General features: G+C 70.7%; 99 protein-coding genes, 1 tRNA gene and 4 pseudogenes (1 of these 104 cut by a window edge). 58 read left to right on the top strand and 46 right to left on the bottom strand.

The genetic code is table 11. The features are described from left to right. Positions 1-294, bottom strand: the 5' portion of a protein-coding gene (locus ACWEFL_RS23480) for a hypothetical protein (RefSeq protein WP_451715885.1). Its footprint begins 522 nt before the window's first position; the window shows 294 of its 816 coding nt (coding positions 1-294); the start codon lies at positions 292-294; the stop codon falls past the left edge of the window. 545 nt (positions 295-839) lie between these two features. Here ACWEFL_RS23480 and ACWEFL_RS23475 point away from each other — a divergent pair. The 4 genes and pseudogenes from ACWEFL_RS23475 to ACWEFL_RS23460 all read left to right on the top strand — a co-directional run. Next, complete coding sequence (locus ACWEFL_RS23475; protein ID WP_451715882.1) at positions 840-1,547, top strand: transglycosylase family protein; 708 nt, start codon at positions 840-842, stop codon at positions 1,545-1,547. A 236-nt stretch (positions 1,548-1,783) separates the two neighbouring features. Beyond that, entirely contained in the window at positions 1,784-2,299 is a 516-nt protein-coding gene (locus ACWEFL_RS23470; RefSeq protein WP_451715880.1) for a transglycosylase family protein, read from the top strand. Positions 2,300-2,399: 100 nt separating this feature from the next. Next, positions 2,400-3,689, top strand: a complete 1,290-nt coding sequence (locus tag ACWEFL_RS23465) for a glycosyltransferase family 4 protein (RefSeq protein WP_451715878.1) — start codon at positions 2,400-2,402, stop codon at positions 3,687-3,689. Between the two features lie 102 nt (positions 3,690-3,791). Further along, positions 3,792-4,814 (top strand): annotated as a pseudogene (locus ACWEFL_RS23460) (helix-turn-helix transcriptional regulator); the annotation flags it as partial. Here ACWEFL_RS23460 and ACWEFL_RS23455 read toward each other — a convergent pair. Further along, a pseudogene (locus ACWEFL_RS23455) lies at positions 4,771-4,943 on the bottom strand (cytochrome ubiquinol oxidase subunit I); the annotation flags it as partial. The pseudogenes ACWEFL_RS23460 and ACWEFL_RS23455 overlap by 44 nt on opposite strands. A 451-nt stretch (positions 4,944-5,394) precedes the next feature. Between ACWEFL_RS23455 and ACWEFL_RS23450 the strand changes: the two are divergent. Continuing rightward, the gene (locus tag ACWEFL_RS23450; RefSeq protein ID WP_451715876.1) at positions 5,395-5,610 is read left to right on the top strand and encodes an I78 family peptidase inhibitor; all 216 of its coding nucleotides are present in this window, start codon (positions 5,395-5,397) and stop codon (positions 5,608-5,610) included. A 223-nt stretch (positions 5,611-5,833) separates the two neighbouring features. Here ACWEFL_RS23450 and ACWEFL_RS23445 read toward each other — a convergent pair whose 3' ends face one another. Beyond that, positions 5,834-6,772: a phosphatase PAP2 family protein gene (locus ACWEFL_RS23445; RefSeq protein ID WP_451715874.1), complete on the bottom strand. Its 939-nt coding sequence runs from the start codon at positions 6,770-6,772 to the stop codon at positions 5,834-5,836. 430 nt (positions 6,773-7,202) lie between these two features. On the opposite strand from ACWEFL_RS23445, the gene ACWEFL_RS23440 reads away from it, so the two are divergent. Continuing rightward, positions 7,203-8,879: an MFS transporter gene (locus ACWEFL_RS23440; protein ID WP_451715872.1), complete on the top strand. Its 1,677-nt coding sequence runs from the start codon at positions 7,203-7,205 to the stop codon at positions 8,877-8,879. Positions 8,880-8,961: 82 nt separating this feature from the next. Further along, a pseudogene (locus tag ACWEFL_RS23435) lies at positions 8,962-9,203 on the top strand (acyl-CoA dehydrogenase family protein); the annotation flags it as partial. Positions 9,204-9,272: 69 nt separating this feature from the next. Here ACWEFL_RS23435 and ACWEFL_RS23430 read toward each other — a convergent pair. Next, positions 9,273-9,707: a cell division protein SepF gene (locus tag ACWEFL_RS23430; protein WP_451715869.1), complete on the bottom strand. Its 435-nt coding sequence runs from the start codon at positions 9,705-9,707 to the stop codon at positions 9,273-9,275. A 294-nt stretch (positions 9,708-10,001) separates the two neighbouring features. Here ACWEFL_RS23430 and ACWEFL_RS23425 point away from each other — a divergent pair, with 294 nt between their 5' ends. The 3 genes from ACWEFL_RS23425 to ACWEFL_RS23415 all read left to right on the top strand — a co-directional run bounded on the left by ACWEFL_RS23425 (position 10,002) and on the right by ACWEFL_RS23415 (position 13,270). Then, positions 10,002-11,270, top strand: a complete 1,269-nt coding sequence (locus tag ACWEFL_RS23425) for a DUF5685 family protein (protein WP_451715867.1) — start codon at positions 10,002-10,004, stop codon at positions 11,268-11,270. 468 nt (positions 11,271-11,738) lie between these two features. Further along, positions 11,739-12,641, top strand: coding sequence for a S1 family peptidase (locus tag ACWEFL_RS23420; RefSeq protein ID WP_451715864.1), 903 nt, complete (start codon positions 11,739-11,741; stop codon positions 12,639-12,641). A gap of 149 nt (positions 12,642-12,790) precedes the next feature. Then, on the top strand, positions 12,791-13,270 hold the full coding sequence (locus ACWEFL_RS23415) for a hypothetical protein (RefSeq protein ID WP_451715862.1): 480 nt from the start codon (positions 12,791-12,793) through the stop codon (positions 13,268-13,270). 54 nt (positions 13,271-13,324) lie between these two features. Here the strand turns inward: ACWEFL_RS23415 and ACWEFL_RS23410 are convergent, their stop codons facing one another. After that, on the bottom strand, positions 13,325-14,227 hold the full coding sequence (locus ACWEFL_RS23410; RefSeq protein ID WP_451715973.1) for a DUF4231 domain-containing protein: 903 nt from the start codon (positions 14,225-14,227) through the stop codon (positions 13,325-13,327). A 260-nt stretch (positions 14,228-14,487) separates the two neighbouring features. Between ACWEFL_RS23410 and fxsA the strand changes: the two genes are divergently transcribed. The 5 genes from fxsA to fxsT all read left to right on the top strand — a co-directional run bounded on the left by fxsA (position 14,488) and on the right by fxsT (position 23,110). Next, positions 14,488-14,646, top strand: a complete 159-nt coding sequence (gene fxsA, locus ACWEFL_RS23405) for an FxSxx-COOH cyclophane-containing RiPP peptide (protein WP_451715859.1) — start codon at positions 14,488-14,490, stop codon at positions 14,644-14,646. A 20-nt stretch (positions 14,647-14,666) separates the two neighbouring features. After that, complete coding sequence (gene fxsBH / locus ACWEFL_RS23400) at positions 14,667-16,922, top strand: radical SAM/SPASM protein FxsBH, inactivated beta-hydroxylase extension form (protein WP_451715857.1); 2,256 nt, start codon at positions 14,667-14,669, stop codon at positions 16,920-16,922. Next, positions 16,915-17,733: an aminoglycoside N(3)-acetyltransferase gene (locus ACWEFL_RS23395; RefSeq protein ID WP_451715855.1), complete on the top strand. Its 819-nt coding sequence runs from the start codon at positions 16,915-16,917 to the stop codon at positions 17,731-17,733. Before fxsBH ends, ACWEFL_RS23395 begins: the two co-directional genes overlap by 8 nt. 111 nt (positions 17,734-17,844) lie before the next feature. Next, a complete protein-coding gene (locus tag ACWEFL_RS23390) occupies positions 17,845-19,182 on the top strand; it encodes a TIR-like protein FxsC (RefSeq protein WP_451715852.1) in 1,338 nt (445 codons plus the stop codon). Continuing rightward, positions 19,166-23,110 carry an FxSxx-COOH system tetratricopeptide repeat protein gene (gene fxsT / locus ACWEFL_RS23385; RefSeq protein ID WP_451715850.1) on the top strand — a complete coding sequence of 1,315 codons (3,945 nt, stop codon included), beginning with the start codon at positions 19,166-19,168 and terminating at the stop codon, positions 23,108-23,110. Before ACWEFL_RS23390 ends, fxsT begins: the two co-directional genes overlap by 17 nt. Positions 23,111-23,351: 241 nt before the next feature. Here fxsT and ACWEFL_RS23380 read toward each other — a convergent pair whose 3' ends face one another. Beyond that, on the bottom strand, positions 23,352-24,218 hold the full coding sequence (locus ACWEFL_RS23380) for an alpha/beta fold hydrolase (protein WP_451715847.1): 867 nt from the start codon (positions 24,216-24,218) through the stop codon (positions 23,352-23,354). A 432-nt stretch (positions 24,219-24,650) separates the two neighbouring features. Here ACWEFL_RS23380 and ACWEFL_RS23375 point away from each other — a divergent pair, with 432 nt between their 5' ends. Further along, entirely contained in the window at positions 24,651-25,748 is a 1,098-nt protein-coding gene (locus ACWEFL_RS23375; protein WP_451715845.1) for a S1 family peptidase, read from the top strand. Between the two features lie 211 nt (positions 25,749-25,959). Here the strand turns inward: ACWEFL_RS23375 and ACWEFL_RS23370 are convergent, their stop codons facing one another. Both ACWEFL_RS23370 and ACWEFL_RS23365 read right to left on the bottom strand, forming a co-directional pair. Beyond that, the gene (locus tag ACWEFL_RS23370; RefSeq protein ID WP_451715843.1) at positions 25,960-27,054 is read right to left on the bottom strand and encodes a winged helix DNA-binding domain-containing protein; all 1,095 of its coding nucleotides are present in this window, start codon (positions 27,052-27,054) and stop codon (positions 25,960-25,962) included. Positions 27,055-27,284: 230 nt separating this feature from the next. Further along, positions 27,285-27,707, bottom strand: coding sequence for a VOC family protein (locus ACWEFL_RS23365; protein ID WP_451715840.1), 423 nt, complete (start codon positions 27,705-27,707; stop codon positions 27,285-27,287). A 159-nt stretch (positions 27,708-27,866) separates the two neighbouring features. Here ACWEFL_RS23365 and ACWEFL_RS23360 point away from each other — a divergent pair, with 159 nt between their 5' ends. Then, positions 27,867-28,868 carry a helix-turn-helix transcriptional regulator gene (locus ACWEFL_RS23360; protein WP_451715837.1) on the top strand — a complete coding sequence of 334 codons (1,002 nt, stop codon included), beginning with the start codon at positions 27,867-27,869 and terminating at the stop codon, positions 28,866-28,868. A gap of 295 nt (positions 28,869-29,163) precedes the next feature. Next, entirely contained in the window at positions 29,164-30,033 is an 870-nt protein-coding gene (locus ACWEFL_RS23355) for an esterase/lipase family protein (protein WP_451715835.1), read from the top strand. Positions 30,034-30,079: 46 nt separating this feature from the next. On the opposite strand, the gene ACWEFL_RS23350 is transcribed toward ACWEFL_RS23355, so the two are convergent. Continuing rightward, a complete protein-coding gene (locus ACWEFL_RS23350) occupies positions 30,080-31,084 on the bottom strand; it encodes a lytic polysaccharide monooxygenase auxiliary activity family 9 protein (RefSeq protein ID WP_451715832.1) in 1,005 nt (334 codons plus the stop codon). 281 nt (positions 31,085-31,365) lie between these two features. On the opposite strand from ACWEFL_RS23350, the gene ACWEFL_RS23345 reads away from it, so the two are divergent. Continuing rightward, positions 31,366-31,794, top strand: coding sequence for a pyridoxamine 5'-phosphate oxidase family protein (locus ACWEFL_RS23345; RefSeq protein ID WP_451715829.1), 429 nt, complete (start codon positions 31,366-31,368; stop codon positions 31,792-31,794). A gap of 386 nt (positions 31,795-32,180) precedes the next feature. Here ACWEFL_RS23345 and ACWEFL_RS23340 read toward each other — a convergent pair whose 3' ends face one another. Further along, entirely contained in the window at positions 32,181-32,867 is a 687-nt protein-coding gene (locus ACWEFL_RS23340) for a response regulator (RefSeq protein WP_451715970.1), read from the bottom strand. 128 nt (positions 32,868-32,995) lie between these two features. Between ACWEFL_RS23340 and ACWEFL_RS23335 the strand changes: the two genes are divergently transcribed. Genes ACWEFL_RS23335 through ACWEFL_RS23320 form a run of 4 tightly spaced genes read left to right on the top strand, consistent with a single transcriptional unit; the run spans position 32,996 to position 36,473 of the window. Continuing rightward, the gene (locus ACWEFL_RS23335) at positions 32,996-33,979 is read left to right on the top strand and encodes a Bug family tripartite tricarboxylate transporter substrate binding protein (RefSeq protein WP_451715827.1); all 984 of its coding nucleotides are present in this window, start codon (positions 32,996-32,998) and stop codon (positions 33,977-33,979) included. Continuing rightward, complete coding sequence (locus ACWEFL_RS23330; RefSeq protein ID WP_451715824.1) at positions 33,976-34,533, top strand: tripartite tricarboxylate transporter TctB family protein; 558 nt, start codon at positions 33,976-33,978, stop codon at positions 34,531-34,533. The genes ACWEFL_RS23335 and ACWEFL_RS23330 overlap by 4 nt, the downstream gene beginning before the upstream one ends. 3 nt (positions 34,534-34,536) lie before the next feature. After that, complete coding sequence (locus tag ACWEFL_RS23325; protein ID WP_451715821.1) at positions 34,537-36,030, top strand: tripartite tricarboxylate transporter permease; 1,494 nt, start codon at positions 34,537-34,539, stop codon at positions 36,028-36,030. A 2-nt stretch (positions 36,031-36,032) separates the two neighbouring features. Then, a complete protein-coding gene (locus ACWEFL_RS23320; protein WP_451715818.1) occupies positions 36,033-36,473 on the top strand; it encodes a GNAT family N-acetyltransferase in 441 nt (146 codons plus the stop codon). Positions 36,474-36,767: 294 nt separating this feature from the next. On the opposite strand, the gene ACWEFL_RS23315 is transcribed toward ACWEFL_RS23320, so the two are convergent. Beyond that, on the bottom strand, positions 36,768-37,262 hold the full coding sequence (locus ACWEFL_RS23315) for a DUF402 domain-containing protein (RefSeq protein ID WP_451715817.1): 495 nt from the start codon (positions 37,260-37,262) through the stop codon (positions 36,768-36,770). A 39-nt stretch (positions 37,263-37,301) separates the two neighbouring features. On the opposite strand from ACWEFL_RS23315, the gene ACWEFL_RS23310 reads away from it, so the two are divergent. After that, on the top strand, positions 37,302-37,676 hold the full coding sequence (locus ACWEFL_RS23310; protein ID WP_451715814.1) for a GntR family transcriptional regulator: 375 nt from the start codon (positions 37,302-37,304) through the stop codon (positions 37,674-37,676). Positions 37,677-37,826: 150 nt separating this feature from the next. Here ACWEFL_RS23310 and ACWEFL_RS23305 read toward each other — a convergent pair whose 3' ends face one another. The 5 genes from ACWEFL_RS23305 to ACWEFL_RS23285 all read right to left on the bottom strand — a co-directional run bounded on the left by ACWEFL_RS23305 (position 37,827) and on the right by ACWEFL_RS23285 (position 42,643). Then, a complete protein-coding gene (locus tag ACWEFL_RS23305) occupies positions 37,827-38,924 on the bottom strand; it encodes a DUF5925 domain-containing protein (RefSeq protein ID WP_451715812.1) in 1,098 nt (365 codons plus the stop codon). Positions 38,925-39,057: 133 nt separating this feature from the next. Then, positions 39,058-39,876 (bottom strand): polysaccharide deacetylase family protein, encoded by an 819-nt coding sequence (locus ACWEFL_RS23300; RefSeq protein WP_451715809.1) that lies wholly within the window; start codon positions 39,874-39,876, stop codon positions 39,058-39,060. After that, entirely contained in the window at positions 39,873-40,916 is a 1,044-nt protein-coding gene (locus ACWEFL_RS23295; RefSeq protein WP_451715808.1) for a glycosyltransferase family 2 protein, read from the bottom strand. Before ACWEFL_RS23295 ends, ACWEFL_RS23300 begins: the two co-directional genes overlap by 4 nt. Beyond that, positions 40,913-41,788 (bottom strand): glycosyltransferase family 2 protein, encoded by an 876-nt coding sequence (locus ACWEFL_RS23290; protein WP_451715805.1) that lies wholly within the window; start codon positions 41,786-41,788, stop codon positions 40,913-40,915. The genes ACWEFL_RS23295 and ACWEFL_RS23290 overlap by 4 nt, the downstream gene beginning before the upstream one ends. A gap of 354 nt (positions 41,789-42,142) precedes the next feature. Next, positions 42,143-42,643, bottom strand: coding sequence for a hypothetical protein (locus tag ACWEFL_RS23285; protein WP_451715802.1), 501 nt, complete (start codon positions 42,641-42,643; stop codon positions 42,143-42,145). Positions 42,644-42,818: 175 nt separating this feature from the next. On the opposite strand from ACWEFL_RS23285, the gene ACWEFL_RS23280 reads away from it, so the two are divergent. Beyond that, positions 42,819-43,628 carry an SGNH/GDSL hydrolase family protein gene (locus ACWEFL_RS23280; protein WP_451715800.1) on the top strand — a complete coding sequence of 270 codons (810 nt, stop codon included), beginning with the start codon at positions 42,819-42,821 and terminating at the stop codon, positions 43,626-43,628. On the opposite strand, the gene ACWEFL_RS23275 is transcribed toward ACWEFL_RS23280, so the two are convergent. The 4 genes from ACWEFL_RS23275 to ACWEFL_RS23260 form a co-directional block, all read right to left on the bottom strand. Further along, entirely contained in the window at positions 43,612-45,426 is a 1,815-nt protein-coding gene (locus tag ACWEFL_RS23275; RefSeq protein ID WP_451715797.1) for a protein kinase domain-containing protein, read from the bottom strand. The two genes, ACWEFL_RS23280 and ACWEFL_RS23275, sit on opposite strands and share 17 nt — an antisense overlap. A gap of 56 nt (positions 45,427-45,482) precedes the next feature. Beyond that, on the bottom strand, positions 45,483-47,093 hold the full coding sequence (locus tag ACWEFL_RS23270) for a HoxN/HupN/NixA family nickel/cobalt transporter (protein ID WP_451715794.1): 1,611 nt from the start codon (positions 47,091-47,093) through the stop codon (positions 45,483-45,485). Between the two features lie 14 nt (positions 47,094-47,107). Then, positions 47,108-48,448 carry a tetratricopeptide repeat protein gene (locus ACWEFL_RS23265; protein ID WP_451715791.1) on the bottom strand — a complete coding sequence of 447 codons (1,341 nt, stop codon included), beginning with the start codon at positions 48,446-48,448 and terminating at the stop codon, positions 47,108-47,110. A 332-nt stretch (positions 48,449-48,780) separates the two neighbouring features. After that, positions 48,781-50,340, bottom strand: coding sequence for a DUF4331 domain-containing protein (locus ACWEFL_RS23260; RefSeq protein WP_451715789.1), 1,560 nt, complete (start codon positions 50,338-50,340; stop codon positions 48,781-48,783). A gap of 244 nt (positions 50,341-50,584) precedes the next feature. Between ACWEFL_RS23260 and ACWEFL_RS23255 the strand changes: the two genes are divergently transcribed. Then, positions 50,585-50,857 carry a hypothetical protein gene (locus tag ACWEFL_RS23255; RefSeq protein WP_451715787.1) on the top strand — a complete coding sequence of 91 codons (273 nt, stop codon included), beginning with the start codon at positions 50,585-50,587 and terminating at the stop codon, positions 50,855-50,857. Positions 50,858-51,072: 215 nt separating this feature from the next. Here the strand turns inward: ACWEFL_RS23255 and ACWEFL_RS23250 are convergent, their stop codons facing one another. The 4 genes from ACWEFL_RS23250 to hmgA all read right to left on the bottom strand — a co-directional run bounded on the left by ACWEFL_RS23250 (position 51,073) and on the right by hmgA (position 55,820). Next, the gene (locus tag ACWEFL_RS23250; protein ID WP_451715784.1) at positions 51,073-52,269 is read right to left on the bottom strand and encodes a CaiB/BaiF CoA transferase family protein; all 1,197 of its coding nucleotides are present in this window, start codon (positions 52,267-52,269) and stop codon (positions 51,073-51,075) included. Positions 52,270-52,431: 162 nt separating this feature from the next. Further along, on the bottom strand, positions 52,432-53,610 hold the full coding sequence (locus ACWEFL_RS23245) for a type ISP restriction/modification enzyme (protein WP_451715782.1): 1,179 nt from the start codon (positions 53,608-53,610) through the stop codon (positions 52,432-52,434). A gap of 42 nt (positions 53,611-53,652) precedes the next feature. After that, positions 53,653-54,405, bottom strand: coding sequence for a GntR family transcriptional regulator (locus ACWEFL_RS23240; RefSeq protein WP_451715779.1), 753 nt, complete (start codon positions 54,403-54,405; stop codon positions 53,653-53,655). A gap of 11 nt (positions 54,406-54,416) precedes the next feature. Beyond that, a complete protein-coding gene (gene hmgA / locus ACWEFL_RS23235) occupies positions 54,417-55,820 on the bottom strand; it encodes a homogentisate 1,2-dioxygenase (RefSeq protein WP_451715776.1) in 1,404 nt (467 codons plus the stop codon). Between the two features lie 475 nt (positions 55,821-56,295). On the opposite strand from hmgA, the gene ACWEFL_RS23230 reads away from it, so the two are divergent. Next, on the top strand, positions 56,296-57,663 hold the full coding sequence (locus ACWEFL_RS23230; RefSeq protein WP_451715773.1) for an ABC transporter ATP-binding protein: 1,368 nt from the start codon (positions 56,296-56,298) through the stop codon (positions 57,661-57,663). Between the two features lie 337 nt (positions 57,664-58,000). Beyond that, positions 58,001-58,624, top strand: coding sequence for a TetR/AcrR family transcriptional regulator (locus ACWEFL_RS23225; protein ID WP_451715772.1), 624 nt, complete (start codon positions 58,001-58,003; stop codon positions 58,622-58,624). Between the two features lie 81 nt (positions 58,625-58,705). Here the strand turns inward: ACWEFL_RS23225 and ACWEFL_RS23220 are convergent, their stop codons facing one another. Next, positions 58,706-59,167 carry a MaoC family dehydratase gene (locus tag ACWEFL_RS23220; protein WP_451715769.1) on the bottom strand — a complete coding sequence of 154 codons (462 nt, stop codon included), beginning with the start codon at positions 59,165-59,167 and terminating at the stop codon, positions 58,706-58,708. Between the two features lie 114 nt (positions 59,168-59,281). Here ACWEFL_RS23220 and soxR point away from each other — a divergent pair, with 114 nt between their 5' ends. After that, entirely contained in the window at positions 59,282-59,911 is a 630-nt protein-coding gene (soxR, locus tag ACWEFL_RS23215) for a redox-sensitive transcriptional activator SoxR (protein WP_451715767.1), read from the top strand. Between the two features lie 901 nt (positions 59,912-60,812). Here soxR and ACWEFL_RS23210 read toward each other — a convergent pair. After that, the gene (locus ACWEFL_RS23210; RefSeq protein WP_451715967.1) at positions 60,813-61,424 is read right to left on the bottom strand and encodes a hypothetical protein; all 612 of its coding nucleotides are present in this window, start codon (positions 61,422-61,424) and stop codon (positions 60,813-60,815) included. A gap of 270 nt (positions 61,425-61,694) precedes the next feature. Here ACWEFL_RS23210 and ACWEFL_RS23205 point away from each other — a divergent pair. Then, positions 61,695-61,952, top strand: a pseudogene (locus tag ACWEFL_RS23205) (hypothetical protein); the annotation flags it as partial. 64 nt (positions 61,953-62,016) lie between these two features. Here ACWEFL_RS23205 and ACWEFL_RS23200 read toward each other — a convergent pair. Further along, positions 62,017-63,348: a serine-threonine protein kinase gene (locus ACWEFL_RS23200; protein ID WP_451715964.1), complete on the bottom strand. Its 1,332-nt coding sequence runs from the start codon at positions 63,346-63,348 to the stop codon at positions 62,017-62,019. 667 nt (positions 63,349-64,015) lie between these two features. Between ACWEFL_RS23200 and ACWEFL_RS23195 the strand changes: the two genes are divergently transcribed. Together ACWEFL_RS23195 and ACWEFL_RS23190 are read left to right on the top strand one after the other, a co-directional pair. Continuing rightward, positions 64,016-64,780, top strand: coding sequence for an SDR family oxidoreductase (locus tag ACWEFL_RS23195; protein ID WP_451715764.1), 765 nt, complete (start codon positions 64,016-64,018; stop codon positions 64,778-64,780). A 596-nt stretch (positions 64,781-65,376) separates the two neighbouring features. Further along, complete coding sequence (locus ACWEFL_RS23190) at positions 65,377-65,970, top strand: TetR/AcrR family transcriptional regulator (RefSeq protein ID WP_451715761.1); 594 nt, start codon at positions 65,377-65,379, stop codon at positions 65,968-65,970. Positions 65,971-66,457: 487 nt separating this feature from the next. Here ACWEFL_RS23190 and ACWEFL_RS23185 read toward each other — a convergent pair whose 3' ends face one another. From ACWEFL_RS23185 to ACWEFL_RS23160, 6 genes are all read right to left on the bottom strand, one after another. Further along, the gene (locus ACWEFL_RS23185) at positions 66,458-67,672 is read right to left on the bottom strand and encodes an acyl-CoA dehydrogenase family protein (RefSeq protein WP_451715759.1); all 1,215 of its coding nucleotides are present in this window, start codon (positions 67,670-67,672) and stop codon (positions 66,458-66,460) included. Positions 67,673-67,680: 8 nt separating this feature from the next. Continuing rightward, on the bottom strand, positions 67,681-68,703 hold the full coding sequence (locus ACWEFL_RS23180; RefSeq protein ID WP_451715757.1) for a phosphotransferase family protein: 1,023 nt from the start codon (positions 68,701-68,703) through the stop codon (positions 67,681-67,683). Between the two features lie 457 nt (positions 68,704-69,160). Further along, positions 69,161-69,457: a hypothetical protein gene (locus ACWEFL_RS23175; RefSeq protein ID WP_451715755.1), complete on the bottom strand. Its 297-nt coding sequence runs from the start codon at positions 69,455-69,457 to the stop codon at positions 69,161-69,163. 152 nt (positions 69,458-69,609) lie between these two features. Beyond that, positions 69,610-69,984: a DUF202 domain-containing protein gene (locus ACWEFL_RS23170; protein ID WP_451715753.1), complete on the bottom strand. Its 375-nt coding sequence runs from the start codon at positions 69,982-69,984 to the stop codon at positions 69,610-69,612. Then, on the bottom strand, positions 69,981-70,379 hold the full coding sequence (locus ACWEFL_RS23165; RefSeq protein ID WP_451715751.1) for a YidH family protein: 399 nt from the start codon (positions 70,377-70,379) through the stop codon (positions 69,981-69,983). The genes ACWEFL_RS23170 and ACWEFL_RS23165 overlap by 4 nt, the downstream gene beginning before the upstream one ends. Before the next feature lie 25 nt (positions 70,380-70,404). After that, entirely contained in the window at positions 70,405-70,938 is a 534-nt protein-coding gene (locus tag ACWEFL_RS23160) for an NUDIX hydrolase (protein WP_451715748.1), read from the bottom strand. Positions 70,939-71,079: 141 nt separating this feature from the next. On the opposite strand from ACWEFL_RS23160, the gene ACWEFL_RS23155 reads away from it, so the two are divergent. Beyond that, entirely contained in the window at positions 71,080-72,732 is a 1,653-nt protein-coding gene (locus ACWEFL_RS23155) for an FAD-binding dehydrogenase (RefSeq protein WP_451715745.1), read from the top strand. A 592-nt stretch (positions 72,733-73,324) separates the two neighbouring features. Here the strand turns inward: ACWEFL_RS23155 and phsA are convergent. Further along, the gene (phsA, locus tag ACWEFL_RS23150; protein WP_451715743.1) at positions 73,325-75,226 is read right to left on the bottom strand and encodes an O-aminophenol oxidase PhsA; all 1,902 of its coding nucleotides are present in this window, start codon (positions 75,224-75,226) and stop codon (positions 73,325-73,327) included. Between the two features lie 214 nt (positions 75,227-75,440). Between phsA and ACWEFL_RS23145 the strand changes: the two genes are divergently transcribed. Further along, the gene (locus tag ACWEFL_RS23145; protein WP_451715741.1) at positions 75,441-76,526 is read left to right on the top strand and encodes an S-(hydroxymethyl)mycothiol dehydrogenase; all 1,086 of its coding nucleotides are present in this window, start codon (positions 75,441-75,443) and stop codon (positions 76,524-76,526) included. After that, complete coding sequence (locus ACWEFL_RS23140) at positions 76,523-77,155, top strand: MBL fold metallo-hydrolase (protein ID WP_451715738.1); 633 nt, start codon at positions 76,523-76,525, stop codon at positions 77,153-77,155. Before ACWEFL_RS23145 ends, ACWEFL_RS23140 begins: the two co-directional genes overlap by 4 nt. A 63-nt stretch (positions 77,156-77,218) precedes the next feature. Here the strand turns inward: ACWEFL_RS23140 and ACWEFL_RS23135 are convergent, their stop codons facing one another. Next, the gene (locus ACWEFL_RS23135; RefSeq protein ID WP_451715735.1) at positions 77,219-78,160 is read right to left on the bottom strand and encodes a pseudouridine synthase; all 942 of its coding nucleotides are present in this window, start codon (positions 78,158-78,160) and stop codon (positions 77,219-77,221) included. A 567-nt stretch (positions 78,161-78,727) separates the two neighbouring features. Between ACWEFL_RS23135 and ACWEFL_RS23130 the strand changes: the two genes are divergently transcribed. From ACWEFL_RS23130 to ACWEFL_RS23105, 6 genes are all read left to right on the top strand, one after another. Further along, positions 78,728-78,937, top strand: a complete 210-nt coding sequence (locus ACWEFL_RS23130; protein WP_451715733.1) for a hypothetical protein — start codon at positions 78,728-78,730, stop codon at positions 78,935-78,937. Next, complete coding sequence (locus tag ACWEFL_RS23125) at positions 78,921-79,436, top strand: DUF6879 family protein (protein ID WP_451715730.1); 516 nt, start codon at positions 78,921-78,923, stop codon at positions 79,434-79,436. The genes ACWEFL_RS23130 and ACWEFL_RS23125 overlap by 17 nt, the downstream gene beginning before the upstream one ends. Then, positions 79,433-80,266 (top strand): helix-turn-helix domain-containing protein, encoded by an 834-nt coding sequence (locus ACWEFL_RS23120; protein ID WP_451715727.1) that lies wholly within the window; start codon positions 79,433-79,435, stop codon positions 80,264-80,266. The genes ACWEFL_RS23125 and ACWEFL_RS23120 overlap by 4 nt, the downstream gene beginning before the upstream one ends. Positions 80,267-80,830: 564 nt before the next feature. Next, complete coding sequence (locus ACWEFL_RS23115) at positions 80,831-82,018, top strand: cupin domain-containing protein (protein WP_451715725.1); 1,188 nt, start codon at positions 80,831-80,833, stop codon at positions 82,016-82,018. Between the two features lie 29 nt (positions 82,019-82,047). Further along, on the top strand, positions 82,048-82,920 hold the full coding sequence (locus tag ACWEFL_RS23110; protein WP_451715722.1) for an aldo/keto reductase: 873 nt from the start codon (positions 82,048-82,050) through the stop codon (positions 82,918-82,920). Beyond that, positions 82,901-83,755 carry a hypothetical protein gene (locus ACWEFL_RS23105; RefSeq protein WP_451715719.1) on the top strand — a complete coding sequence of 285 codons (855 nt, stop codon included), beginning with the start codon at positions 82,901-82,903 and terminating at the stop codon, positions 83,753-83,755. The genes ACWEFL_RS23110 and ACWEFL_RS23105 overlap by 20 nt, the downstream gene beginning before the upstream one ends. A gap of 13 nt (positions 83,756-83,768) precedes the next feature. On the opposite strand, the gene ACWEFL_RS23100 is transcribed toward ACWEFL_RS23105, so the two are convergent. Both ACWEFL_RS23100 and ACWEFL_RS23095 read right to left on the bottom strand, forming a co-directional pair. Then, positions 83,769-84,137, bottom strand: coding sequence for a helix-turn-helix domain-containing protein (locus ACWEFL_RS23100; protein ID WP_451715717.1), 369 nt, complete (start codon positions 84,135-84,137; stop codon positions 83,769-83,771). A gap of 12 nt (positions 84,138-84,149) precedes the next feature. Further along, complete coding sequence (locus ACWEFL_RS23095; RefSeq protein ID WP_451715714.1) at positions 84,150-84,341, bottom strand: hypothetical protein; 192 nt, start codon at positions 84,339-84,341, stop codon at positions 84,150-84,152. A gap of 1 nt (position 84,342) precedes the next feature. Between ACWEFL_RS23095 and ACWEFL_RS23090 the strand changes: the two genes are divergently transcribed. Together ACWEFL_RS23090 and ACWEFL_RS23085 are read left to right on the top strand one after the other, a co-directional pair. Then, entirely contained in the window at positions 84,343-84,567 is a 225-nt protein-coding gene (locus ACWEFL_RS23090) for a hypothetical protein (protein WP_451715713.1), read from the top strand. 12 nt (positions 84,568-84,579) lie between these two features. Next, positions 84,580-84,828 (top strand): hypothetical protein, encoded by a 249-nt coding sequence (locus ACWEFL_RS23085; protein ID WP_451715711.1) that lies wholly within the window; start codon positions 84,580-84,582, stop codon positions 84,826-84,828. An 88-nt stretch (positions 84,829-84,916) separates the two neighbouring features. On the opposite strand, the gene ACWEFL_RS23080 is transcribed toward ACWEFL_RS23085, so the two are convergent. After that, a tRNA-Leu gene (locus ACWEFL_RS23080) sits at positions 84,917-85,004 on the bottom strand. Positions 85,005-85,204: 200 nt separating this feature from the next. Here ACWEFL_RS23080 and ACWEFL_RS23075 point away from each other — a divergent pair. The 3 genes from ACWEFL_RS23075 to ACWEFL_RS23065 all read left to right on the top strand — a co-directional run bounded on the left by ACWEFL_RS23075 (position 85,205) and on the right by ACWEFL_RS23065 (position 87,907). Beyond that, positions 85,205-86,530: a M20/M25/M40 family metallo-hydrolase gene (locus ACWEFL_RS23075; RefSeq protein WP_451715708.1), complete on the top strand. Its 1,326-nt coding sequence runs from the start codon at positions 85,205-85,207 to the stop codon at positions 86,528-86,530. Between the two features lie 178 nt (positions 86,531-86,708). After that, on the top strand, positions 86,709-86,942 hold the full coding sequence (gene chpH / locus ACWEFL_RS23070) for a chaplin ChpH (protein WP_451715706.1): 234 nt from the start codon (positions 86,709-86,711) through the stop codon (positions 86,940-86,942). Between the two features lie 152 nt (positions 86,943-87,094). Then, the gene (locus ACWEFL_RS23065) at positions 87,095-87,907 is read left to right on the top strand and encodes a chaplin (RefSeq protein ID WP_451715703.1); all 813 of its coding nucleotides are present in this window, start codon (positions 87,095-87,097) and stop codon (positions 87,905-87,907) included. Positions 87,908-88,074: 167 nt separating this feature from the next. Here ACWEFL_RS23065 and ACWEFL_RS23060 read toward each other — a convergent pair whose 3' ends face one another. Continuing rightward, positions 88,075-88,263, bottom strand: a complete 189-nt coding sequence (locus tag ACWEFL_RS23060) for a DUF5703 family protein (RefSeq protein WP_451715700.1) — start codon at positions 88,261-88,263, stop codon at positions 88,075-88,077. 47 nt (positions 88,264-88,310) lie between these two features. Between ACWEFL_RS23060 and ACWEFL_RS23055 the strand changes: the two genes are divergently transcribed. Further along, positions 88,311-88,967: a hypothetical protein gene (locus ACWEFL_RS23055; protein ID WP_451715698.1), complete on the top strand. Its 657-nt coding sequence runs from the start codon at positions 88,311-88,313 to the stop codon at positions 88,965-88,967. 177 nt (positions 88,968-89,144) lie between these two features. On the opposite strand, the gene ACWEFL_RS23050 is transcribed toward ACWEFL_RS23055, so the two are convergent. Both ACWEFL_RS23050 and ACWEFL_RS23045 read right to left on the bottom strand, forming a co-directional pair. Beyond that, positions 89,145-91,412 carry a helix-hairpin-helix domain-containing protein gene (locus tag ACWEFL_RS23050; protein ID WP_451715695.1) on the bottom strand — a complete coding sequence of 756 codons (2,268 nt, stop codon included), beginning with the start codon at positions 91,410-91,412 and terminating at the stop codon, positions 89,145-89,147. Then, entirely contained in the window at positions 91,409-92,392 is a 984-nt protein-coding gene (locus ACWEFL_RS23045; RefSeq protein WP_451715692.1) for an aldo/keto reductase, read from the bottom strand. The genes ACWEFL_RS23050 and ACWEFL_RS23045 overlap by 4 nt, the downstream gene beginning before the upstream one ends. A 272-nt stretch (positions 92,393-92,664) precedes the next feature. Between ACWEFL_RS23045 and ACWEFL_RS23040 the strand changes: the two genes are divergently transcribed. Together ACWEFL_RS23040 and ACWEFL_RS23035 are read left to right on the top strand one after the other, a co-directional pair. Continuing rightward, positions 92,665-93,714, top strand: a complete 1,050-nt coding sequence (locus ACWEFL_RS23040) for an LLM class F420-dependent oxidoreductase (RefSeq protein ID WP_451715690.1) — start codon at positions 92,665-92,667, stop codon at positions 93,712-93,714. Positions 93,715-94,026: 312 nt separating this feature from the next. After that, a complete protein-coding gene (locus tag ACWEFL_RS23035) occupies positions 94,027-94,812 on the top strand; it encodes a ferritin-like domain-containing protein (protein ID WP_451715688.1) in 786 nt (261 codons plus the stop codon). Positions 94,813-94,836: 24 nt separating this feature from the next. On the opposite strand, the gene corA is transcribed toward ACWEFL_RS23035, so the two are convergent. Then, positions 94,837-95,832: a magnesium/cobalt transporter CorA gene (corA, locus tag ACWEFL_RS23030; protein ID WP_451715686.1), complete on the bottom strand. Its 996-nt coding sequence runs from the start codon at positions 95,830-95,832 to the stop codon at positions 94,837-94,839. Positions 95,833-95,941: 109 nt separating this feature from the next. On the opposite strand from corA, the gene ACWEFL_RS23025 reads away from it, so the two are divergent. The 5 genes from ACWEFL_RS23025 to ACWEFL_RS23005 all read left to right on the top strand — a co-directional run bounded on the left by ACWEFL_RS23025 (position 95,942) and on the right by ACWEFL_RS23005 (position 100,192). Next, a complete protein-coding gene (locus ACWEFL_RS23025) occupies positions 95,942-96,637 on the top strand; it encodes a histidine phosphatase family protein (RefSeq protein ID WP_451715683.1) in 696 nt (231 codons plus the stop codon). 182 nt (positions 96,638-96,819) lie between these two features. Next, positions 96,820-97,410 (top strand): DUF3090 domain-containing protein, encoded by a 591-nt coding sequence (locus ACWEFL_RS23020; protein WP_451715681.1) that lies wholly within the window; start codon positions 96,820-96,822, stop codon positions 97,408-97,410. Continuing rightward, the gene (locus tag ACWEFL_RS23015; RefSeq protein ID WP_451715680.1) at positions 97,374-98,192 is read left to right on the top strand and encodes an SCO1664 family protein; all 819 of its coding nucleotides are present in this window, start codon (positions 97,374-97,376) and stop codon (positions 98,190-98,192) included. The genes ACWEFL_RS23020 and ACWEFL_RS23015 overlap by 37 nt, the downstream gene beginning before the upstream one ends. A 462-nt stretch (positions 98,193-98,654) precedes the next feature. Continuing rightward, the gene (mshC, locus tag ACWEFL_RS23010; RefSeq protein WP_451715677.1) at positions 98,655-99,884 is read left to right on the top strand and encodes a cysteine--1-D-myo-inosityl 2-amino-2-deoxy-alpha-D-glucopyranoside ligase; all 1,230 of its coding nucleotides are present in this window, start codon (positions 98,655-98,657) and stop codon (positions 99,882-99,884) included. 113 nt (positions 99,885-99,997) lie between these two features. Next, positions 99,998-100,192, top strand: a complete 195-nt coding sequence (locus ACWEFL_RS23005; RefSeq protein ID WP_451715676.1) for a hypothetical protein — start codon at positions 99,998-100,000, stop codon at positions 100,190-100,192. Positions 100,193-100,382: 190 nt separating this feature from the next. On the opposite strand, the gene ACWEFL_RS23000 is transcribed toward ACWEFL_RS23005, so the two are convergent. After that, a complete protein-coding gene (locus ACWEFL_RS23000) occupies positions 100,383-101,546 on the bottom strand; it encodes a PAC2 family protein (RefSeq protein ID WP_451715674.1) in 1,164 nt (387 codons plus the stop codon). Positions 101,547-102,603: 1,057 nt separating this feature from the next. On the opposite strand from ACWEFL_RS23000, the gene ACWEFL_RS22995 reads away from it, so the two are divergent. Beyond that, positions 102,604-103,116 carry a hypothetical protein gene (locus ACWEFL_RS22995; RefSeq protein WP_451715672.1) on the top strand — a complete coding sequence of 171 codons (513 nt, stop codon included), beginning with the start codon at positions 102,604-102,606 and terminating at the stop codon, positions 103,114-103,116. A gap of 606 nt (positions 103,117-103,722) precedes the next feature. On the opposite strand, the gene glpK is transcribed toward ACWEFL_RS22995, so the two are convergent. From glpK to ACWEFL_RS22980, 3 genes are all read right to left on the bottom strand, one after another. Continuing rightward, the gene (gene glpK / locus ACWEFL_RS22990; RefSeq protein ID WP_451715669.1) at positions 103,723-105,249 is read right to left on the bottom strand and encodes a glycerol kinase GlpK; all 1,527 of its coding nucleotides are present in this window, start codon (positions 105,247-105,249) and stop codon (positions 103,723-103,725) included. Positions 105,250-105,430: 181 nt separating this feature from the next. Further along, positions 105,431-106,213 (bottom strand): MIP/aquaporin family protein, encoded by a 783-nt coding sequence (locus ACWEFL_RS22985; RefSeq protein WP_451715666.1) that lies wholly within the window; start codon positions 106,211-106,213, stop codon positions 105,431-105,433. Between the two features lie 420 nt (positions 106,214-106,633). After that, positions 106,634-107,404 carry an IclR family transcriptional regulator gene (locus ACWEFL_RS22980; RefSeq protein ID WP_451715962.1) on the bottom strand — a complete coding sequence of 257 codons (771 nt, stop codon included), beginning with the start codon at positions 107,402-107,404 and terminating at the stop codon, positions 106,634-106,636. A 449-nt stretch (positions 107,405-107,853) separates the two neighbouring features. Here ACWEFL_RS22980 and metH point away from each other — a divergent pair, with 449 nt between their 5' ends. The 3 genes from metH to ACWEFL_RS22965 all read left to right on the top strand — a co-directional run bounded on the left by metH (position 107,854) and on the right by ACWEFL_RS22965 (position 114,409). Next, positions 107,854-111,387 carry a methionine synthase gene (gene metH / locus ACWEFL_RS22975; RefSeq protein WP_451715663.1) on the top strand — a complete coding sequence of 1,178 codons (3,534 nt, stop codon included), beginning with the start codon at positions 107,854-107,856 and terminating at the stop codon, positions 111,385-111,387. A 227-nt stretch (positions 111,388-111,614) separates the two neighbouring features. Beyond that, positions 111,615-112,316 carry an HAD family hydrolase gene (locus ACWEFL_RS22970; protein WP_451715661.1) on the top strand — a complete coding sequence of 234 codons (702 nt, stop codon included), beginning with the start codon at positions 111,615-111,617 and terminating at the stop codon, positions 112,314-112,316. A 509-nt stretch (positions 112,317-112,825) separates the two neighbouring features. Next, entirely contained in the window at positions 112,826-114,409 is a 1,584-nt protein-coding gene (locus tag ACWEFL_RS22965) for an ABC transporter substrate-binding protein (RefSeq protein ID WP_451715659.1), read from the top strand. The last annotated feature ends 132 nt before the right edge of the window (positions 114,410-114,541 follow it).

The following is a 114,541-nucleotide window of genomic DNA, read 5'->3' as shown; positions in this document are numbered from 1 at the left end:
GGCGGGGACACCGGGCTCCTCGCCGGTGATGGAGCGGACGGCCCCCTGCAACTGCTCCTCGGCGACCTGGACGACCTGCGACGGGATGCAGGAGGCGTGGGCGAAGGCGAGCACCGCGGTCTCATCGCCGACGAACAGCACGGTGCTGGTGCGCTCCTGCTCGGTGTCGCCCGGCGTGCGGCAGGAGGTGCAGTCATAGCTGCCCGGGGCGGACTCGCCGACGAGCAGCCGGTCGGCTTCTTCGTCGCCGATCTCGGCGCGTACGTCCTCGCTGACGTCGAGCATGCGGGGCACAGGTGGCTCCTCGGAACTTGATCTTGTGCGCCGGGCGGATCCCGGCTCATAAAGCGTTCAACGGAGATCTGTGTCAGGAGTCACGCATGAGTGGGAACGGAATCGAACCATCGGGCGCACACGGTGAGATGGCGAGCGGAATCGATTACTCCCCGTCAATGACTGTGGGGTGAAAGAAAGTTGCCGGGGTGAACCGGCTCACAGAAGAGCGAATCTCATCGCCGACAAATGACGACATAGGAGAGTCAAGTGGGTGGCCGGATTTCATCGCTACGACGGGTAACGGGCAACTGGCCTGGAACGAAAGGCGATCTGTTGATGCCGAGGCGACGACCTCTCTAGATTCCACCGCCGAGTGCAGAGAGCACCGCCCCGGGCCGGCCCGCCCGGACGCCGCACAGCCAGTGCGGCGCCGCTGCATCGACCGTGCCGACGGATCACCCCGGCACGCGCCTCGGATGGGCCGGGCGGAGCGGGTCGAGACGTCCGACGCGTCGAGATCCCGCTGCCGTCTGAGGACCCCGGGGTCCTTCGAGAGGGATTTGATGTTCACGAGTTCCGGCAGCACCCCGAGTCCCCTGCGGCGGCGTGACACCGCCGCACTGGTCGGCGCCGCGCTGGTGGCGCCACTGGCACTCCTCGCCGCGGCGGGCGAGGCCAAGGCAGCGGACAGCGGGGTGTGGGACCGCATCGCCAAGTGCGAGAGCGGCGGAAACTGGCGCATCAACACCGGCAACGGCTACTACGGCGGACTGCAGTTCTCCGCCGGCACGTGGCGTGCCTTCGGCGGCAAGGCGTACGCCTCCACCGCGGACCGGGCGACCAAGGCCCAGCAGATCGCGATCGCCACCAAGGTCCAGAAGTCCCAGGGCTGGGGCGCCTGGCCCACCTGCTCGAAGCGGGCGGGGGCGTACGGCAGCGCTCCGTCCGTCGCGAAGACCGCGCAGAAGTCCTCGGGACGGCAGGCGAGCACCCGGCCCAAGGCCGGTGTCAAGGCCGCGGCCAAGCAGAAGACCGGCACCCGGCCCGGCGTGGTCTGGAAGTCGAAGCCCGCCGCCGTCCGGCCGCGCCCGGCCGCCCACACCGGACGCGCGGTGGAGCGCGGCGGCGACTACACCGTCCGCAGGGGCGACACGCTCAGCGCGATCGCGGCGGCGCACGGCAAGGACTGGCGCAAGGTGTACGCCGCCAACACCGCCGTCATCGGCGGCGACCCGAACCTCATCGTGCCCGGCCAGCGCCTCGCGCTCTGACGGACACGTCGCGGAAACCCCCCACCGCGCAGCCCCACCCGGGTCCGACCGGGTGGGGCCGCGTGCCTTGCCAGCGCGGCACCCGCCCCACCGCCGCCGCGCTGCCTACCGTGAAGCGGATGCCGAACCTCCGTGCGCCCCGGCCTCTCCGGGCTCCCCGTGCGCCCCGGTCCCCCAGGGCACCCCGCAGCCTCCGCCCCCAGCGGGTCGGCCCCCTCACGGTTGCCGCGGCCGCCGTGCTCATCGCCCTCGTACCGCACCCGGCCGCACAGGCGCTGCCCCCGCCGCCCGCCCCCGGCAGTCCCGGCGTCGGCGCCGCACCCGGCACCTACGCCTGCGCCGCGACCGGATGGCCGTGGAACTGCGTCGCCGAATGCGAGAGCGGCGGCGACTGGAAGGCCAACACCGGCAACGGCTACTACGGCGGGCTCCAGTTCTGGCAGCCGACCTGGGAGTCGTTCGGCGGACTGAAGTACGCCCGCCGTGCCGACCTCGCCACCCGTGGGCAGCAGATCAAGGTCGGGGAGGAGGTGCTCCGTGTCCAGGGCTGGGAGGCGTGGCCCGTCTGCTCCAAGCGGTACGGCCTCAGCGGCCGGGTCCACACCGTGCGGTCCGGCGACACCCTCCACGCCATCGCCGTGCGCTACAAGGTCAAGGGCGGCTGGCAGGCGCTGTACGAGGCCAACCGGGACGTCATCGGCGACTCCCCGGACCGGCTCTCCGTGGGGATGATGCTCGCTCTCCCCGCCTGAGCGCCGCTCGCGGCCCCCTCTTCTTCCGTTCCCCGTGCGGGCCCTGTGAGGCAAGTAGAGTCCTGTCCGACCACATCTGAACAGGGGGACGCCGCGGCGTATGCGCATCTCTTTTCTGCTGCACAACGCGTACGGGATCGGCGGCACGATCCGTACGACCTTCAATCTGGCCCAGGTCCTCGCCGAACGGCACGAAGTGGAGATCGTCTCCGTCTTCTGCCACCGGGACCGGCCCGCCCTGGGGGCACCCGCCGGTGTCACCATGAAGAACCTCGTAGACCTGAGGAGGAGCAGCCCGGACTTCGCGGGCGACCACCCCGACCACAAGCGTGCCGCGCGGGTCTTCCCACGCGGAGACGGGCGTCACAAGCAGTACAGCCGGCTGACCGACGCCCGGATCGCCGCCCATCTGCGCTCGCTCGACGCCGATGTCGTCGTCGGCACCCGGCCCGGCCTCAACGTGCACATCGCCCGCCAGACCCGCAGGGGGCCGGTCCGCGTCGCGCAGGAGCACCTCACGCTGGACGGCCACGGCTACCGGCTCCGTCGCGAACTGGGCTTCCGCTACCGGCTCCTCGACGCGGTCACCACGGTGACCGAGGCGGACGCCCGCGCGTACCGCACGGGGCTCGCACTGCCCGGCGTACGGATCGAGGCCGTGCCCAACAGCGTGCCACGGCCCTCCGTCCCACCCGCCGACGGCAGCGGCAAGTTCGTCGTCGCGGCCGGCCGGCTCACTCCCGTCAAACGGTACGACCTGCTGGTCAAGGCATTCTCCAAGGTCGTCGCCGCCCGTCCCGACTGGCGGCTGCGGATCTACGGAAGCGGAGACGCCACCGGCGACGAGCGCGAGGCCCTGACCGCCCTCATCCAGGAGCGGGAACTGACGGACCACGTCTTCCTGATGGGCAACGCCAACCCGCTCGAACCCGAGTGGGTCAAGGGCTCGATCGCCGCCGTCACCTCCAGCAAGGAGTCCTTCGGCATGACCATCGTCGAGGCGATGCGGTGCGGTCTGCCCGTCGTCTCGACCGACTGCCCGCACGGCCCGCGCGAGATCATCTCGGACGGGGTGGACGGCCGGCTGACCCCCGTCGGCGATGTGGACGCCTTCGCGGACGCGCTCCTGGAACTGATCGGCGACGACGCACTGCGGCTGCGCACCGGAGCCGCGGCCCTCGCGGCCTCCGAGCGCTTCGACCCGGCACGGATCGCCGAACGGCACGAGGCGCTCTTCACCGAACTGGTGCGGCGGTCCCGGACCAAGGGGGTGGGCAGCGCCCTGCGGACGACCGTGTACCGCTGCCGGGGCGCCGTCTACGGCAGTGCCTACGCCCTGCGCCATCTGCTCGCGGCGCTGTCGCGCAGGGCTGTCCGGAAGACCGCCTGAACTCTCCGGACCCCCGTCCCGCGGCCCTCGCGGGCACCGGGACGGGGGACGGTCCGAGATCGCGGACGGAAACAGTCCGCGACCCCTGCCAGACTGCTTCCCATGGTGGATACCTCGGCACGGCTGCTGCGCCTGCTCTCACTGCTCCAGTCGCACCGCGACTGGTCCGGTGCCGAACTCGCGCGACGCCTCGGCGTCACCGCGCGCACGGTGCGCCGGGACGTCGACCGGTTGCGCGAGCTGGGCTACCCGGTCAACGCCAGCCCCGGCACGGGCGGCGGCTATCAACTCGGCGCGGGTGCGCGGCTTCCCCCGCTGCTGCTCGACGACGAGGAGGCGGTGGCCGTCGTGGTCGGGCTGCGCACCGCCGCCGGGAACGGCGTCGAGGGCATCGGCGAGACCTGCGTACGCGCCCTGGCCAAGCTGGAGCAGGTGCTGCCGGACCGGCTGCGTGGACGGGTGAGCGCGCTCGGCTCCTTCACCGTGCCGATGCTGCGCGCGCCCGGATCCCTGGTCGACCCCTCGGTCCTCATCGAACTGGCCAACGCCTGCCGGGACGGCGAACGTCTGCGGTTCGCGTACCGCGACCACTCCGGCGCCTCGTCCCGCCGTACGGTCGAACCGCACCGTCTGGTGTGCACGGAGCGCTGCTGGTATCTCGTCGCCTGGGATCTCGACCGCGCCGACTGGCGTACGTTCCGGGCGGACCGGATCGTTCCGAAACCGCCGCACGGCCCCCGTTTCACTCCGCGCACCCCGCCCGCCGCCGATCTGGCCGCCTATGTCTCCGAGGGCGTCTCCATCACCGCCTACGCGGCGAAGGCGGTCATCCGGCTGCTGGTGCCGGCCGAGCGGGCCGCGGAGGTCGTCGGCCCGTCCGACGGTGTTCTCGAGCCGGTCGACGAGAACAGCTGTCTGCTGCGCACGGGAGCGGGCAGCCTGGAGCTGTTGGTTTTTCACATCATGTTCATGGGCGTGGATTTCGAGGTGATCGAACCGGTCGAGCTGGTCGAGAGCGTCAGGACGGTCCGGGACCGTCTCTCCCGCGCGATCGGCTGACGATCTCCTCCTCCGTCATCCCCGCGAAGGCCGCGAACTCCGGATGGCGCAGATCGAAGGCCGGGGCTCGGAGCGGATCCGGGGGATCGTGGTGAAGTTGTGCCGGGGCGGCGGGCAGGACGTCGCCCACTCCAGCGACCGCCCGAACCCCCACGGGTCGTCCACCAGGACCTTCCGCCCGTGCACGGCGGTCTCCGGGGTCGCCGTCCCTGTTCCCATTACCGCCCTCTCGCTGTCCGCGGCGTCGGCGCGGTCCGTTCCGCGGGTGCGGCGAAAAGACGGCGCCGCGTTCTTGGGGAAGACGAAGCCAGCCCCTGCGGCGGGTGCCTGTACGGGAGTACGCGCGGTGGACTCGGCATCCGGACGGGGGAGGGGGTTCTGCAAGGAACCCGTGAATTGTTCCCGGTCCGTCAATTCATCCTCCGACCTTCGCCCCGGGAAATTTCTCGCCGGAATTCTCTATGATCGGCAGCGCTCCGGAATTACCGAGCGGGTGGTGTCGAACTGCTCGTTCGGGTGACGGAGTATGAGCCGAACGTGTGTCGCCGTCCTGTGACAGAAGCGTGACCGGTGGCGTACCCAGGGCCGGTGGCGGCCGATGCCGGTTCCGCTTCCGTCACCGTCCGCTGCCGCCTACCGTGGAGCCATGGCACCCCTACCGACTCCGTCCGCCGAGCCCGACGACCCGACCGACGCGTATGTCGGCCTCTCGGCCGACAGCGCCGAACGCCTGGCCCGCGAGCGCGGGTGGACCACCGTGAGATCCCTGCCGCCGGGCTCGATCATCACCCTGGAGTATCTGGTGGGCCGGATCAACTTCGAGGTGGAGAGCGGCACCGTCATCCGTTGCTGGCGGGGCTGAGCGGCCCGGCCGCGGGTGCCCGGCCGGGCCTTTCCGAGAGCCGGGCCCGATCCGTACCCCGGGGCCGGACATCACCCGGACACCACCCCGGCATCACCCGGACGGGGGCTCCCGCGTCACCCTCCCGAGATGGGAAAGGCCCCGGCCGCTTCCGGCCGGGGCCTCGCTCGCAACTCGTACCGATGACCGCCCGTCGGCGGAGTCCGCTCGTACGGGAAGGGGGCTATCCGCCCGCCACGCTTCGCGAGCGGACCGTGTGCGGCCGCTGCTGCGTGAGCTGCCCGCCGCCGGAGAGTCCGGACGGGCCGGGAATCGTGCCCATGGCCGCCACCGGCTCCCGCTCCGGCTTCTCCTCCACCGGGCCTCGCAGCGGCAGCACCAGCGACGGCCTTGGGCCGCCCGCCGCCACCGGCAGCGAGGGAGCGAGCCTGCGGCGCGCACGCCACCGCTCGCGCTGCTCGAAGATCCATGCCTCGGCCCGGCCGATCAGCGGCTCGCACCAGGGCAGCGCCAGCAGGATCAGCAGACCGGCCGCCCAGCCGAGCAGCACATCGCTCAGCCAGTGCGTACCGAGATAGACGGTGGTGAGACCGACGCCCAGCGAAACCGTCGCCGAGAGCGCGGACAGATAGCGCCGGGTCTTCGGGGTGGTCGCCAGATACGCCAGGATTCCCCAGGTCACGACCGCGTTCGCGGTATGGCCGGAGGGAAATATATCTCCGCCGGCGAAGAGCTCGGCCGATCCGATCTGCGTCGCGTAGTGGGGGCCGAGCCTGCCGAGACCGATCTTGACGGCGCCGACGGTCGTGTTGAGCAGCAGCAGTGAGACGCCGAGCACCAGCAAGGGCCGCAGCGTGTGCTGACGCCAGGAGCGCCAGCCCAGCCAGGCGGCGACCATCACCGCCGTCGGACCACGCTGCCCGAGCACCACGAAGTAGTCGAGAAAAGCGTGCAGCTCGGGCCACTGCTGGTAGGGCCGGAACAGCATGATCTTCCAGTCGATGATCACCAGCCAGGTCGACGCCAGCACGGCCACGACGATGGCGAGATAGAGCGCAGACGTCCCGCCGAAGAGGGCGAGACGGGTGCGGCTCATCCGCGGGATCTCTATCTTCGGCGGTTCCGGCTCCCGGTCCAGCCGGGCGAAGATGTCGGTACGCACGCAATCGACGTTACAGCGAGTGAGGGTGCGACTAGGCCGATCCAGCGGCTTTGTGATGACGATGTGATGTGGCGTACGGGCTTGACGCGAGATTTATTACTGACCAATTCGGAAATCCCCCGAGGTCACACAGGCGCGAATGCTCCGGCTCGTCAGTGGCGCCGTCTTTCCGCTGTCCAGAATGCAGTTCGTCACTTCCCTTTATGAAATTCCCCTCATCTTCGCAGCTGCCCGTAACCTTTCCCGGGGGCCGGGCGTGGCGCACGCCACACGCCCATGGACGGGCGCTGAGAGACGGACCACGCGCCGCCTGCCTGAACTGGCGTACGCTGTCGGCTCACTCGTCCGTCGATGCCGGACCGCCCTGAGGGACCGTCCCCGTCCCCCCGGCTGGCCCGCCGACCGCGAGGGAACCACTGGAGGTAGGTGCATGTCAGAGACGACCACGGCCGTGGCACGACTGCGTGCCGCAGGCGGCGGAGCGAACCGCTGGGTCGTCCTTCTCGTCCTCTGCGTCAGCCTGCTGATCGTCGCGCTCGACGCCACCGTGCTCCATGTCGCGGTCCCCGCGGTCACGGAGGACCTGCGCCCCAGCGGCGTCGAGCTGCTCTGGATCGTGGACGCCTACCCGCTCGTCTGCGCGGCGCTGCTGATCCTCTTCGGCACACTCGGCGACCGCGTCGGCCGCCGCAGGGTGCTCCTCCTCGGCTACGGCATCTTCGGCCTCGCTTCGGCGCTGGCCGCCTGCGCCACCACACCCGAGGTGCTGATCGGGGCCCGCGCCCTCCTCGGCGTCGGCGGTGCGATGATCATGCCCGCGACGCTCTCGATCCTCCGCGCGGTCTTCCCCGACCGGCGGGAGAGGGCCATGGCGATCGGACTCTGGACCGCGGTCGCGGCCGTGGGAGCCGCCACCGGACCGGTGCTCGGCGGCTTCCTCGTCGAGAACTTCTGGTGGGGCTCGGTCTTCCTGATCAACATCCCGTTGATGGCCCTGATCCTTCCGCTCGGACGCTGGCTGCTCCCCGAGTCCCGCGGTGACTGCGCGGGCCCCTGGGATGTGCTCGGCGCGCTGACGGCCGCCGCCGGAGTGCTCTGCGTCGTCCTCGGAGTGAAGCGGCTCGGCGTCGGCCACGGCCCGCTGGACGCCGGGACGGCGGTACCGCTGCTGCTCGGCGTGGTGCTGCTGACTCTGTTCGTACGGCGGCAACGGCGGCGCAGGCATCCGCTGATCGACATGCGGATGTTCGCCAGGGCGACCTTCTCCACCTCCGTCGGCTGCATCGTCCTCGCCATGCTCGCGCTGGTCGGCCTGCAATTGATAGCCGTCCAGTACCTCCAGCTGATCCTGGGACTCAGCCCCCTGGAGACCGGGCTGCGACTGCTGCCGCTGACCTTCGCCGCGATGGCCGCGGGCGCCACCGGCACGTACACCCTGCGCCGTATCGGACCCCGCCGGATGGTCGGCTGGGGCTTCGTGCTGACCGCCGTGGCCGTGCTGCTGCTCCTCCTCATGGGGGAGCACGACCGGCCGCTGCTGCTCACCGCCGGTTTCGTCCTCCTCGGCTTCGGGCTCCAGACCACGCTCTTCGCGGCGTACGAGTCGATGCTCAGCGAGGCCCCGCCGGAGCACGCGGGCGGGGCGGCGGCGATCGGCGAGACCTCGTACCAGCTGGGCGCGGGCATGGGGATCGCCCTCCTCGGCAGTGTCATGAACGCTGCCTACGCACCCGCCCTGCTGGGTCTCGCCGGGGTCCCGCGCTCCGCCGGAACCGCCGCTTCGCACTCCTTGGGCGAGGCGTACCAGGTGTCGGACCGCCTCGGCGGGGCCGCGGGGGAGATGCTGCGCGCCACCGCTCGCCACTCCTTCGTCCACGGCCTCCATGTGACGCTGCTGGTCAGCGCCGGGCTGCTGCTGCTCGGCGCGTTGGCGGCGCTGAGGCTCCCGAAGATCATGGAGTGCCCGGCGGCGGCGGAGCGATGCGGGCCCGTGGGACGGATTCGCGGGAGCGGGCGCGGCGGCGTCCGGCTTCCGGCGAGCCGCGGCGCGACGGACATCGCCACGGATATCGCGGGGACGGGCCGTGAGGTGGCGGGCAGACCGTAGCCGCCGGGTGCGCTGCCCGCTCCGGGGACGCAGGCGCTGCCTCGCGCCTCGAAGGCGGGCGGTGCCGGCCCGAGGTGACGTGCGGGGTGACGCGGGCGGCCTCCACCCGGAGCAGGTCAGCTTCGGGAAGCTCGACAACGCGCGGGAGGCCGTCGCGATCTGCCGCACCTCGCGCACCATCCTGGGCGCGAACGGGATTTCGCTCGAACATCCCGTGATGCGGCACGCGACCAACCTCGCATCGGTGCTCACCTACGAGGCACCGTCGACATGCACCAGCTCGTGCTGAGCAAGGCGCTCACCGGCCTCGACGCCTTCCGGTGAGCCGATTCCGGGGCCCTGATTCCCGTATCCCGGAGGACCGGTGACCGGGCGGGCCGGCGAGCGCCCTGCTCAGCTCTGGTTGTAGAAGCCGTCCTGTCCGCGGCTCGGTGCCTCTCCGCTGACGACCTCTGTGTTCGCGGGGCTCAGCAGGAAGACCCGGGTCGCGACGCGCTCGATGGAGCCGCGCAGCCCGAAGGTGAGCCCCGCCGCGAAGTCCACCACGCGCTTGGCGTCCGAGGGCTCCAGGGAGGTGAGGTTCACGATCACGGGCACACCGTCGCGGAACAGCTCACCGATGCCGCGGGCGTCCCGGAAGCAGGTGGGAGAGACCGTGGCGATTCTGCGGCCTTCTTCCCGGGCGGATTCGGAGGCCACATGCACCCGGGGGTCGGTGACCCATGCGTCACCGGTCTCGGCGCCCTCGGCGTACTCATCGTCGTAGTAACGCTCGTCGCTGTCCTCGACGAGCCCCAGCCAGGCACTCGCCTTGCGCACGGATCCCATCGACGCCTCCTTTCGCTGTGGTCCGCTCACTAGCGGTCTCTTGTTCTTCCCTGTCCCTATGGTCGTGCATCATGCGGATCGCATGCCACGTGGATTGCCGCCGTGCAGGGGATTCGTGACGGGACTGGTGCAGAAGATGTGGCGGTTCGTCAGGGTTCTTCCCAGATAAGACGCATGATCTGCTCAAAATATGAAATTCAGGCCAGATGGGTGAATCGAGGGTCGTACGAGTGAACCGGCGGCCTGGTTACGATGCCTGTGTCGGCCAGGCAACGACTTCACGGGGGAAACGACTTGTTCGGAATCGTCAGACCATGCGCCCATCGGCTCACCGACGGCCTGAAGGCCGAGTGGATGGCCCATCTCTGCGGACTGTGTCTCGCGCTCCGCGCCGATCACGGGCAGTTCGCCCGGATGGTCACCAACTACGACGGCCTGATCATCTCCGTCCTGACGGAGGCTCAGGCCGAACGCGCCGATGGAGCCCGGCGCACCGCGGGCCCCTGTCCGCTGCGCGGCATGCGCACCGCCTCCGTGGCCAAGGGGGAGGGGGCCCGGCTGGCGGCGGCCGTGTCGCTGGTGCTGGCGTCCGCGAAGATACGGGACCATGTCGCCGACCGGGACGGGATGCTGGCGCGCCGTCCGGTGGCGGCCGCCGCACGGAAGGTCGCGGCGGGCTGGGACCGGGCCGGGGCGCGCACCGGGGCGGAGCTTGGATTCGACACGGCGGTCCTGCTCGACGCGGTCGACCGGCAGTCGGGGGTCGAACTGCTGGCCGGGCCCGGCACCCCGCTGCTGACGGTGACCGAACCCACGGAGACGGCCACCGCGGCCGCCTTCGCCCACACCGCCGTACTCGCCGGACGGCCGGGCAACATCGCCCCGCTCGCCGAGGCCGGCCGGCTCTTCGGGCGGCTGGCGCATCTGCTGGACGCCGTGGAGGACAGGGAGTCCGACGCCGCGGCGGGCGCCTGGAATCCGCTCACCGCTACGGGCACCTCGCTCACCGAGGCCCGCAGACTCGCCGACGACGCCGTGCACGGGGTACGGCTCGCGCTGCGTGACGCGACCTTCGCCGACGGGCGGCTGGTGCATGTGCTGCTCGCCCATGAGCTGGGCACCGCGGTGGACCGCGCGTTCGGTACGACGGGCTGCCGGCTTCAGGGGAGCCACGGGCGTCAGGGGCAGGTGTCGACCCCGAACAACCCCTATCAGGGCGGGGGCTCTGGTCCGTACGGCGCGAACACGGGTCAGGGCGGCGGCAATCCGTACGCGGGCGGCACTCCGTACGGCGGTGGCGGCCCGTACGGCGGCGGACCGGGCGGCCACTCCGGCGGTGGCGGGTGGGGTGGTTCCGGTGGCTCGCGACCCGGCGAGGAGCCGCCGGGCAACAAGAAGCCGCGGAGCTTCCTGGCCGGCTGCGCGGTCGCCATCGGCTTGTGCTGCACATGCCGGGTCTGCTGTGCGGACGAGTTCGAAGGCCCCTGGTCCCGCAAGAAGCGCAAGGGCGGCGTGGACTGTCCCCGCTGCGACTGCGACGGCTGCTGCTGTCCCTGCGACTAGGTCGTTTCTGATGGATCAGGCTGGATGAGGGAGCGGGGTCCGGCGCCTTGCGGAGCAGGGCGAGTGAGTCGAGGCCCCGCCCTGGTCGGGCGCGTCGATTGGAGCCTCCTTGGCGCGTGAGCCGAAGGGGCGCGCGGGTGTCGAGAGGGAGAGCGCGCGGAGGTCCCGAGGAACGAGGGACCGAGCACGGTCGACCGTCTACGCACGCTCAGAGCGCCCCGTGGGGGTCCCCTCGGACGGAGTCCGGGGGAGAACCGAGCCCCAAAAGAAGGGGACCGAGCCCTCAAGAAGACTCAAACGCACCCTTGCGCGGGAGGGCGACCGCCCGAATACTCCGAGCCAAGTGCTTGTCATGGCCACGCCTAATCGACCGGTCCCCGGAATGTTCGGTTCCCGGCGGTGTCCATGGCTGCGCCTCACGGGCCCCCACCCCACAACGGGCCCCCGATTCCCTCGGAGGAACGCCAAGTGAGGATCAAGCGCACCACCCCCCGCAGCGCCCTGAGCAGACGCACACGTCTCCTCGCCGTCACCACCGGGCTCGCCGCCGCCACCGCGCTGGCCGTCGTTCCCACGGCCGGAGCCGAGGAGACGACCGCCTTCAGCGCGGCCCGGCTCGCCGCCGCGAGCGACGCCGTCCTCGGCGCGGATGTGCCGGGCACCGCCTGGAACGTCGACCCGGCGACCGGAACCCTGGTCGTCACGGCCGACAGCACCGTCTCCCGGGCCGAGATCGCGAAGATCAGGAAGGCCGCCGGCGCCGACGCGGGAGCGATACGCGTCGAGCGCACCCCCGGTGTCCTGTCCAAGCTCACCTCCGGCGGCGACGCGATCTACGCCAGCGGCTGGCGCTGCTCCGCGGGCTTCAATGTCCGCAGCGGCAACACCTATTACCTCGTGACCGCCGGTCACTGCACCGAGGGTGCGGGCACCTGGTACACCAACTCCTCCCGCACCACCTCGATCGGTCCCACCGCCGGCTCCAGCTTCCCCGGTGACGACTACGGCCTGGTGCGCTACTCCAACGCCTCGGTGCCCCGGCCGGGTACCGTCGGCGGAGTCGACATCACCGGCGCGGCCAACGCCACGGTCGGCATGTCCGTCACCCGCCGGGGCTCCACCACGGGCACCCACAGCGGAACCGTCACCGGTCTCAACGCCACGGTCAACTACGGTGGCGGGGACATCGTGTACGGCATGATCCGCACCAACGTCTGCGCGGAGCCCGGCGACAGCGGCGGCCCGCTCTACTCGGGCAGCCGGGCCATCGGCCTGACCTCGGGCGGCAGCGGCAACTGCTCATCCGGAGGCACGACCTTCTTCCAGCCGGTCACCGAGGCCCTCAGCGCCTACGGGGTCAGCGTCTACTGACCGCCTATGGGGTCAGCGTCTACTGACCCCCACCGCTCGACCGCCGTCGGCCCCCGTCCTCCATGTGGACGGGGGCTCCACGTCCCACCGTCGTCTGAGACGATGTCAGGGCGGGTGGGAGTCAGGAAAGAGACGGGGGTCGCGGAGCAGTGAAGCGCATCGGAGTGACCGGCCACCGGAACATCCCTGCCGAGGCGTACGGACATGTGCGCGCCGGGATCCACGCCGTCCTGCACCGCCACCGGGGGGCGTTGGAGGTGTTCTCCAGCCTCGCGGTCGGCGCCGACCAGCTGGTGGCCGATCTCGCGCTCTCCTGCGGCGCCGAACTGACCGTGGTCATCCCGAGCGGCGACTACGAGGACGGCTTCACCGCCCCCGGCGAACTCGCGAGCTTCCAGCAGCTCAGGGGCCGTGCGACCCGCGAGGTCCAACTGGCCTTCCCTCACTCCACGGACGAGGCGTACTACGCGGCCGGCGCCTATATCGCCGACAACTGCGACCGTCTCATCGCCGTCTGGGACGGCTGCCCCTCCCGTGGCCTCGGCGGCACGGCCGACATCGTCCACTACGCGCGCGACCTGGGAAAGCCCGTGACGATCATCTGGCGCGAGGGCGTACAGCGTCCCTGAACCGCTCCCTGACGACGGAACCGCTCCCCGGCGACGGCGGATTCCCCGCGGGGGTCAACTCCGGTGCCGCACCAGCCAGTCCGTGTGCTGGGGCGAGACGACGCGCTCGGTCTCGTACACCGCCGACGGCCACTGGGCCTCCGTCACGCTCGTTTCCATCGCCGTGTGCATCGCCGCCAGATCCTCCTCCACCAGGGAGTGCGCGGCGATGAGGGGCTGATGGCGGCGGATCTCGCTCCAGGCCAGACAGGCGGCGGCCGCCGCCGAGAGCGTGCCCGCCATACTGACGGACCCGGCGAGTGAGAACGTGTGCAAAAGCGAAATGAAGAATGCGAGCAGGGTCAGCATCCCGATGCTGCCCGACCACAGCAGCGTCGCTTTACGGGAAATCTCCGCGCTGCGGTGATACCAGTTGCGCTGTTCGATCAGCCGGTCTCTGATGTACGTCTCTTTGCGAATGGTGAACGGTTTGTCCCGGAGTCGCCGCATTCCCGCGGTGATCAGTTCCCCGCCGGCCATATCGGGAACGCTCGTTCGAGGATCTTGCCAGCCGACTTTGGCCAGCTCACGCAGCCCTTCCTCCAGTCGCTGCGTGAATAACTCGTCCAGCGCGGCGGAGCGGGAGTCGAACGGTGTTCCGTGCACTGAATAGCGCCAGCACATGGACTTGATGTACTCCGCGGCCGACCGGTTCAGTTGCCATTGTGACTTCGCCCGCCGCCGGGACGCGCGGTAGCCCGTCACCAGCACGCCGGCGTATGCCAACGCGCTCAGCGCACCCGGCAGTTGGAAGGAGTCGCCGAGTTTCCAGGAGGCCGGCAGGGCGGCCGCCGCGGCGCCCAGGACGAGAAGCAGCAGCTGGCGGCGGGTGGAGCCCACGGCCTCGCGTTGGCGGGAGATGGCGATGGTGTCCGTGTGATGGAAGAGCGCGGGTAGATCGCTATTGCGGAACACCATGCTGTGCAGCGGGCCGGAAAACCCGGACATGCGCCCCCCTGTCTGCGGTTATGCCGTCACCCATTGGACGGAATCGCTTGTTCCGTGCCTTCCTGGAACAATATGAAGCAACTCTCACTCGTCCATGTTCACGTGCTGAGTTGCCGCGGGTGGACTTGAGAGTAGAGTCGTGCCGCCAGACACCGCAACGGTGCCTGGTTATCCATGCTGTACAGCTCGATCGTGCTCGATCATGTACACAGATCAAAGGACGGCCCCCCATGACGACCACCGCATCCTTCGCCGCTGCGAAGAAGAACCGTGTTCCCCTGGCGCGACTCGACGTCCGTGGCGGCGACACCGCGAAGAAGCTGGCCCGGGTCGTCCCGGCCTCCGCCGACCGCACGGTGCGCGTCTCCACGTTCAACTCGTCGCTCTAGTCTGGCCCTAGACTGGCGGAATGACAGGACCCCTGGTCCCTTTCCGCGAGATCGTGCTGAAGGTTCACAGCAGATGCGATCTGGCCTGTGACCACTGCTACATCTACGAACACGCTGATCAGAGCTGGCGAACCCGCCCGAAGGCAATCTCTGACGAAGCGATTTCCTGGACAGCTCTGCGACTGGCCGAGCATGCCAAAAATCATGCCCTGCCCTCCGTGTCAGTGATCCTGCACGGAGGGGAGCCACTACTGGCGGGCCCCGCCCGATTGCGACGCCTCTGCGAGGAATTGACCAGAGCGCTACGCCCGGTGGCGGAACTGGATCTGCGGATCCACACCAACGGCTTACAGCTCAGCCCCCGGTATCTCGACCTCTTCAGCGAGTTCGACGTCAGAGTCGGGATCTCTCTCGACGGCGACCGCACCGCGAACGACAGGCACCGCCGGTTCGCCGACGGGCGCACCAGCCATCCGCTGGTCCTGCGGGCCGTCGACCTGCTGCGCGAGGAGAAGTACCGCCACCTCTACCTCGGTCTGCTGTGCACCGTGGACGTGGCCAACGACCCCGTCGCCGTGTACGACGCGCTCGCCGAGCTGGAGCCCCCGCGGATCGACTTCCTGCTCCCGCACGCCACCTGGGACGACCCTCCTGTCCGCCCGGACGGCTCTCCCACCGTGTACGCCGACTGGCTGCTCACGATCTTCGACCGCTGGGACGACCAGGGACGGCGGATTCCCGTACGGCTCTTCGAGTCGCTGCTGTCCACCCTCGGCGGCGGACCCAGCCTCACGGAATCCCTCGGCCTCGCCCCGACCGACCTCGTCGTCGTGGAGACCGACGGAGCCCTCGAACAGGTCGACTCGCTCAAGAGCGCCTACGAGGGCGCGGCGGCCACCGGATTCGACGTCTTCACCCACTCCTTCGACGAAGTGGCGGCCCACCCCGGCGTCAGAGCACGCCAGCTCGGCCTCGACGGCGTCAGCGAGACCTGCCGCCGGTGCCCGGTCGTCCGGTCCTGCGGCGGCGGGCTCTACACCCACCGCTACCGCACGGAGAACGACTTCGACAACACCTCCGTCTACTGCACCGACCTCGAAGCGCTGATCCGCGGCGTCGAGCGGCGCACCGCCGCCGAACTGGTGCCGCTCGCCGTCACCGAACCCGGCGCGCTCCTCGCCGACGGCCAGGACGTGACCCGGCTGATGAGCGCGGCGCTCGGCAGCGAACTCGCCGGACGCGGCGGCCGGGCCTGGGACGAGGCATGGGAACAGACCCTGGAGCTCGAAGCGGACGGCGATCTGCTCGACACCGTCTGGGGCCACCCCTACACCCGCCCCTGGCTCGACGACGCCCTCACCGCACTGCGTGAGGACCGGCCGGACGCCGTCGCCCTCGCGCTGCGGCTCCCGGCGTATCTCGCGGCCGCGTACATCCGGGACGGCTCGGGGCCCTCGATCCGGGTCCCGTACGAGAGGGGGCTGCTGCGCCTGCCCATGCTCGGCGAACTGCGGACCGGCGGCCCCGGCGAACACGGCCATGCGGTGGTCACCGCGACCGGCGACGGCTTCCTGGCCGCCGTCGAGGGCCGGGAGCCCCGGCATGTGCGCCTGGGGCAGGACGACGGGCCCGGCTGGCGGCCCGTACGAACCGTGGGCGGCCGGGACGGCACGCCCATCCTGCGGCTCGACGACCTCGATCCGTACCGCGACTGTTTCGGGGCCCCCGTGCGGGAGCGGCTGGACGGCCGGGAGGTCGCCGTCTGGGACGAGCGGCTGACCGGAGCCTGGGCGCTGCTGCGGGAGACCGCTCCGGGCCAGGCAGCCGAGGCAGCCGACTGTCTGACCACTCTGACCCCGCTGGTCACTGCGGCACCGGCGGATTTTGGCCGGTCCTCCACGCGTGAGCCGTCCCCCAGCGGGCACGGTTACGGAGCGCTGGGAATCGCCCTGCCCCCCACCTCCCGCGAACTCGCGGTAGAGCTCCTGCGCGGTTTCCGGCGTACCAAGCTGAACGCCCTGCTCCAGGTCAGCGATCTCTACGCGCAGGACGGCCAGTGGCGCCATCCGGCCCCCTGGCGGGACGAGGAGGTTGTCGTGTCCGAACTGCTGGCCGGCGTCTGCGAGCGGATCGGCCTCGCGGCCTTCGACGCTCGGGGCGCGGATCAGGCCAGACGGGCCCTCGCCACCCTGGAGCAGGCCGCCGAACTGACGGTCGGCGGCAGACGGCTGCTCGACAACCTGTGGAAGGAACTGGACGGGGCCGGGCGTGGCTGAGCCGACCGGGCGGGGCGTGACCGGGTCGACGGGGCGGGGCGGGCCCGGGGAGTGCGATCCGCTGGTCGAGTCGCTGCGGAAGCTGGGCGTCGAGCCCGACACGACCCTGCTGGTGCACGCCTCCCTGAGCGGCACCGGACTCGACGCGGACACGCTCCGGGACGCCCTGCTCTCGGCGATCGGCCCCGGCGGCACCCTGGTGACCCCCGCCTTCACCGAGGGGAACTCGGACACCTCGCACGCGTACCGGGCCGGCGTGCGCGACATGACACCCGAGCAGGCGGCGGCCTTCCGGGCGGACATGCCGGCCTTCGACCCGGCCACCACACCGAGCCAGAGCATGGGCCGGTTGGCCGAGTCCGTCCGTACCGCGGACGGAGCCGTCCGCAGCGGCCATCCCCAGACCTCGTTCGCCGCCGTCGGCAAGCGGGCCGGGGAACTGCTCGCCCGGCATCCCCTCACCTCGCACCTCGGCTGGGACTCCCCCCTCGGGGCCCTCCATGAAGCGGATGCCCGAGTTCTGATGATCAATGTCGGATTCGAGGTGTGCACCGCGTTCCATCTCGCCGAGTACCACCCGAAAGCGCCCAGAAGGTCCTACTCCTGTGTGGTTCGGCTGCCCGATGGGGGTAAGCAATGGACGGAGTACGAAGACGTCGTCCTGGACGACGGCGAGTTCGCCACCATCGGCGCCGCATTTCCCTGGGGGATGGAACGGAAGGGACAACTGGGGGGACGGTCCGCGCGTTTGTTCTCCCTCAGAGACGCGGTACACCACGCGGACCGCTGGATGTCCGAAAAGCGGCGGTGAATGACTGAACCACAGGGGGAAGGAGTGGGCCCGGCTCCGGAATGATTAATTCGCTCGTATCTCTTCCGGTGCCGGGTACGGAGGCGGGCGTTCACACAGGACGGGGGTCGTGTGTCGGATCAAGCGCAACGTGCGGCTGACCACCGGCCGTACTTTTTCCTGAGCTACGCGCACACACCGCGGTACGGGGCAGGGGGCCCCGACCCGGACATGTGGGTGGAGCGGCTTTTCCGGGATCTGTGCGGCCATGTGATGGCGATGACGGATTTACCGGCCGGGGCGCCGGCCGGTTTCATGGACCGGGAGATCCGCTCGGGGGAGGGCTGGTCCGAGCGGCTGGGCGAAGTCCTCGCGAACTGCCGGGTCTTCGTCCCCCTGTTCTCACCGAGGTACTTCGCCAGCGAGATGTGCGGGAAGGAGTGGTACGCGTTCGCGCAGCGGGCGATCTACCACCAGGCCAAGAGCAACCGGCCCGCGGAGGCGATCGTCCCCGCGCTCTGGGTGCCCATGCCCCCGGACCAGCTCCCCGGACCCGCCGAACGGCTGCAGTTCAACCACCAGACTTTCGGCGACCGTTATGTCACCGACGGACTCTACGGTCTGATCAAACTCCGCATCTTCGCGGAGGAGTACGAGGCGGCCGTCTACGAACTGGCCAAACGCATCGTCTCCGTCGCCGACACCACCAGGGTCACCCCCGGCAGTCCGGTCGACTACCGCCACGCGCCGAGCGCGTTCGGCAAACCCAGCGGCGGCCCCCGGCCGATGCATCTCACCGTGGCCGCCCCCACCCGGCACGACCTTCCCGACGGCCGCGCCCCCGACTACTACGGCAAACTGTCCCAGGACTGGAACCCGTACCATCCGGACTCGGCGCGGCCGTTGGCGTATGTGGCGCAGGAACTCGTCCGCTCGCTCAACTACCAGGCGACGGTCTCCTCCTTCGACCACGAGACACTGCCCGACCCCAGCCAGCCGCCCACCCGGCCCGAGATCCTCCTCATCGACCGCTGGGCCCTCCAGGACGACGGCAGATGCGACAGGCTCGCCCAGTTCGACCGCGACCCGCGGCCCTGGATGAGCGTCGTCGTCCCCTGGAACCGCGACGACCCCCAGAGCAGACTCTCCGAGGCCGAACTGGCCGAACGACTGGAGCGGACCATGCCCCGCCAGTTGCACCACGGTCGCCCCGCCTGCCGGGCCGCCGCCAGAGGCGTCTTCAGTATGGAGGCGTTCGGGCAGATCCTCCCGCAGGTCGTCGAAGCGGCGGCCCAGGAGTATCTGCGGCACGCCGAGGTCTATCCACCCGCACCACCACCCGGAGCCGGGGCCCGAGGCGAGCGGCCCAGACTCCGCGGCCCGATGGCCGAGTACGGCACCACGCAGTACGTCCCGGACATGCGCCCAGCAGCCCCCGATGCGGAGGACACGGATGACAGCCAGTCGTGACGGACGCATCGTCACCTTCTACTCGTACAAGGGAGGTACGGGCCGCACGATGGCCCTGGCCAACACGGCCTGGATCCTCGCCGCCAACGGCAAGCGGGTCCTCGCGGTCGACTGGGACCTCGAGGCGCCCGGCCTGCACCGCTTCTTCCACCCTTTTCTCGACCCCTCCACCCTCGGCGCCACCACCGGCGTCATCGATCTGATCACCGAGTACGCCTGGGCCGCGATCACCCCCGACGCCGCACGGCGCGACGACTGGCATGTGGACTACGCCCGCATCCAGCCCCACGCCGTCTCCCTCACCCCCGAGATCCTCGGCTGGGAGTTCCCCGACGGAGGCACTCTCGACTTCGTCTCCGCCGGCAAGCAGAACCGGGAGTACTCGGCCACGGTCTCCACCTTCGACTGGGACAACTTCTACGACCGGCTCGGCGGCGGACTCTTCTTCGACGCGCTCCGCGACGACATGAAGTCCAACTACGACTACGTCCTCATCGACAGCCGCACCGGACTGAGCGACATCGCCGACATCTGCACCGTCCATCTCCCCGACATCCTCGTCGACTGCTTCACCCTCAGCGACCAGTCCATCGACGGCGCGGCCTCCGTCGCCCGGCAGATCGACGAGCGCTACGGCGGCCGGGGCATCAAGATCTACCCGGTGCCGATGCGCATCGACGAGGGAGAGAAGGAGAAGGCCGACGCCGGACGGGCCCTCGCCCGCGTCAAGTTCGACCGCTTCCCCAGCGGCCTCGCCGGGGACGAACTCACCTCCTACTGGGGCGCGGTGGAGATTCCGTACCGGCCCTACTACGCCTACGAGGAGACCCTCGCCACCTTCGGCGACGAGGCGGGCCTCACCAACTCCCTGCTCTCCGCCTTCGAGCGGCTCACCGCGGTCGTCACCGAACAGAGCGTCACCTCGATGCCCACCATCGGCGAGGAGACCAGGCTCCGCATCAAGGACGCCTTCACCCGCCGCAGGCCCGCCCTGCCCGCCGATCTCTTCCTCAGCTATGTGGCGGAGAACCGGATGTGGGCCGACTGGGTCGAATCCCTGCTCACCCGCGCCGGGTTCCGCGTCGTGCCGCGCGATGTCTCCGTCGACCGGGATCCGTCGGACGACGACGGAATCGCGGCGGAGAACGCGGCCCGGACCGTGGTGCTGCTCTCCGGCGCCTATCTGAAGTCCTCGCGCGCGGTGGAGGTCTGGTCGCGGGCCGCCGCCGAGGACCCCAGCGGCGGCCGGCACCATCTGCTGCCGATCAGGGTCGGCGACGTCAGACTCACCACGCCCTACATCGACCGCAACCCGGTGGACCTCTTCCGTCTGGACGAGGTGCAGGCCACCAGCGCCGTGCTCCGCGCGGTGGACCGCCCCGTCCAGCTTCCCGACAGCAGCGGACCGGGCCCGCGCTTTCCCGGCACCGTGCCCAAGATCTGGAACGCGCCGCCGCGCAACCCCGGATTCACCGGCCGCGCGGTCGCGCTGGAGCGGATGCGCGATCAGCTCGGCGGCGGCAGGTCGGTCGCCGCCGTACTGCCGCAGCCGCAGACCCTGTACGGACTCGGCGGCGTCGGCAAGACCCAGGTCGCCATCGAGTACGTCCACCGGTTCATGGCCGACTACGACCTGGTGTGGTGGATCTCCGCCGAACAGAACGACGATGTGATCGCCGGTCTCGCCGAACTCGCCGTCCGTCTCGGCGCACAGGGCGGCGACGACATGGCCGCGGCCTCGCGGGAGGCCATCGACCTGCTCCGGCGCGGAGTCCCCTCCAACCGCTGGCTGCTGGTCTTCGACAACGCCGACGACCCCGAGCAGCTCAAGCGGTACTTCCCGCCCCAGGGCCCCGGACACATCCTCGTCACCTCCCGGAACCAGACCTGGTCGCAGTACGGCGACGCCCTGCCCATCGACGTGTTCACCCGCGAGGAGTCCATCGAACACCTCCAGCGGCGGGCCCGCGGACTGAGCATCGACGAGGCCGACCAGGTCGCCATCGCCGTCGGCGACCTGCCGCTCGCCGTCGAACAGGCCGCGGCGTGGATCGCGGAGACCGCCACCCCCATCGCCGAGTACCTGGAGCAGCTGAAGGAACAGACCACCAGCGTCCTCGCACTCAACCAGCCGGCGGGATACCCCGAACCGGTCGCCGCCACCTGGAACGTCTCCATCGAGCGGCTCAAGGAGCGCTCGCCCGCCGCGGTGCGCCTCCTCCAGCTCTGCGCCTTCTTCGCACCCGAGCCGATCTCGGCGAATCTCCTCTACAGCAAGGAGATGATCGACGCCCTCAAACCGTACGACCCCTCACTCCAGGAGAAACTGGTCCTCGGCCGGGTCATCCGGGAGATCGGCCGGTTCGCCCTGGCCAAGGTCGACCAGGTCTCCAACAGCATCCAGGTCCACCGGCTCGTCCAGGCGGTCATCAGGGCCCAGCTCTCGGACGAGGAGCAGCAGGCCGCCCGGCACGCCGTGCACCGGGTTCTGGCGGGTGCGCGCCCCGACGACGACGAGCCGATCGACAACCCCGGCACCTGGCCGGTGTTCGCCACCATCTGGCCGCATCTGAGCACCTCGGAGGCGCGCAAGTGCCGGGAGCCGGAGACCCGCAGGCTGCTCATCGACCGGGTGCGCTATCTCTGGAAGCGCGGCGACTGGGCGTCCGCGGGGACGCTCGGCAACGAAGTGCGCGTGACCTGGCGGGAGATGCTGGGCAACAACGACCTCCAGTATCTCTACCTCCGCTTCCACCTCTCCAACATCTACCGTTCGCAGGGCCGTTACGTGGAGGCCAAGGAACTCGACGAGGTGACCCTGGAGCGCCAGCGCGAAGTGCTGGGCGCCACCCATCCGCACACCTATATGACCACCAGTGGTCTCGCGATGGACCTCGGGACGCTCGGCCAGTACAGCAGGGCGATGGAGCTGGCGACCGAGGCCCATGAGGGGTTCAGCCAGATCTTCCACGAGTCGCATCCGCGTACGCTCGCCGCCGCCAACAACCTGGCGCTGAACCTGCGGATGGTCGGCCAGTACTCCAGGGCGCGCGAGATCGACCAGGAGGTCTTCGACCGGCGTACCGAGGTGCTCGGCCCGGATCATCCGTACACCCTGTCCTCCGCCACGTCCCTCGCGCGCGATCTGCGGGAGGTCGGCCGGTACGACGACTCGGTCACGCTGCTGGCCCGGACCTACGATCTGCTCAAGCAGCGGCTCGGACGGACCTTCCCCGGCACGCTCGCGGCGGGCAAGAGCCTCGCCGTGTCGCTGCGCAGGGCGGGCCAGCTGGAGGACGCGCGTCGGCTGACGACGGCCACCCGCAACCGCTACCGCTCGCAGTACGCGTCCGCCAACCCGGACTCGCTCGCCTGCGATCTGAATCTCGCGGCCGACCTGTTCGCGGCCGGGGAGCCGGTCGCGGCACGGGATCTCGCGCAGGAGGTCGTCGACCAGTATCTGCTGGTGCCGGGGGAGCGGCACCCGTACACCCTGGCCGCCATCAACAACCTGGGCATCTTCCACTGGGGATGCGGCGATCCCGAGGCGTCGGAGCAACTGCTGCTGATGGTGACCAGGAAGATGGGCGAGGTCCTCGGGGACAGCCATCCGCACGCCCTGTTCAGCACGGTCAACCTCGCCAACGCGCTCGCCGATCTGGGGAGCCTGGAGGAGGCCCTGGAGATCGAGCAGCGGAGCGTCACCCGGCTGCGCGAGGTGCTGGGGCGGCACCACCCCGAGGTGCTGGGCGTCGCCTCCAACCTGGCGGTCACGCTGGGGATGCTGGGCCGCAAGGACGAGGCGGCGCAGCTGCGGGCCGAGACCGTGGAGGAGCTGACCCGGCTGCTCGGGGAGGACCACGCGCTGACGCGGATCGCCCGTGACGAGCGCCGGGTGCACCGCGACCTGGAGCCGCTCGCGGTGTGATCGGTCCGCCGGTGCCCGGAGGGCTCGCTCTCCGGGCACCGCTCCGTCGGCCGGTTCCGTCGGCACGGATCCGTTCCGCGGTCTTCCCGGTGGTCTCTTCCGGTGGTCCTTGGGGGTGGCCGCGGCCGGTGGGTCCGACCGGTGGTTTCGTGCGGCGGTTCCATGCGCTGGTTCCGTGCGCCGGAGAGAGAGTGGGGCTCACAGGGGCGGCGGTTCCCTCACCGCCGAGGGGCCCGCGGGCTCACTCGTCCAGCAGCCAGGTCAGGACGCGGGGGAGTGCGTGGAGCGCGTCGAAGTGCGCGGCCGCCGGTTCGAGTACCGCGGTGGCGCCGGGGATGCGCTCCGCCAGCCAGCGGGCGTGCCCCACGGGGGAGAAGACGTCCTTCTCGCCGTGCCAGATCATCACCGGGCCCTTGATGTCCGCCGGGTCGAAGCCCCAGGGGCTGCAGAACGCGAGGGCGTCGTCGATCCAGCCGTACGCCGACGACTTCAGCGCCTCCTGGTAGTTGCGCAGCAGCATCGACCGGACGCCCGCGTCCGCGACCACCATCCGGTCCGAGTCGGTCAGCTCTCTGCGCAGTTCGTCGAGGAGCCGGATCGGATCCCGCCGGATCTCGGCCGAGCGCACGATGAACCGCTCGGTCAGCCCGGCGGGGTCGTCCACCGCGGAGGTGTACGCGAGCACATTGGACGCGGCCATGCCCTCGAACCAGTCGAGGCCGTCCGCGTCACGGGGCGCGAGGGTGACCAGCGCGGCGGTCCGGGTCACCCGGTCGGGCATCAGGGCGGCGCAGGCCAGCGCGTGCGGCGCGCCGCCCGACCGGCCCACCACGGCGAAGCGCTCCAGCCCCAGCTCGTCCGCGATCGTCCGGACGTCCTGGGCCACATCCGCGACGCTCCGCCCCGCCAGCCGGTCCGAACCGCCGTAACCGGGACGGTCGTACGCGATCAGTTGCGTACGCCGCTGGTACAGCACCATGCCCCGTGGAGCCGGACCCAGTCTGCTGCCCGGTGTGCCGTGGAGCAGGAAGACCGGCTTGCCGCGCGGATCCCCCAGCCTCTCCACCATCAGATGCCGCCCGTCCGCCGCGCGCACCCGACGTCGCACCCCCGCCCCCTTCGCCACATGTGCCCCCTAAAGGCACGCGCCATGAGCCATTGGCATTCCCCGGCCACTTGATGATTACCCATCGGCGGGCCCGACCGGCCCTCGCTTTGTCATCACTTGGAGGCACTTTCGAATGCCTTCGGCGCGCACACGGTGGAACTGCCCTTCGTCCGCCGGTCCGGGAGGGGCGAGAACAAGACAGGTCCAGTCCTCACACGACGGCCAACTCAGGTCGCGGACCGTGTTCGCAAGAGGGATGAGCCGATGTGAACGCGGTTGGTGAGAGCGGAGTGAACGACTGTGTCTCGTGGCGTCCCCGTCCTGAACTCGGCCTTGTGCACGCTCGATCGGCCTCGGAATAGTGGACGCTCGATCCTCCGTGTCCGCCTGGCCCCCACGCGCGCGGAACACGGCCCCCACAGGAGGTAGAGCGTGCGACACCGACGAATACCCAAACGGAAACTGGCCATCACAGGCGGTGCGGTGATAGCCGTGATGGCGGCCGGCCTCACTTTGCAGACTGCGAACGCGAGCGTCGAAGCCCAGTGGTTCGCCGCCGAACCACTGTCCGCCACAGCGGCCGGAAATCTCGTCTCGGCCCTCGACGACGACCTGGGCTCCGACGTCGTCGGCGCGTACTACGACGCCGAGGCCGAGGCGCTGGTGGTCAATGTCGTCGACCAGGCCGCGGTCGACTCCGTGCGCGCGGTCGGCGACAAGGCCAGAGTCAGGGCCCGTGTGGTGGAGAACACCCGTGCCGAGCTGACGAGCGCCCGGCAGACCCTCACCGCCAAGGCGACCATCCCCGGCACCTCCTGGGCCGTCGACCCGGTCACCAACAAGGTCGTCGTCACCGCCGACAGCACGGTGAGGGGCGAAGCCTGGAACAGGCTCGGCAAGGTGGTGGAAGAGCTGGGCCACAAGGCCGAACTGAGGCGCTCCGAGGGCGAGTTCACCCCGTACCTCAGAGGCGGCGACGCCATCCACAGCGGTGGCGGACGCTGCTCCCTCGGCTTCAACGTGGTCAGGAACGGCGTGCCGCACTTCCTCACCGCCGGCCACTGCGGTCGGTCGGGCAGCACCTGGGCGGGCACGCGGGGCGGCGCGGCGATCGGGCGGATGACGGACTCCCGCTTCCCCGGCGACGACTTCGCGCTCGTGCGCTACACATCCGGCGCGCGGCAGCCGAGTGAGGTCAACCTCTACAGCGGCGGCACCCGGCGTATCACCGGGGCCGCCGAGGCCACGGTCGGCATGCCGGTGACGCGCAGCGGCTCCACGACCCGTGTGCACAGCGGCCAGGTCACCGGATTGGACGCCACCGTGAACTACGGCAACGGAGACATCGTCCACGGTCTCGTCCAGACCTCCGTCTGCGCCGAGCCCGGTGACAGCGGCGGCTCGCTCTTCTCGGGCGACAAGGCCATCGGCCTCACCTCGGGCGGCAGCGGCGACTGCTCCTCGGGCGGGGTGACGTTCTTCCAGCCGGTGACGGAGGCGCTCCGGGCCTACGGAGCCAGGATCGGCTGACGCCGGCGCCGTACGCCCGGCTGCCGTGCCCTTTCTGTCCGCTCCGCCGTCGGTTTCCGTCCGGCGCTGCTCACGCCCGGCGCTGCTCACGCCCGGCCCGCTTCCCGGCGGGCCGGGTCCGGGTCGCGGACCCTTCGCCGCCCAAGGGCGGCGAAGGGCGTTCATGGTTCGCGGACGGTCGCGTCGAGTCGGGAACCAGGTCGCGTGATCGTCAGCTTTCGGTGTCGAGTCGGACGTGATCGATGCCTTCGTCCAGAAAGGTGATCAGGTCCTGCGCTTCGGCGTGGACGGCTTCCTGTTCCAGGGCGGTGAGGGGGCGTAGGGGACTGATGCGCAGGCGGTGGTCGCGCACGGTCCAGGTGGCGGTGACGCGTCCGTCGACCAGGACCACGCGATGGCCCGCGACGGACAGACCGAGGTGGGCGGCGTCGATGACGCGGCTGCGGTCGTGGTAGCCGAGGATGGCGTTGTCGAAGGCCGGGAGGAACCGGACGGGGGCCGGGGTGTCGGGGTCGGGGCGGGGTGCGTCGGGCAGATCGAGCAGTTCGCGGCCGCGTTCGTCGCGGAAGACGACGAGTTCATCCCGGGCGGCTTTGACCGTGGCGGGAAGACCGGCGAGGCCGCACCAGGCGCGCAGGTCCGCGCTGGCGGCGGGCCCGTAGGCGGCGAGGTAGCGGCGTAGCAGCTGCTGCCCGACGGGATCGCCGTCCCCGGCGGGCAGGGGGTCGACGTCCCGTCGCAGCCAGGCGGCCAACGGCAGATTGCGTACGCCGGCGGTCTGGCGCCAGAGGCCGCGGGGCGGGAGTTGGGCCATCGGGATGAGGGCGGCGACGAGCAGTTCGCCCAGGGCCCGGCGTGGTGGGCCGGGCCAGCGGTCTTCGACGGCTCGTACGAGTTCGCTCATGGTGCGGGGCTGCTCGTCGGCCATGACCGCGCGGCCCGCGGCGGCGACCTCGTCCAAGTCGATGCCGGCCAGTTCACGTCGGTAGGCGCCCAGCGCTCGCTGGCGCAGCATGGTGTCATGGCGGGCTCGCCAGGCGAGGGCGTCGTCGGAGGTGACGAGGTGGACGGTGCGGCGCATCAGGTGCGTCCGCACCACGGTGCGATCCGTCAGAGCGTCGTCCAGTCGCCCGGGTGTGAAGTCGGCGAGGCGGGACCACAGCCCGATGAACGGTTCCTGGGGCTCCTGCGCCTGTAGGCCGCACAGATGGGCCACCGCCTCGGGCAGGGATGTGCCGCCGCGCGTCAGCAGGTGTTGGCGGGCGAGGGTGGCGCGGTTGAGGGCGCGGCTGTCGAGCACGGTCATGGCTTCAGGCTCCGGTCTGCTCGTGGGTTGTATGCCCGTCTCGGCCGAACGCCATGGTGGCCAGGCAGTCGGCGCTGACTTCGATGCCGGTCCGTTCCGGTTTCCGCATCCGCACGGTGACCCGTTTCCCCTCTGTGTTGTCGATGCTGTACGTGTCCGGTGCCCGCGCCGTCCGGGCGTGCGTACGGCCGCGGCGGCCCGGACGGCGCGGAGATGTCGGCCGGGCCGGTTCAGCCGTTGTAGGGGGCGGTGACGTCCAGAACCCAGGTGACGCCGAAACGGTCGTCGAGCATGCCGTACAGCGGCGCCCACGGCGCGGGCTCCAGCGGGCGCACGATGGTCGAGCCGTCGGCGAGCTTGCCCCACAGGGCGCTGATCTCCTCGGCGTCGTCACCGCGCACGGAGACGAAGAACGGGTTCTCGCCCCGGTTCCAGGGCAGATTCGAGGGAACGTCGTAGGCCATGACGTGGAAGCCGTTGTCGCCGGTGACCTCGCCCCACATCACCCAGTCCGCCTCGCTCTCGTCTTGCACGGCGCCCGCGTCCTTGTAGGTGACCGCGACAGTGCGTCCACCGAAGACGGACTGGTAGAAGTCCAGCGCCTCACGTGCGGTGCCCCGGAAGTTCAGGTGAGTGGTGGTCGTGACGGACATGACGTGCTCCTTGCCTCGCGTGACGAATGGCGCCGCCCGCCCGGCACGGGCCCGGTGGCGGTTGCCGCGACCGGGAGCGGTGCCCCCGGACGGCTCGTATGCCACCCTGCCTGCCATAGAGGACAGGATGTGTCCTGTACCGCGGGAAGAATGGGGGTCATGCGGAAAACGTCCTCCAGGCTGCTCGCGCTGCTCTCGCTGCTGCAAACGCGGCGTGACTGGTCCGGCAAGGAGCTCGCCGAGCGTCTCGACATCGCCGCACGCACCGTGCGCCGCGACATCGACCGCCTGCGCGAACTCGGCTATCCCATCACGACCGTCAAAGGACCGGCCGGAGGCTACCGCCTGGAAGCCGGCACGCATATGCCGCCCATGTTGTTCGACGACGGCCAGGCCGTCGCGCTGGCCGTCGCGTTGCAGACCGCGGCCGCCGGCACCACTGTCGCCGAGGACGCCGCTCGCGCTCTGGCCACCCTGCGCCAGGTCATGCCACCCCGCCTACGGCGCCGCATCGACCTGCTGCGCGTCACCGCCGTTCCACCGTCCACGGCCCGCGACGCCCCTCGGGTCGACACCCGGGTCCTGGCGGAGCTGAGCCGCGTCATCGACGCCCGCGAGGAGGTGCGCTTCGACCACGCACCGGGCCCGAGCGCCTCGGCCGACGACGTCCGCCGCGTGCAACCCCACCATCTGGTCACCTGGCGTGATCGCTGGTACCTCGTGGCCTGGGACCTCGACCGCGAGGACTGGCGCACCTTCCGCGTCGACCGCATCCGGCCCCGCACCCCCACCGGCCCCCGCTTCGCCCCGCGGGTGCTCCCCGGCGGCGATGTCGCCACCTTCGTCACCAGCCGATTCCGCGGCAACGACGGCGCCACCACCGACTGGCCCTGCCGAGGCGAAGTCGTCCTCCACCTCCCCGCCGCCGAGGTCGCGCCCTTCGCCGCGGACGGGATCGTCGTGGAACTCGGCCCCCACCGCTGCCGGCTCACCCTCGGCTCCTGGTCATGGACCGGCCTCGCCACCGCTGTCGGCCGCTTCGACGCCGATATCGAAGTCCTCGGCCCACCCCAACTGGCCACGGCGTTCAGGGACCTGGCCGCCCGCTACGCCCGCGCCGTACGCACCACGGGGACCGAGACCGGTCGTCCGACGCGGTGACGACGCGGTGACGACGCCGTGAGGGCGCGGTGAGGGGCGCGGTGAGGACGGAACGCGCCGCGCCCCTCAAGCCGTGCGCGCCTCCCGGACCGGCCCGGCACTCGGCCGGGCGTGGCCCGAGAACGCGGAAGCGGTTCGCACGGACGGCCGTGTCCGTCCGGTCGGTCCATCGCTGACGCGAACTCGGTTTTTACCGACGCGTAACTTCCCAGCCTTGGTTACTCGTGCGTAGCTTGTCGTGTGCATCACATGTTCAGTCGTCGCTACTCCCCTTGAGCCGCAAGGAGACTGCTCGATGCCGCCCTGGAAGCGCGTTCTCCGACCACTGGCAGCCCTGCTGCTGGCCACCGCCGTCGGCCTGCACCCCGCAGCCACCGCCACCGCCGCTCCGACCGCCGCCGGCCCCCGCAGCGGCTGGAACGACTGGTCCTGCGAGCCGTCCGCCGCCCACCCCCGCCCGGTCGTCCTCGTACACGGAACCTTCGGGAACTCGATCGACAACTGGATCGGCCTCGCCCCCTACCTCGTCAGGCGCGGTTACTGCGTCTACTCCCTCGACTACGGGCAGCTCCCCGGCGTGCCCTTCTTCCACGGCCTCGGCCCCATCGACGAGTCCGCCGGGCAGCTCGGCGTCTTCGTCGACAGGGTGCTCGCCGCGACCGGTGCGGCCGAGACCGATATCGTCGGTCACTCCCAGGGCGGCATGATGCCGCGTCACTACCTCAAGTTCCTGGGCGGCGCCGACAAGGTGAACGCGCTCATCGGTCTCGGACCCGGCAACCACGGGACCACCCTGTCGGGCCTCACCCGACTGCTGCCGTACTTCCCCGGCGCCGAGGACCTCATCGAGTCCACCACCCCGTCGCTCGCCGACCAGCTGCCGGGCTCCGACTTCCTCGGAAAGCTCAACGAGGGCGGGGACACGGTGCCCGGAGTGGCGTACACCGTCATTACCACCAAGTACGACCAGGTGGTCACCCCGTACCGCTCACAGTTCCTGACCGGACCGAACGTCAGGAACGTCGTCGTCCAGGATCTGTGCCCCCTCGACCTGTCGGAGCATCTCGCGATCGGTCTCTTCGACCGGATCGCCCACCACGAGGTGGCCAACGCCCTCGATCCGGCGAGGGCCACCACGACGAACTGCGCGTCCGTCTTCGAGTGACGGACGCGCAGTTCCACCGCTGCCGCGGCGCGGGGTGGGGGGAAGGTCAGCGGCCCCGGCCGCCGACCGCCCTGCGCCGCGCGGTGCCGAACATCGCCGCCGCGCCGATGGCGAGAGCCACGGCACCGCCCATCGCGATGTACGCGGTATTGCTGTCGCCGCCGGTCTCGGCGAGGTTGTCGCTGCCGCCCTTGGCCTCGGGGGCGTTGCCCGGGGTCCCGGCGACCGCGTCCGCACCGGAGTCACCGGAGTCACCGGAGTCACCGGAGTCGGCGGACTTGGCGACGTACTCGGCGTTCCGCTTCACCTCGGCCGGGCTGTCCCCGCCGTGTCCGCTGTGGTCCACCGAGGACTTCGCCGCGCCCTTGGCGATCTGTCCCTCGGAGGGGGCGGCCGCTGCCGCCGCGCCGCCGGTGCCGCCGCCGAAGACCACGTCGGAACAGGTGTAGAACGCCTCGGGGGAGTCGGAGCGCTGGAGTATGGAGAACACCAGGTGCCGGCCCGTCCTGTTCGGCACGGTGCCGTTGAAGACGAACGAACCGTTCTCCAGTGTCGGGTTGGTCACCGACGCGAACGGCTGCGACTCCAGGTCCGACCACTTCAGCGGCTTCGTCGGGTCGTAGCCGTCCTTGGTGATGAACAGCTCCATCGTGCCCTTGTGCGGGGCGGTGGCCCGCCAGCGGAACGTACGCTCACCGGCCGTCAGATTGGTGCTCGGCCAGTCGGTACGGGGGACGTCGAGACCCCGGTACTTGTCACGGCCCGCGCTGCACAGCTTGCCGTCCGGGATCTTGCTCTTGTGAGCCCCGGCCACGTCCCCGATGTTGACCTCGTTCCAGTCGTACAGCGGCTGGGTGCCGCCCGCCGCCACGAGAGCCTTGCACGCGTCGGTGTCCGGGCTCTCCGGGCCCTCGGCGTAGCATCCTGCGATGCGGCTGACCGGGTCCGTCATGGAACCGTGGGCGGCGGCCGGAACGGCCGTGAGCCCGGCCAGCGCCAGCGGCGCGAGACCGAGGGCGGCGACCATGGTGACCTTACGGCGAGCGGTCATGGTGACGATCTCCTCAAAACGGGCTTTGTGGGGGTCCAGGGCTGGTCCGAACGGGCGGCGCGACCCGTGTTCACCTCTTGCGCCGCTGGTTCGGACCAAGCCCCGGCGAGCAGAAAGTTAGCCGTTCGACGCCCTGAAATCGCCTGTCGGAGCGGGAAGACCGTGTTCCTTATCCTTGCTTTAAGGAGGCGCTAAGCACGGGCTGAGGTAGAGGCCCCCCGAGCAGTGGGCCACCCGCCCGTGCGCACGCCGATCGAATCGACGCGAGCGAAGGAGTCACCGTGGCCCTGACCCGGGAAGATCGTGAGCAGTTCCTGGCCGAGCCCCATATCGGCGCCCTGTCGGTGGACGCGGGGGAGGAGGGGCGGGCGCCCCTCACCGTGCCCATCTGGTACCAGTACGCACCGGGAGGCGACCTCTGGATCATGACGGGCCCCGACTCCCGGAAGGCCCGGCTGATCGCGCGGGCGGGCCGGTTCTCCCTGATGGCCGACCGGCTGGTACCCACCGTCCGGTACGTCGCCGTCGAGGGCCCGGTCGTCGACACGGCCCCGGGGACCCGTGAGCTGCTGGTCGAGATGGCCTCCCGCTATCTCCCGGCCGAGAAGGTCGCCGGGTACATCGCCTTCGCCGAGAAGGAACACGGCGAGCAGGTGGTCATCACGATGCGCCCGCAGCGCTGGATCAGCTCGGACCTAGGCCGCTTCTGATGGATCTTGCTGGGCTCGCGTGCCCTGGCACCGCGCCTCGCCGCGTTGTCGTCGGTCGCCTATGGCCCCCTGGGCCTGACGGCCCGGGAGGTACCCCCACCGCATGGACTCCCTCCTCCGCCTTGCGATCCACGGCACCAGACCCCGCTCACTGATCCAGCCTGATCCATCAGAAACGGCCTAGGCGAGAGCTGAGCCCCACGGCCCCGCCGCCGCAGCTCTGCCGCTACACCCCGGCGGGCGCGCACCACCGGCGGGCGCGCACCAGGAGAACGCGCGCCCGCCACGTGCGCCAGACGGCTCCGCCCGCCCGGCGGCATGCGCCCGTACGCCCGCGCCGGGGCCGCCGCCCGCCTCAGACGTACGGCGGGGCCCGCCGCCCGCCCTCAGCCGCCGATGAGCCGGTACCGCCGCTCCGGCCGCCCGGTCCCCCCGTACCGCAGGGTCACCTCGACCCGCCCCGTCTCCACGAAGTACTCCAGATACCGCCGCGCGCTCACACGGGAGAGTGAACCCGCCACCGCGCACTCCGACGCCGACAGATCCCCGGAGTGCTCGCGCAGGACGCGCTCCACCAACTCCGCGGTATGTGCGGCGAGACCCTTCGGCAGCTCCCTGGAGCCGGGCGGGCGGGTGCCGAAGATCTGGTCCACGTCCTCCTGACGCGCCTCGCCCAGCCGCTCGAAGCGGGAACGCAGCGCGGCCACATGACGCAACTGCTCCTGAAGAGCCGTCTGGTTGAACGGCTTGATCAGATAGTGCAGCGCGCCCGCCCGCAGCGCCGCCCGCACCAGCCCCGCGTCACGGGCGGCCGTGATGAAGAGCGCGTCGACGCTCGCACGCGTCTCGTCGCGTTCCTCGGCCGCACGCAGCTCACGCAGCACACTGAGCCCGTCCATATCGGGGAGATAGATGTCGAGCAGGACGAGATCCGGCCGCGACCGCTCCGCCGCACGGAGGGCTTCTGCCCCGTTATGGGCCACTCCGACGACCCGGAACCCCTCCGTGGCCGACACATAGCGGCTGTGCAGCTTGGCGACCATGAAGTCGTCATCCACCACCAGCACATTCATCACGGGATCACGCTAGGGCGCGACCACAACGACCACAACGTCCGTTGATTCCGGAAGAGAGACACTTCGTTAACGCACAGGCAACATGTGGGCCACCTCACACCTTCCCCTACCGAAAGGCGGCCCACGTGCGATTGCGCACTCCCCTCGCCCTGCTCGGGGCGGCGTTGCTGGTGATCGTGGGGCCGCCCCTGCTCGACACCGGCGGCGACTCCGACACCGGCACCCAGATCCCCGGTCTGCGGTTCATGGTTCCCAACACCCCCGGCGGGGGCTACGACATCACCGCGCGCACGGCGGCCAGGAACGCCGAGGACGCCGGGCTGACCCACAACATCGAGGTGTTCAACCTGCCCGGAGCGGGCGGCACCGTCGGACTGGCCCGCCTGGTGAGCGAACACGGCAACGGCCGGCTCGCCATGTCCATGGGCCTCGGCGTCGTCGGAGCCGTACACACCAACAAGGCCCCCAAGACGCTCTCCGACACCACCCCGATCGCCCGGCTCACCGAAGAGCAGGACATCGTGGTCGTCTCCAAGGACTCCCCGTACAAGACCATCCAGGACCTGCTCACCGCCTGGAAGAAGAACCCCGGCAAGCTGCCGGTCGGCGGGGGTTCCTCGCCGGGCGGGCCCGACCACCTCGCGCCCATGCTGATGGCCCAGGCCGCCGGGATATCCCCCAAGACCGTCAACTACATCGCCTTCGACGGCGGCGGCGAACTGCTCTCCTCCATCCTCGGCAACAACGTCGCCTTCGGCGTCTCCGGCGTCGGCGAGTACCTCGACCAGATCAAATCCGGCGAGCTGCGGCTGCTCGCCGTCACCGGCCCCAAGCGGGTCCCCGGCCTGGACGCCCCCACCCTCCGCGAAGCCGGGCTCGACACCGAGTTCACCAACTGGCGCGGCATCGTCGCCCCGCCCGGGATCTCCGACGCCGAGCGCGAAAAGCTGATCACCCTGGTCGAGAAGCTGCACGCCTCCGACGAGTGGAAGGAGTCGCTGACGAAGAACGGCTGGAGCGACGCCTTCCTCACCGGTGAGAAGTTCGGTGACTTCCTCAAGGAGCAGAACAAGCGCGTGGACACCGTGCTGAAGGAGTTGGGATTGTGAACTCGCAGGAAACTCCCACCTCGCAGTCGGCGGAGACCTCCGTCCGATCGGCCGGTCCCGGCCGGTCCTGGCTGCGCGAACACTCCGAACTCGGCGTCAGCGTACTGCTGCTCGCCCTCGGGGTACTGGTCCTCTCGGACGCGCTCACCATGGACGTCGACATCACCCAGCGCGGCCCCGTCGGCCCCAAGACCGTGCCCGTCGTCATCGGCATCGGCCTGCTGCTCGTCGCCCTGCTGCTCGCCGCCGACGTCCTGCGCGGCGGACGCGGAGAGGCGGAAGGCGGCGAGGACGTCGACCTGAGCGAACCCAGCGACTGGCAGACCGTCCTCCTCCTCACCGGGGTCTTCCTCGCCTTCGCCGTGCTCATCGGCCCGATCGGCTTCCCCATCGCCGGCGCCCTGCTCTTCTGGGGCGCCGCGTTCGCCCTCGGCAGCAGGCACTTCACCCGCGACCCGCTGATCGCCTCCGTGCTCTCCCTCTTCACGTACTACGTCTTCAACGACCTGCTCGGCGTTCCCCTGCCGGGCGGCCCGCTCATGGGGGTGCTGTAGCCAGTGGACTCATTCAATCTGCTCCTCGACGGCTTCGGCACCGCGCTGACCCCGATGAATCTCCTCTGGGCGGCGGTCGGCGTACTGCTCGGCACCGCCATCGGCGTACTGCCGGGCATCGGTCCGGCCATGGCGGTCGCCCTGCTGCTGCCCGTGACCTACGGGCTGGAGCCGACCGCCGCGTTCATCATGTTCGCCGGCATCTACTACGGGGCGATGTTCGGCGGCTCCACCACCTCCATCCTGCTCAACACACCAGGGGAGAGCGCGGCCGTCGTCGCCGCGATCGAGGGCAACCCCATGGCGAAGTCGGGGCGCGGCGCGCAGGCTCTCGCCGCCGCCGCGATCGGCCACTTCGCCGGCGGCATAATCGGCACGATCCTGCTCGTCGCCCTCGCCCCCAAGATCGCCGAACTCGCCGTCGACATCAGCTCGGCCGACTATTTCGCCATCATGGTGCTGGCCTTCATCGCGGTCACCTCGGTCCTCGGCTCCTCCCGTATCCGCGGCCTGGCCTCCCTGCTCATCGGCCTCACCATCGGGCTCGTCGGCGTCGACCAGGCCGGCCAGCAGCGGCTCACCTTCGGCTCGCTCCAGCTCGTCGACGGCGTCGACGTCGTCATCGTCGCGGTCGGACTCTTCGCCATCGGCGAGGCGCTCTGGGTCGCCGCCCATCTGCGCCGGAACCAGGGCGCGTCCATACCCGTCGGCCGCCCCTGGCTCGCCAAGTCCGATGTACGCCGCACCTGGAAGTCCTGGCTGCGCGGCCCCGCCATCGGCTTTCCCTTCGGGGCGATCCCGGCGGGCGGCGCGGAGATCCCGACCTTCCTGTCGTACGTCACCGAGAAGCGGCTGTCCAAGCACAAGGAGGAGTTCGGCAAGGGCGCGATCGAGGGCGTGGCGGGACCCGAGTCGGCGGCGTCCGCCTCCGCGGCGGGCACCATGGGCTCGCTGCTCACACTCGGCCTGCCGACCACGGCCGTCGCCGCCGTGATGCTCGCCGCGTTCCAGCAGTACGGCATCCAGCCCGGACCGCTCCTCTTCGAGCGCGAGCCCGACCTCGTCTGGGGCCTGCTCGCCTCGCTCTTCATCGGCATGGTGCTGCTGCTCGCGCTGAACCTGCCGCTCGCCCCGGTCTGGGCGAAGCTGCTCCGCATCCCCCGCCCGTACCTCTACGCGGGAATCCTCTTCTTCGCCGGCGTCGGCGCGTACGCCGTCGGCGGCGAAGCACTCGATCTCGTCATCCTGCTGATCATCGGTCTGATCGGCTTCGGGATGCGGCGGTACGGACTTCCCGTGCTGCCCGCGGTAATCGGAGTGATCCTCGGTCCGGCCGCCGAACTGCAGATGCGCCGCGCGCTCCAGATCAGCGACGGCAGCTTCTCCGGTCTGTTCAACACGGCCTTCTCGGTCACGGTGTACGCCGTGATCCTCGTCCTGCTCGCCTGGCCCTTGTTGAAGAAGCTGATCATGCGCCGTCGTCAAGCATCGGTGTGAACATGGACACTCGCCCCGCCGCCCCCGCAGATGTGCTCCTGGTGAAGTGCGTGACCGACGCGGCCTACCACCACTACATCGACCGGATCGGAGTCGTGCCCGCCCCCATGAAGGCGGACCACGCCGCCGATGTGGCGGCGGGGCGGGTGTTCGTCGCCGGCGACCCCGTACGAGGCGTCCTCGTGCTCGTTCCCCACCGCGACCATCTCTTCCTCAAGTCGATCGCCGTCCACCCGGACGCCTGGGGGACCGGCCTCGGCCGCGCCCTGCTGGCACTCGCGGAGAAACGGGCGCGGGACCTGGGGCTCGGAGAGATCCGGCTCTACACGAACACCCTGATGTGGGAGAGCCAGAACATGTACGCGCGGTACGGGTACGAGATGGAAGCCCGGCGCGTCGACGGGCGGTACCACCGCATCCACTACCGGAAGGCGGTCGCCTGAAGGCCGTCCCGTCAACCCCGGACACGACGGCCACACCCGTGACCCACAAGCCTGGGAGGGACCCCCAACCCTCCCTCTCTCCCCACGGGAGGGTCCCCCAACCCTCCCTCTCCCCCCGCGGGAGGGTCCCCCAACCCTCCCTCTCCCCCCACCGCCCACCCCTCGGCCCGCAGGCCGAGGGGTGGGCTCATCGCCGCCTTGCCGGGATCGTCCGCGTGCGCCCGGAGGGAGGACAGGACGGCATCCGCTGTGAGCCGCGCCGTGCGCCCACCCGCCGACCCACCCCGCACGACGTCAGGCTCCGTACCGGAGCAGCTCGGCCAGTCCGCCCCGGCGGGCCCGTGCCTCCAACTCGTCCAGCGCCTCCACCGCACGGGCCGCGGCCTCCGGGTCGGTCGTGGCGAGCCCGCTGTCGGCGAACTCGTCCTCGTCCAGCCGGAGCAGCCGGGAGCCGTCGGCCGACACCCACAGATCGAGTTCCAGGTCGACGACGGTGAGCACGGAGCCGTTCAGCCCGGCGGGCCTGGTGACATCGCAGTACCAGCCCTTGAGCGTGCCGTCCCCGGTGCGTACCTCCTTCACCGCGTACCACCGGTCGCGCCAGTAGTGCTCGGTGAACACATCGCCCGGCTCGAAGCGCACGAACCCGAAGTCCCGCACACCCTCCCGAGCCCAGGGCGCGCGGACCACCAGATGACTCCCGTCGTCGGCGATCACCGCGGCCGGGTAGCCGATCTTGGTCCTGCCCGCCTTGACCAGGCGGACTTCGACGGACGTGCCGACGCTCATGTGAACTGCCTCTCATCTTCATGGGGGAGAATCCTGAGCGTGACCTTGAAGATCGCGATCGACGCCGGTTCGGGCGTCGCGCCTTTCGAACAACTCCGGATCCAGATCTCCGAACTCGCCCGTTCCGGTGCGCTGCCGGTGGGCCACCGGCTCCCGACCGTACGCGGCCTCGCGGAGGACCTCCGGCTCGCGGCCAACACCGTCGCCAAGGCGTACCGAGCGCTGGAGTCGGACGGAGTCATCGAGACCCGTGGCCGCCACGGCACGTTCGTCGCGGCGGCCGGCGACGCCGCCGAACGGGAGGTCGCCGCCGCGGCGGGAGTCTTCGCCGAGCGGGCGAAACGGCTGGGCCTCAGCCGGGAGGAAGCCCGGGCGGCGGTGGAGGACGCGCTCCGGGTCTCCTACGACCGGTGACCCCTGCGATCCGCCCCCCTCGGGGGAGTCCCGGCGGGCCCCCGACCGCCTACGCGACACCGGTCACGGAAACGAACGCGGGGGCGTGGCCGGCTCTTCTGCCTACTGGCGTGTGTGGGACGCGGGTCCGCACCCGCGGGCGCGGACCCGTCACAGATACAGGCCCGCGTCCGCCGACGGCGACGGGCCGGGGACGGACGCCGGACTCGTACCCCGCCGCAGCGCGTACAGCTCCGCCAGCGTCGACCCCTCCCGGCCCACCCCCTCCTCCGAGCCCAGCCATCTCACCGACTCCTCGCGCGTCAGCGGACCCACCTCGATCCGTGCCAGGCAGCGACCGGGACGGACCACGGCCGGGTGCAGCCGCTCCAGGTCCTCGTTGGTCGTGACGCCGACGAGGACATTGCGGCCCTGGCCGAGCAGACCGTCCGTGAGGTTCAGCAGCCGGGACAGCGCCTGGCCCGCCGTGTGCTTCGCCTCGCCGCGGATCAACTCGTCGCAGTCCTCCAGCAGGAGCAGCCGCCAGCGGCCCTTCGCCGTCCCCTCGTCCTCCCCGATCGCGATGTCCATCAGATAGCCGACGTCGCTGAAGAGCCGCTCGGGGTCGAGGACGCAGTCGACCTGGCACCAGTCGCGCCAGGAGCGCGCCAGCGTCCGCAGGGCCGAGGTCTTGCCGGTGCCGGGCGGACCGTGGAGCAGCAGCAGCCGGCCCGCGATGTCGTCGGGTGTGACCTTCATCAGACCGTCCATCGCGTCGGCGACCGGCGCCGTGTAGTTGGCCCGGACCTCCTCCCATGTGCCCGCCGAGATCTGCCGGGTGGTGCGGTGCGGACCACGGCGCGGGGAGACGTACCAGAACCCCATCGTGACGTTCTCGGGCTGGGGCTCGGGTTCGTCGGCCGCCTCCTTCGTCGTCTGCTGGAGGATCTCCTCGGCGAGTTCGGCTGTGACGGCGCTCACCGTCACATCGGCGCCCCGGTTCCAGCGGGAGACGAGCAGCGTCCAGCCCTCGCCCTCCGCCAGCCAGGCGCTGCGGTCGTCGTCGCGTGCGGCGCGCAGCACGGTCGCCGAAGGCGGCAGCAGCGCGGCCCCGGGCTTGACGCGGTCGATGGTGGTGCTGTGGGAGTGAGGCTGCTCACCCGTGGCGAAACGGCCGAGGAACAGCGAGTCGATGACGTCCGAAGGCGAATCGTTGTCGTCGATGTTGAGGCGGATCGGGAGCGCGTCATGAGGCTGGGCGGCGGACATGCGCCCCATGATCCGGCACGGGACCGCGTGCCGCACGGAGTTTTGTTCCGGGGCCGCGCGTCCGGCGGCAGCCCCGGTGGGCCCGGGCGGGCACGACGCTCGAGGCGCGGCCCGCGCGCGAGTGCTGTGCCCGTCAGTCCCCGGCCGGGCCGGTCGCCGTCCGGCGGATCAGCGTGACGGCCCTGCGCGTCCGCCGCACCGCCGCGTAGCCCTTGGTCAGCGCACGATCCTTGGCGAAGTTCCGGCCGATGGCCCGTCCTTCGATCAGCCGCTCGAATTCTTCGACGCCGGTGCTGCGCCGTACGGTGACCCGCTCGATGGCGTACGGGCCCTGTGAGGTCCGGGCGAGCGCGTTGCCCACGGCGAACGACTGTGTGAAGCCCGCCGCCCGGACCGTGGTGCGGACCCGGCGGCTGGAGTAGCCGTAGGGATAGGCGAAGGAGAGGGGTGTGACGCCCACTTCGTCCGCGATGATGTCGCGGCAGCGGACGGTCTCGTACCGCAGCCGCTCGTCGTCGAGCTGGTCCATCTGCGGGTGGCTGTGCGTGTGGCCGCCGATCTCGGTGCCGCCCGCCGCCAGTTCCCGTACCTGGTCCCAGTCGAGCATGGTGTCGATGGCGCCGCCCTCGTCGTGCTCTCCCCGCAGCCAGCCGGTCGAGACGAAGAGGGTGGCCGCGAAACCGTGCTTGGCCAGGACGGGGAGGGCGTGCCGGTGCACGCCCTCGTAGCCGTCGTCGAAGGTGATGAGAACCGGACGGGGAGGCAGCGGACGGCTGCCGCCCGACCGCCAGCACTCGCCCAGCTCCGTGGTGGTGATCGGGGTGAAGCCGCGCTCGCCCAGCATCTCCATCTGGTCGGCGAAGGCTACGGGCGTGACCGACAGGCCCAGTGTCTCCCGCGCGGGGGAGTGGGCGACCGCGTGGTACATCAGTACGGGTACGGGTTGGCTCATGTCTTCCCGCCCGCTGCCGCGCCGCTGACGGGCAGCGGCTCGATGGGGCCCGACGAGAACGTCACACCGCCCTTGCGCGCGCGTGTGGTTCCCACCACATAGCCGCCCGCCGCCGCGGCGACCCCGGCGATGATCGCGCCCGCGCGCCCCGCGCCGCCCCGGCGGCCACGCGCGGCGTCCCGCAGCCCGCGCACCACCCCGGCGGGCAGCACCCGGGTCGTGTACCGGCGCTCCGACTCCAGCCCCTTGCCCGCGCCCACGCTCTTGGCCACCAGTGCTTTGGACAGACCCTCGGCGTAGGTACGGGTACGGAAGTAGGCGAACCGCTCGCGGGCGGCAGGCACCTTGTGGTGGATGACGGCGCGGTCGTCGATGAGGAGGACCGCCTCGGGCATCGCCTTGGCGAGGCGGATGCAGAGCTCGGTCTCCTCGCATCCCAGCGGACGCTTGTCGCCGTCGCGCCCGATGCCGGTGGCGAAGCCGCCCGCGGCGTCGAACGCGGTACGCCGGAAGGAGGCGTTCCCGCCGAGCACATTGCGGACCCGTACCTTGCCGGGGGGCAGCCCCCGGTACGTACAGCCCACGACCCAGTCGAACTCGTCGGGGAACCAGGCGGGCCGGTGTCCCGACGCCCAGGCGGCGTCGGTCCGTCCGCCGACCGCCATCACGGCCGGGTCGTCGTATCCCTCGGCGAAGTACCGCAGCCAGTCGCGCTCGGCCACGGCGTCGTCGTCGAGGAAGGCGACGAACTCACCACGGGCGGCGGCGATGCCGGTGTTGCGGCCCGCGGAGAGACCGCGGGGGCCGGCGTTGGCGAGCACCCGCACCTCCGCGCCCTCGGCCACGGAGCCCGCGTCCGGCCCCTGTTCCTTGTACTCCCGGGCGAGCCGCTCCAGCAGCGCCTGATTGTGATCCACCACGAGGAGCGTCTCCAGTGCGGGCAGCGACTGGTTCCGCACCGAGTCGACCGCCGCGAGGATGTCCTCCCAGCGGTCCTCGGTGTAGGCGCAGATCACCACCGAGAAACGGTGGTCGCTCAAGACGCCTCTCCTCGCGCGACCTTCACCCCGAGCGTGCCCGCGCCGCGACGGCGTGCGGCGCGGGTCACACCCTTCTCCTTGAGGATGACCTTGAGGACGCGGATCCCGTCGCGCACGGCGCTGAGGTTGCTGACGCCGTGGATGCGGTTGTACTCGTGGCTCGGGACCTCCTGGACGCGCAGCCCGGCCTTCACGACCCGGATGTTCATCAGGGTCTCGATCTCGAAGCCGGTGCAGTCGAGGGTGATGTCGTCGAGGCAGTGCTTCCAGAAAGCGTTGTATCCGTAGCAGAGGTCGGTGTATCTGGCACCGAACTTGGCGTTGACGACGGTGCACAGGGCCCAGTTGCCCATCTTGCGGATGAAGGTCATGTCGTCGGTGCCGCCGCCGTTGGCGAAGCGGGAGCCCTTGGCGAAGTCGGCGCCGGAGACCAGGGCCGAGACATAGGACACGATCTCGTTGCCGTCGGCGGAGCCGTCGGCGTCGACCATCACGATGATGTCCCCGGTGCAGGCGGCGAACCCGCTGATCAGGGCGTCCCCCTTGCCCTTGCCGGCCTGCTTCACGACCTTGACGTCGGGCCACAGCGAACGGGCGACCTCGACCGTGTCGTCCGTGGAGTTCCCGTCGACCAGGACGACTTCGTGAATCCAGTCGGGCAGGGTCTTGAAGACGTGCGGAAGGTTCTCCGCCTCGTTCATGGCGGGGATCACCACGCTCACGGGCGGTGTGATCGCCAGATGGGAAGAGATCGGACGGTAACGGCTCTCCGCGTTCTCCGCCGTCGGCTGGTGCGGGATCCGCACGCTGAGGCCGGCTGTGGTCGCTTTCTGATCTTGCCCCGGAGTAGCCGGGCGCAGGACTGAACTCATGGGTCTGTTTTCCCTCTCCACCGGTGGACCGCCCGCCCCCGGGCGATCCGGATGAGTGTCCGGTTTAAAGGGGGGTTACTTCTCATCCGCCCATGCCGGAGCAGCACTCCGTGCAGGTCGGGTGAGTTGCAGAACTGGCCGCGCGGCACGCCTCGGTAAGAGCACGAAAACCGAGCACGGCACCCCCCTACCGCGCCCACCCACTCCGGGCCATCGCGACGCTTGAGCCCTCCCCTAGAGCCGCTTGTCGATGGACCATTGCGGGCGGATGTATGACGGTATTGATGTTTGCGACTGTATGACAAGCCCAGGAACGTGGTCTTGGTTTTTACATTTTTGATACCGATTTGGTGGTCAGTTGCGTGACCGTCCCGACCGGTTTTCTTTGATCGTCTTCCGCAACCGCTCAAACGGTCCGATACGTTCCGGTTTCTCCTCGCTGAGACCCCGGTCGGCGCGGTCCGTTCCTCGGGCCATGCGGGGTCGCCCGTTCCGGCTTCCCCTCACCGTCCACAGGAACAACAGTGCGGTTACTACCACGATAGCGGTCACTCCGCCGTCCACGGTCAACACCTCCAGGGCGGAAAGCGCCCCGGCGACCGCCAGATCGATGCCGACCGCACCGGCGGCGGACGCCGCGACGCGGGTCGGCGGATCAAGCTTTTCCAGTGCGGCGTATAGGCCGGAGGCGGGTCCGACGAAGAGAAAAAAGAGGATAAAAGGCGCGCGGAGGGGCGAATCTACGTCGGTAAGTGCCAAGGCGATTCCCGTGCCTGATATGGCGAATGCCACACCGGCGAGGAGCGGCGGAAGGTCATTTCCGACTCCTCGCGGCTTGTCTCTGATGCCCTGCATGACCGGATTTGCTCCTGCGGCGCCTGGTGTCGGTTCCTCGTACTGATGAGCGCATGCTGCTGAGTGCGCGGGATTCCGTCAAGAAGCGGAACGGCGATTTTGTCATGGACACTTTCAATCAACCGCGCGGACTGCTACGAAAGTTGTGGCAGAGATCCTGCTAAAGGGAGGTTCCATGAAACTGTCCCGAATCGCGGCCTTCTCATCCGCATTGCTCCTCGGCGCCGTCCTCGCTCTCACCGGAGCGGGCCCGGCGCAGGCCGCCGGAAACGACCTCGACCTCGACTACGCGGCGCTGGGCGACTCCTACTCATCAGGCGTCGGAGCCGGCGCCTACGACAGCGCCGGCGGCTCGTGCAAGCGCAGCACCCGCGCCTACCCCAAGCTCTGGGCCGCCAGGAATTCACCCTCGTCGTTCGCGTTCACCGCCTGCTCGGGCGCTCGTACGGGTGATGTCACCGCGAGCCAGCTCGGTCCCCTCAGCGCCGACACCGACCTCGTCTCCCTCACCGTCGGCGGCAACGACGCCGGCTTCTCCGATGTCATGACCACCTGCGTACTCCAGTCCGAGACCGCCTGCCTCAACCGGATCAAACAGGCGCGCTCGTACGTGAACACGACGCTGCCCGGACGGCTCGACGGCGTGTACCGGGCGATCAGGGCCAAGGCCCCGTCGGCGGATGTCGTCGTCCTCGGCTACCCCCGCTTCTACCGGCTCGGCGGCAGCTGCGCCGGCGGGCTCAGCGAGCGGGAACGTTCAGCCGTCAACGCGGCGGCGGACCACCTGAACACCGCCATCGCCAAGCGGGCGGCCGACCACGGCTACACGTTCGCGGAGGTCGTCACCGCCTTCGCCGGGCACGAGATCTGCTCCGGTTCGCCCTGGCTCCACAGCGTGAACCTGCTCGACCCCGGCGAGTCGTACCACCCCACGGCGGCCGGCCAGTCCAAGGGCTATCTGCGCGTTCTCACCTCGCACGTCTGAGCGTCGCCGGCTCCGGCTCGGTGTTCGGCGGGTAGGAGTCCTGTTCCGACCGCGCGTTCGGTGAGTAGGAGTCCTGCTCGGACCGCGCGTTCGGTGAGTAGGAGTCCTGCTCGGACCGCGCGTTCGGCGAGTAGGAGTCCTGCTCCGTCGGACCGTCCGGTGAGGGCTCCTGCTCGCAGGTGACGTAGAAGGCCACCCAGTTCGAACGCGCCTCGACCGGACTGCGGACTTCCACCCGTATCCGGTCGCGGTGCGTCTCGTGCGGCTTGTACGTCAGCTCGCTGTGCCCGACCGTCTTCGCCCTGCCGTCGCCCGACCCGAAGCGGAGCGTCTTCCAGCCGGATCCGGAACCGTCGCCGCTCTCGGTCGTCCAGCGGTACTCGACGGTGGCGGGCGTACGCCCCACTGTGATCCGCGCCACGAAGTCCGGGCCCTCGTGCGCGGAGAAGGGGCAGCGGCCCGAGTAACCGCTCCGGCGGGCCTCGGCGTGCACCGTGACCGTCTGCGGCCGGTTGTCGCCGCCTCCGCCGGTCGTGGACCCGTCGCCTCCGCTCCCGCTCCGCCCTCCATCGGCGCCGGCGTTCGAGGGGGTGGTGCTCCCGCCGCCGTCGCCGCCCGACGCACTGGATGTGGCGCTGGGGGTGGACGACGGGCCCGCCTTCGGCGTGAGAGGGGAGGCGCTGGAGCTCTGTTTCTTCCGGCCGTCGTCGCGGTCGGCGAGTGCCCAGGCCAGGCCGGCGCCGGCCAGCAGCAGCATGGCCAACCCCGCCGCGATGGCGGCCGTCGACCGCTTCGAACGCGGCTGTCGTCCCCCACCGGTCGTCACCGTCGCCGGGCCACCGCCCATCGGCATAGGCGTCGGCGCGGTCGGGCTCGCCGCGGTCCGGCCCGGTTCCGGTGCGACCGTCGGCGTCGGGGCGGAGACCGTCGGACTGTACGGTCCCGGCGGCGGCACCGCCGTACGCGCGGTCCCTCCCGCGCCCACCACCCGCAGCATCCGCTCGGCCTCCCGGGCCGAGAGCCGCTCCGACGGCTCCTTGCGCAGCAGCCCGGCGATCACCGGCGCCAGCTCACCGGCCCGGCGCGGCGGCGGCAACTCCTCGTCGACCACGGCACGCAGCGTGCTCAGCGGAGTGTTCTGCCGGAACGGGGAGATGCCCTCCACCGCCGCGTACAGCAGCACTCCGAGCGACCAGAGATCCGATTCGGGTCCCGGCGTACGCCCGAGGGCCCGTTCGGGGGCGAGGAACTCGGGCGAGCCGATCAGCTCGCCCGTCATCGTCAGATTCGACGTCCCCTCGACCACCGCGATGCCGAAGTCGGAGAGCACCACCCGGCCGTCGTTGGCGATGAGGACATTGCCCGGCTTGACGTCCCGGTGCAGCACGCCCGACTCGTGCGCGGCGCGCAGCGCCGCCAGCACCTCGGCCCCGATACGCGCGGCACGCTGCGGGGTGAGCGGACCCTCCGACTCCACCACATCGGCCAGGGAGAGCCCGCGGATCAGCTCCATGACGATCCAGGGGCGGCCGTTCTCGGTGGCCACGTCGAAGACGGTCACCACATTGCGGTGCGAGATCCGGGCCGCGGCCCATGCTTCCCGCTCCAGCCGCTGGTACAGGCGGCGTTCGTCCGCGGCGCCGAGCCCGGCCGGGGCCCGTACCTCCTTGACGGCGACCTCCCGGCCCAGCACTTCGTCACGGGCGCGCCACACCACGCCCATCCCGCCTTCGCCCAGCGGGCTCAGCAACCGGTAACGCCCGGCTATCAGTTGATTCTCGGGCACGCGAGCCCCCATCCGTAGCAGCAGTACGGCATCTCGTGGAATCCCGGTGGAAACCATTCCAAGCTAGCTCAACTCCAGGCCGCTGCGGCCCCCCTGAACACCAATCCGCAACCGAGGACGAAGACCGCGAACGCCGTTCCGAGCGGAGCGGCGCGACGGGCGAGGAAGAAGAGACGTCCGCCGGGCCGCCGCCGATCCGCGAGCCGCCGGGCGAACCGCCCGCCGACCCGCACGACCACGAAGCCCGCGACGGCGAGAGTGAGCGCCAGCCCGGCTCCGTACGCGAGGACGAGGAGGAAGCCGAACCATGCCTGGCCGAGCGCCGCCGAGCCGACCAGGACCACGACGGCCGAGGGGCTGGGGACCATGCCGCCCGCGAACCCGAGGAGGAGCGTGCCGCGCAGCCCCCGCCGCTCGTGGCTGTGCGAGTGGCTGTGCCCGTGCCCGTGTTCCCCATGCGCGTGGCCATGGCGGTGAGGCCCGTGGTCGTGCCCTTCGCCTCGCCCGTGCCCGTGCCCGTGCCCGTGGCCGTGAGGCGCGTCGCCGTGCCCTTCGCCCCGCCCGTGCCGGCGCCCGCTTCCGTGGCGATGGAGGTGGCCGGTCCGGCCCCGGCGGCGCCAGGCCCTGCGTACCAGCGCGGCTCCGGCCGCCGCGACCAGCGCGCCGCTCGCCACCCCCAGCCACGCGACCACCGACGGCGCGGCGGCCGATCCCGCCGCCACCAGCGCCCCCAGCGCGAACACCCCGAGCGTATGGGTGACCGTCACCGAGGCTCCGAGCGCCAGCACGTCCCGTACGGAGTCGCGCCCGCCCGCAGTGGCCGCAGCGGCCATCAGCGTCTTGCCGTGGCCGGGCGCGAGAGCGTGCATCGCGCCCAGGCCGACGGAGATCGCGATCGCGAGGGAGGCGAAGGGGAGGGTGAGTTCACGGCGCTCGACGAGTCCGGTGAGGGCCTGGGTCCAGCGGTCCGCGCCACGGGGGAGTACCGACGCGGCACCGCCTTCCCCGCTCTCCTCACCGCCTTCGCCGTCCCCCGCGCTCAGCGCGGGCCCGCCCGCGACCGCGGTCAGCCCGGCCGCCCCGGCGTCGGGCGGTGAGGACAGCCGGTCCTCCGGGTAGTCGGTCAGCCGCCGGGACAGCGACTTCTCGGGCACATCGGACTTCTCGAGCGTCATACGGTCGCCGCGCGCCGTGATCTCCCGCCAGCCGGGGCCGCCGTCGACTCCGGCCGCCGTGAAGACGATCGCCGCCGCGCCGTCCGGGAGGCGGGCCGTGAGCCGGCACTCGACCCGCAGGGTCGGCAGCCCGGCCTGTCCGGGGCGCAGTTCGGCGCGGCTCGCGCCCGCGCGCAGCGCCACCGAGCGCCCGTTCACCTCGACGCGCCCCTCCCGTGCCGCTGTCTCGCACCGGGCACGGGCCCACGCGGGCAGCCTCTCCGGCGCGTGGGCGGCGGGGTCCACCTGGGCCGTGGGGATCTCGGCCAAGTCCTCGACATGGTCGACCCTCAGCTCGCCGGGGGCGACCACGAGTCCGTCGTATCGGTTGACGGTGAAGTTCCCGAGCGGATGGGCGACCGCCGTTCCCGCGAGGAGCAGGAACACCCCGGCGGCGAGGAGTCCTACGACGGCGATACGGTTCCTCACGATCCGCCCCTTTCCGGCGCCCTTCCCTTTCCTCATGGCCTCCGTCCCCCTCATGACAGCCCCTTGAGGGCGCGCTCGGCCTCGGGTGCGCCGAGCGGGGAGAAGCGGGGATTCAGCTTCAGCGCGTTGGTAAGTGTCCGGCGGGCGGCCGTCCCGTCGCCCGAGGCCCGCTCGATCACACCCCGGTGGTAGAGGAAGAGTGCATTCCGGTAGCCGGTGGCCGTGGCCTTCCGGGCGTACGGAAGTGCTTCCTCCGGCTTTCCGGCGCGGTACAGGGCCCAGGCGAGCGCGTCCGCCGTGTGTACGGTCCGCCGCCGCTGCCACTCGGCGCGGGCGGCCGTCAGCGCGACGGCGCGGTCGCCGTGGTCGGCCGCGGCGAGCGCGGTGTCCAGATCCGGATTCACCCCGCCCGCGCGGGCCAGCGTCGTCCAGGTGCCGATCAGCGCGTACTGACGGTCGGCCCGCTCCTGATCCCCCGCGGCCTCGTACAGTTCGCCGAGCGCCACCAGCCGACCGGGGAGCGGATGGCGCGCCACGATCCTCTCGTACGTCCGGATCGCCTCCGCCGTCCTGCCCTGCGCGGTCTGCGTCCGGGCCCGGCACTCCTGCGCCGGGAGGTTTCCGGGCTCGGCCCGCAGCGCGGTGGCGCAGTGCTTCAGCGCGGTGTCGTACTCACCCCGCGACCAGGCGAGCTGCCCGAGCGCGGTGGCCACGTAAGCGATGTCCCCCGAAGCGTTCGCGGACTTCAGGGCGAGCTTCAGCACCCGGTCGGCTTCCACGGCGTCGCCGCGCAGTTCGAGCACATACGCGAGCCGGGTGAACACCGGGACGCCGGGCCGCTTCAGATCGGCCTCCTCGGCGGCGCTCAGCGCCTGGTCGTAGCGCCCGAGTTCGACGAGCGCGTCGATGCGCACGGCGAGAGCCTGCTCGCTGTACGGGTTGACGGCGACGGCCGCCTCGGCGTCCTCGAGCGCGGCGGGAAAGTCGTGCCGGGCCGCGGCCAGTGCGGCCCGCCCGGCCAGCGCCGTGTCGTTGCCGCCGGGCCGGAGCCCCAGCGACCGCTCGAAGGCGTCCTCGGCGCGCGGATAGCCGCCGGGGTCGCCGGAGGTCCGCGACCGCTCCACATACGCGGTGCCGAGCGCGGCCCAGCCCTCGGCGTCCTTGGGCTGCCGCTTCAGATGGGCCTCCAGCGAGCGGAGGCCGGGTCCCGCGGGCCCGGCGACACCGCCCGCGGGACCCCGAGGCCCCGGCGGCCCCCCTTCGCCGCCGCCCAGCACGACGGCCCCCGCGCTGATGGCCAGCGCCACCCCGACGGCTCCCAGCCCGACGGCGACCCGCCGCCGCGGGCCGCCCCGTGGTGCTCGGGTGGCTTCGCCGGTCTGCTGAGACATCTCTCGCGGTCCTCTCGGGTCGGGTTGTCGGCTGGACGGAGGCCCGGATGGGCCCTGCCGGAACGGGTGTTCCGGCACCGGAGGGCGTCCGGGCCGGGTGCCGCGACGGATCGCCCGTCGCGGGATGCCGGGCCGCCCGCCGGACAAGCGTCAGGGGCAGGCTTTCGGGACTGGCTTTCGGGACCGGCTTTCGGGACCCGGGTCCGGGCCTTCGGGCGGACGGGAGGCATGTCACGGGCCGTCATGGGCGGGCCGGGGCCGCCTCCTCACGGGGTGTCGGCGCCCCGCAGCCCTGGCCCGCCCGCCCCGTCACAGTGGTTGAAGGACGGCCGTCAGGAGTAGCCCGTGCTCCGCCTCTGCCTGCGCCACCAGGACAGGCCCGCGCCGATCAGCAGCACTCCGGCCACCGCGCCGCCGACCGAAGTGATCAGCAGGGTCTCGTTCCCGCCGTCGCCCGAAGCCGACGACAGCGCGGCGCCGCCGTTCAGCGCGTTGCGCGAGTCGCCCGCCTTGGCCGTCGGCCCGCGCGAACCCGCGGTCGGCAGCCCGACATAGGGGAAGTTCGCCCCGAACTCCTGGTCGTTGGCGTCCACCGCGTCGCCCAGGTCGTTCTCCGAGCCCACCAGCTCGCCCTCCATCACCTGGAGCGCGATATCGATCACATCGTCGCCGAGCCTGCGCCCGTTGGGGAATCCGGCGTTGTCGCCGTCGAGCACGCCCAGCCGCTTGGGCTCGGCGGCCGGCTTGACGGAGGTGTTGAGCCGCAGCGCCTCGGCCGGCCGAACGCCGGGCGGCTGGTTCAGATCCTTGACCCCGGTGAGGAAGACCGACACCAGATCGTCGCGCGGCTCGGCCGGGGCCTTGATCTTGTAGACGGCCTCGATCAGCTTCGGCAGCTCCGGTTTGGTCACGGACTTCAGGAAGTCGGCGTCGTTCCAAGGCGACGAGGCGTTGAACCTGTCCTTGTCCTTGAGGGGAATGACGACCTCGTTGACCAGCGGCATCCCCAGCCGGGAGACCTGTGCGAACCCGCCGCTCGCCGTCTTGCGCCGGGTCGTCGACCAGACGCCGATGACCGGCTGCTCCTCGGCCTGGCGCAGATAGCGGCTCGGTATCTGCAGGGCGACGGTGTTGACGTTGTAGCCCTTGAGGGTGTCGTTGCCGACCTCGGAGAGATCGCCGCCGTACAGCAGATCGAAGACCCGCAGATCCAGGAAGAAGGGGTCGTCGGCCTGCCCCGCGAACGCGGTGATGCCGCTGGGCAGCCGGTGGATCGCCTGATCGCGCAAGGTCGCGTACTCGGGCATGGACGCCTTGCCCACATGGGAGGGCGCGACCCTGGCGTCATCGGCGATCTTGATCGTGGAGTGCACCCGGTGGCCGTTCATCCGGAGCAGATCGATGTCGTAGGTCTGCGTGACGTTGAGGTCCGGGTCGTCGAGGCTGGTCACGGGCCCGGTGTTGTAGAGAAACGTCTCCCCGTTCCTGATGTGGTCCGTGAACGTCCACCGGTAGACCAGGTCGGCCTGGGCGTCACCGTCGTTGTCGATGTTGATGTCGTACTGGGCGTCCTCGGCGAACTTGAAGAAGTTCGGCCCGCCCGCGGGCTCCGAGAAGGGCAGCCAGTTGGCGACCAGCGTCGTCGTGTCCTGCTTGTCGGGGCTGACGAACGCGTACACATCGGTGTTGTCGAACTGGGGCTGCCCCGATATCAGCGGAGCCTCCCGGTGACTGGAGGCGTCGGCCGCCTCCGGTGTGAGCACGGTCACGCCGGCGGCGGTGAGCGCCCCGGCCGCCAGCGCGCCACAGGTGAGCACGGCGAGGCCCCTGTGGCGTCCCCGGAAGATCCGGGGCCTTCCCGGCCTCCACCCGCTCTGCTTGGTAGCGGTCATCGCGTCCGTCCGATCTGAGCAACGAGTTCGGTTGCCTTGCGCGTGCCATTCGGGGCCGCGCGCCGGAAGGATTGGTGACGGCTCAAAACTGTCCAACTCGCCCTGGAATCTGCTGGATTCGACGAATCGCCGTCAACTCGGATACCGGCGCGGTGAATCCTGCGGCCGGGATACACGAGTGTCACCGCGGGGCGATAGGGTTAACCTGCCCGGGGCCGGGTGCGTCGTACGGGTGGGGAGTGACATGGAACAGATAACAGTGCGGAGCAGGGCGCGTGTGCCTGCGATCACCTGTGGGAACAAAGCGACGAGCAAACGTCTCGACAGGCATCTCGCTGTGCTCGGCGGTCCCGCCGTCCCGCAGCGCGAGACGGTCGAGGCGACCTCGCTGATGCTGGAGCTGACCGCGCGTGATGTGACCGACGGCCGTGACAGGAGCCGGAGCAGGAGCGGGCGCGTCTCTCTCTTCGCCCCGCTGCGGAGGCTGCGTCGCACGCTTTTCGGCAGCCGCCGCTGACCTTCGGCTGCCGTCAGGCCGGCACGCTCACCGCTCCCGCGTGTGCCGCGTCACGTGTCACCGCCTGTGCGGCCCCGCGCCCAGGCGATCACGCTCCTCGACGAAGACTCCGGGCGGCGATCCCGCCGCCCGGTCTCCCGTCCGGCCCACCACCTGGTCTTCCGCCCGGTCCCCACCAGGTCTCCGCCCGGTTCGCCCGCCTCCCTCCTCGTCTCTCAGGCGACCACACCGTCCCGGCGCAGCGCGGCCGTGCCCGCGTCGCTCATGCCCAGGGCCGCCAGCAGGGCGTCGGTGTGCTCGCCCAACGCCGGGACCCGGCCCATGGGAGTCTGCGGACCGCCCGGGAGGGTGATCGGGGGCAGCAGCGCCCGCAGCGGCCCGGCCGGCGAGTCCACCTCCCGCCAGCGGTCGCGCGCCGCGAGCTGCGGATGCGCGGCCACATCCGTCACGGTGTTGAGCCGCGCGCAGGCGATGCCCGCCGCCTCCAGCCGGGCGACCGCGTTCTCGGTGGTGAGCCCCTCCAGCGCCGCGCCCACCGCCGCGTCCGTCCTCGCGCGATTCGCCGTACGGGCCGTGTTCGTCGCGAAGAGCGGATCGGAGCCCAGCTCGGGGCGGCCGAGGACCTGTTCGGCCAGGCGCCGCCACTCCCGGTCGTTCTGCACCGCCAGCAGCACCTGCCCCCCGTCGGCGGTGGCGTACGCGTCGTACGGAGCGATCACGGCATGCGCCACACCCGTGCGCTCCGGGGGCTCGCCGCCGTGCATCCCGTGGTGGAGCGGATGCCCCATCCACTCGGCCAGCGACTCCAGCATCGAGATCTCCACCGGTCCGCCCCGACCCGTGACGCCCCGCCGCAGCAGCGCCGCCAGCACCCCGGAGAACGCGTACATGGCCGCCGAGATGTCGGCCGCCGGAATGCCCGCCTTCACCGGCCGCTCGGCGGTGCCCGTCACCGACACCAGCCCCGCCTCGCACTGCACGAGCATGTCGTACGCCCGTTTGTCGGAGTAGGGGCCGTCCGCGCCGTATCCGGAGATGTCCACGGCGATCAGGCGCGGATGCTCCGCGCACAGGGTCCCGGCGTCCAGACCGAGCCGGGCGGCGGCGCCCTGGGCCAGATTCTGCACGAACACATCGGCGTCCGCGATCAGCCTCCGCACGATGTCCCGGCCGCGCGGATCCTTGAGATCGACGGCGATGGACTCCTTGCCCCGGTTGCACCATACGAAGTGCGAGGCGAGCCCGCGCGCGGCGGTGTCGTAACCCCGTGCGAAGTCGCCGCCGTCCGGGCGCTCGACCTTGATGACACGGGCGCCGAGGTCGGCGAGCTGACGGGTGGCGAAGGGGGCGGAGACGGCCTGCTCGACGGCGACGACGGTGACCCCGTCGAGGGGCAGTGGCTGAGTGCGCATGGTGCGGTACTTACCCCGTGTAGGGGACATTTGTCATCTGCCGCTGGCCCGGAGGACGCCTCCGCCCCCCGCCCACGGCGCGCGCTCGCACCGGGCGCTCAGGCCGACGCGCACGTCGGACGCGCACGTCAGGCGTTCACGTCACGCGTCCACCGAGGGCGCTCACAGCAGCGCGAACTGGCCGTCCGGCCCCTCCTCGTGGTGGTCGAAGACGGACGCGGGGCGGCGCGACGCGCCGGGCGGCGGCAGGACGCCGGGCAGCTCGCCGATCTCCGGATACCCCTTCAACTCCGATTGGCGGTCGGTCAGTTCGGCGAGCAGCGCGAGCACCGTGATCAGTTCGAGGAGGTCCGAGGTCCACTCCTGCGGCCAGGCGGACGGCCCGATCGCCGCGAGGGTTCCCGGCTCGGCGGGCGCCGTACGGCGCTCGAACCACAGCCGGAGAATCCGTACGCCGCCGACCCGGAAGTCCCACGCCCCGGCCGGCACCGGGGAGATACGCCCCTCACCCAGGCACAGCGTCTCCTCGTCCGCGTCGTACGAGATCGTGCCGGGCCGCGTCGGAACGGCGGTCCGCACATACGGCCGACGGCCACCCGGCAGCCTCGGCCGGTCACCGCCGCGCGCGCCCCGGAGCTGGATCTCCAGCAGACGCCGTCCCAGCTCCACTCCCGTGGACCACACCGCCGGGTCGGCGGGCAGCGGAACGGCACAGCCCGACGGCGAGGGCCGGGCCGCGGCCACGATCCAGGCGAGCACGGCTTCGGCGTCGACACCCGCTCCGTACCGCTTCTCCAGCGCCGCCTCCAGTCCCGGTGCGAGATTCGGCTCGACGCCACCGGGCCTGCGGTAGAGCGGGCGGATCAGGCATGGCCGGCCGGCGGGGGAGTAGCCGTCCGGGAGCAGCGCGGAGGCGACGACGGCGGGGCGCGTCTCCGAGTCGGGCGTGCCGGAGGGGGTCGCGCCCCGCTCGACGAGGAACACCTGCCGTTCGTCGGCGACCCGCCACAGCTCCGGACGGGCCGCGTCGATCAGCCGGTGGTCCGGAATGATCCACTGCCGGTCGAAGGGGCCGTGCAGCATCCGTACGGGAGCGGGGCACCGGCCGTCCTCATGGGCGAACCGCCCCGTCCCCGAGGTCTGGCCGGGCAGCCGCCCCACCGCGGTGCGGGGCGTGCGCGCGCGGGTGCTGCCGAACAGAGCCTCCCGCCCGGAGCCCTCGGCCCCGACCACCGCGTCCCAGCGCGCGATCAGCGATCCGGCGTCCGGGGCCATCACCCACGGACGCCCCAGCCTCAGCGGGCGCACACCCCAGGGCATCAGGTCGTCGAGCATCGGCATGGGGACATCCTCCCCGACGCCGGCCTGTCTCTCACTCCACCCTCACTCCGCGTCGACGGTGACCGAGAAGGAGAACCGGTCCCCCCGGTACCGGATGCGCGCCACGTCCACGACGTTGCCCGCCGCGTCGTAGGTGACGCCCGTGTAGTGCAGGATCGGGCTGAGCAGCGGCACCTGGAGCAGTTGTGCCGTCCGAGGGTCCGCGAGCCGCGCCTCGACGGTGTCCGTGATCCTGCTGATCCGTACGCCGATCGAGTCCCGGAGCACCTTCGTCATCGGCCAGCGCGCGAGATCCGCCAGGTCCAGCCGGGCGGCGATCTCCGGACGGACCGCGTTCTCGGCCCAGTTGGTGGGTTCGCCGCTCTCGCCGTCGCACCGCAGCCTGCGGTACGTCACGATCTCGGCGACGTCCGTGAAGTGCTCGGCGAGTTCGACGGGGACCGGCTCGGGGCCGTACCCCAGGATCGTCGTCCGCTCGCCCGACTGCTGGGCCACGATCGCGTCGATCGAACCGAGCAGCCGCCTCGGCGCACCCCGGCGCGCGCCCGGTTCGATGAAGGTCCCGCGCCGCCGGTGCCGGCTGATCAGCCCCTCCTCCTCCAGTTCCTTGAGGGCCTGCCGCATGGTCAGCACGCTCACGCCGTAGTGGGCGGCGAGCTGCTCCTCGGTGGGCAGCCGCAGCGACGCCTCGGGCGTCCGGCCGAGTATGGAGGCGCGCAGCGACTGCGAGACCTGGTACCACAGCGGCAGCTTGCGGTTCAGGACCAGCGAGTCGGGGGCGAAGGAGGAGGTCACGTCTCTCCGTATCAGGACATGAAATGACGCTCAAGACCCTGCCACACGTTGTCGTACCCCTGCTGGAGATGGCCGGCTCCCGCGGCCTGCCCGGTCGTGGTCACCGGCCAGCGCGTCTCGAACATGAACGCCAGCCCGTCGTCGACCTTCTGCGGCTTCAGCTCGGCCGCGCCGGCCTTGTCGAAGGTGTCCCGGTCGGGGCCGTGCGCCGACATCATGTTGTGCAGGGAGCCGCCGCCGGGCACGAACCCGCCCTTCCCGGCCGTCTTGGCGTCGTAGGCCCCCTCGATCAGGCCCATGTACTCGCTCATCACATTGCGGTGGAAGTACGGCGGCCGGAAGGTGTCCTCGCCGACGAGCCAGCGCGGCGCGAAGACCACGAAGTCGACGCCCGCGAGGCCGGGGGTGTCGGTGGGGGCGGTCAGGACCGTGAAGATCGACGGGTCCGGGTGGTCGTACGAGATGGTGCCGATGACGTTGAAGCGGCGCAGATCGTAGACGTACGGGGTGTGGCTGCCGTGCCAGGCGACCACATCGAGCGGGGAGTGGTCGTACACCGCGGACCAGAGGTTGCCGCAGTACTTGCTGATGACCTCGACCGGGCGGTCCACGTCCTCGTACGCGGCCGTCGGCGCGAGGAAGTCACGGACGTTGGCGAGTCCGTTGGCGCCGATCGGGCCCAGATCGGGGAGCTGGAACGGCTGCCCGTAGTTCTCGCAGACGTATCCGCGCGCCCGCTCGTCCAGCAGCTCCACGCGGAAGCGGACACCGCGCGGGATCAGCGCGACCTCGCCGGGGCGGGCGGCGAGCAGGCCCAGCTCCGTGACGAGCAGCAGCCCGCCGTGCTCGGGGACGATCAGCAGTTCGCCGTCGGCGTCGCTGAACACCCGGTCCGTCATGGAGGAGGTGGCGTGGTAGAGGTGCACGGCCATGCCCGTGCGCTGGGTCGTGTCCCCGTTGCCGCCGAGCGTCCAGAGACCGGCCAGCCAGTCCGTACCGGGCGAGGGCTCCGGGAGCGGGTCCCACCGCAGCCGGTTGGGGTCGGGGACGGTCTCCGTGAACGGCGCGCTGCGGATGCCGCCGTTGTCGACGCGGCGGAAGGGGGGATGCGCGGCCGACGGGCGGATGCGGTACAGCCACGAGCGGCGGTTGCGGGCGCGCGGCTCGGTGAACGCGGAGCCGCTCAGCTGTTCCGCGTACAGCCCGAGGGGGGCGCGCTGGGGCGAGTTCCGTCCGACGGGGAGCGCGCCGGGGACGGCCTCAGAGCTGTGCTCATTGCCGAAGCCGGGGGAGTGGACGAGCGATTCGGCGATCTTCCGTGCACGCGCGGAGGGCGCCGGTCCGGACGGTGTCCGTCCGGACGGCTCGTGCCCGGATGGTGCCTGCTCGGACTGTGTCCGCCCGATCCCGCTCATCGTCAGCTCCCGGTGCCGAAGGAATCCTATGGACAACCGTAGGATTGGCGGACGGTCCCGTCAACGTCATCCGGGCGGCATGGCGGTTCTCCCTTGCTGGGTCCCGCGTCCTGCGTCCCGGGTCTGCAAGGTCCCGCGTTCTGCGTTCTGTGTTCTATGTCCCGCGTCCCGCGCGGGAAGCCGCGCCGCTCGCCGCCACTGCCCGCACAGCGCCGAATCGCGGTGGTCGCGTCGTACCTGCGGCTCCATTTGTCATGCTTGGCGTGCTTCTCCGGCCTCGGGTGGGCCCGGTTACCGCGAGTCGAATGCCCCGGAGGAAATGGAAATCGATGGCACGCCCGTTCAACTACCTCTACAAGCAACCTTCTTGAATAAATAGCGGCGCGAACATCATCCGTCCGACGCATTCCCCGAAAGGGAATAGTCGGCTAACTTTCAGGCTCTCAGCCGCTCCCCCACTTCTCGGCGGAACCACATGACTCGCGCCATCTCCCTTCACCATGTCACCAAGCGCTACGGACGCGGCACGCGTGCCGTGGACCGTTTCACACTCGATATCGAGCCAGGGGAATTCATCGTGCTCCTCGGCCCGTCAGGCTGCGGGAAGTCGACCGTTCTCCGCATGATCGCCGGCCTGGAGGAGATCACCGACGGTGAATTGCTTCTCGATGGCGAACCGGCTAACGACATGCCTCCCCGCGATCGCTCCATGGCGATGGTGTTCCAGAACTTCGCTCTCTATCCGACCATGACCAACCGGGACAACATCGGCTTCCCGCTACGGCAGGACAAGCGCCGCTGGGACAGAAATCCCCGCGTCGAAGCCACGGCCAAGGTCCTGGGCATCGAAGACGTACTGGACCGCTACCCGAGCCAGCTCTCCGGCGGCGAACGCCAGCGGGTCGCCATGGGCCGGGCCATCTCCCGGCGGCCCAGCGCTTTTCTGATGGATGAACCGCTCTCCAATCTCGACGCCAAGCTCCGTAACTATTTGCGAGCAGAAATATCCCGGCTCACGCGCGAGCTGGGCGCGACCACCGTCTACGTCACCCATGACCAGTCGGAGGCCATGTCGCTGGGCGACCGGGTCGCGGTGATGCGCGGTGGCGTCCTTCAGCAGGTGAGCAGCCCGCGCGAGACATACGCCCTGCCTCAGAACGTCTTCGTCGCCGCGTTCATCGGCACTCCCCGGATCAATCTGCTTCAGGCCATCGTGTACGCGCCGCTGGCCGACCATATGTCGCTCCTCCTCGGCGGGCAGCGCCTCCAGCTGCCCGAACCCCTCCGGCCCGACCATCAGCTGCTCCGCATCCACCAGGGCAGGCAACTCATCGTGGGTCTGCGCTCGGAGGCCGCGAGGATCGCCTCACCGGGCGAGGCGCAGCCGGGGGAGGCCCTGCTGACGGGGACCGTCGACTTCGTGGAGTACCAGGGGCACGAGGCCCTGGTGCACCTCAACACCGGATCGCGGCCGGCCGTGGTGCCCGAACTCGAATCCGCCCGCCGGACCGAGCCCCCCGCGCGCCGCCGGAGGACCGGAAACGGGACGGGTGTACTGAACCGGCTCAAGGCGCGGGCCGCCGAGCACGTCGCCGTGGCGACGGGCGGCGCGCTCGTACTGGAGGACCCCGATCCGCCGTCGTACGGGACCTATGGTCCGTACGACCCGGAGCGTCCGCCCGTCCCGTCGAGCGATCTCGTCGTACGGGCCAGCCCCGACACATGGCTCCGCCCCGGTGCGCAGGTGCCCGTGCTGGTCGATCTCGCGCAGTTGTACGTCTTCGACCACCGGGGCCGCAGAATCTGCCCCGCGCCCGGGCATCTGCTCGGTTTCGACATCTGATCCCGCGGCTGGTCCCGCGGCGTCGTCGGAGCGTGGCCGCCGCGTACCCGCCATGCGGGGCGGCCACGGTGGACGGCGGCAGCGGACGACCGCCGGACCGCCGGACCGGCGGTGTCGGGCCATCGGCGATCGGGCGTGGGCGGATCTGTGCCCCCGCCCGCCTTGTCCCCCAGCCCGCCTCGCGGGCCGCCCCGGCGACGCCCGCCCCGGCCGTGAGGGTGCGTCCGCCGCCGTACGGGACTCCTCCGCGGGCCCGCTGGGCCACCTGCGCAGACCCTAAGCGCTTGCTCACCCTGGGAGGTATGGTGTTCCTCCCGGATGAGCCCAAGGAGAGCCCATGACTGCGGCCGAGCAGATGGACGGCGCGGACCTGCCGTGGGGCGAGGTCGCGCCCGACGCGGCGAGGAAGCTGCTCGTCGCCGCCGTCGAGGCATTCGCCGAGCGGGGCTACCACGCCACCACGACCCGCGATATCGCGGGCCGCGCGGGGATGAGCCCCGCCGCGCTCTACATCCACTACAAGACCAAGGAAGAGCTGCTTCACCGCATCAGCCGGATCGGGCACTCCAGGGCCCTGAAAGTCCTGGAGTCGGCCGACGCCGGCGGCGGGACGCCCACTGAGCGGCTCGCCGACGCCGTCGCCTCCTTCGTCCGCTGGCACGCCGGACGCCACGACACCGCGCGTGTGGTCCAGTACGAACTCGACGCGCTCTCCCCTGAGCACCGCACCGAGATCGTGGCGCTGCGCCGCCGCAGCGACGCCGTCGTACGCGGGATCCTGCAGGACGGCGTGGCGTCGGGGGAGTTCGACGTGCCGGATGTGCCCGGAACCACGTTGGCCGTGCTCTCGCTCTGCATCGACGTGGCGCGCTGGTTCAAGACCGGTGGAACCCGGACGCCCGAAGAGGTCGGCGCGCTCTACGCCGACCTCGTCCTGCGCATGGTCTCCGCCCGGCGCTGAGTCCCTCCTCCGCTCCGGCTCCACGCCGGGGCCGTACGCGCGCGGGGCCTGTGCGCGCGAGGAGGGGCGGTCGCGCGACGGTCAGAAGAAGTACCGCGACACCGACTCGGCCACGCACACCGGCTTGTCGCCGCCCTCGCGCTCGACCGTGACCTGGGCGGTCACCTGCACACCGCCGCCCGCCTCCGTCACGCTCTGGAGGACCGCCGTGGCGCGCAGACGCGATCCCACCGGCACGGGGGCGGGGAAGCGGACCTTGTTGGTCCCGTAGTTCAGGCCCATCTTCACGCCCTCGACCCGGATCACCTGCGGGACCAGGGCGGGCAGCAGGGAGAGGGTGAGGTACCCGTGCGCGATCGTCCTCCCGAAGGGGCCGTTCGCCGCGCGCTCCGGGTCCACATGGATCCACTGGTGGTCGCCGGTCGCGTCGGCGAACAGATCGATCCGCTTCTGGTCGACCTCCAGCCAGTCACTGTGGCCCAGTTGCTCGCCGACCCCGGCGCGCAGCTCCTCGGCGGAGGTGAAGATCCTCGGCTCGGCCATGTTCCCGGTCCCTGCCTCTCAGGCGTCATAAGTGCACATTTCATGTCTAAGCGCTTGCTCAGCATGCTCGGACGGGTGCGCTCCTGTCAACGGACCACCAGTAGGCTTCGATGAGTGCCCCAGTCTCCCGAGAAGTTTCACGAACTCACGGTCGGCCAGCTGTCGGAGCGCAGCGGCGCGGCGGTGTCCGCCCTGCACTTCTACGAGTCCAAGGGCCTCATCCGGAGCCGGAGGACCAGTGGGAACCAGCGCCGGTACGGCAGGGACACGCTGCGCCGGGTGGCGTTCGTACGGGCGGCGCAGCGCGTCGGCATCCCGCTCGCCACGATCGGGAACGCGCTCGCCGAACTGCCCGAGGGGCGCACGCCGGACCGGGACGACTGGGCGCGGCTCTCCCAGACCTGGCGGGGTGAGCTGGACGAGCGGATCAAGCAGCTCGGACGGCTGCGGGACACGCTCACCGAGTGCATCGGCTGCGGCTGTCTCTCGCTGGAGACCTGCGCGCTCTCCAACCCCGAGGACGCTTTCGGCAAGCGGCAGGCGGGCTCACGTCTGATGCCGGTGAGCCGTGACGCGACCGGGAAACGTGAGAAGCGCGATGCCCCGGAGAACGCCACCGAAGCCGCCGGTGCGGCGGGAGCGGCCGGTGCCACCGGTGTCGGCAGAACCGCCGGTGGCGACTGTTCCGGTGGCGACTGTTCCGGTGGCGTGGGCGACCTCGGCGGCACGGGCGGCTGTTGCTGAGGGGCCCGACGCCTGTGCCGCCCGGCAGTGAGCCGCGACCGCGCCTTACTCAGCCCGCGGCCGGGGCGTGGCGACGTATGAACGCCCGGACTCCTCCGGCGGCGATTTCGGCGGACCCGCGCGTGGATCACCGGTCCGGACAGCGGCAGGGCACGGGATGCGGAGAACCGGGTCCCGGACACGCATGACCCGGCAGGGTCCGCTCCGACGGTCCGCAGGGGGCCTCGGCCGGAAGGAACCGAGGACGCGCAGAGCCCTAGGCTTCCGCGGTCGGCGTCCGCGAGGCCCCCGCGCCCGCGGCACCGGTCGGGTCGAGGGCGGGCCCGCACCCCCGTGGCGGGCCCGCCCTCGCGACACGGCCCGCAGGGTCGGACGCACAGCGTCCGCGTCCCGCCCCGGCCGCGTCTGATCGCCCCCTACTCTCCTCCGCGCAAACCACTGGGCGAGCCGATTTCCGTCTGCTACCTTCCGCCTTCACCGCTCGTACGGGCGCACGGGATCCGGCTCCGCACACGTCTGCACACGTCCGTACACGTCCGTCGGCGCTTCGACGGGGCTGGCCGGTGCCGCCCATGACGCGGTGACCGCCCGGGCCACGGCGTCCGGTGGCAGGTGTCCTCGTCGCACGGCGTCGTCGGGCGCGGCGGCGCCTCGCCCGCGTCCCGGCCGCGCCGCCGGATCCGCCGTCGAGGCCGGAGCCGACGGCACGGCGGTGCCCTCAACGACCTGCCGGAACCCGGTCGGAGAGATCTGAAGTACGCGTCCGACAGTGCCGGCCGCCACTGACGAAGGACGGGTGTCCGTCGGCGAGACCCCCGACCCCGGTCGATGTGTGCGGCCGGCGCCACCGGAACATCAGGGGGCGTACGGCGTACGGCGTCGCGCCCCCGCCCCCGGTCGCTCAGGCCGCCGAGGCCAGCTCCCGGCGTCCGGCCTCCTTGGCCGCCGTCACCGCCTCCGACGTCAGAACGGGCCGCGGCACGACTATGCCGCAGCCCGTGCACACCACCCCGGTCCACGGCTCGCTGGTCAGATCCTGCCGCCAGACGATGTCGGTGCCCCCGCAGACGGGACAGGCCGCACCGGGCTCGTTCTCCAGGGCGGCGATCAGCCGGCGCAGCACCTCGTCCAGCGGTGCCGAGGGATGCGCGTCAGGGCTGTCGCAGCGAGCCACGCCGTTCCCGCCCCGGGTGTGCCGGTGCCAGTCGTCGACGGACGAAGGCCGCCGCAGTCCGATGTACTTCTCGCGCTTGCGGCGGTCGGCGAAGCCCTCCTCGTACGCCAGCCACACCGTCCTTGCCCGTTCGAGTTCTTCGAGCGCGGCCACCAGGCGCGCCGGATCGGGAGCCCGGTCCTCGGGCTCGATACCGTGCCGGGCACACAGGTGATCCCAGGTCGCCCGGTGCCCGTAAGGCGCGAAACGTTCCAGGCACTTGCGGAGCGAGTAGCGCCGCAGCGCCAGATCACATCGCGTATCGCGCACCTGTCTAGCAAGACTCCGGAAACCGGCCATCGTCACTGCCACCTCCGTCGCTGGTACATCGGCGTTGACCTATGGACGTACGAGTGCCCGATCCGGCTCCATCGAAAATCCGATGGGGTCCATCAGTGAAGTGCCCCCGAGACAGGGGCCGGTGGCCACGGACCCCTTCCCACCGGCCTCTTCGCCCCCGACAGGCCCCCTGAACGCTCATACCCCGCCATAGATCGCGGCCGATTCCCGCCCTGCCCCGCCCCGCCCTCAGTACCGCACCTCGTCTCCGGCGCGCATACCGCGAGCGGCAATCCGGTACGGGCGGCGGACGTCGACCCCGCACTGCCCGTGGCTGCCGAACACCGGTACGAGTGGAAGGAATTCGACCCCGCTGCCGACACCGCCGCGTACACCCCCTTCGCCGAACACCCGCACCACGTCTCCGGGAACGACAAGCAGGCCAAGGGATGCGCCTCGGCGATCCTCGGCGTCGGACCCGTCCACCGCGGCGATCCGATCGACGACCGGGTGGCGAGGCTCGTCGAGGACGGCGGAGTGACGCGGGCAGTGCAGGGCGTCCCGTGCTCGCCGGACGTCCCATGCGCAGGGCCCGCGATACGTACCGTGCTGCTCACGGCCCGATACGGCCCGCGGCCACCACCACCTGCGCCAGCTCCCGATGGCAGATGTCGCTGTGCGCACCCGACGGCGGCCCGCCGCGCCGCACCACCGACGCCGCGTCCACGCTCACGCAGCCGGACGCGGGCACTCCCCGCGTCAGCGCCTCGTCCAGACTCAGCCGGACCGACGGCCGCACGGCCTGGAAACCGTCGTATCCGATGGCCCACCAGCGCTGGTCGGGGCGGAGGGGGACGGTGAAGGCCCGGTCGTCGCGGGCGAGGCTCGACGCCAGCGGATAGATGGTCCCCAGCGCGCTGTCGTACCGCGAGTGACAGGCCACGACCGGCCCGTCCACCCGCTGCTCCATGGACCGCAGCGCTCCGGAGCGCCCCGAGGCGTGCGGCAGGCCGGCGGCGAACGCGTAGTGCGAGAACGCCCCCTGAAGGAGCGTCACCGACTTCACGTTCCGTACGCCGTCGGGCAGCCCGCGCAGCGCGAAGGCGACCAGCCGCGCCCCCTGGCTGTGGCCCACGAGATGCACCCGCAGCTCAGGGCGGCTGCGGGCGAGCTGGCCGAGCAGCGGCCCGAGCCCCAGCTCGCCGACCGTTCCCGCGCGCCGCTTCATCGCGTAGTACGTGGTCTGGCGGAGCAGTTCCTTCGCACCGTTCCAGGTCTTCTTCAGCCCTCCGGGGAGCGAGACGGCCTGCACCGCCGCCGGTTCCCCGCCCTCGGGCGACCCCTCCAGCGCCACGGCGAACTTGCGGCACAGGGTGAGCGCGTCCTCGAACAGCACGGCGGGCGGCCCTTTTTCGTCGTCCGGGAGATCGTCCGTGAAGCAGGTCGTCTCCAGCCCGCCCGCCGGGGCCTCGGTCAGCCGTCGCGCCAGCCTGCCGAACTCGGCGAACGCCTCCGCCGACTCGGGCCGCTCGTCGAGAAGCCGCCCCAGCCGCTCCACCGTCTCCTCGTGTCCGGGGAAGAGACCGTTGAGGGCGTGGCGGGTCTCCGGGTCCAGATCCGGAGCCCCGGACTCCGGTTCAAGCCCGGACGGTACGGCTCCGAGCGCCCGAGCGGAGGGGACGAAATCGGGGATCGGCTCGTCGGTGAACTTCATCGACGGCCAGACGATCCCCGCGTATCCGAGGCGCACCCGCGGTGCGAGCAGTTCCGGGAAGGGCGCGAAGAACGCCGAGTACAGCCGGGCGGCGACGGCGGGGGAGTTGTTCCAGCCATGGGCGAACATCACCAGATCGGCGACGTCCATCCTCAGCAGCCGGTCCCGCTGCGCGGTGTCGACATCGCCGTCCTTGTCGAAGGTGATGTCCTGATACGGCCCCACGCTCATCTCCGGCATAACTGCCCCTTTCCCCCTGGACGCGGCCCTGCGAGCAGCATCCTGCGCCCGAGGGGAGACGGCCAGCCCTGGGACACGACCGACCGCACTCGTACGGCCCACCGACGGGCCGCGACTAAATCGGATCGACGGCGGACCGCGGCCGACCGCACACGATCACCCCTGTTCAGAGCCGTCGCTGGACCGGCCCGGACCGACCGGTGTGCAGGGGAGCCTGCCCGGCGGGCGGCGATCCGGGGGAGTGGGTTGAGTACGCAGCGGGCGGCCGAAAGGCGTATCGCCACAGGCTCCTTCGGCCAGACGCCACCGATGCCGCGGGCCCACCGGACGGACGACCGGCCCCGCACGGGACGCGGCCGGAATCGAACGCACATCTCGCGGTGTGGACCGTACGCGATCTCCGTCCGAGGACGCTCCCTTGAGGGACCCCCGCCGCCGCGCGTCGCCGGTCCCGTGGTGGACGCGCGGCCCGGCTCGGCCGAAACCCGCCGTAGGTGAGGCGGTCCATCCGCTCCGCACTCCTGCGTGGGACGGGCCCGTCCCGGTACGACCGCCCGCGAACGCGCCGACATGGCGTCCCCACGCCCGGAAGTCTTTCCGTAGTACATACCGACCGGTTAGTCTGTCGATTGGCCGGTACACGGAGAGGTGGAACGCAATGAGCACGGTGCAGGGCGCGCGAGTGGTGGTCACGGGCGCGGGCGGCGGTATCGGGGCGGCCCTCGCCCGCAGGTTCGCGGCGGAGGGCGCCAGGGTCGTCGTCAACGACATCGACCGGCACAGGGCCGAGGCGGTCGCCGGCGAGATCGGCGGGATCGCGGTCCCCGGAGACGCCTCCGCGATCGTCGAGGAGGCGCGCGACGTCCTCGGCGGGGCCGTCGACGTCTACTGCGCCAACGCGGGACTGTCCTCGCCCGGAGACGCCTTCGCCGACGAGAGCGTCTGGGCGGCGGCCTGGGACGTCAATGTCATGGCCCATGTCCGCGCGGTCCGCACCCTGCTGCCCGACTGGCTGGAGCGGGGGAGCGGCCGTTTCGTCTCCACCGTCTCGGCCGCCGGACTCCTCACCATGGTCGGCGCGGCTCCCTACAGCGTTTCAAAGCACGGCGCGTACGCCTTCTCCGAATGGCTCTCGCTCACCTACCGCCACCGAGGGCTCAAGGTGCACGCCATCTGCCCGCAGGGCGTGCGTACGGACATGCTCACCGAGGCCGGAACGGCGGGCGAACTGGTGCTCGCCCCCAGCGCGATCGAGCCCGAGGACGTGGTGGACGCCCTCTTCGACGGCATCGAGGCGGACCGCTTCCTGATCCTGCCGCACCCCGAGGTGGCCGACTACTACCGGACCCGTGCCACAGCCCCCGAACAGTGGCTGGCCGGGATGAACCACCTCCAGCGGAAGTGGGAGGAAGCGGGGGGCTGAGTCCGGCCGCCGTCGCCTCCGGCTCGGCGTCTCCGTCCGGTGCCTTCCGCCGGCGCCTCCGTCCAGTGCCTCCGTCCACGCGGGTGAGCCCCGGAAGCGGCACACCCGCCGAGGTCCGTTCCGTCGCCTCTGTCGCCGCCCGGCGTGTGGAGGGCCGGGACCACCGCCGCGTACCGCCGTACCGCCGCACCTCTGGGACCGGAGCAGCCGGAGTGGCCGGAGTGGCGAGGCCGTCCCGGTGCCGCCGCCGAGGCCGTCGCGACGGCGCGGCGGGACCTCGTTCCGGGGGAGACGGGGGTGCCGGAGACGTCGTCCACGCGCACCCGGCTGTGCGCGTGACCGCGGCCGGTGGTCGGCGTGCACGTCGATTACCGGGGAGAATCGGTGAAGGCGTACGCCGGTCCGGGTCCCGGAGCGGAAGCTGAGCCCGGCGACACCTCCGGCGGCCGTGCGGAGCGGCTCGCCGCGTCCAGGCATCCGCGGGAAGTCGGAGATGCTGCCGGAGCCACCCAGGACGGGGAATGGGAAGATCCTCCGGCGGGAACTCTGTTTCCCCGGATAAGTTACCCAGTGGTATCTATTGAGAGGTTGGTGGCATGGCCAGGACGTCGGGCGGGGAGGAAACCCCCGTACCGCAGAAGCTGCTGGCCGCCGCGACGAGGCTCTTCGCGGAGCAGGGCTACGACCGGACCTCCGTCCAGGAGATCGTCGAGGCCGCAGGGGTCACCAAGGGCGCGCTGTACCACTACTTCGGCTCCAAGGAGGACCTCCTCCAGGAGGTCTACGCCCGTATGCTCCGCCTTCAGCAGGAGCGTCTCGACGCCTTCGCCGACGCCGACGAGCCGGTGGAACGGCGGCTGCGCGGCGCGGCGGCCGATGTCGTCGTCACGACGATCGACAACCTCGAGGACGCCCAGATCTTCTTCCGGTCGATGCACCATCTGAGCCCGGAGAGGCACAAGCAGGTCCGCGTGGAACGGCGCCGCTACCACGAGCGCTTCCGCGCGCTGGTGGAGGAGGGGCAGGCGAGCGGCGTCTTCTCGTCGGCGACCCCCGCGGATCTGGTCGTCGACTACCACTTCGGCTCGGTCCACCATCTGTCGACGTGGTACCGCCCCGACGGGCCGCTGACGAAGCAGCAGGTCGCGGACCACCTGGCGGACTTGCTCCTGCGGGCACTGCGGCCGTAGGCCAGGGGCGGGGCGGACGGGGCGTCCGCGCGCCCCGCCGGGGTGATTCGTCTCTCCGGAGCGGGGCCGCCCTCCGTCCCCGGACGGCCGCCCCGCCGGGGTGACCGCCATACGTGAGCAGCGGCCGCCCACTCGGGCCATGGGGCGCGGGGTACGGGGCGCGGGGCCGGAACGCGACCCGGTCAACGCCACCCGGTCACGCGGGTCGGCCCCCGCCCCGGAAGAGGCGACGGCGCGGCGGAGGCCCACCCCGGTCGGGGCGGGCCTCCGTCATCGAACAGGGCGCGGCCTTCACGCGGCCTTCACCACGACCCGGCGGACCCGGCGAGGTGAGCGGAGGCGTTCACCGGCGAACCTCTCCGGGGAACCCCTCCGGCACCGCGCTGAGGGAACTCGGTGACGCGCCCTTCCGCTCCGCCGCCGCCGTCGGCGCCGGTCGCGGGTGTCGCCCGCGATAAGGACCAGCGACCGAACGCTCCGCGAGCCCTCAGACGTACCGCTTCAGCTCCCGCCGTGCCAGCGACCGCTGATGCACCTCGTCCGGCCCGTCCGCCAGCCTCAGCGTCCGTGCCCCCGCCCACAGTTCCGCCAGCGGGAAGTCCTGGGAGACCCCACCACCGCCGTGCACCTGGACCGCCTTGTCCAGGATGTCCACCACCGCCCGCGGAGTCGCGATCTTGATCGCCTGGATCTCGGTGTGCGCGCCTCGGTTGCCGACCGTGTCCATGAGCCAGGCGGTCTTGAGGACCAGCAGCCGCAACTGCTCCACCGTCACCCGCGCGTCCGCGATCCAGTTCTGCACCACGCCCTGCTCGGCGATCGGCTTGCCGAAGGCCGTACGGGACACGGCCCTGCGGCACATCAGCTCGATCGCGCGCTCGGCCATGCCGATGAGCCGCATGCAGTGATGGATACGGCCCGGCCCGAGCCGTGCCTGGGCGATGGCGAAACCGCCGCCCTCCTCGCCGATCAGACTCGACGCCGGGACCCGGACGTCGTCGAAGACGACCTCGGCGTGGCCTCCGTGGGAGTGGTCCTCGTAGCCGTACACCTGCATGGCACGCGTGATCTCCAGCCCCGGCGTGTCACGCGGCACGAGGATCATCGACTGCTGGCGGCGGACGTCCGCGCCGTCCGGGTCCGTCTTGCCCATGACGATGAAGACCTTGCAGTCGGGGTTCATCGCGCCGGAGATGTACCACTTGCGGCCGTTGATGACGTAGTCGTCGCCATCGCGGTCGATCCGGGTCCGGATGTTCGTCGCGTCCGACGACGCCACCTCGGGCTCGGTCATCGCGAAGGCCGACCGGATCTCACCCGCCAACAGCGGTTCCAGCCACTGCTTCTTCTGCCGCTCGTCGCCGAACTGCGCCAGCAACTCCATGTTCCCGGTGTCGGGAGCGGCGCAGTTGACCGCGGTCGGGCCCAGATTCGGGCTGCGACCGGTGATCTCGGCGAGCGGGGCGTACTGGAGATTCGTCAGCCCGGCCCCGTGCTCCTCGTCCGGCAGGAAGAGGTTCCACAAGCCCTGCCTGCGGGCCTCCGCCTTGAGTTCCTCCACGATCGCCGGCGTCTCCCACGGCGAGGCGAGCCGCGCGCGCTGCTCCTCCGCGACCGACTCGGCGGGATAGACGTGCTCCTCCATGAAAGCGAGCAGCCTGGCCCGCAGCTCCTCGGTCCGCGCGTCGAATTCGAAGTCCATGGGTGTACTCAGCCTTCCTGAAGAGTGGTGAGCCCGTGCTCGATGAAGACGGGGACGAGTGCGCCGATCCGGTCGAAGCCTTCGCCGACGGTCTGCCCGAGGGTGTAGCGGTAGTGGATGCCCTCCAGGATCACGGCGAGCTTGAACCAGGCGAACGCCGTGTACCAGGAGATGGCGGAGGTGTCACGGCCGGAGCGGGCGGCGTACCGCTCGATCAGCTCGGGGACCGAGGGGTGGCCGGGGGCGGCGGCGGTGGTGCTGATGGGCGCGTCGGGGACATCCAGCTCCGCGCTGTACATAGCCAAGAGCCCGAGGTCGGTCAGCGGATCGCCGACGGTGGACATCTCCCAGTCCAGCACCGCCTTGACCCGGTCGTCCGTGCCGACGAGGGCGTTGTCGAGCCGGAAGTCCCCGTGGATCACCGTCGGCGCGGGGGAGGCGGGCAGTGCGCGCCCGAGGGAGGACTGCAACTCGTCGATACCGGCGAGGTCACGGTTACGGGAGGCGTCCAGCTGCTTTCCCCACCGCCGCAGCTGTCGGTCGAGGAAGCCCTCGGGGCGGCCGAAGTCGCCGAGGCCCACCGACTCGGGGTCGACCGCATGCAGCTCGACGAGGGTGTCGAGCAGTCCCAGCACCACCTCACGGGTGCGCTCGGGGCCGAGGGGCTTCAGTTCCTCCGCCGTGCGGTACGGGGTGCCCTCGACGAACTCCATGACATAGAACGGTGCTCCCAGCACCGATTCGTCCTCGCACAGGAGCAACGGCTCGGGCACCGGCACCGCCGTCGGATGGAGCGCGCTGATCACCCGGTGCTCGCGCTTCATGTCGTGCGCCGTCGCGAGGACGTGCCCCAGCGGCGGGCGGCGCACGACCCAGTGGCCGGAGCCGTCGGTGACGGAGTACGTGAGGTTGGAACGCCCGCCCTGGATCAGCCGGGCGCTGAGCGCTCCGCTCACCAGGCCCGGCCGCTCGCGGTCGAGACGACCGCGGAGCCTTTCGAGGTCGAGACCTGGCGGGGAGACGGGGCTCATCTGGATACCTCCGGGGACGGACGGGCGTGACCGCTTTATGATGACCGACCAGTCGGTATGTCGTCCAGTGGGGTAGCCGGAACAAGGGCTGAATCACACTCCGGAGGCGGCGCGACATCGCGGGGGCAGCCCTTACGCGACGTTCGCGCGCGGGAACGCGAAACTCCCCGGATCGGCGATCGATCCGGGGAGCGCGGGAAGCGGGCGTGGCGGGTGCGGCGTCATGTGAAGGCGGCCGCTCGGCTGAAGGCGGTCGCCCGGCGGTCGGGCCCCGGCCGCACCGGGCACCGCGCCGCATCGGCCCCGGTGCCTCGGCGAACTCCGTTCCTCGCTGAGCCCGGTGCCGCGCTGGACCCGATGCCTCGGCGGGCCCGCGGCGGTCGGCGGGTTGACGTGCCCCACCCGCCCGCGCACCTCAGTGGCCCCGTTACTCAGTCGCCCCGCGCCTCGGCGATCGTCAGTGATCGTCCCAGTGGCCGCCGTGTGCCGCGTGCCGGTGTCCGTCGTGTACGTAGTCGACATGGTCGCCGTGCTTCACTGCCGGGTGCCCGCAGTCCGGGCCGTGCTGATGGGCGTGGCCGCTGTGCGCCACATGCTCGCCGGGCTCGCACTCGTCCCAGTGGCCGGAGTGTTTGCGGTGGAGGTGTCCGTCGTGCGCGTAGTCGACGTGGTCGCCGTGCTTCACCGCCGCGTGCCCGCAGGCCGGGCCGTGTGTGTGTTCGTGGGCGGAGTGTTCCTGATGGAGAACAGTCATGACCCTCGCCTTTGTCTGATTCGTGGCGTTCTGCCCTATCCAGGGTAGTCGCCGGAGCACGCATGATGCCGACTCGCCGTATGGGCCGCCTACGCCACATGGTGACGACAAGGCGCGACACAGCCACGCGGCGCGTCGCCCGACGCCGCCGATCACCTGACGATCGCGACCGCGGAGACCGCCAGAGCCACCGTGCAACCCACCGCCGCCAGGGCTCCCCGCACCGCCAGGACGGGCGGTCTCGGCCCGGCCCGGAGAACGCGTGCCCGGAGATGGGACACCCAGAGAAAGCCCAGCCACGCCAGCAGAGTGAACGCCAGCCCCACCGCCCCGGCCGTGCCGCCGCCCCGCACCGCCTGCCGGGCGCCGAGCGCGGCCACCACCGTGCACGCGAGCGTCGTCCTGCGCCACGCCAGCCGGGTCCGCTCGGGCTGAAGCCCGGGATCCCGCGCGGGTCCGGGCTCCGGCTCGGGTTCCGGTTGCGGTCCGGGCTCGGGCTTCGGCTCGGGCCCGGCGGCCGGTGTCACCGCGCGCCGTTCCAGCCGAACAGCACCACGAGCACCATGCCCACCGCGACCAGTGCGACCACCAGACTCAGCAAGGTGGGCAGACGCGAGACCGGCAGATCCTCACCCCGCCGCATGGCCCGCTCGCACCGCACCCAGTGGTTCACCGCCCGCAGCGCGCACAGCACACCCGCGGCCAGGAGTACCAGGGCCAGTCCCACCCGTACCGCCCACCGCAGGTCCGGCAGGAACTGCTCCACGGCGAACCCGCCCGCGATCAGTGCGAGGGCCGTACGGAGCCAGGCGAGAAACGTGCGCTCATTGGCCAGCGAGAAGCGGTAGTCGGGGGTCTCCCCCTCGTCCCGCACCCGCTCGGGCGCGAACCACAGCCGCAGGCTCCGTACAAAATCGGTCACCCTTCGCACCATACCGGCGACATGATCAAGGGGCTCCGTGGCCCTGGTCACCCTCACGGCGGTACGCCCGGAGCCGTTCGTACGCCGCCAGGCCGTCCGGCACCCACTCCCAGTCGCCGATCCGGCGCTCCAGCTCGGCCTCCGGCAGAAAGGCGTGCCAGGCGACCTCTTCGACCTGTGGATTCACGGGCGCCTCGCAGCGGACCTCGTACACCGCCGACCACCACGTCTGCCGGCCGTTCTCGTACAGGAACCGGAACAGCGGCACGGGACGGGGCAGCCCCGAGACGCCCAGCTCCTCCTCGGCCTCCCGCAGAGCCGCGTCGTCGTAGCTCTCGCCCGCGGCCACCACACCGCCCACGAACATGTCGTAGAGGGAGGGGAAGACGAGCTTCGACGCCGTCCGGCGGTGCACGAAGATCCTGTCCCGCGCGTCTCTGGCCAGAATGAACGCACAGCGGTGCCGGAGCCCACGGGCGATCGCGTCGCCGCGCCGGGCCCGGCCGACGATCCGGTCGGACGCGTCGACGATGTCCAGAAGTTCGTCCGCGGGACTCATGCCGGGACTCATGCCGGTACTCATACCCGTCATTCCACCATTCCGTCATCGCGCTCCGGGTCGCGGCGGTTGACTGGTTACCGGCCCGTACCGAAGATCGGACCACCCAACTGCCCGATCGGCCGGACGAGGATGGAAACCATGGCGTACGACGCTGATGTGATCGTGATCGGGGCGGGGCTCGCGGGCCTGGTGGCCACCGCCGAACTCGTCGACGCCGGACGGAAGGTCATCCTGCTGGACCAGGAGCCGGAGCGGTCCTTCGGCGGGCAGGCGCACTGGTCCTTCGGCGGTCTGTTCCTCGTCGACTCGCCCGAGCAGCGCCGGATGCGGATCCGGGACAGCCGGGATCTCGCCTACCAGGACTGGCTCGGCACGGCCGGGTTCGACCGTGCGGAGGACCGCCGGCCGCGCGAGTGGGCGAAGGCGTACGTCGACTTCGCGTCCGGGGAGAAGCGGGCCTGGCTGCGCGAGCGGGGCGTGCGCTTCTTCCCGGTCGTCGGCTGGGCCGAGCGCGGCGGCTATGACGCGACCGGCCACGGCAACTCCGTACCCCGTTTCCACATCACCTGGGGCACGGGTCCCGGCCTGGTCGCCCCCTTCGAACGGCGGGTCAGGGAAGGCGTCGCCCGCGGACTCGTCCGGCTGCGGTTCCGCCACCGGGTCACCGGGCTCGGCTCCAGCACAGGCGCGCTGGACACCGTCAGCGGCGAGATCCTCGAACCGTCCGACGCCGAGCGCGGTGCCGCGAGCAGCCGTGAGGTCCGCGGTGTGTTCGAGTTCCGGGCCCAGGCCGTGATCGTCGCCTCCGGTGGGATCGGCGGCAACCACGAGCTCGTACGGGCCCAGTGGCCCGGCCGGCTCGGCGCGCCGCCCCGGAAGATGCTCTCCGGCGTGCCGGCCCATGTCGACGGGCTGATGCTCGGCATCGCCGAGCGCGCCGGCGCGCACCACATCAACCGCGACCGGATGTGGCACTACACCGAAGGAGTCGAGAACTGGAACCCGGTCTGGGCCCGGCACGGCATCCGTATCCTTCCGGGCCCCTCCTCGCTCTGGTTCGACGCGCGGGGCAGGCGGCTGCCGGTCCCGCTCTTCCCCGGCTTCGACACCCTCGGCACGCTCGAACACATCATGAAGTCGGGTTACCACCACACCTGGTTCGTCCTCGACCAGAGGATCATCGGCAAGGAGTTCGCTCTCTCGGGCTCGGAGCAGAATCCCGATCTCACGGGGAAGTCCGTCCGCGGGGTGATCGGACGGGCGCGTGCCGATGTGCCGGGCCCGGTGAAGGCGTTCATGGACCACGGAGCCGACTTCGTCGTCGAGAGAGATCTCGCCGCGCTCGTACGCGGCATGAACGCGCTGACCGGCGAGCCGCTGATCGACGAGGCGGAGCTGCGGCGCGAGATCCTCGCCCGGGACCGGGAGATCCGGAACCCCTTCACCAAGGATCTGCAGGTCACGGCCATCCGCGGGGCGCGCAGGTACCTGGGTGACAAGCTCATCCGCACGGCGGCCCCGCACCGCATCCTGGACCCCGCGGCCGGCCCGCTGATCGCCGTACGGCTGAACATCCTGACCCGTAAGTCGCTCGGCGGCCTGGAGACGGATCTCTCCTCGCGGGTGCTGACCGAGAGCGGCGAGCCGCTCGCCGGGATGTACGCGGCGGGGGAGGCGGCCGGCTTCGGCGGCGGAGGGGTCCACGGCTACCGCTCGCTGGAGGGCACCTTCCTCGGCGGTTGCCTCTTCTCGGGCCGGGCGGCAGGCCGGGCAGCGGCGAAAGCGCTCTGATGCGCGGAGGCCCGAGCGCGCCTACGCGGGGGTCCGAGCGCGCCGAAGGGACGGCACACCCGGCGCGGGGCCGCGCACGCGGAACGGAGTGACGGACGGACTCCGCGTCACGGACTCTCCGCCACGCACCCGGCAAACCTCAGAACTACCTCAGATCTCTGTTACCGGGGCCGGAAGACTGCCAAGATCGCAGCGTTGCCCCGACGAAGCGCCGTCGGGCCGCCGCTCCCCGGTGACCACCCCCCACCGGCGGCCGACACCCGACCGCGCCCTCCCCGCGCCCCCGAGGGTGGACCGGCTCGGTGTGCGAACACGTCGGTGTCGGCGGGACCCCTGACGGGTCGGCCGACGCTCTTCCCACGACGGGTTCGCGACGGGTGTCAAGGCCGGGCGGCGGCAACACCCTGAGCAGTCAGGGCTCCGAACGTATACCGCACAGGTATACGGGCAGGGCTCGCGGAGACGGCGGATTCCGCGGGCCCTGCCGCATGTTCCGAGGCGGTCGCCCCAGCGCCTTCGGAGTCTCAGTGCTCGCCGTGAATCAGTGCTCGCCGTGAATCAGTGCTCGCCGTGAATCAGTGCTCGCCGTGAATCAGTGCCCGCTGTGTCCCCCGTGTCCGCCGCCGTGGTCGAACTTCAGCGCCTGCGGAGGCATGACCACGAACGGACGCATCATGCCCATGTCCTCGTGCTCCAGCAGATGACAGTGGTACATGAACCGGCCGTACGCCCCGTCGAAGTGGCCCATCACCTTCACCAGCTCCGCCGAGGAGACCCGGAAGACATCCTTCCAGCCCTGCTCGTTCGGCGGGACCGGCCAGGCGCGGTCCGGATCGTACGTCACCGGCGTACGCGTCCCGCCCAGCGCCGGATCGAAGCCGGAGACCCGGTACGACTCACGCGCCAGCACCTGGAAGTCCGCGAGATGGATATGCATCGGATGCACCGGGGCGCCCAGATTGAGGAACGACCACTGCTCGTACGAGCCCTCCCCGATGGTGATGCCCAGACCGTCGTTGAACGTGCGCGACGTACGCCGGTAGGTCCGCAGCTCTCCGTCGGGGCCCTGGACCTGGATCACTCCTTCCGCCGGCACCGTGACATCGGCGTCCTCGATCTCCGACATCTCCCAGATCTCCGGATGACCGCCGCCCCCGACCGTCGCCGGAGGGGTCAGCACGATCAGCCGGTGACCGTGGTCGACGTGGTCGTGGTCGAAGCGCCGGAACGACCCGGACAGTACCTCGGGCAGCGTGAAGGAGTCCGCCACCTTGGCCCTGCCGACCCGGAACTCCATGACCTGCGGATACGGAACGCTGTCCGCCGGATCGGGCACGCCCGGCCGCTGGTTGCGGCCCTTGTTGACCAGACGCAGCTTCCGTCCGGCGAGCCTGCGGAAGTCGACGAGCAGATCGAAACGCTCGGCGGGCGCCACGACCAGCGGTGAGCCGTCGGTGAAGTCCACCGGCACCGGGCGCGGCAGCAGCCCTCCGTCACTGCCGATCTGCCGCATCACGCCGGGGACCGGATCGTTGTCCTCGTCCACCAGCACCAGGTTGTAGATACGCGCGTTGGACGCGTTCACCAGCCGGAAGCGGTACCAGGCGGCGTCGACGTCCAGATGCGGCCAGACGGTGCCGTTCACCGTGGAGTACGGGCCGACGAAGGGCAGCGTCACCGGCTTGCCCGTCTCCGGATGGCTGGGCACCAGGACCGAGGTCTTGTGCAGCAGCCGGCCGTTGAGCCGCCCGTCGTCGTCGGTGTCCAGATTGCGGTCGGCGAGGATCAGCGGCAGCTCCCTCCCGCCGGACGGCAGACCGAGCGCGTCCTCCTCGTCGTCCCTGATCAGATAGGTGCCGACGAGCCCCGCGTACACATTCCAGCGGGTGATGTTCATCGCGTGGTCGTGGTACCACCACTGCACGGCCTGATGGTCGTTCGGATACTCCGCGAGCTGCGCGTCGCCGAAGCCGACCGAGTTGTCCGCCCAGCCGTCGTTGCCGCCGCCGGTCTGCGCACCGTGCAGATGCGTCACCGACCAGGCCGGCAGCGCCGCCACGTCCTTGTTCGGCTTCACACCCTCGCGACCCGGCCGGTTGTGCGGGAGCGGCTGCCCCGGCGGTGTGGGCCCCACCTCCACGGCGGTGACCGGGTACTCGCTGCCCTTCGGAATTCGGTTGGTCCACGCGATCCGGATGCGCTGCCCCCGCCGGACCTCGATCGTCGGGCCGGGTACGGTGCCGTTGTAGCCCCACATCAGCGTCGGCGGCAGCTGTGAGTGCATCCGTACCCAGGTCGGGCGCAGGGCGATCTCGATCTCCCGGCGGACGTCCGGCTCGTCCGGGCGCAGCACCTCCGGGACCGTCAGCGGGTCGACGTACGGTGTCAGCTCACCGGAGGGCCCGGCGGCGGCCCGCTCGACGCCCTCCCTCACGGGCTGCTCGGTGTACTCGGTGTGTTCGCCGTCAGGTGGGTTCTCGATGGTCGTGGTCATGCGACATCCCCCGTGCATGTGTGGTCGGTGGCTCTTCCATGGGAGAAGACATGTCCTGGTCTGACGGAGTTGCACCTTCCGGTCGATCTGGCGGAAAGTACCCATCTACGGCCCACTGTGTAACGTGCATACCCGCCATCGCGGCGCGCCGCCGTGACAGTCATAGTGGTGGCCGACCCATGTGCGGAGAAACACGGAGAAGGGCGGGTTTTCGATGTCGCAGCAGGTACAAGGTGTCATCGCACCGGGGAAGAACGAGCCGGTGCGGGTCGAGACGATCACCGTCCCCGACCCCGGCCCCGGCGAGGCCGTGGTGAAGATCCAGGCGTGCGGGGTCTGTCACACCGATCTGCACTACAAACAGGGCGCGATCAACGACGACTTCCCCTTCCTCCTCGGACATGAGGCGGCGGGTGTGGTCGAGTCCGTCGGCCCCGATGTCACCGAGGTGGCCCCCGGGGACTTCGTCGTCCTGAACTGGCGGGCCGTCTGCGGCCGGTGCCGGGCCTGTCGGCGAGGCCGCCCCTGGTACTGCTTCGACACCCACAACGCGCGGCAGAAGATGACCCTCGCCGACGGAAGGGAGCTGTCCCCGGCGCTCGGCATCGGCGCCTTCGCCGAGAAGACCCTCGTCGCGGCCGGACAGTGCACCAAGGTCGACCCCGCCGTCTCCGCCTCCGTCGCCGGACTCCTCGGCTGCGGAGTGATGGCGGGCATCGGCGCCGCCGTCAACACCGGCGAGGTCGGCCGCGGCGACACCGTCGCCGTCATCGGCTGCGGCGGCGTCGGGGACGCGGCGATCGTCGGCGCGCGCCTCGCCGGAGCCGCGAGGATCATCGCCGTCGACATCGACGACCGCAAGCTGGAGACGGCGAAGACGATGGGCGCGACCCACACGGTCAACTCCCGCGCCGGCGACCCCGTCGAGGCCATCCGGGAGCTCACCGGCGGCTTCGGCGCGGATGTCGTCATCGAGGCGGTGGGCCGCCCGGAGACGTACCGGCAGGCGTTCTACGCCCGCGATCTGGCGGGCACGGTCGTCCTCGTCGGCGTGCCGTCCCCGGAGATGAAACTGGAACTCCCGCTGCTCGACGTCTTCGGGCGCGGCGGTTCGCTCAAATCGTCCTGGTACGGCGACTGCCTGCCCTCACGTGACTTCCCCATGCTGATCGACCTTCACCAGCAGGGCCGGATCGACCTCGGCGCGTTCGTCACCGAGACCATCGGGCTCGGCGATGTCGAGCAGGCGTTCGCCCGCATGCACGAGGGCGATGTCCTCCGTTCGGTCGTGGTCCTGTGACCGCCGCCCGCATCGACCGTCTCGTCACCTCCGGCGTCTTCTCGCTCGACGGGGGGACCTGGGACGTGGAGAACAATGTGTGGATCGTGGGCGACGACAGCGAGGCCGTCGTCATCGACGCCGCCCATGACGCCGCCGCGATCGAGGCCGCGCTGAACGGCCGTACCCTCCGCGCGATCATCTGCACCCACGCCCACAACGACCACATCGACGCGGCACCCGCGCTCGCCGCCGCCACCGGCGCGCCGATCCTGCTGCACCCCGACGATCTGCCGCTGTGGAAGCAGACCCACCCCGACCGCGCCCCTGACGGTGAACTGGCCGACGGCCAGACCCTCTCCGTCGCCGGAACCGAACTGACCGTCCTGCACACGCCCGGTCACGCGCCGGGAGCGGTCTGCCTGTACGCCCCCGGACTCGGCACGGTCTTCACCGGCGACACCCTCTTCGCGGGCGGCCCCGGCGCGACCGGCCGGTCGTTCTCGCACTTCCCGACGATCATCGACTCGATCCGGGACCGGCTGCTGGCCCTGCCCTCCGAGACGGCGGTACGCACCGGGCACGGCGACTCGACCACCATCGGCAACGAGGCGCCTCACCTGGACGAATGGATCCGCCGGGGCCACTGAGACCCACGGGCGACACGAGGCCCCGGCCGCCTGGGCCGGGGCCCGGCCCGGATTACGGCGCGCTCAGTCGGGCCAGAGCGCCAGCCGTAGCCGGCTCTCGAAGCGGTGCGGCCGGCCCGTCACCGGATCGGTGAACTCCAGCACCTTCGCCAGCAGTTGCAACGGCCGGGAATACTCGGCTCCAGCCTCAGCCACGGCGCCCTCGGGCTCCCGCTCCCGCACGACCGGAAACAGCGGATCGTTCAGGAGCGGCAGCCCGAGCCCGTTCATATGCACCCTCAACTGATGGGTACGCCCGGTGGCGGGCACCAGCCGGTACCGGCCGAGCCCGCCCCGGTGCTCCACCAGCTCGATCCGGCTCTCACTGTTCGGCTCGCCCGCCACCTCGAAGGCCGCCGGCACCCCGCGCTCCTTCACGATCCGGCTGCGCACCGTCCGGGGAAGCGCCACGCCGGGGTCGTACGGCGCCACCGCCTCGTACTCCTTGCGCACCCGCCGCTCGCTGAAGAGCGACTGGTACGCGCCCCTGTCCTCTTCCCGTACGACGAAGAGCACCAGCCCCGCCGTCAGCCGGTCCAGCCGGTGCGCGGGCTGGAGCGCCGGCACTCCGAGATCCCTCCGCAGCCGCGCCTGCGCCGTCTCCGTGATGTGCCGGCCGCGCGGCGTCGTCGCCAGGAAGTGCGGTTTGTCCGCGATCAGTAACCGCTCGTCCCGGTACACGATCCCGACCTCGAAGGGAACGCGCTCCTCGGCCCCGAACTCCCGGTGGAACCAGAGATACCGCCCCGCCGCGTACGGCTCGTCCGCACCCACCGGCCCATCGGCGGAGACGATCCGCCCCTCCGCGAAAAGCCGCCCCGCCCGCTCGCCTCCGTACCGCCCGGCGAGATGGTCGTACACCGTCGCCCACCTACCGCCGGGATCCTCGGGCAGCCGGATCCGCACCGGATCGATCCCGTCCCGCTGGGGCAGCGGGGACGGCGGGGCCTTGTGTCTGCGTCTCACCCTCGTGACTGTATGCGCCCCGCCACCGCCCCACCGGCCGCCCCCGAGCAGGCCGATCCGGCCTGTCGCCCCTGGTCCGACTCGGGGATTCGCTGGGACATTGATCACGTGGTCGGTCACGCCACAGCCCGAGAAACAGAAAAACCCCAGATGAACTGGGGTCTCTGCTGGTGTCCGAGGGGAGACTTGAACTCTCCACTCGGGCACCAGCCCACAACCGCTCTGACCTGGGGAGACACTCGTCGACAGGCTTGATTTCGGCGGGCGCTTCTCCGCTTCTTTCCTGCTGTTTCAGGCCCTCTCGGGCCCCTGTTGGTCATGCGTTGGCCACGTGACCGACCCTCCTCCGAGGCAGTCCGTCCCTGGTCAGGCTACCCGGACGGTGCCACGGGCTACGCCTAGCCTGCATCGGCGCGTGCGTGACCACGTAAGGGGTGGGCTGGGGCGCTCGGAGACCTGTTTATGCAAGGACACGCATAGTCGCGTTCACGCATAGACGCGTGGCGCCACCCTCTCTACTGTCGTTGGCCAGGCGGCCCAAACGGGGCCAGGGCAAGGGGGTTTGGCATGTCCGAACGTTCGCCACTCACCAGGCTCACGGGCAACGGCAACGGCGAGTGCGGAGAGAAGGACTGCCCGAACGTGTACCGCACGGCTACCGGATCGTTCGTGGTGCAGGGCGACGTGTCCGATGCCTTCACCCCGCCCGCCGGGGAAGGGCTCGTGGAAATCCCGGAAGCGGTTCTCAGGGAGGCAATCCGTGCACTTGGATGGTGACGCGTGGAATGACTGCTTCGATTCCATGGAGCGGGAAGCATGGCGGCTGGAAACACTGCCCGTCTACACCATGCCCCAGGAAGCGGAGAAGCTGAAGCGCTTCCTCGCCGGAGAGAAGTCCCCCGACGATTGCACGTCGGCCTGGATGGACGAGGTTCGTCAATGGGCCTCGGAAGGAAAGAGCGTCGGCAGGGTCCATGTTGTGACCCGCCCGCTCTCGGACTACCTTCGGTTCGAGTTCGAGTATTATTACCGGCACCACGTGAAGGCGGGCGAGGATATCCGCATCTTCGACCTCACCGACCGGGAGAACCCGGGACTTCCGGATCAGGATTTCTGGATGTTCGATGAGTCCAAGGTGGTCCTGATGAACTACCGGGCGGACGGGACGCAGATAAACCGGGAACTGTACGAGGGTGAGCCCGAGCCGTATCGGCAGTGGAAGCGGATTGCCATTGCCGAATCCGTGCCGTTCCTGGAGTACGTGAGCAGCGGGTGACGTTCGACCCTGAGCAGCTCGGGCAGCCGAAACAGGAACTGGCGACCCTGCTGAAAGAACTACGCAAGCGAGCCGGCCTCACTGGGGACCGGCTCGCTCGGCGTTGCAACATGTCCCAATCGAAGATCAGTCGGATTGAGAATGGGAAAGCCCAACCGAGCCTGCTGGACCTCGAAAGAATCCTCCGGGCTGTCGTGGCTCCGCCCGAGGTCATCGAGGAGGTCATTGCCCTCACGAGGCTGGCCAACACCGAATGGCAAGACCTGCGCTCGCTGCGGCGTAGGGGCTTGGAGAAGAAGCAGACCGAACTTGCCGCCCTTGAATCTTCGTCCAAGGAGTTCCGCTTCTTCCTGCTCTCAATGATCACAGGACTGCTGTCCACCCCTGAGTACATCCGGGCCAGCCTTGCCCATTCTCCGGCCGATGTCACAAAGACGATCGCTAGGAAGCTGGAGCGGCAGGAGGTTCTTTACGACACGAAGAAGCGGTTCACTTTCATTCTTGCTGAGCAGGCTGTGAGGTGGCCACTCCTGCCCCCGGCTGCGATGGCGATGCAAATTGACCGGCTGGCCTCACTGACTCATCTTACGAACGTGAAGATCGGCGTCATCCCCATCGCGGGGTACAAGCCCATGGCACCGATGGACACCTTCACCATCTATGACGAGACCCTGGCCACCGTGGAGAACACCACCGGTGTCGTGATTCTGAGAGATCCACGCGACATCGAAATGCACTTGGAACTGTTCTCCACTCTGGAGGGTTATGCGCTTTTCGGGGACGAAGCGCGAGCCTTGTTGGCAGAGTGGTCCGCCGCCTGCCGTTCATGATCTTTAGTCCATGGCGGGAAAGAACTACACAGCCGTCACTTTCTAGGCCATTGTTTTCCCCCATGGCAGCGACCGAGCGAAACGAAAAGTGCGTCCGCCACGGCGTGGGATAGCGGCTGGGGTACCGGCAGAGGTTCGGCCCTGACGCTGGTGTGCGCTCATGACGACCGGGCGCATGACTCTCCGGGTGTCGTACGACGGCGGTCGGACGTACGGCCGGTGCGCACGGTGCAGGTGGACCCGTGCAACGCAGTGATCTCGGGTTCGCCGACCAAGTACCCGCCGTGCGGGTGCCCTCGGTGCACAGAGCGTCCGTCGTCGCCGAGGTCGGCGTCCGCCGCGCTCGTCGCTGTCCCTTTGCTTCCTGCCGGAATCCCGGTGGGAGTCCCCGAGAAGAGAGAGGTAAGACCGATGGCGGAAGAGAACACCATGTCGGCCGCCCCCGAGGGGGGGTGGACTGCTCGTCGCGAAGCGGAAGATCGTGGCCGCTCGTACGCGTGCCGAGCAGGAGTCTGACGTCAGCAGTGGCCGTTCCGACGGCAACGACTGACGGGAGCGCCCACGTTGCTTGATGCAGCCTCGTGGGCGGGGCGTCTGGGCGGGGACAAGTTCCTCGCCCAGACGTACCACCGCTCCTACGCACACTTCCCCGGGGTCGCCGACACGGCAGGGATGTTCTCCTGGGATGACCTGAACCGGATCATCGCCACGCAGCGACTGGAGCCGCCCCGGCTGCGCCTGTCGGTCGACGGCGAGATGGTCCCGCTCCACCGCTACGCGATCCCGACCACGAACCGCCGAGCGGTCACCTGGTCCCGCATCCAGCCGTCCGACTTCCACGCCCAGCTCAGGGACGGGGCGTCGCTGGTCCTGGACGCGGTGGAGAAGATCCACCCCTCCGTGGGGGCGGCTGCGGAAGGACTGGAACGCTTCCTCGGGACTTCCGTGCAGGCCAACGTGTACGCCTCGTGGACCGAGCGGGAGGGCTTCGGCCGGCACTGGGACGACCACGATGTGGTCGTGGTCCAACTGCACGGCTCGAAGCGGTGGCGCCTGTGGGGGATGACCCGTGAAGCGCCCACCTTCCGGGACGTGGAGTCGCCGGAGGAGCCGGAGGGCGACCCGGTGGCGGACCTCGTTCTGTCCCCGGGTGACGTGCTCTACCTGCCGCGCGGCTGGTGGCACTCGGTCACCGCTGACCAGGGGTCAGAATCCCTTCACCTCACGTTCGGGATGGTCCCGCACACGGGCGCTGACCTGATGCTCTGGGTCGTCGACCAGCTCCGGGCGTCCCTCGCGCTCCGCAGGGACATCCCGCGCTACGGCTCGCTGGCGGAACAGTCGGACTTCACCGACGCCGTACGCCGTGAAGTGGCCGACATGATGGCGGACCCCCGCCTCGTGGAGCGGTGGGCAGAGTCGATCGACACGACGGACCTGGGCCACGCGAGGCCGTCCCTGCCCTACGTGGACGGCCTCCCCGCACGGAGGGAGATCACGGTCAAGCTCACCACTCCGAGGGGCCGCCTGACACCGAACCGCACAGAGGGCACGGTCACCTTCTCGGCGGCCGGTACGGCGTGGGACTTTGCCGAGTCCGCCGCGCCCGCGCTGGGCACGCTGCTGACCAACCAGCCCACCACGTTCGGGGAGATGGCCGACTCCGCCGGGCTGGAGGTCAAGGAGGTGGCCGAACTGGTCTCCGTCCTCATCGAGGGCCACGCCGTCGCAGTCGTGGGGACGGCACTGTGACCGCCGCTCTCTGCCTGGGGACATACCGCGTGCGTGCCGTCAGCCAGGCGGCACGCACCGCCCTGGCCGCCGGTAGTCCCTGGGTGGACACGGCCCCGAACTACGCCCGTGGTCTGGCGCATGAGGAACTGCGCCCGGTTCTCGGGGAGTACCCCACCGTGCGAGTAGCCACGAAGACAGGGTTCTTCACGGCGGAGCAAGGCCGCACCGCCCTGACTGAGGGCGTGCTCACCCGGGAAGAGGCGGCCGGTAGGCACAGCCTTGAACGGGGCTTCGTCCGCTGGCAGACGGAGCGATCCTTGGCCGCGCTCGGGCGCGTGGACCTTGTGTTCGTGCACAACCCCGAGCACCACGGGCACGGCCTTGACCGTGCCGCTCTGCATGGCCATGTGCGGGAAGCCTTCACGGCGCTGGAAGAGTTCGCCCATGCGGGCCGGATCGGCGGGTACGGCGTCGCCACCTGGTCGGGCCTGACCTCCCGAGCGCTCAGCGTGCCCGAGTTGCTCTTGCTCGCCCGGCAGGCGGCCGGTTCCGCCGAGCACAACTTCACGGCCTTGCAGATGCCCGTCAGCCTGATCGTGGATGCCCCGATCACACAGGCCCTGAACGGCGGCGGACCACTGGTGCAGGCGAAGGACGCGGGGCTGATCACGTTCGGCTCCGCTCCCCTGCACGGGGGCGAACTCCTCGACGCCATGACTCCCGAACTGGTGAACCTCATCCGGCCCGGCCTGTCGGCCGCAGCCGCTGCCCTGCTGGCCGCTGGCTCGTGCCCTGGCCTCGATGTCGTCCTCACCTCCGCGAGCACCCGCGAGCACTGGGACGATGTGGCCAAGGCTCTGGCTGCGCCGCTGACGGCCCAGGAACTCAGGAGGGTGACGGATGAACTCGCCGGTGAATGAGAAGGTGCAGGCCCTGATGGAGGCCGCCCACGACCGGGCGGCAAAGACACTGGGCCTCACCTGCACAGGGCCACTGGCGTGGGGCTTCCTCGGTGTCACTCTCGGACGCCGAGCGGGGGACCGGTGGCTACGGGTGAGCCGGACGGCGAAGAGGAACGCGGGCAGGAAGGCGGGGGAGGGCATCGTCGGCGCCTCGGAGCTGGTGCCTGACGGCGTGCCCCGCCCCCGCCTGTACACGGTGCATGACTGGACTGACGGCGAGTGGGCCTTCGAGTCGGAAGTCCTGGACTACCTCGCGCAACCCATCGTGTCCCCGGACCGGGCCGACATCGACCACGACCCGGGGTTGCCTGACGAGTGGTGGGCGGACCTTCGCCAAGCCCTTGCCCTCCTCGCTGAAGCGGAAGGAGTGAAGGCAACCGTGCGGGACGGGTGGATCGAACAAGCCTTCCCCCAGTTCCTCGGCATCCCTGCCCCCGCCAAGGTGGAGCGGGTGACCGGTCACGGTGACCTGCACTGGGGCAACCTCACGGCCGCACCCCTGTGCCTGCTGGACTGGGAGCGGTGGGGACGGGTGCCCTTCGGCTATGACGCGGGGCTCCTCCACGCCAACAGCCTGCTTGTGCCCGACGTAGCCGCCCACATCCGCAAGGAGTTCGCGCCGATCCTCGACACCCCCGCCGGCCGAATCGGGGAACTCGCGGCCCTGGCCGAGATGCTGCAAGCCGTAGCCCGTGGCTGGTACCCCGACCTTGCACCCCACCTCGTGGCCCGTGCAGAGGCGCTCACCGGAGTGCGCCCACCCGTCCCGGTGCACTCCGAGGTGAGCGCCTGACCGTGCCCCTGTCTCAGGCGCTCTCACCGATGTGCCGGTACAAGGTGGCCCGAGAGATCCCCAGAGCCTTGGCAATGGCCGTGACGCTCTCTCCCTTGGCGTGCCGGGCACGGGCTAGGGCCAGCTTGTCGTCGTCCACGACGGATGGGCGTCCACCGTGGTTGCCCTTGCGGGCCGCAGTGTCCAGCCCCTCCAATGTCTTCTCCCGAATGCCTTCCCGCTCCACCTCGGCGGCCACGGCCAGGGCGGCGAACACGATGGCTCCCGCCCCGTTCGGGTCGTACACGCCCTGCACGCTGAGGATGACGGGCTGATTCGGTGCGGCTGCCTTGAACTCCCGCGCGAGAGTGAGGGCCTTCTCCAGTTCCGGCCGCTCCTTCACGCGGGTACTGATCTACTCCGAGAACACCCGCGTGCAGTCGGCGCGGGCCAGCATGTCCAACTGGCTCTGTAGTTCCTGCCCGACCGTGCTGCACCTGGCGTAGCCCAGTCGTATCGCTGCGCCCGTCACGGCTTCGGCCACCACGGGCACGGGCTCACCCTGCACCCATCGCCTACCGGGGTGGCGGTCGGCCGGGGTCTTCACGGTGAGTTCCGCCTTCAGAGACGGCACGAGGGCGAAGCGGCTCACCAAGGACGGCGACGACAACGCCGTCATCTACGTGGACCAGTCCGTGATGAGCGTCCTGAAGTGGCAGAGGGAACGCCAGAACGCGGAGCGGGAACGGCTTGGCTCGGCATGGGTGGACAGTGATCTTGTCTTCGCCCGGGACGGCTTCAAGCTGTACCGGGGTGAGGCGGGCGGACCGTAGGACCCCGAGAAGGTGTCGGCACGGTGGCGCACCCTGTGCACCCGGCTCCACCTGCCCGAGGACTTCCGCATTCACGACTGGTGGCACAGCAAGGTCACGAACGACCTGGAGGCCGGGGAGAACCCCGTCGAGGTCTCCGCCGACGTCCGGCAACACTCGCCGGGCTACACCATGGCCCGGTACGGGCACTCACGTAAGGACGGAGCGCGGCGGCCGGCCGCTTCCGGAGCGGGCCGCCTCGGCCTGTCATCCCTGGCCTGACCAGGAGATTCACTCGGCTGTTGGTCACGTGGTCGGTCACGCCACAGCCCGAGAAACAGAAAAACCCCAGATGAACTGGGGTCTCTGTTGGTGTCCGAGGGGGGACTTGAACCCCCACGCCCGTTAAAGGGCACTAGCACCTCAAGCTAGCGCGTCTGCCATTCCGCCACCCGGACCGGGTGTCCGCCGCGTGGCCTGGGCCGTTGCGACGTGGGAAACCATAGCAAACATTCCGCTGTGCCAGATCACCCTTCCGGCCCGCCCGGAGCGCGGGCGCCGGCAGGGCCGAGGTCGGCGTGCGGGCTGTCTTGGGGGCCGGGGTCCGGCGCGGGAGGATAAGGGGGAAGCAGCAGCAGCGACAGCGGGAGGAATCAGCGTGAGCGAGTCGAACACGGCCCGTACCGTCTCGGGCGAGGACGAGGTCGTCGACCTCTGCCGTGAGCTGATCCGGATCGACACCAGCAACTACGGCGACCACTCCGGACCGGGGGAGCGCGCGGCGGCGGAGTACGTCGCGGAGAAGCTCGCCGAGGTCGGGCTCGAACCGAAGATCTTCGAGTCGCACCCGGGGCGCGCCTCCACCGTGGCGCGGATCGAGGGCGAGGACCCCTCCCGGCCCGCGCTGCTCATCCACGGGCACACCGATGTCGTACCGGCGAACGCCGACGACTGGACGCACCACCCGTTCTCCGGCGAGATCGCCGACGGCTGTGTCTGGGGCCGCGGCGCGGTCGACATGAAGGACATGGACGCGATGACGCTCGCCGTCGTACGGGACAGGCTGCGCACCGGCCGCAAGCCCCCGCGCGACGTGGTGCTGGCCTTCCTCGCCGACGAGGAGGCGGGCGGCACGTACGGCGCGCGGTATCTCGTCGACCGGTACCCCGATCTCTTCGAGGGCGTCACCGAGGCCATCGGAGAGGTCGGCGGCTTCTCGTTCACCGTGAACGAGAATCTGCGGCTCTACCTCGTGGAGACGGCACAGAAGGGCATGCACTGGATGCGGCTGACCGTGGAGGGCACCGCCGGCCACGGGTCGATGACCAACGGCGACAACGCCATCACCGAACTGTGCGAGGCCGTCGGCCGCCTCGGCCGCCACACATGGCCGGTGCGGGTGACCAAGACCGTACGGTCGTTCCTCGACGAGCTGTCCGACGCGCTCGGCACCCCGCTCGACCCGGAGGACATGGACGCGACCCTCACCAAGCTGGGCGGCATCGCCAAGATGGTCGGCGCGACCCTCCGCAACTCCGCCGCGCCCACGATGCTCGGCGCGGGCTACAAGGTCAACGTCATTCCGGGGCAGGCGACCGCCCACGTCGACGGGCGTTTCCTGCCCGGGTACGAGGAGGAGTTCCTGGCCGACCTCGACCGGCTCCTCGGCCCGAGGGTCAGGCGCGAGGACGTGCACGGCGACAAGGCGCTGGAGACCAGTTTCGACGGGGATCTCGTGGACGCCATGCAGACCGCGCTGAAGGCCGAGGACCCGATCGCCCGTGCCGTCCCGTACATGCTCTCCGGCGGCACGGACGCCAAGTCCTTCGACGACCTCGGCATCCGCTGCTTCGGCTTCGCGCCGCTGAAGCTGCCGCCCGAGCTGGACTTCGCGGGAATGTTCCACGGGGTGGACGAGCGCGTTCCCGTCGACGGCCTGAAGTTCGGGGTACGAGTGCTTGACCGCTTCCTCGACCAGTGCTGAACCGGATCGGGTGAGGCACGCCGAAACGTGCGCTGAAACGAAGCTCCAATAATCGTCCTTGTGTGCGCTGTTGACTGAGAAGAGTGAAAGGGACACCGGACTCGTAGCCCAATTGCCTCGTCCTCGTTACAGGTGATGCGGTCCGCGGCTGGGATCGCATTGCCAACAAGGAGGAATAATGATCAAGAAGGTCGTCGCTGCTGCGGCTGCCACAGGTGGTCTGGTGCTCGCCGGTGCGGGTGTGGCCATGGCCGACGCCGGTGCTCAGGGTGCCGCCGTGGGCTCTCCCGGTGTGCTCTCGGGCAACGTTGTTCAGGCGCCCATCCACGTGCCGGTGAACGTGTGCGGCAACACGGTCTCCGTGATCGGGCTCCTGAACCCCACCTTCGGCAACGCCTGCATCAACTCTTGATGTCGTGACTCGACCCCTGAGGGTCTGGGTTTGAACCCGGGCGGTCCCGGAGTGCGTGCCATGCACCCCGGGACCGCCCGGCGTTCCCGCTCCCGTCAGAACGGGACCGGAGAATTTCCTGACGAGGCGAAGAAGGCAAGGGGAATCAACCAATGCGACAGGTCACTCGTAAGGGCCTGATCACCATGGCGGCGGCGGGCGGGGCTCTCGCCCTCGGCGGCAGCTACGCCCACGCGGACTCCGGGGCATACGGAGGTGCGTCGAATTCTCCGGGCGTCGCGTCCGGGAACACGATCCAGGTACCCGTGAGCGTTCCCGTGAACGTGTGCGGCAACTCCGTGAACGTGGTGGGTCTGCTCAACCCGGCGTTCGGCAACAAGTGCGCCAACAAGTCGGCCCCCGGTCACCCCGGCTCCGGCGGTCCGGCCGCCGGCAACCCGGGCACGGGCAACCCGGGCACGGGCAACCCGGGCACGGGCAACCCCGGCTCCGGGACCCAGAGTTCCGGTACACACACCGGAGGCGGCTCCCACGCGGGCGGCGGCACGTCCAACTCTCCCGGCGTGGGCTCCGGAAACCTCATCCAGGTCCCGGTCGACGTGCCGGCGAACGTGTGCGGCAACACCATCGACGTCGTCGGCCTGCTCAACCCGGCCATGGGCAACGACTGCGGCAATTACGCCGCACCGCCGCAGACGCCCGAGACGCCTGAGACACCCGAGGAGCCCGAGGAGCCGGGCAGCCCGGAGGAGCCGGGTACTCCCGGCAAGCCCCGCGAGGCCGAGCCGGTCGTCAAGCCGGCCTCCCACGGGAAGGCCCCCGTGGCGCAGGCCGTCACGGACTCCGACGACATGGGGGAGCTCGCACACACCGGCGCCGGCTCGCTGGGGCTGATCGTCCCGGTCGGAGCGGGCATGCTGCTGGGCGGGGTCGTCCTGTACCGACGGTCCCGCGCCGCCGCGTAGCCGTACGGACGCACTCAGCCACGGTGCTGTGCGGAACCGGACCGTTACGTACAGCCGTGCGGACGCGAGCCGCCGTACGGCCCCGGCCTGACGCACGGCGTTCCCCATGCCGCGCGACAACGGAAAACCGAGAGGGCCCCGCCACGGCAGGGCCCTCTTCGCGCTGATCACCAGGTGGCGCGCACCTGACGGATGATGCGCCGGCGCAACCGCACTCTGCGGCTGCCGTCCCGGTGCAGACTCAGTCGGTCCAACTCCCAGTGTCCGTACTCGGCATGGTCGGTCAGCAGACGGGTCGCCTCCTTGCGGGAGATCCCGCGCGGGACGTACACGTCGATAAATTCGTATTCCGGCATCGCATCTATTGTGCGGGCAGAGCCCTCGTACGGATAGCGTCTGCACTATGTCTGATGCTGCGCAGCCCACCGCTGCCGAGGTACGTGCCGCCGCCGAGGCGGTCAAAGTCGCACTGGACCGTCACCTCGCGGCGGTCGAGAACCGCACGGGAGAGGACGACCCGGCCGTCTACGAAGCCTTCAACGCCCTGGCTGTCGCGGCGGAGGCGTACGACGAACGGCTCTACGACCGCTATGACGAGGTCACGCCCTTCGAGATCCCGGGAGCGGACGACCCGCTGCCGCCGTATACGGGACCCGAGGCGCCGAACGCCCTCAGTGTGCTCATCCGCCGTGATTACGCGGTCACCGAGCCGCAGCGGCTGCTCGCACAGGCACAGCGCGTGGCCGCCCTCGAATCCGACGACGGATCCGGGGACGCCGAGGGCGTCGGCGTGAGCGTGCACGCGGCCCTGGGTGTGCTCTTCGGGGAGTACGAACCCGATGAAATCGCGTCCCGGCACAAGGAATTCGGCCTGGAGGAGGGCGACTCCACGCTCTGGGTGTCGGCCTCGGACGAAGTGCCGGATCCGGGCGAGTGGCTCGGCGCGCCCTTCGAAGCGGCGGACCCGCAGCGGGTCCTCTGCCGTTTCGACGTCAGCTCCGTCTTCGACGAGGACGACCTGGGCGAGGAACTGGACGACCTCGACCACGTCCGGCGCTGACGGGCCGCCGCTTCGGCCCGAGGCCCCAGGCCCCTGTCATCCCGGTCGAAGGACCGGGATGACAGGGGCCTTCGCGCGCCGCGCCGTCCCCCGCGTCGCTCCATCGCACGCCTCTGTGTGCCTCCGTGGCTCCGTGTGCGCCCGGCCGACGTCCGCCGCGCCGAGGGCCGGGTTCGGTTACGAGGCCGGCCCCAGCAGGCCCTCCAGGAGCGGGCGCAACCGGGTCGTGCGCTCCTGGGAGGGGATGTCCGCCACGGCGCGCGGGAGCGCCTGGTCCACGCCGTGCACCACGGAGAGGTGGCGCTCGCCCCGGCCGAACGCGGTGTACACCCAGGGGCGGCTCAGACCCCGCGCGGCGTCCTGGGGGAGCACCACGACAGCGGCGGGCCAGCGCATTCCCGCGGCCTGGTGGGCCGTCATCGCCCAGCCGTGGCGGACCGCGGTCCCGACGCGCTCCTTCGGCACCGTCACGGGGGCGCCCGAGCACTCCAGCCGCAGTCCCTCCGCGTCCGCCGAGACGACCGTGCCGGGCAGCGTACGGCCGAGGGCGGGGGCGTAGGTGATCCGGTCGCCGGGGTCGAAGCCGCCGAATCGACCGGGGCCGGGGTTCAGCCGCTCCTTGAGGGCCGTGTTCAGCGCGCGGGTGCCCGCGGATCCGCCGTGGCCCACGGTGATCACCTGGGTCTGCTCCGCCGGAATCCCGATTGCCCGGGGCACCGAGTCCGCGACGAGCTGCACCGTACGGTGGACGGCCTCCCCGGCGTCCCGCACCGGGACGATGACGACCTCCCTGCCCGGCGCCTCCACCTGGTTCAGCTCGCCGATGCCGATGCCCGAGACCAGCTCCCCGATCGGGCCGGGGTCCGGTGTACGGGAGACGACCAGCGGGCACACCCGCGCGGCCAGCAGATCGGCGAAGACCCGGCCGGCGCCCGCCGAGCCCAGCTGGCCGGGGTCGCCGCTGAGCACCAGACGGCTGCCGTCCGGCATGGACTCGGCCAGGAGCGCGGCGGTCTCCACGTCCAGGCGCGGCGCGTCCAGCACGGCCAGCAGATCCAGGGCCAGCGCGCCGTCCTCGTCACGGCCCGGCCCCTGCGCGCCGGAGAGGAGGCCGGAGACGGTGACCGCGGCGGGATCCAGCGCCTCCCGGCCCTGCTCGCTGTGGACCGCGACGACCGCGCGCAGTCCGAGTACGGCGGCGGCCTCGGCCAGCGCGACCGGTTCGGCACGGGCCGTCTCACCGCCGGTGTGGGCCACCAGGCCGCTCGCCGTGACGGCGCGGACCAGATCGGTGGGATCGGCGGCCTCCCAGCGGTCGTCGACACCGGACTTCGCCAGCCGGGCCAGACTGTCCGCGAGGCTCTCCTCGGCGAGTGCGTACCGGTCGAGGCCCAGCAGCACCGGGACCTCCGGTGGCGCGGTCCCGCCCTCTTCCTCCCGGCCGGCCGCTTCGGGGTCCTCTGCCTCCGGCGGCTCGGTGTCGTCCTGAAGCAGCAGGACCGCGCCCTCGGCGACGGCCTGCGCGAGCGCCTCGTCCGGGTCGGGCACCGACCGCTCGGCCAGCGCTCCCCTGACCGCGGAGGACTCCAGCGCGGTGTGCCCCTGGAGGGCCGCGCGCTCCAGCTGCCAGGTGATCAGGGCCGTCGTGCGCCGCTCGTCCCCGGGACCGCACTCGCCGCCGAGCAGGGCGCGGGCGAAGCCGTCGGCCTGCTCGGGGAGGACGCCCGGCACGGACAGCAGCTGCCAGGGGTCCTCACGCAGCAGCCCACCGGCCTGCTCCCCGAGCGTGTCCGTGACCTGCCCGGCGAGCGCATCGGGCGCGCCGCCCTCCGCGAGTACGGCCCGCACGGCGGCGACCGCCTCCGGCGCGGCCGTGCGCGGAGCGGGCTGAGCCGTCGGACGCGCCGCCGGAGCCCGTGACGGCTCGTCCGGCCGGGCCGGAGCGGGAGCCGCCCGCCTCGCCGCGGCCGGCGCGGGGGAGCCGTGGAACGCCTGTCCCGCCCGCTCCCCGCTCTCCACCGCGCGGACGGCCGCGAGCAGCTCGGCGGCCTGTCCGCTCAGCTTGCCCCCGCTCTCGATGGGCCGGTCCTTCTCCGCCTTCCGCCGCTCGATCCTGGCCCGCAGCTCCCGCTGCGCGGCGATCTCGGCCTCGGCCTCGGACAGTTCCCCGGCGTTTCCGCCCGCGTCGTCCGCGTCGCCTGAGCCCTCCGCACCGTCCGCGTCGCCTGTCCCGGCCTCCGCGCCGTCCGTCCCGGCCTCGGACCGCCGCCCGTCGTCCGTGCCGGACGACGGGCCGTCTGTCCCGTCCGTGCCGTCCGTGCCCTCGGGACCGGCTCCGGGAGCGCGTGAAGCCGCCTCTCCCTCGCGCGTGTCGGCGGCTCCGTCCGCGGGCGCGGAGGTCTCGGCCGGGGGCTCGGGGGTCGGCTCCGGGGAAGGCGCGGTCACAGCGTGCTCCAGTCCTGGTCGGGATAGCGGTGCACGGGCGCCGACACATCGTCGAGCGCCTGGCAGATCTCGTCAGGAAGCGTAAGCGCCTCCACTGACAACGCCTCCGTGAGCTGCTGCGCGTTGCGCGCGCCGATGATCGGGGCGACCACGCCCGGCCGGTCCCGCACCCACGCGAGGGCCACCTGGAGTGCCGTCGTCGCCAGCCCGTCCGCCGCCGTCGTCACCGCGTCCACGATGCCGTTCGCCGTGTCGTCGAGGTACGGCTCCACGAAGGGCGCGAGCTGTTCGGACGCGCCCCGCGAATCCGCGGGGGTGCCGCCGCGGTACTTGCCCGTCAGCACCCCGCGCCCCAGCGGCGACGAGGGCAGCAGGCCGACCCCCAGATCCAGCGCGGCGGGCAGGACCTCGCGCTCCACACCCCGCTGGAGCAGGGAGTATTCCATCTGGGTGCTCGCCAGCCGCGTACGGACCCCGGGGGAGGCCAACTGCCAGGTCGCGGCCTTGGCCAGCTGCCAGCCGCAGAAGTTGGACACCCCCGCGTACCGCGCCCGGCCGCTGGTCACGGCGATGTCCAGCGCCTGGAGGGTCTCGTCCAGCGGAGTCAGCGGATCGAAGGCGTGGACCTGCCACAGGTCGACATAGTCCGTCCCGAGGCGCTCCAGCGAGCCGTCCAGCGCGGAGAGCAGATGACCGCGCGAGCCGTCGGAACGCCGGTCGGGATCGGGCACGCCGCCCGCCTTGGTCGCTATGACGAGATCGCTCCGGGGCACGAGCCGCTCGACGAGCTGCCCGAGGAGATACTCCGCGTCCCCGCCCCCGTACACATCGGCGGTGTCGACCAGCGTCCCACCGGCCTCCCAGAACGCCTTCAGCTGGTCGGCGGCGTCGTGCTCATCCGTCACCCTGCCCCAGGTCAGGGTGCCGAGCCCGATCCGGGACACGCGCAGGCCGGTGCGGCCGAGATGCCTCTGCTCCATGAGCGCTGAGATTACTGGCCAAAGGCCCGACCCGAGGGAGCCTGTGGACAACCTCGCGCCCCGCGCCCGGTCCCGTTCCCTGGTTTCCCCGGTTTCCCCAGTTTTCCCGGGTTCTCCGGTTTTCCCGGGTTCCCTGGTTTTCCCGGCCGACCGCTACCCGTTCCCCGCCCAGCCCGGCCGGGTCGGTGCAACGGAGTCCCCCTGACGTAACGCCCCCGCCCGCGCTAGAGTCCCGGAAACAGAGACGTTACTGATCAGTAAGAGGAGCGGTTATGCGGCTCGGCATCAACCTCGGCTACTGGGGCATGGGGATGGACGGCGACAACGTCGCCGTCGCCAAGGAGGCCGACAAGCTCGGCTACGACGTCTGCTGGGCCGCGGAGGCGTACGGCTCGGACGCCCCCACGATCCTGAGCTGGGTCGCCGCGCAGACCGAACGCATCGACGTCGGTTCCGCGATCATGCAGATCCCGGCCCGCCAGCCCGCCATGACGGCGATGACCGCCGCCACCCTGGACTCCCTCTCCCGCGGCCGCTTCCGCCTCGGGCTGGGCGTCTCGGGCCCGCAGGTCTCCGAGGGCTGGTACGGCGTCACCTTCGACAAGCCGCTCTCCCGCACCCGCGAGTACGTGGAGATCGTCCGCAAGGCCATGTCCCGTGAGCGCCTTTCCTACGAGGGCGAGCACTGGACCCTGCCGCTGCCGGGCGGACCGGGCAAGCCGATCAAGCTCACCGTCCACCCCGAGCGCGAGCGCATCCCGCTCTACATCGCCGCGATCGGCCCCCGGAACCTGGAGCAGACCGGAGAGATCGCGGACGGCGCACTGCTGATCTTCCCCTCCGCCGACCATCTGGAGGACACCGCGATCCGTCATCTGCGGGCGGGGCGGGAGAAGGCCGGACTCACGATGGAGGGCTTCGACGTCTGTCCGACCGTGCCGCTCGCGGTGGGCGACGACGTCAACGCGCTGGCCGACGTCTTCCGGCCGTACACCGCTCTGTACGTCGGCGGCATGGGCAGCCGCAGTCAGAACTTCTACAACAAGCTCGCCCAGCGGATGGGGTACGAGGAGGAAGCCGCGGTGATCCAGGACCGGTACCTCTCCGGCGACAAGGAGGGGGCGGCCTCGGCCGTGCCGTACGAGCTGATCGACTCCACCACGCTCCTGGGGCCCGTGGAGCGGATCGCCGAGAGGATGCAGGCGTACGCGGCGGCCGGTGTCACCACCCTGACCCTCGCCCCCGCCGGATTCACCCTCGCCGAGCGGGTCACGGCGCTCCGTGCGGGCGTCGAGGCGCTGGAGCGCTCCGGACTGGCCTGAGCCCGCGGCCTCGGGGAGCGTCTCGCGGAAGCGGAGGGTCTCTGCGGCCGTGGTGGGGGCTCGGGGGTCTCCCCGCCACGGCCGTCACGCGTACAACGCGCGAGGACCCGCGGCGGTTACTCCCGTACGCCTGCCTCCCCCGCGGTTGTGGGCCCACCGTCCGATTCCTCCCGCTTTCCGCGCCGGACCCGCTCCGTCCCGTGCAGGGCGACGGTGTCGGCCGTTCGGCCGAGTTGTCCGACTCAGCTGTTGCCACCGCCCCCGTACCGCATTTGACTCTTTCTTTGCGGATGTCTTCAGGAGGTGGCGGTCATGCTCTCGGCCCGAAGTCTGTTCCAGGAAATCATCGACGACGACGACTCCTACCGGCTCTTCTGCTCCATCGCGGCCAGCGGAGAGGCACAGGGCGGCTGGGAGAACGCCCGCATCGCCGCACTCGTGCCCGAGAGCATGCGCGACCTCGCCCCGAGGATCACCCGGCACGGCGCCGACGAGGACAAGCACGGCAGGATCTTCAACGCACTGCTCAAAAAGCGCGGCCTCGAACCCGTCCCCGTACCGCCCGAAACGGACTACACCGCCCTCCTGGAACAGCAGGGCATCGGCCTCACCCACGACAAACTCCGCCGCGACGAGCCCCTTACCGAGGAGGACATCGTCGTCTACCTCACCCACAGCAGAGTCACCGAGCAGCGCGCCGCCGACCAGATGGTCATGCTCCTCAGGTACTTCGGGGGCCATCCCGAGGTCGGCAAGGCCATCAAGATGATCAGCAACGACGAGGACAACCATCTCGCGTACTGCCACGAGGAACTCCTGCGCCTCGCCGCGTCCGGGCACGCGGGCACCATCCGGCGCGTCCTGCGGGAGAGCGCTCTCGCCGAGATCAAGGTCTACCGGGACGTGAGCCTCGCCGTGATGGCGCACATGGGCCGCCTGCTTCACTGGCCCAAGGCCAAGTCCGCCGTGCTCGCCGCGGGCATTCACGGGGTGTACGCGTACGAGAGGCTCGGCGGCTGGCACCGCATGATCAGCCTCACGATGCCGGAGCGCCGCGGCGCTCTCGACGGCCCCGCCACCGCCGCCCCCGCGTTCTGAGCCTTCAGGCGCCGCGGCCGGGCCCTACAGCCAGCCGCGGCGCTTGAACTGCCGGTGCAGACCGTAGACGGCGCCCGCCATCAGCACCAGGACGGCCGGATACGCCCATACCTGCCGCAACTCCGGCATATGGTCGAAGTTCATTCCGTAGATCCCCGCGACCATCGTGGGCACGGCGGCCATCGCCGCCCAGGCCGAGATCTTGCGCATATCGTCGTTCTGCCGGACGCTCTGCTGCGCGAGATGGGCCGCCAGGATGTCCGACAGCAGCCGGTCCAACCCCTCCACCTGCTCATTGGCACGGATCAGATGGTCGTCGACGTCCCGGAAGAACGGCCGTGAGCGCTCGTGGACGAAGGGCACTCCCGCGCTCGCCAGCCGGGACATGGGCGCGGCCAGCGGCCCGGCGGCGCGCCGGAACTCCAGTACCTGCCGTTTGAAGCCGTAGATCCGGGCGGCCGTGGCCCGGCCGGGCCCGCCGTCGACGGGGGAGAAGACCTCGGTCTCCATCTCCTCCAGATCCACCTGGAGTTCCCCGGCGACCTCCATGTAGTGGTCCACGACGGCGTCGCTGACCGCGTACAGCACCGCCGTCGGACCGTGCATCAGCACATCGGGCTCCGCCTCCAGCCGCTTCCGTACGGCCGCGAGCGGCGAACCCTCGCCATGGCGGACCGTGACCACGAAGGAATCGCCGATGAAGAGCATCAGCTCGCCAGCGGTGACCGTGTCGCTCTCGTGCTCGTACACAACCGGCTTGAGGACCACGAAGAGCGAGTCGTCGTACACCTCGAGCTTGGGCCGCTGGTGGGCCCGGAGCGCATCCTCCACCGCCAGCGGATGGAGCCCGAACTCCTGCCTGACCAGGTCGAACTCCTCCTCCGTGGGCTCGTACATCCCGATCCACAGGAAGGCGTCACCGACGGCGCGCGCCTGGTCGAGCGCCTCGGAGAGATCGCCGGGGCCCTCGGTGCGACGGCCCTTCCGGTAGATGGCGCAATCCACGATCACAGCGCGCATTCTTCCGCCTTCACGCTCCCGGCGCACGCTGGGGTGGAGACACGTACGCATGCGTACCCGAGCACAGCGGGCGGGCCGGTCGCCGACGACACGACCTAGGCTGGCGGGCATGGCCACGCTGATCCTCGTACGTCATGGAAGATCCACCGCGAACACCGAAGGGGTGCTCGCCGGCTGGACCCCCGGAGTCCACCTCGACGAGCGCGGCGCCGCGCAGGCGGCCGCCCTGCCGGAACGTCTCTCCGCCGTACCGCTCGCCCTCCTCGTGAGCAGCCCGCTGGAGCGCTGCAGGGAGACGCTTCAGCCGCTCCTCGACGCCAGGCCGGACCTCGAGCTCAGGACCGACGACCGGATCGGCGAGTGCGACTACGGCGACTGGTCGGGCCGCAAGCTCAAGGAACTCAACGGCGAGCCGCTGATGGACGTCGTCCAGCACCATGCCTCGGCGGCGGCCTTCCCCGGCGGCGAATCGATGCGGGCCATGCAGACCCGCGCCGTGGACGCCGTACGCGAGTGGAACGCGCGCGTCGACGCCGAGCACGGCGAGGACGCGGTCTACGCGATGTGCTCGCACGGAGACATCATCAAGTCCCTCGTCGCCGACGCGCTCGGTCTCCATCTCGATCTCTTCCAGCGGATCCACGTGGAGCCGTGTTCCATCACCGCGATCCGCTACACCCGCACCAGGCCCTTCCTTCTGCGCCTCGGCGACACCGGGGAGTTCGGTTCCCTGGCGCCGCGCGGACACGACGAGCAGGGCGGCGAGGAGAACGCGGTCGTCGGAGGTGGCGCGGGCGCCCCATGATCTCCTTCGGCAGTAGGGTGGACGGGCCGAAAGCCTGGATGCCCGCAGGTATCCACCGACAGCGGCCGGTATCGCCCCACCGGGTGTCAGACGGTCCCGCTGTTCCCCGTGTTCCGCCGTGCGCGTAGCTTCTCCGATGTAACTGATGTTCCCGTTGTTCCGAATTGCGAGGGAGACAGAGCGTGTCCCGTCAGGTGTTCCTCTATGACCCGCCGGACCGGTTCGTGGCCGGTACGGTCGGGCTGCCTGGACGCCGTACGTTCTTCCTCCAGGCGTCAGCCGGAGGGCGCGTCACCAGCGTGGCCCTGGAGAAGACCCAGGTCGCCGCGCTCGCCGAGCGGATCGACGAACTGCTCGACGAGGTCGTACGCCGGACCGGGGGCAACGCCCCGGTGCCCGCGGTCGCCCCGACGGACGTCGCGGACACCGCGCCGCTCGACGCGCCCGTGGAGGAGGAGTTCCGCGTCGGCACGATGGCGCTGGCGTGGGACGGCGAGGAGCAGCGCATGATCGTCGAGGCGCAGGCGCTCGTCGAACTGGACGCGGACTCCGAGGAGGATCTCGCGGAGGCCGAGGAACGGCTCCTCCAGGACGAGGAGAACGGTCCGCCGATGCTGCGCGTCAGGCTGACCGGAGCGCAGGCGCGGGCCTTTGCGAAGCGTGCGCTGGACGTCGTGAACGCGGGCCGTCCGCCGTGTCCGCTCTGCAGCCTCCCGCTCGATCCGGAAGGACATGTATGCCCGCGCCAGAACGGATACCGCCGGGGAGCCTGACCGCCGTCGACCTGCTCGCCAAGGGCGAGCTGACCGTCCGCGGCCAGGTCCGCGAGGCGTCCAACGCGGTGCTGCTCTGTTCCGTCTCGTACGAGGGCGAGCAGGCGTCCTGCGTCTACAAGCCCGTCGCCGGGGAACGCCCGCTGTGGGACTTCCCCGACGGCACGCTCGCCCAGCGCGAGGTCGCCGCGTACGAGGTCTCCGAGGCGCTCGGCTGGGGTCTGGTGCCGCCGACGGTTCTCCGGGACGGACCGTACGGCCAGGGCATGGTCCAGCTCTGGATCGATGCGGATCCCTCGGCGTCCCTGCTGGCCCTGGTCGAGGACGAGGAGCCGGGCGACGGCTGGAAGGCGGTCGGCTTCGCCGACGTCGGCGAAGGGCGCACCGCCCTGCTGGTCCACGCGGACGACGCCCGCCTGCGGCGTCTCGCCGTGCTCGACGCGGTGATCAACAACGGCGACCGCAAGGGAGGGCACCTGCTGCCCTCACCCGACGGTTCGCTGTACGCGATCGACCACGGCGTCACCTTCAACGTCGACGCCAGACTGCGCACCCTGCTGTGGGGCTGGGCCGGCACCCCGCTCCCGCCCGAGTCGCTCTCGGCTCTGGAGGCGCTCTCCGCCGCGCTGTCCCCTGGAGAGGCGCTGGCAACCCGACTGGCGGAACTGCTCACCCCGGCGGAGGTGGACGCGGCCCGCTCCAGGGTGAAGGCCCTCCTGGCCACCGGTTCGCACCCGACGCCGTCGGGGGAGTGGCCCGCGATCCCCTGGCCGCCGATGTGAGGGCCGGGGCGGGCGGGGACGGGCCCGCCCTGCCGTGACCGCTCTCCTGATCGCTGCCCGTCCGGCCGCGGCTGTGGCCGGGAGTCCGCCGGTGGGCCCGCGGGCTCGGGGGCCGTGCGACTCGGGGCGGTGCGTCGCAGGGGCGGAGGGGCCGTGTGGCTCGTACGCGTCCGTGCCGGCGCGGTCCCGGGACGCGGCGCGGAGGTGCTTCCCGCGCTCCGGGGCCGAGGAGTGGAGCCGCTTCCCCGGGCCGCCGGGCCGAGGGGGACGGGCGTCGCGCCGAAGGAGCCCGGCGTCGCGGACCGGTGAACGTCGGCGGACACAGCGCCGGGACCGGACGGGCCCGGCCGGGCGAATAGGCCCCGCCGCCTTGTGGGGCCCGGGGGTTCGGGACGGAGTACCCGGCCGGTCACGGCACCCCGAGGGCGCGTACGCACCCGGCCGCCGGTTAGGCTCATGGGCATGCATGCCTGGCCCGCTTCCGAAGTCCCCGCCCTGCCCGGCAAGGGCCGCGACCTCCGGATTCACGACACCGCGACCGGAGGGACCATCACCCTCGCCCCCGGTCCCGTCGCCCGTATCTACGTCTGCGGCATCACACCGTACGACGCGACCCACATGGGTCACGCGGCGACTTACAACGCGTTCGACCTCGTTCAGCGCGTGTGGCTCGACACGAAGCGGCAGGTTCACTACGTACAGAACGTCACCGACGTCGACGATCCACTCCTGGAACGCGCCGTCCGGGACGGCCAGGACTGGACGCGGCTCGCGGAACGCGAGACCGCGCTGTTCCGCGAGGACATGACCGCCCTGCGGATGCTCCCCCCGCGGCACTACATCGGTGCCGTCGAAGCCATACCCGGCATCGTCCCGCTCGTCGAGCGGCTCCGCGACGCGGGGGCCGCGTACGAGATCGACGGCGATGTGTACTTCTCCGTGGAGAGCGACCCGCGCTTCGGCGAGGTCTCGCACCTCGACGCCCAGGCGATGCGGCTGCTCTCCGCCGAGCGCGGCGGCGATCCGGACCGCCCCGGCAAGAAGAACCCTCTCGACCCGATCCTGTGGCTGGCCGCCCGCGACGGTGAGCCGAGCTGGGACGGCGGCAGCCTCGGCCGCGGCCGGCCCGGCTGGCACATCGAGTGCGTGGCCATCGCACTGGACCACCTCGGCATGGGCTTCGACGTCCAGGGCGGCGGCTCGGATCTCGTCTTCCCGCACCACGAGATGGGCGCGTCGCACGCCCAGGTGCTCACGGGCGAGCATCCGTTCGCCCGCGCGTACGTCCACGCCGGAATGGTCGCCCTCGACGGCGAGAAGATGTCGAAGTCCAAGGGCAACCTGGTCTTCGTCTCCCGGCTGCGGCGGGACGGCGTCGACCCGGCGGCGATCCGGCTGGCGCTGCTGTCGCACCACTACCGTGCCGACTGGGAGTGGACGGATCAGGTCCTGCGGGACGCGGTGGACCGGCTCGGCCGCTGGCGGGCCGCGGTGTCCCGCCCCGACGGCCCGTCGGCCGACGCGCTGGTGGAGGAGATCCGCGACGCACTCGCGGACGATCTCGACGCCCCCGCCGCGCTCGCCGCGGTCGACCGCTGGGTCGCGTCCCAGGAGTCGGCGGGCGGCACGGACGAGGGCGCGCCCGGTCTGGTCTCACGGGCGGTCGACGCCCTGCTGGGCGTCGCCCTGTAGGCCCCCTGGGGTCGCGCAGGGAGCGGTCCGACCGCCGGACGGTCCGTCAGCCGTCCGGCGCCCACCGCTTTCGGGCTCATGGTGATGTTCCGCGGCAGCCGAGTGCGGTCCATGTGCTGAGGCTGGACAGCAGCGGAACCAGCGGGACCGAGATCGTCCGCATCACCGATCCGGAGCGTTTCCGGATCCCTGCGACGGCGGCGGCTGCCCGGGGCGACAGGATCTGTCTGCCGAACGCCCGTTTCGATGTCGAGCCGACCCCCGACACGGCGTACGACGCGGTCGCGGTGGACCGGATCGACGACTGAACTCCGCGGCGGGCGTGCCGGGGCGGTGTCCTCGTCGGCACCACCCCGGCACGCCCGCCTTCTGCCGGCTGTGCCCCCGCCCCGCCGTCCGGTGCTCCACCGGCGTGTACACCGGTCATGACGTCCGTCCGGACGCGGAGCCGGCCCCGCGCGGCACGGCGGCCCGCCCGCCGGAGCCGCGGGGCGGGGCTCAGCTCCCCGAGGCCGGGGAGCCTCCCTCGTCGTCACGCCCGTCCGTGTCCGCCTCGGCCGGTGAATCGGCGCGGGCGCTCTTGCCGGTGCCGGTTCCGGTTTCGGTACCGGTGTCGGGCTGGGACCCGCGATCGCTGCCGGTCTCGCCCTCGGCTCCGGCCGTCGGTTCCGAACGCGAAGGCTTGGACGGCCGGTTCAGCCCGCCCGAGGGATCCCGGAGATAGGAGCCTCCGGGACCTCCCGTTCCGCCGACGGCCGCGTCTGTGCCGTCGGTCGCCACTCCCGGCCCGCCTCCCGGCCCGCCGGGAACGCTGCCGGGACCGCCGTCCCGCCGTCGCAGATACCGCTCGAACTCACGGGCGATGGCCTCGCCGGACGCCTCGGGAAGCTCCGCGGTGTCCCGAGCCTCCTCCAGCGTCTGGACGTACTCCGCCACCTCGCTGTCCTCGGCGGCCAGTTGGTCCACGCCGAGCTGCCACGCCCGCGCGTCCTCGGGCAGTTCGCCCAGCGGGATCCGCAGCCCGATCAGATCCTCCAGCCGGTTGAGCAGAGCCAGCGTCGCCTTCGGGTTCGGCGGCTGCGACACATAGTGCGGCACCGCGGCCCACAGGCTCACCGCGGGCACTCCCGCGTGCGTGCACGCCTCCTGGAGAATGCCGACGATCCCGGTCGGCCCCTCGTACCGCGTCTCCTCCAGATCCATGGTCCTGGCCAGGTCGGAGTCCGATGTGACCCCGCTGACCGGCACCGGCCTGGTGTGCGGGGTGTCCCCGAGCAGCGCGCCGAGGATCACCACCATCTCCACCCCCAGCTCATGGGCGAAGCCCAGGATCTCGTTGCAGAACGATCGCCACCGCATGGACGGCTCGATGCCGCGCACCAGAACCAGGTCGCGCGGCTTCTCGCCGCCGACGCGGACCACGGAGAGCCGGGTCGTGGGCCAGGTGATCTTCCGTACTCCGCCGTCCAGGAACACCGTGGGCCGGTTGACCTGGAAGTCGTAGTAGTCCTCGGCGTCCAGCGCCGCGAACACCTCGCCCTTCCACTCCCGCTCCAGATGCGCGACCGCGGTGGAAGCGGCGTCGCCTGCGTCGTTCCAGCCCTCGAACGCGGCCACCATGACCGGGTCGATCAGCTCGGGTACCCCCTCGAGCTCGATCACCCAGTGCCTCCTTCCGAAGTTCCCTGTTCGTACGCCCCAACCTTACGGCTTACGAGCCACACCGCCGCAGCCCTCGTGCACGGGCGGGTGAACTTCGGCGAGCCGACGCGTGTGCCCGGCAACCGGCCCATCCGTCGCAGGATTCATCCGAGACCGGAGGGGGATCCTCCGCCCAGCAGCCGCCCAGCAGCCGCCCAGCGGCCCTGGAAAACGGGCCCGTCGGACGGCGCTGTCCGTCGGGTGCCCCGGAGGTCCGATGCCATGCATCCCAGGGTGGCGCGCGGGTTCATCCCAGAGCTGTGCGCAGGGGCCGCGCCCGCGGCCCGCCGTGCGATCCACCCGAGAATCCCGGGCCTCGGGCCTTCGGGCCCGGACGCTGAATCGATCTCGCCACCGGAGTCCCGCCGCGGCCCTCCCGCAGCTCGCGGGCGGCCTTGCGCCGTCTTTGCGGGCGTGCTTTGCAGCGGCCATGACGGTTCCGTCGCCGCGGGCCGTGGCGACGGCTGGATTCTCCGGGTCTTTCCCGTGGCCGTCACCGGCGCGGTCGTCCTCAAGGGCGGCTCCGGCGCCCGCTCGGCGTGCTGACCGGCGTCGGCCGTCACGGCTCGCCGCGGAGGTGTCATCAAAGAGCCCGGCTCCGCCGCCGCGCGACAGGTTCCCGAACGGCGAGAACACCATTGCCGCTCCGGTGAATTCACGGTTCGCGAGTGGCGAGAAGCGGGACCGGGCCCCGCATCCGTACCGGACCTGTACATGCGGGCCACAGCGAGAACCGGTCAACTGCCTCAAGAATCAGAACCGGAGACGGAATGTGCATGAGGGTTCTCTCATTCCTGGATCCATTGACAGAGGCATGAAGGGCTCTTAGCCATCAAGGAGATGGCCGAGGATGACAACTGGCAGGCATGGAACTCCGCCAACTCGGCCCTCGCCGCCGACAAGACCGGCTGTGTGAGCGCCACGGCCGAGGTCGGGTACTGAAAAACTCAACGCTCGGTCAGGTGTGCTGAACAGCGAGTCATGAACGCTGAATGCTGAATATCGAGTCTGGAGAAGGATGGCGACACAAGGGCAGATATCGGCCACCGAACTCAGGGATCTCCTCGGTGACGTTCTGCACAAAGAAGCCGTTGATTATTTCGTGAAATACACGGGCGGCACATCCGAGGACATCGAGCGACAGGTGATCGAATGCCTGCGATACCTTTATCTCGTCTCGCGCTACCGCAACGAACTCGGCGGACTCTTTCTGCCGGTGGAACAGCACATCGATGAGATCTGGCACTTTCTCATCCTCCAGACCCGCGAATACCGGACCCTGTGCGAGGAACGGCTCCCCGGAAAGGTCTTTATCGACCACCGCAGCATCGGCTACGAGGAGTACCAGCGGCAGCCGGGGCGGGAGCGGTCGATCGAAGAGGCCCTGCGCTGGGTTCCGCTGTACTGCCGGGAGTTCGGCCCGTTCGACGAGGGCGCTCTGCCGCACTGGACCATCGTGCGGTTCCTCCATGAGCGCATGAACCTGTCGCTGTCGGACATCGCGGCGCTTCAGCCGATGGAAGCGGCGTAGTCAAGCAGCGACAGGGCGCCGGCACCGCCGCCCGCGGGGACCACGAGGAGCGAGGATCACGAGGCCGCGTACCGGAGAACCGGCGAGGGTGGAGGCCCAGACGGAGGCCGACGCCGAGAACCGGGCCCCGGCCGGGGCCCGGGCCGACGACCGGGAGCGGGAGCATCCCGCGCGGCGACGCGTCCTCGGCGTTCTGGTGGTCACCCGGATTCTCGGCGGCGCGGCCCTGGCGGCCGGCATCACCATCGGCGCGCTCCTCGCCGAGGAGGTGCTCGGCTCGACAGGGCCGGCCGGCGTCCCCGGCGCACTGTTCACCGCCGGCGCGGCCGTCGGCGCCGATGGCGAGGCCGGGCCTGCCGGCGACGGGGCCGATGCCGACGTGCTTCCCGCCCCCACCCGCGCCTCGTCCCAGGGGCTGGTGGACGTCGGACCGGCGACCGGCGCCGCCACCGGGGGCATGTCCTCGGGCCTGGTCGTCGCCGCGGGCGACTACGACCTGCCGGCGCTCGGCGGAGGGCTGCTGGCGCTCACCCTGGTACCCCTGGTCGCGTCGGAACGCCTGCCGACACCGGCCCGTTGGCCGGTACCGTCGGAAGCCTGCCCGCCTCAGTCCTCCTCGTCGAGCCAGCCCATGGTCCGCTCGACGGCCTTGAGCCAGCTCTTGTACTCGCGCTCACGCCGGCTGGCGTCCATGCGCGGGGTCCATTCCGCGGCCCGGCGCCAGTTGGCGCGCAGCGCGTCGGTGTCCGGCCAGAATCCGACGGCCAGACCGGCGGCGTAGGCCGCGCCGAGGCAGGTGGTCTCGGTGACCATCGGGCGCACCACCGGTGCGTCGAGGAAGTCCGAGAGGGTCTGCATCAGGAGATTGTTGGAGGTCATGCCTCCGTCGACCTTGAGCGAGGTCAGCTCGACGCCGGAGTCCTTCGTCATCGCGTCGGTGATCTCACGGGTCTGCCAGGCCGTGGCCTCCAGCACCGCGCGGGCGATGTGGGCCTTGGTGACATAGCGGGTGAGCCCGGCGATGACACCGCGGGCGTCGGAGCGCCAGTAGGGGGCGAAGAGGCCGGAGAACGCGGGGACGAAGTACGCGCCGCCGTTGTCCTCGACCGACAGCGCCAGGGGCTCGATCTCGGCCGCGGAGTCGATCAGGCCCATCTGGTCGCGCATCCACTGCACCAGGGAACCGGTGACGGCGATCGAGCCTTCCAGAGCGTAGACGGCCTTCTGGTCTCCGATGCGGTAGCCGACCGTGGTGAGCAGCCCGTTGTACGAGTTGACGGGCTTGCCGCCGGTGTTCATCAGCATGAAGGTGCCGGTGCCGTACGTGGACTTGGCCTCGCCCTCGGCGAAGCACGTCTGGCCGAAGAGGGCCGCCTGCTGGTCGCCGAGCGCGGACGCGACCGGCACTCCGTCGAGTACGCCGCCCTTGGCGATGCCGTAAACCTCGGCGGAGGAGCGGATCTCGGGCAGCACGGCGGCCGGTACGTGCATCGAGCTGAGGATCTTGGGGTCCCACTCCATGGTGTGCAGATTCATCAGCATCGTGCGCGAGGCGTTGGTGACATCGGTGACGTGCGCGCCGCCGTCGGCTCCGCCGGTCAGATTCCAGATGACCCAGGAGTCCATCGTGCCGAAGAGGATCTCGCCGCGCTCGGCGCGCTCGCGCAGCCCCTCGACATGGTCGAGCAGCCAGCGGACCTTGGGGCCGGCGAAGTAGCTCGCGAGCGGCAGACCGGTCTCGCGGCGGAATCGGTCCTGGCCGACGTTGCGGCCGAGTTCCTTGCACAGGGCGTCGGTACGGGTGTCCTGCCAGACGATGGCGTTGTGCACGGGCCGGCCGGTGGCCTTGTCCCACAGGAGCGTGGTCTCGCGCTGGTTGGTGATGCCGATCGCCTTCACATCGGCGGCCGTGATGCCCGCTTTGGCGACGGCGCCGGCCACGACCTCCTGGACGTTGGCCCAGATCTCGGTGGCGTCGTGCTCGACCCAGCCCGGCTTGGGGAAGATCTGCTCGTGCTCCTTCTGGTCGACGGAGACGATCCGTCCGTCCCGGTCGAAGACGATGCAGCGGCTCGAAGTGGTGCCCTGGTCGATGGCGGCGATGAACGGCCCGGAGGCGGTCGCGTCGGTCACGGTGTGCTCCTGGTCAAGGTCGATTCAGTGTCGAGGGGGATCCGGCTGTACCTGCGTTATCTGGGGACGTACGTCGTACGGGCGTATCCGGCTCGGACTCTTGGTCGGGTCCGGTCGGGTCCGGTCGGGTCCGGTCGGGTCCGGTCGGGTGCGGTCGCGTCCGGACGGTCCCGGACGGGCTTCAGGTGAAGGCGAGGTCGTAGACGCCCGCGGCGAGGGCTCCGCCGGTCAGCGGTCCCGCCACGGGAATCCAGGCGTAGCTCCAGTCGGAGCCGCCCTTGTTGGGAAGAGGCAGCAGGGCGTGCACGATGCGGGGGCCCAGATCACGGGCCGGGTTGATGGCGTAGCCGGTCGGGCCGCCCAGCGAGAGGCCGATGCCGACGACGACGAAAGCGGTGATCAGCGCGCCGAGTGTGCTGAGCCCCTTGCCCTCGTCGTTGAGGCCCTGGGTGAGCACGGCGAGGACCAGCACCGAGGTGCCCAGGATCTCGGTGGCGAGGTTCTGCCAGACGACCCGGATCTCTGGCCCGGTGGAGAAGATGCCGAGAACGGGGCCGGCACCGGTGTTGTGGGGGCCCTCGATGGGCTTGTCGGCCGGGTCGCCGAGGATCCGGGCGTCCGTGAGGTGGGCGCGGAACTGTCCGTAGTACGCCACCCAGACGAGCGTGGCGCCGATCATCGCGCCGAGCAGCTGGCCGCCGACGTAGACGGGCACCTTCGCCCAGGTCCCGTCCTTGATGGCGATGCCGAGGGTGACCGCGGGATTGAGATGGGCGCCGGAGAGGGAGCTGGTCATGTAGACGGCCGTCATGACGGCGAAACCCCACCCGAAGGTGATGGCGAGCCAGCCGGCGCCACGTGCCTTGGAGTTCTTCAGGGTGACGGCGGCGACGACGCCGCCGCCGAGCAGGATCAGTACCGCTGTTCCGATGGTCTCGCCGATGAAGATGTCGGAGCTGGACACCACGACTCCTTTGTCCTTGGTCCAGGGACGGCGAACCTCGGGTGCCTCGGGTGCCTCCGATGGTTCGCGCCCCTCATCTGAGGGCGTTCCGGTCCTTGGCGCTGCCACACTACTAGCGCGTATCTGCGCTGGATGTTCGACAATGCCGACCGATGAACGGAAGTTCGTCGGGTCGATTGAGGTGTCAAGGTCTAGGTGCGGCTAGGTCGCGGAGAATTGGATCATTGTCCGATGATGCTACTGAATTAGCGGAATCGCCCGATTTTCGCTCCGGAGTGGGCCCGCGGCCGTGGCTGGACCGTCCGGCACGCGCGGGGGAGCAGTCCGGCGCACGTGCCGGGCCCGCCCGGCTCGGACGCCGCAACGGAAGACCGGGGCCGGCTGACCGGCCGCCCCGGCGTCAGGCGCCCGGCGCCCGGGTCAGAACCGTCCGGAGCCCAGGTCGCGGGAGACCGCGCGAGCGCACTCCCGTACCGCCGTGATCAGCCGAGGCCGCAGCTCCCGGCCCTCGCCCTCGCAGACCCGCTCGACCGCGCCCGTGACGGCGATCGCCCCCACCGGCATCCGGCGCCGGTCGTGGATGGGCGCGGCCACCGCCGCCACGCCCTCCCAGGTCTCCTCCACATCGGCCGCCCAGCCGCGCGCGCGGGCACCGTCGAGCACAGACTCGAACGCCTCCGCGTCCGTCACCGTCCGCGGGGTGAACGACTCGCGGACGGAGTCCACCGCCGCTTCGCGCCCCACCGGGTCGTACGCGCAGAGCACCTTGCCCAGCGCCGTGGAGTGCAGCGGCTGCATCGCCCCCACCTCCAGCACCTGGCGGCCGTCGTCGGGCCGGAAGGCATGGTGGACGATGAGGACGCCGTGCCGGTGCAGTACGCCCAGGTGGACGCTCTCGCCGCTCGAACGCGCCAGATCGTCCGTCCAGACGAGCGCGCGGGCGCGCAGCTCGTGCACGTCCAGATAGCTGTTGCCGAGCCGGAGCAGCTCCGCGCCCAGCTGGTAGCGGCCGGACGCCGGATCCTGCTCGACGAACCCCTCGGCCTGCAGGGTGCGCAGGATCCCGTGGGCGGTGCCCTTGGCCAGCCCGAGCGACGAGGCGATCTCCGACAGGCTTAGTCGGCGCTCTCCGCCCGCGAGCAGCCGCAGCACCGCCGCCGCACGCTCCAGCGACTGGATGTTCTTCGCCATCGGGTCCGGCCCTCCCCGCTGCCGTTCGACTATGCTGAACACCATACGCCGTTGCCGACCCCAGTCGGCCTGAGTGAGTATCTCGCGGCCCGAGGCTTCACAGAAACCCCACAGCTCCGGGAGCCCTCGACAACCCCGGGAGCCGGGGACCGCCCGCCCCGTGGAACGGCGGCGTCCCCGCCGGAGGGCCGCGCCGGGCTCCCCGGTAGAGGAACTCACCTCCTTACCGGGCTCCGTACGGCCCGGAGGCCGGCACCCCCGTACGCAAGGCCGCCGCAGGGCTTCCCGCGCCGTTTCCCGCACCCGCCGCCAGGGCCGGCCGGGCGACGGCGGGCGTCCGGCCCGTGGGACAGCCCGCCCCACACCAGCCCGCCCGGTTACTCTGGCTCCGTGCGCCTTCTACCGGAAGCCGCAAAGCCGACAGCCGTCGCATCCCAGGGAGACCGTCCATGGCCTCGTCGCCGCACCCTTCCGTACCGTCCGCCTACAGCCGGACCCGGATCGAAGCCCTGCGCGAGGCCCTCGCCACGCGGGTCGTCGTCGCCGACGGAGCGATGGGCACCATGCTCCAGGCCCAGGACCCGACGCTGGAGGACTTCCAGGACCTCGAAGGCTGCAACGAGATCCTGAACGTCACCCGCCCCGACATCGTGCGATCCGTCCACGAGGCGTATTTCGAGGTCGGTGTCGACTGCGTCGAGACGAACACCTTCGGTGCCAACCACGCCGCCCTGGGGGAGTACGGCATCCCCGAGCGCGTCCACGAACTGTCCGAGTCCGGCGCGCGGATCGCCCGCGAGGTCGCCGACCGGTTCACCGACGCCACCGGACAGCAGCGCTGGGTGCTGGGCTCCATGGGCCCCGGCACCAAGCTGCCGACCCTCGGCCACGCCCCGTACCTCACCCTGCGGGACGCTTACCAGCAGAACGCGGAGGGCATGATCGCGGGCGGCGCGGACGCGCTGCTCGTGGAAACCACCCAGGACCTGCTCCAGACCAAGGCCGCCGTCATCGGCGCCCGCCGCGCCCTGGAAGCCACCGGGACGGACCTCCCGCTGATCTGCTCGGTGACCGTCGAGACCACCGGAACCATGCTGCTCGGCTCCGAGATCGGGGCCGCGCTCACCGCGCTGGAGCCCCTCGGCATCGACATGATCGGCCTGAACTGCGCCACCGGCCCCGCCGAGATGAGCGAGCATCTGCGCTATCTCGCCCGCCACTCCCGGATCCCGCTGGCCTGTATGCCCAACGCCGGCCTGCCCGTCCTCGGCAAGGACGGCGCCCACTACCCCCTGACGGCGGGCGAATTGGCCGACGCTCAGGAGACGTTCGTCCACGAGTACGGCCTCTCGCTCGTCGGCGGCTGCTGCGGTACGACACCGGAGCACATGCGCCAGGTCGTGGAGCGCGTACGCGAACTCACCCCCGCCGAGCGCCGGCCGCGCCCCGAGCCGGGGGCCGCGTCGCTCTACCAGACCGTCCCGTTCCGGCAGGACACCGCGTACATGGCGATCGGGGAACGGACCAACGCCAACGGGTCCAAGAAGTTCCGGGAGGCCATGCTGGACGGCCGCTGGGACGACTGCGTGGAGATGGCCCGCGACCAGATCCGCGAGGGCGCCCACATGCTCGACCTCTGCGTCGACTACGTCGGCCGGGACGGCGTCGCCGACATGGAGGAGCTGGCGGGCCGGTTCGCCACCGCCTCCACCCTGCCGATCGTGCTGGACTCCACCGAGGTCGAGGTGATCCGCGCCGGACTGGAGAAGCTCGGCGGCCGGGCCGTCATCAACTCCGTCAACTACGAGGACGGCGACGGCCCCGAGTCCCGCTTCGCCAAGGTCACCGCGCTCGCCAAGGAACACGGCGCGGCCCTGATCGCGCTCACCATCGACGAGGAGGGCCAGGCCCGTACGGTCGAGCACAAGGTCGCCGTCGCCGAGCGGATCATCGCCGACCTCACCGGCAACTGGGGCATCCACGAGTCGGACATCCTCATCGACACCCTGACCTTCACCATCTGCACCGGTCAGGAGGAGTCCCGCAAGGACGGGATCCACACCATCGAGGCGATCAGGGAACTGAAGCGCCGGCACCCCGAGGTGCAGACCACCCTCGGTCTCTCCAACATCTCCTTCGGCCTCAACCCCGCCGCCCGCATCCTCCTCAACTCCGTCTTCCTCGACGAGTGCGTCAAGGCCGGACTCGACTCCGCGATCGTGCACGCCAGCAAGATCCTGCCGATCGCCCGCTTCGACGGCGAGCAGGTCGAAACCGCCCTCGACCTCATCCACGACCGCCGCGCCGAGGGCTACGACCCGCTCCAGCGCCTGATGGAGCTCTTCGAGGGCGTCAACACCAAGTCCCTCAAGGCGGGCAGGGCCGAGGAACTCCTCTCCCTGCCGCTGGAGGAGCGGCTGCGGCGGCGCATCGTCGACGGCGAGAAGAACGGCCTGGAGGCCGACCTCAGCGAGGCGCTGACGGAGCGTTCCGCCCTCGACATCGTCAACGACACCCTGCTGGAGGGCATGAAGGTCGTCGGCGAACTGTTCGGCTCCGGGCAGATGCAGCTGCCGTTCGTCCTCCAGTCCGCCGAGGTGATGAAGAGCGCCGTCGCCTACCTCGAACCGCACATGGAGAAGGTGGACGACGGCCAGGGAGGGGTGGGCAAGGGCACGATCGTCCTCGCCACCGTCCGCGGCGACGTCCACGACATCGGAAAGAACCTCGTCGACATCATCCTCTCCAACAACGGCTACAACGTCGTCAACCTCGGGATCAAACAGCCGGTCTCCGCGATCCTGGACGCCGCCGAGGAACACCGCGCCGACGTCATCGGCATGTCGGGGCTCCTGGTGAAGTCCACCGTGATCATGAAGGAGAACCTCGAGGAGCTGAACCAGCGCAAGATGGCGGCCGACTACCCCGTCATCCTCGGCGGCGCGGCGCTCACCCGCGCCTATGTGGAGCAGGACCTCCACGAGATCTACGAGGGCGAGGTCCGGTACGCGCGGGACGCCTTCGAGGGCCTGCGGCTGATGGACGCCCTGATCGCGGTCAAGCGCGGAGTCCCCGGCGCCGCCCTCCCCGAACTCAAGCAGCGCCGTGTCCGGGCCTCCACGGCCGCCCCCGTCGAGGAGCGCCCGGAGGAGGGCTCCGTACGCTCCGACGTCGCCGTCGACAACCCGGTCCCCGCCCCGCCTTTCTGGGGCACTCGGGTGATCAAGGGCATCCAGCTGAAGGAGTACGCCTCCTGGCTGGACGAGGGCGCGCTGTTCAAGGGCCAGTGGGGTCTCAAGCAGGCCCGCGCCGGGGACGGACCGTCCTACGAGGAACTGGTGGAGACCGAGGGACGGCCGCGGCTGCGCGGCTGGCTGGACCAGCTCCACACCCGCAATCTGCTGGAGGCCGCGGTCGTCTACGGCTACTTCCCCTGCGTGTCCAAGGGCGACGATCTGATCCTCCTCAACGAGGACGGCTCGGAGCGCACCCGCTTCTCCTTCCCCCGGCAGCGCAGGGGCCGCAGGCTCTGCCTCGCCGACTTCTTCCGCCCGGAGGAGTCCGGCGAGCGGGACGTCGTCGGACTCCAGGTCGTCACCGTCGGCTCCCGGATCGGCGAGGCGACCGCCGAACTCTTCGCGTCGGACTCCTACCGCGACTATCTGGAGCTGCACGGGCTCTCCGTACAGCTCGCCGAGGCGCTCGCCGAGTACTGGCACGCCCGCGTCCGCGCCGAGCTGGGCTTCGGCGGCGAGGACCCGGACGACGTCGAGGGCATGTTCGCCCTGAAATACCGGGGCGCACGGTTCTCGCTCGGCTACGGAGCGTGCCCGGACCTGGAGGACCGGGCGAAGATCGCCCGGCTGCTGGAGCCCGAGCGCATCGGGGTCCAGCTCTCCGAGGAGTTCCAGCTCCATCCGGAGCAGTCCACCGACGCCATCGTCATTCACCACCCCGAGGCCAAGTACTTCAACGCGCGGTAATCGCTCCGTCCGCATCAGCGCCCGGCAACCGACACGCTCGGCAATCGGTCCGTCCGACGAACGGCCCGTCCGACAATCGGTCCACCCGGCGTGTCGGTCCGCGATACGCGGCATGTCCTCCGGGGGAGTCGTACACTGGTCGGTCCAGCGCAGGCCGGTCGCCTGTCCCCGTGGGAAAGCCGTGGGGAAAGGCGGCCGGCCTTCTCGTCCCTCACGGAGGTGTGCCGATGACCAGCACGATTCCCGCATCTCTCACCCGTACGGCCGAGGGCTCGGCACTGCAGGCCGTCCTGCTGGACATGGACGGCACCCTCGTCGACACCGAGGGCTTCTGGTGGGATGCGGAGGTGCGGGTCTTCGCCGACCTCGGGCACGAGCTGGACGAGGCATGGCGGGACGTGGTCGTCGGCGGCCCCATGACGCGCAGCGCCGGGTATCTCATCGAGGTGACGGGCGCCGACATCACCCTGCCCGAGGTGACCGTGCTGCTCAACGACGCCTTCGAGAAGCGCATCAGTCAGGGCGTGCCGCTCATGCCGGGCGCCGAACGCCTGCTCGCCGAACTCACCGCCCACCAGGTGCCCACCGCCCTCGTCTCCGCCTCCCACCGCCGCATCATCGACCGGGTCCTGGGCTCGCTCGGTCCGGGGAACTTCGCGCTCTCCGTGGCCGGCGACGAGGTCCCGCGTACGAAGCCGCACCCGGACCCCTATCTGACGGCCGCCCGCGGGCTGGGCGCGGAGCCCATGAGATGCGCCGTCATCGAGGACACGGCCACCGGTGTGGCCTCCGCGGAGGCGGCCGGCTGCCGGGTCGTCGCCGTACCGTCGGTGGCCCCGATCGCCCCCGCGGACGGCCGGGTCGTCGTCGGCTCGCTGGAACAGGTGGACCTCGGTTTCCTCCGTTCCCTCATCACCTCGGTGAACTGATGCGTGTACTGTCCGTGATTCTCCAATGCAAGAGAATATCCGGACGTTCAAGCGGCCTTATGCGCTGACCGCGCCAGGCTTTTCGCAGGCTTCTTTCGATAAGTTTCCCAAAGCGCTTCGGCGTGATGTTCGTCACCGCCCGTGCTCTGGACGCCGTGGCTTCGGGCGCACTCCGCGGCCCCTCAAAGCCGTCCGTGCGTTCCTTGTGTCCGTATTGATGGAGCGGTGTACGAAACATTCCATGGCGTGATCATTTACGCACAGACATAGATGATCACTCTGCGAATACGGGCCAACTCCTGCCCGGTGAAACCCCCCTGACGGCTCCGACTAATCTCTTCGCGAGTCTTCGCCGCACACCCGGTGCGCCCCGGCGGTCGTACAACCGTCGCGAAAAGCAGGGCCGATCGTCCTGTCCTTCCGGCCCTATCGGACCGCCCCGACCGGGCGGTCGCGGCGAAGCCTCCCTTGCACGCCGTACCCAGTGCCGGATGAGGAGAACGTCCAGGATGAACCGTAAGACTCTGGTACTGCCCGCGGTGGTCGGTCTGCTCGCGCCCGTGCTCGTCGCCTGCGGCGGTTCGGGGAGCGGGGACGACGGCGGGGGAGCCATTGTCGTGGGAACCACGGACCAGATCAGCGCCGACGGGAAGAGCTCCGCGCCCCTCGACCCGGCCTTCGCGTACGACACCGGCTCCTGGAACGTGCTGCGGCAGACGGTCCAGACCCTGCTGTACGCCCCGCGCGGCGGTCAGCCCGTACCCGACGCAGCCCAGTCCTGCGCATTCACCGACCGGGCCTCCCAGAGCTACCGCTGCAAGCTCCGCGAGGGCCTGAAGTTCTCCGACGGCAGCCGCATCACGGCCGAGGACGTCAAGTTCTCCATCGAGCGGCTGCTGGACATCAACGACGACAACGGCGCCGCCGCACTGCTGTCGAACATCGACACCATCGACACCAAGGGCGACGAGATCGTCTTCCATCTCGCCACGCCGGACGCCACGTTCCCGTTCAAGCTGTCCACACCCGCCGCGGGGATCGTCAGCAAGAAGAAGTACGACGGCAAGAAGCTCCGGGCGGGCTTCGAGGTCGACGGCTCCGGCCCGTACACCATGAAGAGCGAGACCAAGGGCGATGCGGTCACCAAGATCGTCTTCAGCAGGAACAAGAACTACAGCGGCGATTTCGAGCTGCGGAACTCCAAGGTCGAGCTGCGGGTCTTCAAGGACTCCGAAGCCATGGTCGAAGCCCTCGACAACGGCGAGATCGACCTGGCCACCCGCGAGATGTCCTCCAAGCAGATCAAGGGCATGCTCGACCGCCCCAAGAGTGAGATCGAGCTGACCGAGATGCCCGGACTCTCGATCCAGTACCTCGCCTTCAACACGGACGCCCCCGCCGTGAAGGACAAAGCCGTCCGCCAGGCCATGGCCTCCGTCATCGACCGCGGCCAGATCTCCCGCGACGTCTACGACTCCACCGCCGAGCCTCTGTACTCGCTCATCCCGACGAACGTCAGCGCGCACGAGAACTCCTTCTACAACAGGTACGGCGACCCGGACCGCAAAAAGGCCCAGCGAATCCTGGAGAAGGCCGACATCACCACACCGGTGAAGATGACACTCCACTACGCGTCCGACCGTTACCCGGTCAAGGAGTACGAGATCATCAGGGACCAGCTGAACGCCACCGGACTGTTCTCCGTCACCATCAAGGGCTCCGCGTGGTCGCAGTACCGCACCGCCGGACAACGCGGTGACTACCCCGTCTACGGCCTCGGCTGGGTTCCCGACTTCCCCGACCCCGACAACTTCATCGCCCCCTTCCTGGAGAAGGACAACTTCCTCAACTCGCCCTACAAGAGCGACGAGGCCCGGACGCTCATCCCCGAATCACGCCGGCAGGCCGACCGGGCCGCCGCCGCCCGCACCTTCAGCAAGCTTCAGGACATCGTCGCCGAGGACGTACCCGTACTGCCGCTCTGGCAGGGCAAGCAGTACGTCGCCGCCCGCACAGGCATCACCGGAGTCGAGCGGCTCCTCAACGCCAGCTCCGACCTCCAGCTGTGGGAACTGGGCACCGGCGGCAACTGAGACCGGCGGCGGGCAGCCGAGCGAGACCGGACAGCCGAGCGGCGGCGGGCACCAGCCGTACCGCCGGACGTCCTCGGTTACGGCTCGGGGCTCGGCCTCCTCGCGCTCACCGCGCATCTCGCGGTCCGCGTC

The sequence above is a fragment of the Streptomyces sp. NPDC004838 genome (genome assembly GCF_053600955.1).
Note: the sequence above shows the minus strand (reverse complement) of the source record. Positions and strands in the feature narration are given on the sequence as shown.

Bases quoted from the DNA above. Each gene is read 5' to 3' on its own strand.
- ACWEFL_RS23475 (WP_451715882.1), top strand. From the start codon at position 840: ATGTTCACGAGTTCCGGCAGCACCCCGAGTCCCCTGCGGCGGCGTGAC.
- ACWEFL_RS23465 (WP_451715878.1), top strand. From the start codon at position 2,400: ATGCGCATCTCTTTTCTGCTGCACAACGCGTACGGGATCGGCGGCACG.
- ACWEFL_RS23450 (WP_451715876.1), top strand. From the start codon at position 5,395: ATGGCACCCCTACCGACTCCGTCCGCCGAGCCCGACGACCCGACCGAC.
- ACWEFL_RS23440 (WP_451715872.1), top strand. From the start codon at position 7,203: ATGTCAGAGACGACCACGGCCGTGGCACGACTGCGTGCCGCAGGCGGC.
- ACWEFL_RS23430 (WP_451715869.1), bottom strand. From the start codon at position 9,707: ATGGGATCCGTGCGCAAGGCGAGTGCCTGGCTGGGGCTCGTCGAGGAC.
- ACWEFL_RS23410 (WP_451715973.1), bottom strand. From the start codon at position 14,227: ATGGTGTTCCGCAATAGCGATCTACCCGCGCTCTTCCATCACACGGAC.
- fxsA (WP_451715859.1), top strand. From the start codon at position 14,488: ATGACGACCACCGCATCCTTCGCCGCTGCGAAGAAGAACCGTGTTCCC.
- fxsBH (WP_451715857.1), top strand. From the start codon at position 14,667: ATGACAGGACCCCTGGTCCCTTTCCGCGAGATCGTGCTGAAGGTTCAC.
- fxsT (WP_451715850.1), top strand. From the start codon at position 19,166: ATGACAGCCAGTCGTGACGGACGCATCGTCACCTTCTACTCGTACAAG.
- ACWEFL_RS23370 (WP_451715843.1), bottom strand. From the start codon at position 27,054: ATGACCGTGCTCGACAGCCGCGCCCTCAACCGCGCCACCCTCGCCCGC.
- ACWEFL_RS23365 (WP_451715840.1), bottom strand. From the start codon at position 27,707: ATGTCCGTCACGACCACCACTCACCTGAACTTCCGGGGCACCGCACGT.
- ACWEFL_RS23360 (WP_451715837.1), top strand. From the start codon at position 27,867: ATGCGGAAAACGTCCTCCAGGCTGCTCGCGCTGCTCTCGCTGCTGCAA.
- ACWEFL_RS23355 (WP_451715835.1), top strand. From the start codon at position 29,164: ATGCCGCCCTGGAAGCGCGTTCTCCGACCACTGGCAGCCCTGCTGCTG.
- ACWEFL_RS23350 (WP_451715832.1), bottom strand. From the start codon at position 31,084: ATGACCGCTCGCCGTAAGGTCACCATGGTCGCCGCCCTCGGTCTCGCG.
- ACWEFL_RS23340 (WP_451715970.1), bottom strand. From the start codon at position 32,867: ATGAATGTGCTGGTGGTGGATGACGACTTCATGGTCGCCAAGCTGCAC.
- ACWEFL_RS23320 (WP_451715818.1), top strand. From the start codon at position 36,033: ATGGACACTCGCCCCGCCGCCCCCGCAGATGTGCTCCTGGTGAAGTGC.
- ACWEFL_RS23315 (WP_451715817.1), bottom strand. From the start codon at position 37,262: ATGAGCGTCGGCACGTCCGTCGAAGTCCGCCTGGTCAAGGCGGGCAGG.
- ACWEFL_RS23305 (WP_451715812.1), bottom strand. From the start codon at position 38,924: ATGTCCGCCGCCCAGCCTCATGACGCGCTCCCGATCCGCCTCAACATC.
- ACWEFL_RS23300 (WP_451715809.1), bottom strand. From the start codon at position 39,876: ATGAGCCAACCCGTACCCGTACTGATGTACCACGCGGTCGCCCACTCC.
- ACWEFL_RS23290 (WP_451715805.1), bottom strand. From the start codon at position 41,788: ATGAGTTCAGTCCTGCGCCCGGCTACTCCGGGGCAAGATCAGAAAGCG.
- ACWEFL_RS23285 (WP_451715802.1), bottom strand. From the start codon at position 42,643: ATGCAGGGCATCAGAGACAAGCCGCGAGGAGTCGGAAATGACCTTCCG.
- ACWEFL_RS23280 (WP_451715800.1), top strand. From the start codon at position 42,819: ATGAAACTGTCCCGAATCGCGGCCTTCTCATCCGCATTGCTCCTCGGC.
- ACWEFL_RS23275 (WP_451715797.1), bottom strand. From the start codon at position 45,426: ATGGGGGCTCGCGTGCCCGAGAATCAACTGATAGCCGGGCGTTACCGG.
- ACWEFL_RS23270 (WP_451715794.1), bottom strand. From the start codon at position 47,093: ATGAGGAAAGGGAAGGGCGCCGGAAAGGGGCGGATCGTGAGGAACCGT.
- ACWEFL_RS23265 (WP_451715791.1), bottom strand. From the start codon at position 48,448: ATGTCTCAGCAGACCGGCGAAGCCACCCGAGCACCACGGGGCGGCCCG.
- ACWEFL_RS23260 (WP_451715789.1), bottom strand. From the start codon at position 50,340: ATGACCGCTACCAAGCAGAGCGGGTGGAGGCCGGGAAGGCCCCGGATC.
- ACWEFL_RS23255 (WP_451715787.1), top strand. From the start codon at position 50,585: ATGGAACAGATAACAGTGCGGAGCAGGGCGCGTGTGCCTGCGATCACC.
- ACWEFL_RS23250 (WP_451715784.1), bottom strand. From the start codon at position 52,269: ATGCGCACTCAGCCACTGCCCCTCGACGGGGTCACCGTCGTCGCCGTC.
- ACWEFL_RS23245 (WP_451715782.1), bottom strand. From the start codon at position 53,610: ATGCCGATGCTCGACGACCTGATGCCCTGGGGTGTGCGCCCGCTGAGG.
- hmgA (WP_451715776.1), bottom strand. From the start codon at position 55,820: ATGAGCGGGATCGGGCGGACACAGTCCGAGCAGGCACCATCCGGGCAC.
- ACWEFL_RS23230 (WP_451715773.1), top strand. From the start codon at position 56,296: ATGACTCGCGCCATCTCCCTTCACCATGTCACCAAGCGCTACGGACGC.
- ACWEFL_RS23225 (WP_451715772.1), top strand. From the start codon at position 58,001: ATGACTGCGGCCGAGCAGATGGACGGCGCGGACCTGCCGTGGGGCGAG.
- ACWEFL_RS23220 (WP_451715769.1), bottom strand. From the start codon at position 59,167: ATGGCCGAGCCGAGGATCTTCACCTCCGCCGAGGAGCTGCGCGCCGGG.
- ACWEFL_RS23210 (WP_451715967.1), bottom strand. From the start codon at position 61,424: ATGGCCGGTTTCCGGAGTCTTGCTAGACAGGTGCGCGATACGCGATGT.
- ACWEFL_RS23200 (WP_451715964.1), bottom strand. From the start codon at position 63,348: ATGAGCGTGGGGCCGTATCAGGACATCACCTTCGACAAGGACGGCGAT.
- ACWEFL_RS23195 (WP_451715764.1), top strand. From the start codon at position 64,016: ATGAGCACGGTGCAGGGCGCGCGAGTGGTGGTCACGGGCGCGGGCGGC.
- ACWEFL_RS23190 (WP_451715761.1), top strand. From the start codon at position 65,377: ATGGCCAGGACGTCGGGCGGGGAGGAAACCCCCGTACCGCAGAAGCTG.
- ACWEFL_RS23185 (WP_451715759.1), bottom strand. From the start codon at position 67,672: ATGGACTTCGAATTCGACGCGCGGACCGAGGAGCTGCGGGCCAGGCTG.
- ACWEFL_RS23180 (WP_451715757.1), bottom strand. From the start codon at position 68,703: ATGAGCCCCGTCTCCCCGCCAGGTCTCGACCTCGAAAGGCTCCGCGGT.
- ACWEFL_RS23175 (WP_451715755.1), bottom strand. From the start codon at position 69,457: ATGACTGTTCTCCATCAGGAACACTCCGCCCACGAACACACACACGGC.
- ACWEFL_RS23160 (WP_451715748.1), bottom strand. From the start codon at position 70,938: ATGAGTCCCGCGGACGAACTTCTGGACATCGTCGACGCGTCCGACCGG.
- ACWEFL_RS23155 (WP_451715745.1), top strand. From the start codon at position 71,080: ATGGCGTACGACGCTGATGTGATCGTGATCGGGGCGGGGCTCGCGGGC.
- phsA (WP_451715743.1), bottom strand. From the start codon at position 75,226: ATGACCACGACCATCGAGAACCCACCTGACGGCGAACACACCGAGTAC.
- ACWEFL_RS23145 (WP_451715741.1), top strand. From the start codon at position 75,441: ATGTCGCAGCAGGTACAAGGTGTCATCGCACCGGGGAAGAACGAGCCG.
- ACWEFL_RS23130 (WP_451715733.1), top strand. From the start codon at position 78,728: ATGTCCGAACGTTCGCCACTCACCAGGCTCACGGGCAACGGCAACGGC.
- ACWEFL_RS23105 (WP_451715719.1), top strand. From the start codon at position 82,901: ATGAACTCGCCGGTGAATGAGAAGGTGCAGGCCCTGATGGAGGCCGCC.
- chpH (WP_451715706.1), top strand. From the start codon at position 86,709: ATGATCAAGAAGGTCGTCGCTGCTGCGGCTGCCACAGGTGGTCTGGTG.
- ACWEFL_RS23065 (WP_451715703.1), top strand. From the start codon at position 87,095: ATGCGACAGGTCACTCGTAAGGGCCTGATCACCATGGCGGCGGCGGGC.
- ACWEFL_RS23060 (WP_451715700.1), bottom strand. From the start codon at position 88,263: ATGCCGGAATACGAATTTATCGACGTGTACGTCCCGCGCGGGATCTCC.
- ACWEFL_RS23055 (WP_451715698.1), top strand. From the start codon at position 88,311: ATGTCTGATGCTGCGCAGCCCACCGCTGCCGAGGTACGTGCCGCCGCC.
- ACWEFL_RS23045 (WP_451715692.1), bottom strand. From the start codon at position 92,392: ATGGAGCAGAGGCATCTCGGCCGCACCGGCCTGCGCGTGTCCCGGATC.
- ACWEFL_RS23040 (WP_451715690.1), top strand. From the start codon at position 92,665: ATGCGGCTCGGCATCAACCTCGGCTACTGGGGCATGGGGATGGACGGC.
- ACWEFL_RS23035 (WP_451715688.1), top strand. From the start codon at position 94,027: ATGCTCTCGGCCCGAAGTCTGTTCCAGGAAATCATCGACGACGACGAC.
- corA (WP_451715686.1), bottom strand. From the start codon at position 95,832: ATGCGCGCTGTGATCGTGGATTGCGCCATCTACCGGAAGGGCCGTCGC.
- ACWEFL_RS23025 (WP_451715683.1), top strand. From the start codon at position 95,942: ATGGCCACGCTGATCCTCGTACGTCATGGAAGATCCACCGCGAACACC.
- ACWEFL_RS23015 (WP_451715680.1), top strand. From the start codon at position 97,374: ATGCCCGCGCCAGAACGGATACCGCCGGGGAGCCTGACCGCCGTCGAC.
- mshC (WP_451715677.1), top strand. From the start codon at position 98,655: ATGCATGCCTGGCCCGCTTCCGAAGTCCCCGCCCTGCCCGGCAAGGGC.
- ACWEFL_RS22995 (WP_451715672.1), top strand. From the start codon at position 102,604: ATGGCGACACAAGGGCAGATATCGGCCACCGAACTCAGGGATCTCCTC.
- ACWEFL_RS22980 (WP_451715962.1), bottom strand. From the start codon at position 107,404: ATGGCGAAGAACATCCAGTCGCTGGAGCGTGCGGCGGCGGTGCTGCGG.
- metH (WP_451715663.1), top strand. From the start codon at position 107,854: ATGGCCTCGTCGCCGCACCCTTCCGTACCGTCCGCCTACAGCCGGACC.
- ACWEFL_RS22970 (WP_451715661.1), top strand. From the start codon at position 111,615: ATGACCAGCACGATTCCCGCATCTCTCACCCGTACGGCCGAGGGCTCG.
- ACWEFL_RS22965 (WP_451715659.1), top strand. From the start codon at position 112,826: ATGAACCGTAAGACTCTGGTACTGCCCGCGGTGGTCGGTCTGCTCGCG.